General features: G+C 68.5%; 84 protein-coding genes, 2 pseudogenes and 1 riboswitch (1 of these 87 only partly in view). Of the genes and pseudogenes, 31 read left to right on the top strand and 55 right to left on the bottom strand.

Annotated features, from left to right (window positions below; translation table 11 throughout):
• Nucleotides 1-232: 232 nt before the first annotated feature.
• Nucleotides 233-397 (top strand): annotated as a pseudogene (locus tag LGM89_RS33190) (ISNCY family transposase); the annotation flags it as partial.
• Between the two features lie 165 nt (nucleotides 398-562).
• On the opposite strand, the gene LGM89_RS33185 reads toward LGM89_RS33190, so the two are convergent.
• The 8 genes from LGM89_RS33185 to LGM89_RS33150 form a co-directional block, all read right to left on the bottom strand.
• Nucleotides 563-1,279 carry a helix-turn-helix transcriptional regulator gene (locus LGM89_RS33185; protein ID WP_226275280.1) on the bottom strand — a complete coding sequence of 239 codons (717 nt, stop codon included), beginning with the start codon at nucleotides 1,277-1,279 and terminating at the stop codon, nucleotides 563-565.
• Nucleotides 1,280-1,445: 166 nt separating this feature from the next.
• Nucleotides 1,446-1,931, bottom strand: coding sequence for a winged helix-turn-helix transcriptional regulator (locus LGM89_RS33180; protein WP_226208117.1), 486 nt, complete (start codon nucleotides 1,929-1,931; stop codon nucleotides 1,446-1,448).
• A 130-nt stretch (nucleotides 1,932-2,061) separates the two neighbouring features.
• Nucleotides 2,062-3,345: a beta-ketoacyl-ACP synthase II gene (gene fabF, locus LGM89_RS33175; protein ID WP_218828067.1), complete on the bottom strand. Its 1,284-nt coding sequence runs from the start codon at nucleotides 3,343-3,345 to the stop codon at nucleotides 2,062-2,064.
• A 76-nt stretch (nucleotides 3,346-3,421) separates the two neighbouring features.
• Nucleotides 3,422-4,660 carry an MFS transporter gene (locus LGM89_RS33170; RefSeq protein ID WP_089494902.1) on the bottom strand — a complete coding sequence of 413 codons (1,239 nt, stop codon included), beginning with the start codon at nucleotides 4,658-4,660 and terminating at the stop codon, nucleotides 3,422-3,424.
• A 52-nt stretch (nucleotides 4,661-4,712) separates the two neighbouring features.
• Nucleotides 4,713-14,441, bottom strand: coding sequence for a non-ribosomal peptide synthetase/type I polyketide synthase (locus LGM89_RS33165; protein ID WP_226275279.1), 9,729 nt, complete (start codon nucleotides 14,439-14,441; stop codon nucleotides 4,713-4,715).
• Nucleotides 14,428-15,957 (bottom strand): flavin monoamine oxidase family protein, encoded by a 1,530-nt coding sequence (locus tag LGM89_RS33160; protein WP_226275278.1) that lies wholly within the window; start codon nucleotides 15,955-15,957, stop codon nucleotides 14,428-14,430. Before LGM89_RS33160 ends, LGM89_RS33165 begins: the two co-directional genes overlap by 14 nt.
• A gap of 65 nt (nucleotides 15,958-16,022) precedes the next feature.
• A complete protein-coding gene (locus tag LGM89_RS33155) occupies nucleotides 16,023-17,852 on the bottom strand; it encodes an amino acid adenylation domain-containing protein (RefSeq protein WP_226275277.1) in 1,830 nt (609 codons plus the stop codon).
• Nucleotides 17,845-19,083, bottom strand: coding sequence for a thioesterase domain-containing protein (locus LGM89_RS33150; RefSeq protein ID WP_226275276.1), 1,239 nt, complete (start codon nucleotides 19,081-19,083; stop codon nucleotides 17,845-17,847). The genes LGM89_RS33155 and LGM89_RS33150 overlap by 8 nt, the downstream gene beginning before the upstream one ends.
• Nucleotides 19,084-19,373: 290 nt before the next feature.
• Here LGM89_RS33150 and LGM89_RS33145 point away from each other — a divergent pair, with 290 nt between their 5' ends.
• The 3 genes from LGM89_RS33145 (at nucleotide 19,374) to LGM89_RS33135 (ending at nucleotide 23,269) form a co-directional block, all read left to right on the top strand.
• Complete coding sequence (locus LGM89_RS33145) at nucleotides 19,374-20,969, top strand: hypothetical protein (protein WP_226275275.1); 1,596 nt, start codon at nucleotides 19,374-19,376, stop codon at nucleotides 20,967-20,969.
• Nucleotides 20,966-21,691, top strand: coding sequence for an SDR family oxidoreductase (locus tag LGM89_RS33140; protein ID WP_206137296.1), 726 nt, complete (start codon nucleotides 20,966-20,968; stop codon nucleotides 21,689-21,691). The genes LGM89_RS33145 and LGM89_RS33140 overlap by 4 nt, the downstream gene beginning before the upstream one ends.
• An 870-nt stretch (nucleotides 21,692-22,561) precedes the next feature.
• Nucleotides 22,562-23,269: an SDR family NAD(P)-dependent oxidoreductase gene (locus tag LGM89_RS33135; RefSeq protein WP_226275274.1), complete on the top strand. Its 708-nt coding sequence runs from the start codon at nucleotides 22,562-22,564 to the stop codon at nucleotides 23,267-23,269.
• Nucleotides 23,270-23,300: 31 nt separating this feature from the next.
• Here the strand turns inward: LGM89_RS33135 and LGM89_RS33130 are convergent, their stop codons facing one another.
• On the bottom strand, nucleotides 23,301-24,266 hold the full coding sequence (locus tag LGM89_RS33130) for a LysR family transcriptional regulator (RefSeq protein ID WP_226275273.1): 966 nt from the start codon (nucleotides 24,264-24,266) through the stop codon (nucleotides 23,301-23,303).
• 213 nt (nucleotides 24,267-24,479) lie between these two features.
• Between LGM89_RS33130 and LGM89_RS33125 the strand changes: the two genes are divergently transcribed.
• The 5 genes from LGM89_RS33125 to LGM89_RS33105 all read left to right on the top strand — a co-directional run bounded on the left by LGM89_RS33125 (nucleotide 24,480) and on the right by LGM89_RS33105 (nucleotide 26,820).
• A complete protein-coding gene (locus LGM89_RS33125; RefSeq protein WP_226275272.1) occupies nucleotides 24,480-24,944 on the top strand; it encodes a RidA family protein in 465 nt (154 codons plus the stop codon).
• 264 nt (nucleotides 24,945-25,208) lie between these two features.
• On the top strand, nucleotides 25,209-25,628 hold the full coding sequence (locus LGM89_RS33120) for an organic hydroperoxide resistance protein (RefSeq protein ID WP_089440138.1): 420 nt from the start codon (nucleotides 25,209-25,211) through the stop codon (nucleotides 25,626-25,628).
• 71 nt (nucleotides 25,629-25,699) lie between these two features.
• A complete protein-coding gene (locus tag LGM89_RS33115) occupies nucleotides 25,700-26,026 on the top strand; it encodes a DUF4148 domain-containing protein (RefSeq protein WP_226275270.1) in 327 nt (108 codons plus the stop codon).
• Nucleotides 26,027-26,090: 64 nt separating this feature from the next.
• Complete coding sequence (locus tag LGM89_RS33110) at nucleotides 26,091-26,417, top strand: DUF4148 domain-containing protein (protein ID WP_089494894.1); 327 nt, start codon at nucleotides 26,091-26,093, stop codon at nucleotides 26,415-26,417.
• Nucleotides 26,418-26,490: 73 nt separating this feature from the next.
• On the top strand, nucleotides 26,491-26,820 hold the full coding sequence (locus LGM89_RS33105) for a DUF4148 domain-containing protein (RefSeq protein WP_089494893.1): 330 nt from the start codon (nucleotides 26,491-26,493) through the stop codon (nucleotides 26,818-26,820).
• Nucleotides 26,821-27,079: 259 nt separating this feature from the next.
• On the opposite strand, the gene LGM89_RS33100 is transcribed toward LGM89_RS33105, so the two are convergent.
• Both LGM89_RS33100 and LGM89_RS33095 read right to left on the bottom strand, forming a co-directional pair.
• Nucleotides 27,080-27,796, bottom strand: coding sequence for a class I SAM-dependent methyltransferase (locus LGM89_RS33100; RefSeq protein WP_226275267.1), 717 nt, complete (start codon nucleotides 27,794-27,796; stop codon nucleotides 27,080-27,082).
• A gap of 43 nt (nucleotides 27,797-27,839) precedes the next feature.
• A complete protein-coding gene (locus tag LGM89_RS33095; RefSeq protein ID WP_089495291.1) occupies nucleotides 27,840-28,367 on the bottom strand; it encodes a DedA family protein in 528 nt (175 codons plus the stop codon).
• Between the two features lie 284 nt (nucleotides 28,368-28,651).
• Between LGM89_RS33095 and LGM89_RS33090 the strand changes: the two genes are divergently transcribed.
• The 3 genes and pseudogenes from LGM89_RS33090 to LGM89_RS33080 all read left to right on the top strand — a co-directional run bounded on the left by LGM89_RS33090 (nucleotide 28,652) and on the right by LGM89_RS33080 (nucleotide 31,532).
• Complete coding sequence (locus LGM89_RS33090) at nucleotides 28,652-29,317, top strand: response regulator transcription factor (RefSeq protein WP_226275266.1); 666 nt, start codon at nucleotides 28,652-28,654, stop codon at nucleotides 29,315-29,317.
• Nucleotides 29,314-30,699, top strand: coding sequence for an ATP-binding protein (locus LGM89_RS33085; protein WP_226275265.1), 1,386 nt, complete (start codon nucleotides 29,314-29,316; stop codon nucleotides 30,697-30,699). The genes LGM89_RS33090 and LGM89_RS33085 overlap by 4 nt, the downstream gene beginning before the upstream one ends.
• A gap of 118 nt (nucleotides 30,700-30,817) precedes the next feature.
• Nucleotides 30,818-31,532, top strand: a pseudogene (locus tag LGM89_RS33080) (GNAT family N-acetyltransferase).
• 48 nt (nucleotides 31,533-31,580) lie between these two features.
• On the opposite strand, the gene LGM89_RS33075 reads toward LGM89_RS33080, so the two are convergent.
• The 6 genes from LGM89_RS33075 to LGM89_RS33055 all read right to left on the bottom strand — a co-directional run bounded on the left by LGM89_RS33075 (nucleotide 31,581) and on the right by LGM89_RS33055 (nucleotide 36,654).
• Nucleotides 31,581-32,036, bottom strand: a complete 456-nt coding sequence (locus LGM89_RS33075; protein WP_089494888.1) for a MarR family winged helix-turn-helix transcriptional regulator — start codon at nucleotides 32,034-32,036, stop codon at nucleotides 31,581-31,583.
• A 102-nt stretch (nucleotides 32,037-32,138) separates the two neighbouring features.
• Entirely contained in the window at nucleotides 32,139-32,267 is a 129-nt protein-coding gene (locus LGM89_RS37250; RefSeq protein WP_256989958.1) for a hypothetical protein, read from the bottom strand.
• The gene (locus tag LGM89_RS33070; RefSeq protein ID WP_226275264.1) at nucleotides 32,264-32,635 is read right to left on the bottom strand and encodes a GFA family protein; all 372 of its coding nucleotides are present in this window, start codon (nucleotides 32,633-32,635) and stop codon (nucleotides 32,264-32,266) included. Before LGM89_RS33070 ends, LGM89_RS37250 begins: the two co-directional genes overlap by 4 nt.
• Nucleotides 32,636-32,830: 195 nt before the next feature.
• Nucleotides 32,831-33,931 carry an NAD(P)H-dependent flavin oxidoreductase gene (locus LGM89_RS33065; protein ID WP_226275263.1) on the bottom strand — a complete coding sequence of 367 codons (1,101 nt, stop codon included), beginning with the start codon at nucleotides 33,929-33,931 and terminating at the stop codon, nucleotides 32,831-32,833.
• Nucleotides 33,932-34,192: 261 nt separating this feature from the next.
• Entirely contained in the window at nucleotides 34,193-35,449 is a 1,257-nt protein-coding gene (locus tag LGM89_RS33060; protein WP_089494885.1) for an MFS transporter, read from the bottom strand.
• Between the two features lie 278 nt (nucleotides 35,450-35,727).
• On the bottom strand, nucleotides 35,728-36,654 hold the full coding sequence (locus LGM89_RS33055; RefSeq protein WP_089440128.1) for a LysR family transcriptional regulator: 927 nt from the start codon (nucleotides 36,652-36,654) through the stop codon (nucleotides 35,728-35,730).
• A 232-nt stretch (nucleotides 36,655-36,886) separates the two neighbouring features.
• Here LGM89_RS33055 and LGM89_RS33050 point away from each other — a divergent pair, with 232 nt between their 5' ends.
• Nucleotides 36,887-37,525: a 5-formyltetrahydrofolate cyclo-ligase gene (locus tag LGM89_RS33050; protein WP_226275262.1), complete on the top strand. Its 639-nt coding sequence runs from the start codon at nucleotides 36,887-36,889 to the stop codon at nucleotides 37,523-37,525.
• A gap of 128 nt (nucleotides 37,526-37,653) precedes the next feature.
• Here the strand turns inward: LGM89_RS33050 and LGM89_RS33045 are convergent, their stop codons facing one another.
• Both LGM89_RS33045 and LGM89_RS33040 read right to left on the bottom strand, forming a co-directional pair.
• Nucleotides 37,654-38,787 carry an AAA family ATPase gene (locus LGM89_RS33045; RefSeq protein WP_226275261.1) on the bottom strand — a complete coding sequence of 378 codons (1,134 nt, stop codon included), beginning with the start codon at nucleotides 38,785-38,787 and terminating at the stop codon, nucleotides 37,654-37,656.
• Between the two features lie 41 nt (nucleotides 38,788-38,828).
• Nucleotides 38,829-39,698, bottom strand: coding sequence for an RNA ligase family protein (locus tag LGM89_RS33040; RefSeq protein WP_089494882.1), 870 nt, complete (start codon nucleotides 39,696-39,698; stop codon nucleotides 38,829-38,831).
• A 732-nt stretch (nucleotides 39,699-40,430) separates the two neighbouring features.
• Between LGM89_RS33040 and LGM89_RS33035 the strand changes: the two genes are divergently transcribed.
• The 3 genes from LGM89_RS33035 to LGM89_RS33025 all read left to right on the top strand — a co-directional run bounded on the left by LGM89_RS33035 (nucleotide 40,431) and on the right by LGM89_RS33025 (nucleotide 44,027).
• The gene (locus LGM89_RS33035) at nucleotides 40,431-41,579 is read left to right on the top strand and encodes an RNA ligase RtcB family protein (protein ID WP_226275260.1); all 1,149 of its coding nucleotides are present in this window, start codon (nucleotides 40,431-40,433) and stop codon (nucleotides 41,577-41,579) included.
• Complete coding sequence (gene prfH / locus LGM89_RS33030; protein ID WP_226275258.1) at nucleotides 41,573-42,187, top strand: peptide chain release factor H; 615 nt, start codon at nucleotides 41,573-41,575, stop codon at nucleotides 42,185-42,187. Before LGM89_RS33035 ends, prfH begins: the two co-directional genes overlap by 7 nt.
• A 382-nt stretch (nucleotides 42,188-42,569) precedes the next feature.
• Nucleotides 42,570-44,027, top strand: a complete 1,458-nt coding sequence (locus LGM89_RS33025; protein WP_226275256.1) for an MFS transporter — start codon at nucleotides 42,570-42,572, stop codon at nucleotides 44,025-44,027.
• 150 nt (nucleotides 44,028-44,177) lie between these two features.
• On the opposite strand, the gene LGM89_RS33020 is transcribed toward LGM89_RS33025, so the two are convergent.
• From LGM89_RS33020 to LGM89_RS32995, 6 genes are all read right to left on the bottom strand, one after another.
• Nucleotides 44,178-44,444: a hypothetical protein gene (locus LGM89_RS33020; RefSeq protein WP_226275254.1), complete on the bottom strand. Its 267-nt coding sequence runs from the start codon at nucleotides 44,442-44,444 to the stop codon at nucleotides 44,178-44,180.
• Between the two features lie 123 nt (nucleotides 44,445-44,567).
• Entirely contained in the window at nucleotides 44,568-45,461 is an 894-nt protein-coding gene (locus LGM89_RS33015) for a LysR family transcriptional regulator (RefSeq protein ID WP_226275252.1), read from the bottom strand.
• Between the two features lie 96 nt (nucleotides 45,462-45,557).
• Nucleotides 45,558-46,385, bottom strand: coding sequence for an alpha/beta hydrolase (locus LGM89_RS33010; RefSeq protein WP_226275250.1), 828 nt, complete (start codon nucleotides 46,383-46,385; stop codon nucleotides 45,558-45,560).
• 246 nt (nucleotides 46,386-46,631) lie between these two features.
• Nucleotides 46,632-47,015, bottom strand: coding sequence for a VOC family protein (locus LGM89_RS33005; RefSeq protein ID WP_089440118.1), 384 nt, complete (start codon nucleotides 47,013-47,015; stop codon nucleotides 46,632-46,634).
• A 22-nt stretch (nucleotides 47,016-47,037) separates the two neighbouring features.
• Nucleotides 47,038-48,000 carry a hydroxymethylglutaryl-CoA lyase gene (locus LGM89_RS33000; protein WP_175240783.1) on the bottom strand — a complete coding sequence of 321 codons (963 nt, stop codon included), beginning with the start codon at nucleotides 47,998-48,000 and terminating at the stop codon, nucleotides 47,038-47,040.
• 24 nt (nucleotides 48,001-48,024) lie between these two features.
• Nucleotides 48,025-49,215, bottom strand: coding sequence for a CaiB/BaiF CoA transferase family protein (locus LGM89_RS32995; protein WP_226275248.1), 1,191 nt, complete (start codon nucleotides 49,213-49,215; stop codon nucleotides 48,025-48,027).
• Between the two features lie 250 nt (nucleotides 49,216-49,465).
• On the opposite strand from LGM89_RS32995, the gene LGM89_RS32990 reads away from it, so the two are divergent.
• Complete coding sequence (locus LGM89_RS32990) at nucleotides 49,466-50,431, top strand: D-2-hydroxyacid dehydrogenase (RefSeq protein ID WP_226275246.1); 966 nt, start codon at nucleotides 49,466-49,468, stop codon at nucleotides 50,429-50,431.
• A gap of 287 nt (nucleotides 50,432-50,718) precedes the next feature.
• Here LGM89_RS32990 and LGM89_RS32985 read toward each other — a convergent pair whose 3' ends face one another.
• From LGM89_RS32985 to LGM89_RS32930, 12 genes are all read right to left on the bottom strand, one after another.
• Complete coding sequence (locus LGM89_RS32985; RefSeq protein WP_006497261.1) at nucleotides 50,719-50,931, bottom strand: hypothetical protein; 213 nt, start codon at nucleotides 50,929-50,931, stop codon at nucleotides 50,719-50,721.
• A gap of 290 nt (nucleotides 50,932-51,221) precedes the next feature.
• Nucleotides 51,222-51,659 (bottom strand): hypothetical protein, encoded by a 438-nt coding sequence (locus LGM89_RS32980; RefSeq protein WP_226275244.1) that lies wholly within the window; start codon nucleotides 51,657-51,659, stop codon nucleotides 51,222-51,224.
• A gap of 122 nt (nucleotides 51,660-51,781) precedes the next feature.
• Nucleotides 51,782-52,714 (bottom strand): ABC transporter permease, encoded by a 933-nt coding sequence (locus LGM89_RS32975; RefSeq protein ID WP_089494872.1) that lies wholly within the window; start codon nucleotides 52,712-52,714, stop codon nucleotides 51,782-51,784.
• Entirely contained in the window at nucleotides 52,714-53,586 is an 873-nt protein-coding gene (locus LGM89_RS32970) for an ABC transporter permease (protein ID WP_089440114.1), read from the bottom strand. The genes LGM89_RS32975 and LGM89_RS32970 overlap by 1 nt, the downstream gene beginning before the upstream one ends.
• Nucleotides 53,587-53,623: 37 nt before the next feature.
• Nucleotides 53,624-54,709 carry an ABC transporter ATP-binding protein gene (locus tag LGM89_RS32965; protein WP_226275242.1) on the bottom strand — a complete coding sequence of 362 codons (1,086 nt, stop codon included), beginning with the start codon at nucleotides 54,707-54,709 and terminating at the stop codon, nucleotides 53,624-53,626.
• Between the two features lie 49 nt (nucleotides 54,710-54,758).
• Nucleotides 54,759-55,925 (bottom strand): ABC transporter substrate-binding protein, encoded by a 1,167-nt coding sequence (locus LGM89_RS32960; protein WP_226275240.1) that lies wholly within the window; start codon nucleotides 55,923-55,925, stop codon nucleotides 54,759-54,761.
• A 317-nt stretch (nucleotides 55,926-56,242) separates the two neighbouring features.
• Nucleotides 56,243-56,818: an RBBP9/YdeN family alpha/beta hydrolase gene (locus tag LGM89_RS32955; RefSeq protein ID WP_226208091.1), complete on the bottom strand. Its 576-nt coding sequence runs from the start codon at nucleotides 56,816-56,818 to the stop codon at nucleotides 56,243-56,245.
• A 16-nt stretch (nucleotides 56,819-56,834) separates the two neighbouring features.
• Nucleotides 56,835-58,163, bottom strand: a complete 1,329-nt coding sequence (locus tag LGM89_RS32950; protein ID WP_226275238.1) for an MFS transporter — start codon at nucleotides 58,161-58,163, stop codon at nucleotides 56,835-56,837.
• A gap of 161 nt (nucleotides 58,164-58,324) precedes the next feature.
• Nucleotides 58,325-59,380 (bottom strand): 3-keto-5-aminohexanoate cleavage protein, encoded by a 1,056-nt coding sequence (locus tag LGM89_RS32945; RefSeq protein WP_226275236.1) that lies wholly within the window; start codon nucleotides 59,378-59,380, stop codon nucleotides 58,325-58,327.
• Between the two features lie 120 nt (nucleotides 59,381-59,500).
• Nucleotides 59,501-60,349, bottom strand: a complete 849-nt coding sequence (locus LGM89_RS32940; protein ID WP_206149551.1) for a TauD/TfdA dioxygenase family protein — start codon at nucleotides 60,347-60,349, stop codon at nucleotides 59,501-59,503.
• Nucleotides 60,350-60,359: 10 nt separating this feature from the next.
• The gene (locus LGM89_RS32935) at nucleotides 60,360-61,340 is read right to left on the bottom strand and encodes a quinone oxidoreductase family protein (RefSeq protein WP_226275234.1); all 981 of its coding nucleotides are present in this window, start codon (nucleotides 61,338-61,340) and stop codon (nucleotides 60,360-60,362) included.
• 18 nt (nucleotides 61,341-61,358) lie between these two features.
• Entirely contained in the window at nucleotides 61,359-62,306 is a 948-nt protein-coding gene (locus LGM89_RS32930; RefSeq protein WP_226275233.1) for a universal stress protein, read from the bottom strand.
• 243 nt (nucleotides 62,307-62,549) lie between these two features.
• On the opposite strand from LGM89_RS32930, the gene LGM89_RS32925 reads away from it, so the two are divergent.
• The 3 genes from LGM89_RS32925 to LGM89_RS32915 all read left to right on the top strand — a co-directional run bounded on the left by LGM89_RS32925 (nucleotide 62,550) and on the right by LGM89_RS32915 (nucleotide 67,487).
• Nucleotides 62,550-65,252 (top strand): LuxR C-terminal-related transcriptional regulator, encoded by a 2,703-nt coding sequence (locus tag LGM89_RS32925; protein WP_226275232.1) that lies wholly within the window; start codon nucleotides 62,550-62,552, stop codon nucleotides 65,250-65,252.
• A gap of 223 nt (nucleotides 65,253-65,475) precedes the next feature.
• Nucleotides 65,476-66,600 carry a porin gene (locus tag LGM89_RS32920; RefSeq protein WP_226275231.1) on the top strand — a complete coding sequence of 375 codons (1,125 nt, stop codon included), beginning with the start codon at nucleotides 65,476-65,478 and terminating at the stop codon, nucleotides 66,598-66,600.
• A gap of 182 nt (nucleotides 66,601-66,782) precedes the next feature.
• A complete protein-coding gene (locus tag LGM89_RS32915) occupies nucleotides 66,783-67,487 on the top strand; it encodes a glutathione binding-like protein (protein ID WP_046545722.1) in 705 nt (234 codons plus the stop codon).
• A gap of 189 nt (nucleotides 67,488-67,676) precedes the next feature.
• Here the strand turns inward: LGM89_RS32915 and LGM89_RS32910 are convergent, their stop codons facing one another.
• Nucleotides 67,677-68,585: a LysR family transcriptional regulator gene (locus tag LGM89_RS32910; protein ID WP_226275230.1), complete on the bottom strand. Its 909-nt coding sequence runs from the start codon at nucleotides 68,583-68,585 to the stop codon at nucleotides 67,677-67,679.
• Between the two features lie 139 nt (nucleotides 68,586-68,724).
• Here LGM89_RS32910 and LGM89_RS32905 point away from each other — a divergent pair, with 139 nt between their 5' ends.
• Together LGM89_RS32905 and LGM89_RS32900 are read left to right on the top strand one after the other, a co-directional pair.
• Nucleotides 68,725-69,489 carry an SDR family NAD(P)-dependent oxidoreductase gene (locus tag LGM89_RS32905; RefSeq protein WP_226275229.1) on the top strand — a complete coding sequence of 255 codons (765 nt, stop codon included), beginning with the start codon at nucleotides 68,725-68,727 and terminating at the stop codon, nucleotides 69,487-69,489.
• An 80-nt stretch (nucleotides 69,490-69,569) separates the two neighbouring features.
• Nucleotides 69,570-70,277 (top strand): pirin family protein, encoded by a 708-nt coding sequence (locus tag LGM89_RS32900; protein ID WP_226275228.1) that lies wholly within the window; start codon nucleotides 69,570-69,572, stop codon nucleotides 70,275-70,277.
• A gap of 219 nt (nucleotides 70,278-70,496) precedes the next feature.
• Here the strand turns inward: LGM89_RS32900 and LGM89_RS32895 are convergent, their stop codons facing one another.
• Nucleotides 70,497-71,012, bottom strand: coding sequence for a MarR family winged helix-turn-helix transcriptional regulator (locus tag LGM89_RS32895; protein WP_089440100.1), 516 nt, complete (start codon nucleotides 71,010-71,012; stop codon nucleotides 70,497-70,499).
• Between the two features lie 131 nt (nucleotides 71,013-71,143).
• Here LGM89_RS32895 and LGM89_RS32890 point away from each other — a divergent pair, with 131 nt between their 5' ends.
• Nucleotides 71,144-72,322 (top strand): MFS transporter, encoded by a 1,179-nt coding sequence (locus LGM89_RS32890; RefSeq protein WP_089494855.1) that lies wholly within the window; start codon nucleotides 71,144-71,146, stop codon nucleotides 72,320-72,322.
• Here LGM89_RS32890 and cobM read toward each other — a convergent pair whose 3' ends face one another.
• The 5 genes from cobM to LGM89_RS32865 form a co-directional block, all read right to left on the bottom strand.
• On the bottom strand, nucleotides 72,323-73,051 hold the full coding sequence (gene cobM / locus LGM89_RS32885; RefSeq protein WP_122945360.1) for a precorrin-4 C(11)-methyltransferase: 729 nt from the start codon (nucleotides 73,049-73,051) through the stop codon (nucleotides 72,323-72,325).
• Nucleotides 73,052-73,094: 43 nt separating this feature from the next.
• Complete coding sequence (locus LGM89_RS32880; protein WP_226275227.1) at nucleotides 73,095-73,826, bottom strand: cobalt-precorrin-6A reductase; 732 nt, start codon at nucleotides 73,824-73,826, stop codon at nucleotides 73,095-73,097.
• Entirely contained in the window at nucleotides 73,823-74,911 is a 1,089-nt protein-coding gene (locus tag LGM89_RS32875) for a cobalt-precorrin-5B (C(1))-methyltransferase (protein WP_226275226.1), read from the bottom strand. Before LGM89_RS32875 ends, LGM89_RS32880 begins: the two co-directional genes overlap by 4 nt.
• Nucleotides 74,911-76,164 (bottom strand): precorrin-6y C5,15-methyltransferase (decarboxylating) subunit CbiE, encoded by a 1,254-nt coding sequence (gene cbiE / locus LGM89_RS32870; RefSeq protein WP_226275225.1) that lies wholly within the window; start codon nucleotides 76,162-76,164, stop codon nucleotides 74,911-74,913. The genes LGM89_RS32875 and cbiE overlap by 1 nt, the downstream gene beginning before the upstream one ends.
• 141 nt (nucleotides 76,165-76,305) lie before the next feature.
• On the bottom strand, nucleotides 76,306-76,572 hold the full coding sequence (locus LGM89_RS32865) for a hypothetical protein (protein WP_089494850.1): 267 nt from the start codon (nucleotides 76,570-76,572) through the stop codon (nucleotides 76,306-76,308).
• 172 nt (nucleotides 76,573-76,744) lie between these two features.
• Nucleotides 76,745-76,936: riboswitch (cobalamin riboswitch) on the top strand.
• A gap of 106 nt (nucleotides 76,937-77,042) precedes the next feature.
• Here LGM89_RS32865 and cobG point away from each other — a divergent pair.
• The 4 genes from cobG to cobJ are packed head-to-tail and all read left to right on the top strand — an operon-like array spanning nucleotide 77,043 to nucleotide 81,481.
• Nucleotides 77,043-78,407 carry a precorrin-3B synthase gene (gene cobG / locus LGM89_RS32860; RefSeq protein WP_319001525.1) on the top strand — a complete coding sequence of 455 codons (1,365 nt, stop codon included), beginning with the start codon at nucleotides 77,043-77,045 and terminating at the stop codon, nucleotides 78,405-78,407.
• Complete coding sequence (locus LGM89_RS32855; RefSeq protein ID WP_226275223.1) at nucleotides 78,400-79,026, top strand: precorrin-8X methylmutase; 627 nt, start codon at nucleotides 78,400-78,402, stop codon at nucleotides 79,024-79,026. The genes cobG and LGM89_RS32855 overlap by 8 nt, the downstream gene beginning before the upstream one ends.
• Nucleotides 79,023-79,757, top strand: coding sequence for a precorrin-2 C(20)-methyltransferase (locus LGM89_RS32850; protein WP_226275222.1), 735 nt, complete (start codon nucleotides 79,023-79,025; stop codon nucleotides 79,755-79,757). The genes LGM89_RS32855 and LGM89_RS32850 overlap by 4 nt, the downstream gene beginning before the upstream one ends.
• Complete coding sequence (gene cobJ / locus LGM89_RS37245; protein WP_264172740.1) at nucleotides 79,754-81,481, top strand: precorrin-3B C(17)-methyltransferase; 1,728 nt, start codon at nucleotides 79,754-79,756, stop codon at nucleotides 81,479-81,481. Before LGM89_RS32850 ends, cobJ begins: the two co-directional genes overlap by 4 nt.
• Before the next feature lie 6 nt (nucleotides 81,482-81,487).
• Here the strand turns inward: cobJ and LGM89_RS32830 are convergent, their stop codons facing one another.
• Nucleotides 81,488-82,696, bottom strand: coding sequence for an MFS transporter (locus tag LGM89_RS32830; protein WP_226275221.1), 1,209 nt, complete (start codon nucleotides 82,694-82,696; stop codon nucleotides 81,488-81,490).
• A gap of 94 nt (nucleotides 82,697-82,790) precedes the next feature.
• Between LGM89_RS32830 and LGM89_RS32825 the strand changes: the two genes are divergently transcribed.
• Both LGM89_RS32825 and LGM89_RS32820 read left to right on the top strand, forming a co-directional pair.
• A complete protein-coding gene (locus LGM89_RS32825; protein WP_089472778.1) occupies nucleotides 82,791-83,693 on the top strand; it encodes a LysR substrate-binding domain-containing protein in 903 nt (300 codons plus the stop codon).
• A gap of 250 nt (nucleotides 83,694-83,943) precedes the next feature.
• A complete protein-coding gene (locus LGM89_RS32820) occupies nucleotides 83,944-85,299 on the top strand; it encodes a chitinase (RefSeq protein ID WP_226275220.1) in 1,356 nt (451 codons plus the stop codon).
• A gap of 113 nt (nucleotides 85,300-85,412) precedes the next feature.
• Here the strand turns inward: LGM89_RS32820 and LGM89_RS32815 are convergent, their stop codons facing one another.
• The 4 genes from LGM89_RS32815 to LGM89_RS32800 all read right to left on the bottom strand — a co-directional run bounded on the left by LGM89_RS32815 (nucleotide 85,413) and on the right by LGM89_RS32800 (nucleotide 90,115).
• Nucleotides 85,413-86,156, bottom strand: a complete 744-nt coding sequence (locus tag LGM89_RS32815) for an IclR family transcriptional regulator (RefSeq protein WP_226275219.1) — start codon at nucleotides 86,154-86,156, stop codon at nucleotides 85,413-85,415.
• Between the two features lie 60 nt (nucleotides 86,157-86,216).
• On the bottom strand, nucleotides 86,217-87,383 hold the full coding sequence (locus LGM89_RS32810; protein ID WP_089431073.1) for an acyl-CoA dehydrogenase family protein: 1,167 nt from the start codon (nucleotides 87,381-87,383) through the stop codon (nucleotides 86,217-86,219).
• A 145-nt stretch (nucleotides 87,384-87,528) separates the two neighbouring features.
• Nucleotides 87,529-88,830 carry a CitMHS family transporter gene (locus LGM89_RS32805; RefSeq protein WP_226275218.1) on the bottom strand — a complete coding sequence of 434 codons (1,302 nt, stop codon included), beginning with the start codon at nucleotides 88,828-88,830 and terminating at the stop codon, nucleotides 87,529-87,531.
• A 106-nt stretch (nucleotides 88,831-88,936) separates the two neighbouring features.
• A complete protein-coding gene (locus LGM89_RS32800; protein WP_226275217.1) occupies nucleotides 88,937-90,115 on the bottom strand; it encodes a CaiB/BaiF CoA transferase family protein in 1,179 nt (392 codons plus the stop codon).
• 276 nt (nucleotides 90,116-90,391) lie between these two features.
• Between LGM89_RS32800 and LGM89_RS32795 the strand changes: the two genes are divergently transcribed.
• Both LGM89_RS32795 and LGM89_RS32790 read left to right on the top strand, forming a co-directional pair.
• Nucleotides 90,392-90,652: a hypothetical protein gene (locus tag LGM89_RS32795; RefSeq protein WP_226275216.1), complete on the top strand. Its 261-nt coding sequence runs from the start codon at nucleotides 90,392-90,394 to the stop codon at nucleotides 90,650-90,652.
• Between the two features lie 149 nt (nucleotides 90,653-90,801).
• Nucleotides 90,802-91,224 carry an NUDIX hydrolase gene (locus LGM89_RS32790; protein WP_089425407.1) on the top strand — a complete coding sequence of 141 codons (423 nt, stop codon included), beginning with the start codon at nucleotides 90,802-90,804 and terminating at the stop codon, nucleotides 91,222-91,224.
• Between the two features lie 21 nt (nucleotides 91,225-91,245).
• Here the strand turns inward: LGM89_RS32790 and LGM89_RS32785 are convergent, their stop codons facing one another.
• From LGM89_RS32785 to cobN, 6 genes are all read right to left on the bottom strand, one after another.
• Nucleotides 91,246-91,572 carry a low molecular weight protein tyrosine phosphatase family protein gene (locus LGM89_RS32785; protein ID WP_089431071.1) on the bottom strand — a complete coding sequence of 109 codons (327 nt, stop codon included), beginning with the start codon at nucleotides 91,570-91,572 and terminating at the stop codon, nucleotides 91,246-91,248.
• A gap of 31 nt (nucleotides 91,573-91,603) precedes the next feature.
• Nucleotides 91,604-92,176, bottom strand: coding sequence for a DUF1993 family protein (locus tag LGM89_RS32780; protein WP_089494838.1), 573 nt, complete (start codon nucleotides 92,174-92,176; stop codon nucleotides 91,604-91,606).
• Between the two features lie 174 nt (nucleotides 92,177-92,350).
• The gene (locus LGM89_RS32775; protein ID WP_089425404.1) at nucleotides 92,351-92,803 is read right to left on the bottom strand and encodes a YaiI/YqxD family protein; all 453 of its coding nucleotides are present in this window, start codon (nucleotides 92,801-92,803) and stop codon (nucleotides 92,351-92,353) included.
• A 60-nt stretch (nucleotides 92,804-92,863) separates the two neighbouring features.
• Nucleotides 92,864-93,472 (bottom strand): vWA domain-containing protein, encoded by a 609-nt coding sequence (locus tag LGM89_RS32770; RefSeq protein WP_226275215.1) that lies wholly within the window; start codon nucleotides 93,470-93,472, stop codon nucleotides 92,864-92,866.
• Between the two features lie 68 nt (nucleotides 93,473-93,540).
• On the bottom strand, nucleotides 93,541-94,626 hold the full coding sequence (locus tag LGM89_RS32765; protein WP_226275214.1) for an ATP-binding protein: 1,086 nt from the start codon (nucleotides 94,624-94,626) through the stop codon (nucleotides 93,541-93,543).
• Nucleotides 94,623-96,727, bottom strand: the 3' portion of a protein-coding gene (gene cobN / locus LGM89_RS32760) for a cobaltochelatase subunit CobN (protein ID WP_226275213.1). 1,705 nt of this gene lie beyond the right edge of the window; the window shows 2,105 of its 3,810 coding nt (coding positions 1,706-3,810); the start codon falls outside the window, past its right edge; it ends in the stop codon at nucleotides 94,623-94,625. The genes LGM89_RS32765 and cobN overlap by 4 nt, the downstream gene beginning before the upstream one ends.

Genomic DNA, 96,727 nt, shown 5'->3' with positions numbered 1-96,727 from the left:
GTTCAGGCGCCGACCTTCGACACTGCGTAATGCTCAAAACGAGGAAAAAGACGCAGCAAAAACAACCTTAAAACCGGACATTTTTAAATGGCTGGAAGGTGGACATCTGAATCCGGGTATGACATTGGTTGTAAGAGCAAAGTTGTAATGTCGCATCTGGGCAAAGTTGAAATGTCCGCTTTCGGGCCGCGTAAGCTGTTCGGTCGCCGGGTGTCCGGCGCCGGAGGCTGCGATGGCTGTAACGGAACGGATCACGATGACGATGCGCGAGCTGGACCGATTCAAGGTCATTCAGGACGTGGCGGACGGCAAGCTCAAGCCATGGCGTGCGGCCGAACGGCTGGCGTTGACGACCCGCCAAATTCGCCGGTTCGTCGGCAGGCCACGTGAGCACGGCAAGGCGGACGCGATCGATGCCGAGACACCGGGCGAAGGACGCTAACCGCTGTCAGGACCCGGGTGCCGCCGATTGATGACTGTTCCGTTTCCCTCCGCCAGCTTGACGGAACAATCAGACACGGAACAATCAGACCCAAGCCGCAAGACAACCGACGCGCACTTGTCAGACGCACAGCAGCCCGAGCGAGATGGCCTTCGTCACCGCATGGCGACGGCCCTTGGCATTGAGCTTCCGAACGACATTGCCGATATGAAAATTCACGGTTCGCTCGGTGATGCCGAGAATCTCGCCGATCTCCCAGCTCGTCTTGCCGGCGGAACACCATTGCAGGCATTGTCGTTCGCGTGAACTCATGCCCGACATCCGCGTGGTGCCCTGCCCTTTGGTTTCCCGCGCGACCATGGTGACCTTTTCCTCGATGTACGCGCAAAGCAGACTGAGTTTCGCGGTCTGGCCGAGGTCGTGCGCCGGGATGCCTTCAGAGCCGTCGGAGGCAACGCTCAGCACGCCGATGTCGCCGCGATGGCCGCGCACCGGCAAGCTCAGGCCGTGAACGAGACCGAAGCGACGCGCGTCCGCTTCGAGGCACCGCTGCTCGCCGGAGCTGTACATCGCGCGCTCCCATCGCAGCGGCAGCGAGGACGTGCGTGCGTGGGCGAGTATCGGGTCGATGTTCGCGTAGCGGCGCTCGGCGTAGACATCCTGCCAGGCCGGGCAGTTCGAGATGATGTGACTGAAGGCCGTCTCGCCGGCGGACCCGGACGAGACAACCGAATACATATAAGTTTGGTATCCGGCCTCGCGGCAGAAACTTCCCACGTGGGCCCCGAGTTCCTCCATCGTCTGCGATTGAAGGATAGGCATGAATTCGTCTACCAATTCAAACTCCGTATTGACTCTTCACTGATCTCGAACGCGAGCACGCATCAACACCATCGGAAACCCCGCGCTCGCCCGCCGACAAGCGGCGCCCGCGCGGGTCGATCCGGTATTTCATGGCCGGTACTCGGGGCGAGTCCGGCTGGTGCCGACGGTACGGGAGCGGTTAGCTGCCCGACGCACTTTCGCGCAGCTCGCGCACCTGCTCGACACGTTCATGCACGGCGGCCGACGCGACCGGCCCTGCCTTGAGCAGGACGCGATCCACGGTAATCGGCTGCAGGTCATTCCTGTCGACGACCACGGATTCCAACACCCGACCGCTCTCCCGATCGATCTGCTGAACCGCGACACCATCGTTGACGAGATACTTGCTCCCCCAATCGAACAGCACGACCAGCAGCGGGAACAGGTCGATGCCCATCTGCGTCAGCACGTACTCGTAACGCGTGGGTCGCGTCATGTAGCGCCGGCGCTCCAGCAGGCCCTGATCGACCAGGCGTTTCAATCTGCGCGTCAGCGTATTGGTTGCAATCCCGACACTGCGCTGGAATTCGTCGAAGCGTGTGCACCCCTGCAACGCATCCCGCAGGATCAGGAGCGTCCACGATTCGCCGATGCAGTCGAGTGCGCGCGCGGTCGGGCACTCCATCGATTTAAAGCTGGTCGTTCTCATGGCGTGAAGGCTAACATCGTGACTTCTAATATGCAAGTGACTATCCGGACGGATGCCCTGTGGCGTCAAGGGCGTGCCGGACGGCCGTGTCCGGCACGCCCCTGGATCAGGCGTCTGCCGGCGGAGGGCCGAATATCAGCGCGGCGTTCGTTCCGCCGAAGCCGAAGGAATTCGACAGCGTGTAACGCACCGGCCGCGACTTGCTGCGGTTCGGCACCAGATCGAGGCCGTCGCATTCGGGGGCCGGGCGATCGAGGTTGATCGTCGGCGGTGCGACCTGGTCGCGGAGCGCCAGCAGCGCGAACACCGCTTCGACGCTGCCAGCGGCGCCGAGCAGGTGCCCGGTCGACGCCTTCGTGGCGGACACCGACGCACCACCGAACAGATGCTCGCCAAACACGCGTTTCAGCGCGGCGATCTCGGCCAGATCGCCGGCGGGCGTCGACGTCGAATGCGCATTGATGTAGTCGATGGCGTCCGGCTCGATGCGCGCACGCTTGAGGGCGGCCAGCATCGCGCGGGCCGCGCCGTCGCCATCGTCCGGCGGCGCGACGATGTGATAAGCATCGCCCGACATGCCGTAACCGATCACTTCCGCGTAGATCCGGGCGCCGCGCGCCAGCGCATGCCCGTATTCCTCGAGGACGACCATGCCGCTGCCCTCACCCATCACGAAGCCGTCGCGGTCGGCATCCCACGGCCGCGACGCACGCTCCGGCGTGTCGTTGAAGCCCGTGGACAGCGCTTTCGCCGCGGCAAAACCGGCGATCCCGACCTCGCACACGGCGGCCTCCGCGCCCCCCGCGATCATCACGTCCGCGTCGTCGAGCGCGATCAGGCGCGCCGCATCGCCGATCGCATGGGCGCCGGATGCGCATGCCGTGACCGTTGCGTGCGTCGGGCCGCGAAAGCCGTACTTGATCGAAATCTGGCCGGCGGCCAGGTTGATCAGGTTCGACGGAATGAAGAACGGCGACAGCCGCTTGCCGGGCGCGCGCTCGATTTGTCGCGATCCAGCCTCGATGCCCGGCAGCCCGCCGATACCGGCACCGACCATGACGCCGGTGCGATTCTGCAGCGCCCGGTCGTCCGGATGCCATCGTGCGTCGTCGAGCGCTTCCGTGGCGGCCGCGATCGCATAGACGATGAACGGATCCATTTTCTTGACTTCCTTCGCCTCGACCCATTCGGTCGCATCGAAGCCGCCGTCGCGCGCGTTGCCGGCGGGAATCAGCCCGGCGATCTTGCAAGGCAGATTCGACGTGTCGAAGCGATCGATGGTCGTGATGCCGCTTCGACCGGCGAGCAGGTTCCGCCACGAGTGTTCGACACCGACGCCGAGCGGAGTCACGAGGCCGAGCCCCGTCACGACGACGCGCCGCAATCCCAGCGGATGAGGCAGTTGGGGAGTGATGGCATTCATTGAATTCTCCAGTTGGTTCGCGGTGAATGACCTTGACGCGGGCTCATCGGCTGACCTCGAGTTCGACCGCCTGGTTGCAGAAGCGACCGCCCAGCACACACGCCGTCACGAGCACCAGCGCGGACGTCGCGACCGGGAGGACGATCGAGTGCGGCTGCAGCAACGAGGTCACGATCGGGGCGACGCCCCAGGCAAGCGCATTGATCGACGAGACGACGCCCAGCACCTGCCCCTGGTCGTCGGCAGTCGCGCGGTTCGACGCGATGCTGAGCAGCGTGACATAGCAGTTGGAGACGGCGAGCGCGAGCAGCGGCACGGCCGCCCAGAGGCTGACGGGGGCGTCGACCATCATCACCAGTGCGATCAGGACCGGTTGCGCGATCAGGCTGCCCATGAGGTTCTGGCGCGGTGAAAACGCCTTCGCCAGTGCGGGAATGATGAACAGCAGCGACACGGCGAAGCAGGCCGAGTAGAACGACAGCAGCATCGCCTCCCAGAACGCGTCGAATCCATACCGCAACAGGGAAAAGGCCGACATGTAGTTGAAGAAGATGTAGTAGCCGGTCAGGAACACCGCGAGGATGACGAGCGGCGTGCGGAGTACCGGCGATGCCGCATTCGCGACGATGCGCCGCCATGCGCCGGTGCGTCGCGCGGGCGTGGTGCCGTCGTGTGCGCGACGATCGGTGAAGAACGCGATCACGAACGCGAGCGTGAGCGCCGCCAGGGCGGCACCGATGACGAACGGCAGCGCGACGCCGAACGCACCGCCGCCCGTGCCGGAAAACACCCCACCGATGACCGGCCCGATCGCGAATCCCACGCCGTTCGCCGCAGTGATCATGCTGAGGTTGCCGGCTTTCGTGTCCGGCGTGCTGATGTCGATGACGGCCGCCTGCGCAACCGGCAGGCTCGCGGCGGTCAGGCCGCAGATCGCGCGGCCGACGAGCACCCCCCACAGACTGCCGGCGTACACACCGGCAGCGGTGCCGAGCATGCCGAGCGCGTTGCCGCCCAGGCACAGCAGCAACACCCGTTTGCGGCCGTACCGATCGGACATGTCGCCGAGCAGCGGCGACGCGGCGAACATGGCCAGCGGATAGAGCGCCAGCACGATGCCGTAGATCTGATAGCGCGTGGCCTCGCTCACCGACGCTGCAAACAGGCCGGTTTCGTTGTTGAGCAGCATCGGCGTCAGCGCGGGAAACACGATGCCGATGCCGGCGGCATCGACAAAGATGGTCAGGAACAGCGAGGCAATGGCAAGTTTGGATGTCTTCATGGTCAGCGTGCGGACGGACGGGCAACCGTCCGTCCGGGTTCAGGGAAAGGGATCAAAGCGCCGCGAGCCGGTCCAGGCAAGCTGCGGTCGTGTCGAGCAGCCAGTTGCCCGAGTCGTCGGCGGCCGGCATTTCCAGCCGGCCGAGTTCGTCGAGATACGCGGCATGTTCGACGGGCCGCCCGCCCCCCACGCCGTCGCCGAGCGCGCTGTACAGCGGCAACATCCTGAAGAACGGATCGGATTCGGGCGTCTCGTCGCGGGCGCGGGCCACCCATTCGGCGGCCGGTATCCCGCGCAGCGTCGATCCGTTGCGCAGCCGCGCCACGATCGCGCGAAAATCCAGATCGTCGATATGGACATTGCGCACGGCCGACATCATGGTGACCTTGCTGCGACGGACGATGTAGCGGGCCACGTGTTCCGTCGGCATGACCGGCACCGCAACGGGAAGATCCGGGTAAGCGCCCATCGCCACGCACTTATTGCTGAACGCGACGAAATGGTTCTGCCGTTTCAGGTTCGGATCGCGGTCGTCGATCAGCAACGGCAGCCGATAGATCGACGTGGGATAGCCGTGCAGTACCGATTGCGCGAAGCAGGCTTCCGCCACGAACTTCGAGCGTTCGTAACCCGACGACAACGCGCGGATCGCCGCGTGGTCGAGCCATTGTTCCGGCAGCGATCCCAGCTCCGTGTACTGCGTCGAAATGTAGTGCACGTGGGCGACTTTCGCGGCCGACGCAAACGCCAGGACGTGCCGGCTCGCGCCGACGTTGCCCTCGCGCATGAAGGCGTAGTCGGCCGCGTGATTGACGTGCGCCGCGCAATGCACGACCTGCGTGACATGGGTCAGCAACCGCGCATGGCTGTCGTCGTCCATGCCGAACCGCGGCAAGGTTGCGTCGCCGCGGCAGATCCGGACACGCGCGACGGGCAGCGCGCCGCCGAACATGGCACGGTAGCGGGCGTCGAGACGCGCGCGCGCGTCGGCGTCGTCGTTGCCGCGCACCAGCACGTAGACGTCCGCGTGCGTTTCCTCGAGCAGCATCCGCAGGAGCCACGCGCCGAGGTGCCCGGTCGCGCCGGTCAGCAGATAGGCGTCCGCTGCCTTCGCCGTCGTCCCCGTGAATGCCGGCAGCGTCGCGACGGCCGCCAGATCCGCCGCATACGGCGCATCCTCCTGCCGGTTGACGGCGTCGTTCGTCGTCGTCGCCCCGTCGGGCCGGTGCGCACATGCGGCAAGGAAACCGTCGATCGTCGGGTTGGTCAGGAAGCGGCTGAAGTCGATCTTCAGCGCGAGCTCGCGTTCGGCGGCGAGGACCATGCGCGTCAACGACAGCGAATCGCCGCCGAGCTGGAAGAAGTTCTCGCGGGTCCCGATCGAGGCCAGGTCGAGCTGCGTCTTCCATAGCGTGCACAAGGCCGCCTGTTCCGGCGACAACGCCTCCGCCGCGTCGGCGGGACGCCGTGCATCGGCGTCCTGCTCGATCCGGGCCAGCACGCGTTCCGTGAGCGCCTTCCGATCGACCTTGCCGCTGCTGTTCGACGGAAATGCGTCGAACAGCATCAGGCGCCACGGCACCATGTAATCCGGCAACCGCGCTTTCGCGCCGGCCAACACGGCAGACTCGTCGAACCCGTCCGCAATGACGCAGCCGACGATCTGCCGTCCGACTGACGAGGCGGCGCCGACATCGACCACGAGTGCGCTCGCGTGACGGACGCCCGGGTGCGACATCAGCACGTGTTCGATCTCGCCCAGCTCGACCAGCAGCCCGCGCAGCTTCACGCGGAAATCGTTGCGACCGATGTAGTCGAGTTCGCCGTCGCGCCGCCATTTGACGATGTCGCCGGTGCGGTACATGCGCGTCGCACCGTCCTGATACGGATTGGCGGAGAACGCGTCGGGCGTCTTGAGCGTGCCGATGTAGCCGCGCGCCACGCCGCTGCCGCCGAGGTACAACTCGCCGGGCACGCCAGGCGGCACCGGGCGGCCGCGTGCGTCCAGCACCCAGCAGCGCACGCCGTCGCACGCGAGGCCGATCGATGCGCCCGGCCCGTCGGGCACCTGGGTGCATGCATGATGCGTCGCATAGATCGTCACTTCCGTCGGCCCGTACAGGTTGTTGAGCGTCGTGGTCGTGCCCGACGCGAGCCATGCGCGCACCACCGGCTGCATCAAGGCCTCGCCGACCGAAATCACGTGGCGCAGCGTCGGGCAGCGGGTGAGCGGCTCGAGCAGCAGGTTCAGCAGCGACGGCACGGTGCTCATCATGGTCACGTCGTGGCGTACGCACACGGCGGCGTGGCCGGCCGGCCCGTCCGTTTCCTCCATCAGCACGACGACCCCGCCCGTCATCAGCGGCAGGCAGAATTCGGGCACCGAGATATCGAACGTCAGCACCGTCCCTTGCAGGAACCGGTCGCTCGCCGAGAAGCCGAAATGGCGCTCCATCCAGCGCAGGCGCTGGGTCAGGCCCAGATGCTCGACCAGCACGCCCTTCGGATTGCCGGTGCTGCCGGAGGTGAACAGCACGTAAGCGAGCTGGCCGCCGCGATCGGCGTAGTCGCCGTTCGGTTCCAGTCGAGCGTGATGCTGCACGCGGCCGGCTTGCACGACGTCGCAGTCGATCGCGGAGTGGTCCGCGCGAAGCACGACGTCGCACAGCCCCAGCGCGTCGCGCTCGGCGAGCGCCTGCCGCACGTCGTCGGACAGCCGGTGCCGTTGCGTCAACACCATCGCGCAGCGGGCCGTGTCGATCATGTAGCCCGTGCGCGCCGCCGGATGCTTCAGGTCGAGTGCGACGTACGCGGCAGCGCATTTCCAGATCGCGAGGATCGCGATGATGGATTCCGGGCACCCGAAACGCGGCATCAGGATGCCGACGGTCGTCTCGCTGCCCACGCCCTGGCGGTGCAGCGTATCGGCCACGGTATCGGCCAGCGCGTTCAATTCACGATAGGTCAGCCGTCGTTCGCCCCATTCGATGGCGACCGCGTCCGGCGTCTCTTGCGCGCGCCGGGCGAACTGCTCGTGCACGCATGCCGTGTCGCCCGGATCGACATCCCGCGTGTCGCGCGGCACCGGGCCGCGCCCGGATGCCAGCAACTGCAGCTGGTCGGCGGGCAGCATCGTGATCGAGCCCACTTCGCGTTCGGCATGAGCGGGGTCGGACAACGCCACCAGCAGCGTCGCGTAATGCTCCGCGATCTGTTCGACCGTCGCGCGGTCGAACACGGCATCGGCGTACTTGAGGTCGATCGCCCAATCGTGCTGACGTTGCGTCACCCACGCACTCAGGTCGAATTGCGCTTCCTGCTGCGTGATGTCGAGCGGTGTCGCGTCGCACCGGGCACCGACGTCGACCACCATCTCGGAGGCGTCGAAGTAGTTGAAATACGTCTGGAACAGCCCTGCCGAACTGCTGGCGGAACGCAGGCGTTCGTCGCGCATCAACAGCGCGAGCGGGACGTCCTGGTAATCGACCAACTCGAATAGTGCGCGCCGGACCCGGTCGACCGCCGCCGTGACGGTCTGGTTTTCGTCGACTTCGCTGACGAGCGGCAGCACGTTGACGAAATGGCCAACCGTGTTGCGCCAGCGTTGTGCCGAACGACCGTTGAACGCGACGCCCGTGATCACGCGATTCTGGTTCGAGTATCGCGCGAGCAGCAACAGCCACGTGGCGAGATGCACGGCCGCGCGCCGTCCGCCCGGCATCGCGTTGAGCTGGTCGGCCAGGCGCCGCGACACCGGTACGCGCACCGTGCCGCCGGTCTTCGCGCCCTGCTCCGTGCGCACCCGATCCACCGGCAGGTCGACGCTGACGGGGACGCCGTCGCCGTCGATGATCCGCTCGACGAAGAATGCGCGTGCGGCCGTCAGGGTCGTCGCATCGAGTGCCCGTTGCGTGGCCACGAAGTCGCGATAGGGTGCATCGGAATCGACCAGCGGTGCCGTGGTGCCGCACATCGCCTGAAGAAGCTGGACGCCCACGATGAAAATGGTCGCGGCATCCATCACGAGGTGATTCGACGTCACGACCAGATACCATTCGCGCGGCGACACGCGCAGCACGTTCACGCGCGTCGCGAAGTCGGTCGCGAGGTCGGGCGACGCGGCCAGCAACGCCTGGATCCGGGCGTCGACGTCGACACCCGATGCGGCGTCCTCGGTCGCGATCGCGCAACGCGAGAGCGTTTCGTCGAGCGAATGAATGACGTATCCCGGCTCGTGCTCGACTTCGTCGAACGTCGCGCGCAGCAATTCGTGTTCGCCAAGCAACGCGCGCCATCGCGCCGCCAGCCGATCCAGGTCGAGCCCCTCGCCGGCCACGCGCCAGCCGACTGCGCAGTTGTAGGCGCGGCTGTCGCGGTGGCGGATCTGCTCGTACCAGATCGCGAACTGATTGTACGAGAGCGGTACGCGGGCCGGTGCACCGCCCTCCTTCACCGGCGCGGCCTCGGCTTGAGCCGTCGCCGTCGCCTGGCTCATCGACTCCACCAATCGGTCATGGATATCGGCGAGCGTCGCGCTGTCGAAGAACAGGCTCGCGGGCAGGCTCAGCCCGAGCCGCCCCTGCAGTTCGCTGCGAATCCGGATCGTGCCGACCGAATCGAGCCCGAGTTCGTCCAGCGTCGACGTCCTGGCAATCTGGTGCGGCGCATGGCCCGTTTCCGCGGCGATCAGCCCGCTCAGCAGCGCGAACGCGCCGTCGGCTGTCGTCGTGGCCGACGCCGGCCCGATCGTGGCCGCGGCTGCGTCGCGTGTCGCGAGCGTGTCGCCCGATCGTGCGGGCGCTTCCGGGACGACGCGATAAATCGCCAGATGCGCGCCGCGCCCGATGCGCGCCATCGCGGCGGTCAATGCCGCGCAGGCGGCTTGCGGGGCGAGCGGTTGCAGCCGTCGCAGCGAGCGCGACGGTGCCCGCGCCCCGACCCGCTTCAACATGCCGGTGTCCGCCCACGGCCCCCAGTCGACCACGATGGCCGGCAGGCCGAGCGAAGCACCGTGCGCGGCCAGCCGTTGCAGCCCCGCGTTCGCGATCGCATACGAAATCTGGCCCGGCGATTCGACCAGCGACGCCAGCGACGAGAAATACACGATGAACCCGATCGAAGGCTGCCCGCACGCGTAGTCGTGGAGCACCGACGCCCCGCGCAACTTGGCGCCGAGAACGGTGTCGAGTTGCGCCGCGTCGGTGTCCAGGATGTTCCGGTCGGCGGTCGCGCCGGCCAGGTGAAAAATGCCGTCCAGCGCACCCGCATGAGCAGTCAGCCACGCACCGTCGACCTCGGCGGCGGCGAGATCCGCGACGAGCAGTTGAATCGTCGCGCCGGACCGCTCGCGCAGGCCCGCCACCCATCGGTGATCCTCGTCGTCCGGCGTCAACGCGCGTCGGCGCATCAGGACGAGGTTCCGGCATCCGCAATCGTCGACAAGATGGTCGACGAGATGTTTGCCCGCCCCGCCGAACGCGCCGGTTACGAGGTAGCGGCCGTCGCCGCGCGGCTGAAGCGCGTTGTCGCCGTCGACTTCCGGCAGGCCGGCCACGGTTTCGCGGCGCGCCAGCCCAGCGTCGTCGATACGCCATAGCGGTGTCGCGATGCGCCGCGACGTGATGCCCGGCTTGACGTCCCGGACCGCCAGGATCGCGTCGACGACGCGATCGCCCGCGACGGCGACCTCGAGCATTGCCGCGTCCAGCGTGGGCAGTTCGGCCTGCAAGTGGACCGCGAGCGCCTGCATCGTCGCCGCGCCCAGCACGTCCGGCGCGGCATGACCCGTCTCCGTCACGAGGCAGACCTGTAGCGGCTGTCCCGGTTGCCGGTCCGACACCGTCTCGATGCTGCGCCGCACGTCTCGAACGAAAGCGGCGACCGCGCCATAGGACGCTGCGCCGGACAGCCACGCGTGAGGCGCCCAGACGACGATCGTGCGGACTCGCGCGCCGTCCGCGTGCGGCTCGTCGATCGGCTTGCCGTCGCGCTGCGACGCTCCCGGCAACGCGAGCAAGCGGCTTGCCGCGCCGCGCGCGGCAAGACCTTCGTGCCAGCGATCGGGCGCCGGCGCATCCGCCGGTGCGAGCAACAGCCACGTTTCGCCGCTCAGCGACGCGCCGGCCGACAACGCCGGGACACCGTCGCGCACCCATTCGACCCGGAAGTGCACGTCATGGCGCTCGGCGGCGCTTGCCGACAGGCGCACGCAGGTCACGCCATGCAGTGTTGCAACGTCCCGGCCGGATTCGTCCTGGACGAGCACGTCGCCGACCAGCATCGTGTCGCTCGACTCCCGCAGCACGGCCCGGCAAGTCAGCGCCGACGACCAGCGCGCGTCCGGATCGATCCGGATCGACTCGAGTGCGACGGGGGCATAGGCGCTCTCCGGACGGCCTCGGCATACACCGAGCGACTGGAAGCACGTGTCGATGAACGCACTGTGACTGAGCGGCAGGGCCGGCTGCGCATCCGGCGGTGCGATGCGGCAGCGTACCTCGGTGTCGCTGACGCGCTGGTAGGCGGCGATCCGCTGGAACAGCGGGCCGTACTGGACGCCCCGACGCGCATATTCGTCAAAGAACGCGTCCGGGCGCGCCCATTCGCCTGGCTGCTCGTCGAACCGGCCGCTCGACGGCGGCAGCGGCGCGTGTTCCGATGCGACGTGCACGCGCGCCAGTTCGGCATCGCCATCGTCCGGCAGCCGATAGACGATCGTGTAGCGGCCATCGTGCGCGGGACCGGCCACGTGGCAGGCCACCTCGTGCGTCGCCGCCGGATCGTCGAAGGCGAGCGGCCGGCTGACCGTCAGATCGTCGAGCTGAATCATCGCGCCGGCAGGACCCTGTCGGCGCGCTCGCGCGATCGCCTGCATCGCGAGCGCGACGCCTGTCGACAGGTAGAACGCGCCGGGTACGATCGCCCGGCCGTGAATCCGGTGCTGATTGATCCAGTCGAGCGCGGGCGTGCCGAGGTCGACCTGCAAGGTCGCGCGAAAGTCGATGCCCGACCAGGCCGGCGCATCGCGCAGCGGCTGTGGCGGCGCGGCACGGGTGCTCGCGCGGGAGACCGTATGCGGCCACGACGCCGGTTGCAGCAGCGTGTGGTCGAAACGATATGTCGGCAGTTCGACGAACGGCCCGGCGGCCCGCGCATTGCCGAATGCCTGCATGGCCTTCCGGATGTCCAGTGCGCCGCCTTCCGCGAGGCGTCCTGCGGCACGCAGGAACGTTTCGTCGTCGGCGCCGCGCCGGTCGATGCTGGGCAGGCACGCCAACCCGCGCCGTGCCGCCCGCGCGGTGGCCGCGACGAGGCCGCAGAGAACAGGACGCGGCCCGATTTCGAGCACCGCGTCGACGTCGTCGCCGACGAGCCCGGCGGCGGCCGCCGCGAAATCGACGGGCCGCACGATCTGTTCGGCCCAGTAGGCCGGCGAACCCGGTGCCGCGTCCATTTGCACGGACCCGACCCATCCCTCGACGGAACTCACGAAACGGACGGACGGTCGCGCCACCGCGACGCCGCCGGCCAGGAGACGCGCCGCATGCGCGGCGAATTCGTCTGCCGCGGATTGCATCAGCGGCGTATGAAATGCGCCCTGCGTGTCGAGCGGCAGGGTCGTCAGGCCTTGCCGCCGGGCATGCTCCGCGGCGGCCTGCACGGCCGCCTCGGACCCGGCGACCACGGTCGATTCCGGTGCGTTCAGCGCCGACAGCCACAGCGCGGCCGACGGCAGGCCCTGATTGACCTCGTCGATCAGCGCCTCGACGATCTGCCGCGGCGCAGCGATCGACAGCATCTTTCCGGGGCTGACCGTACACGCCCGCTCCATGGCATCGGCGCGCGCCAGCACCAGGCGGGCCGCCGTGTCGAAGTCGAATGCGCCGGCGAACCACGCCGCCGCATATTCACCGACACTGTGCCCGAGCACGGCGTAGGGCCGGCAACCGAGTTCCTGCCAGAACCGCGCGAGCGCGCATTGCAGGACGAGCAGCGAGAGCTGGGACGTCCGCTGTTCGTGCGCGAGCGGCAGCGTCGCGCCCGCCACCTGCTCGGTGGCCAGCATGCGCGGCAGCAACGGCGTGCTCCAGCCGACGATGCGGTCGACGTGACCCGCGAATTCCGTGAGCAACGCGCGGAATCGCCGGTTGGCGTCGAACAGGCTGCGAGACATGCCGGCGTACTGGCTGCCCTGCCCGGTGAAGACCATCGCGACGCGCTGCAGCCGCGTCGTCGGGACCGGTGCGGCGCAACGCGCGCGCAACCGTTCGACCAGTTCGGCCGGGCTGCCGGCCGCGACCGCGATCGACGCATGCGGCCACACCTGGCGGTTCGCCAGCGCCGCGTCGCACAGTGCGTGCAGGTCGATATCGGGCGATGCCTCGATCGTATCCGCATAGGCGTCAGCCAGCGTCTGAACCGACGCCGGCGTGCGCGCCGACAGGAACAGCAGGCTCGCGCCGCTGCGGCGCTCCGCCGCCGGCGTGGCCGCACGATGGGCGCGCGACTCGCCCAGCACGACGTGCGCGTTGGTGCCGCTCATGCCGAACGAGCTGACACCCGCGATCAGCCGCCCGTCCGGATCGCCCGGCTGCCAGCGCGTGGCAGTCGCAGGGATCACGCCCTGGAAGCGGGCAAGCGGCAGATCCTCGCTGATATCGTCGGCCATGCAATGCGGCGCGAGTTGCCGCGCGGACACGCACAGAGCCGCCTTGATCAGGCTCGCGATCCCGGCGCTCCCCTCGCAATGGCCGATATTGGCCTTGACGGCCCCGAGATACAGCGGATGCATGCGCTTGCCGAACACGTCGGCGAGCGCCGACAGCTCGATTCGATCGCCGAGGTCGGTGCCGGTCCCGTGTGTTTCGACATAGGAGACGTCGGCCGGCGTCAGCGCGGCGCTCGACAGCGCGTCTTCGATCACGCGCCGCTGGGCGGCCTGCGAAGGCGCGGTGATGCCGTTGCTGCGGCCGTCGCTGTTCACGGCGCTGCCGAGCAGGTTCGCGTAGATCCGCTTGCCGGTGCGCACGGCGTCCGATTGGCGCATCAACACGACGGCGCCGATGCCTTCGCCGCGCGCGAAGCCGTCGGCGTGTCGCGTGAAGGTCTTGCAGCGACCGTCGGCGGCCAGCATGCCGGCCTGCGCCAGATCCACGCTGTAATCGTGCGTCAGCATGAGCGACGCGCCGGCCACGATCGCCGCGTCGCATTCGCCCGCGGCCAGCGCGCCGAGCGCCTGGTGAACCGCCACCAGCGACGACGAGCAGGCGGTATCGACGACGAATGCCGGGCCTTCGAGGCCGAGGTGATAGGCGATCCGCCCCGCGGCCATGCTGCCCAGCGCGCCGCGGCTCAGGAAACCGTTGTAGTCATCGCTGCTCGCCATCCGGCGTGCATAGTCGAGCGTGCTCAGACCGACGAATACGCCCCAGCGCTGCTTCCTCAGCGACGACGGGTCGATGCCCGCGTCCTCGATGGCGTGATAGCTCGTTTCCAGCAGCAATCGATGCTGCGGATCCATGTAGATGGCCTCTTTCGGCGCGATCGAGAACACCGCCGGATCGAATGCCCACGGCGAGCGGGCAAGGAAGCCCCCGTGCAGCGCTTGCGGCGGCGTCGCGGCGCCGTCCGCCCCGAAACGGCCGGCCGGCATCGGTCCGGTGGCTTCCCGCCCGTCCAGCACCACGGCACGGAAAGCATCGAGCGAATGGGCGGTTCCGGGCAACTCGCACGCCATGCCGACAATGGAGATTTCCTCCGGTACCCGTTCACGCTGCTTCATTGCTCGACTCCGTCGTTGCGTTGTGTTTTTCCGTTCCGTTCTGCGCGTCGATCTGTTGCAGCATGCATTGCACCGAACGGCAGGCGCCTTCGAAGAAGCCCTGCAGGTCCGAATAGGCCTCGCCGCAGATATGCACGCGCCGGTTGGCCGGATTGGCGCCGATGCCGAAGGCGGCCAGTTGCCGAATCACGTCCGCCGAGCGGTAGCCGGGACGCCAGAAATGCACGCCGGCGCCGAACGGCGCCATGCTCCAGTCGCGGATGCCCCATTCGAGGATGCGCGGCGTGTCGTCGCGCGAGAACGTCTGCTGCAGCGTCCGGACGAGCGCCGCCTTCAGGCGCTCGCCCCGGTTGCGGTACGGAGCCGACTGCCAGCCGCGCCGGCCTTCTTCCGTGTCGATCAGGTTGGCCCAGTACTGATGCCACGGTTCGTCGCTGTAGAACATCGCCATGCCGTACCGTTCAGGCTGGCTGGGGTGGACCTCGAAATGAGCGGCCCGGACCATCGCGCCTTCGCCGCTGCCTGGCGGCGTGTCGGCGTTCCACCACGGATCCTCGACCACGCAGCATGCCCACGTGATCGGGAACGGGACGACGGCGTCGAGGCTGGCGGTCACGGCCGGCGGCAGGCAGCGGGCAAGCGCCCGGAGCGGGCGCTGCGGCAGCGCGAGCACGACGCGCCCGCAGCGGACGACGACGCGGCGCCGCTCCGCGGTCGACACGTCTTCGATCGTCGCGGCGATGGCGCCGTCGGGCTGCTCCGACAAGTCGACGAGCGCGTGATCCACGACCATGTCGACGCCCAGTGCGCGCACCGCGCGCCCTGCGTAGTCGATCAGCGTCTGCATGCCGCCGACCGGCAGGTAGGACGGACGCTCGAGCAGGCGCAGGTCGAGCAGCGTCGCGATCCATTCCGCGGCATTCGGGTTCGCGTTCTTGAAGTTGTAGAACGCCCCCTTCTCGCGCGTGAACTCGACCGCTTCATGGCTCAGTACGTTCGACAGCACGTTCCAGATACCCTGCTGGTAAAGCGGCATGCCTCCAAACTGGGCGTGCGTGCGGAATCTCGCCAGTGCCTCGGCCCGGCCGGGCCGGTCGAAGCGGTCGCCGTCGAGGTCCCACTGGTCCGCGACGATCACGCGCACCGCATGCATCAGCAGCGCCCAGGGCGGATCGTGCGCGCGCGGATCCGCCAGCAGCGCGCGCTCGTCCTCGGTCAGCTTCGCCGCACACGGACGGATCGACGAACCTGCCTCGTGCGACGAAATGGGTTGCACGGGTACGCCGAGCGCCTGCACGAAGGCGTCGACGAGCGGCTGAAGATCGGGCTCGATTCGCACGGCGCCGTATTCCGCACGGAATGCGCCGGCGAGCATCTCGTCGGTCTGCACCCGGCCGCCGATGCGAGACAGCATCTCGACCAGGCGAACCCGCAGTCCGGGGTGACGCTTCTTCAGTTCATAGGCGGCATACAGGCCAGCCAGACCGCCACCGGCGATCAGTACATCGGTATCCAAATGAATTCTCCGTCTGGAAGACCCGGTGCCGCGTGCGCCATTGCGCGCGGCGACCGGTGCCGTTCTCATGCCGTTGCAAGTCGCGAGTGGATTTCCCGCGAAAGAAGGTCGATCGTGTAGTACTCGAACATGTCTTCGGCACGGAGGGACACCCCGAAGGCGGCGCTGAGCCGCAGCGACAGCGCCTGAACGCCCAGCGAATCGAGCCCGATATCCGCGAACGGTTCGTCCCGGTCGATCAACGCATCACTGCCCAGGCCGATCAACTGGGCCAGCGCGCGGCCGATTTCGGATTCGACGTCGTTGGCCGGCACGTCATCCGCCCGGGTGCGCTCGCTGGCCTGGCGGCAGAGGTCGACGAGCGCGCGCCGGTCTGCCTTGCCGCTCGTCGCCTGGCGCGGGATCTCCGCGACCGCGACCCAGTCCTTCGGCAGCCAGGCGGCCGGCAGCGCGTGGGCAGCGGTTTCGCTCAGCGCTTGCCTCCACGCGGCGTCGTGGCCGTCGGCCAGAACCACGATGGCGGTCAGCCGGTCGCCGACGACGAGCGCGGTGGCATCGCGCACCATCGGCGAGCGCAGCACCGCGGATTCGATCTCCGCCAGTTCGACGCGCTGGCCGTTGATCTTCACCTGGTCGTCCACGCGCCCCACGCAGTGAACGAGGCCGTCTGCATCGACCCGGCAGATGTCGCCCGTCAGGTAGATGCGCGAGTACACCGGCAGGTCACCGGTCTCGAACAGCGGATTCGCGATGAAGCGCCGCGCCGTTTCCGCGGCGTCGTTCACGTAGCCGTTGGCCAGTGCCGCGCCGCTGATGCAGAGTTCGCCCTCCTCCCCCGGCGTCGTGGGCACGATCACGTCGGTCACGCCGTCCGCCGCGGTTCGACGCAGGTAGAAGCGCGTGTGCGAAACCGGTGCGCCGATCGGCAGCGAATCCCGCGGCGCGTCGTCGAACGGCCATGCGCTCGCCATGATCGTCGCCTCCGTCGGCCCGTACACGTTGTGGACGACCGTGTCGGGCAACAGGCGCCGGGCGCGCTCCGCGAGCGACGGACGGAAGACCTCGCCGCCGACGCAGATCGCCTTCAGGCTCGTGCATTGATCGAAGCCCGGCGTTTGCGTGATGAGGTTGAACATCGTCGGCACGGTCGTGATGTGCGTGGCCGCATGCCGCCGGATCGCGGCCACGATCTCGACGCTGTCGATCCGGTGCGTGCCGCCGAGAAAGCACACCGTCGCGCCGATGGTCAGCGGCGCGAGCAGCTCGTGCATGGATGGGTCGAAACACGGGTTGATGCTTTGCAGCCAGCGATCGTCCTCGCGGAAACCGAGGTAGTCGATGATCCAGCTGAAGTGATTCCACGCAGCGGCATGCGAGACGGCAACGCCCTTCGGCAGCCCGGTGGAACCGGACGTGAAGATGATGTAGAGCGGATCGTGCAGCTCGGCATCCAGCCCGAGATTGTCGGACGACAACTGGCTCGCCCGATTCAACGCCGCATAGACGTCGCTTTGCGGCACGTCGCCGAGCTGCGTCATCGCGCGACCTTCCAGGGCCGTCAGCACGAACGCGATGCGCGCGCGCTGGACCATGTGACGCATCCGGTCCTCGGGGCACGCGGCGTCGACCGGCACGTAGACGGCCCCGCACTTCAGGATGGCCAGCAACGCGACGAGCCTGACGGGATCGTGATCCGTGCACACGCCGACGGCCTCGCCGGCACGGATGCCGACTTCATCGCGCAGGAAACGCGCCAGCCGGTTCGCGCGCGCGTTCAGCTCACCGTAGGTCACGCGTTCGCGCTCCGAGAGGGCCGCGATTCGATCGGGTGCCGCTGCGGCGCGCTGCTCGAAGGCCAGATGCGGGATGCGGGGTGAATAGATGGATTCAGTCATCGCAGGATTCAGGACGAAGGGATTGAACGATCGAAGCGACACAGGCGACGTGCGGCTCCGAGAGCATTGAAAAGTGATTGCCGGGTACTTCGATGCCCTGCACGCGATGCTGCAGCGCGTGCGCATGCCAGTCGGGCAGCAGCGGCTCGCGCGCGTGCAGGCATGCCACGCGCGCGGCCGGGGCCGCGGCGGTGCGGTGGGACTTCAGCAATGCCAGGCACGTGCGGCGCATGTCGAGCACCTCGCGCAGGCGGGCGGCGGGCATGCGCCGACGCAGGCAGGCGTCGATTTCGCTGTCGCTCGGCGATTCGGCGAGGACGCGATCGGCTTCCGCCGGCGGAAACATCGCCTTGAGCAGCGTGACGCGCTCCGTGCGGTCGTCGCTCACACGCTCGCGGGCCGCCAGGGCCAGCGACGGATCCAGACTGACCACGACGCCGAGGCGCTTGCCGCGCTGCTCCAGCAGGGCAGCCATTTCGCGCGCCACCACCGCACCGAACGAGTGACCGCCGATCCAGTGGAAAGGCCGGTCGTCGATCTCGCACAGTGCATCGACATAGCGGTGCGCGAGGTCCTTCAGGTCGGCGGCCTGCGCGAGTTGCGCCGGCACCCCGCGAAACGCCCTGACGATGAACGGCAGCCGCGCGGCCAGCGGCGCGAACGGCACGACGCTGCCGTCGGCGCCGTGAATCAGGGTCAGCACGGCATCGCTTGCGTCGCGCGCTGGGCGTCCGGCGAGCACGCGGGTGACGTCGACGATCGGATCGACGGCCAGCTGATCGGCGAGCTCGGCTGCGGTGTGACGCCACCTGTCGCCGATGGCGGCCGCGAGCGCCGGCGCGCCGGCAACGCTCACCTGCCATGCGTTCGCGTGCGTCGGGTCGTGCGGCCGCAGCAGGATGGGGCCGTGCTCGCCGCCGCGGACCTCGAGCTCCCATTGATCGATGGCGGCGCCGGCGTCCGGGCCCCCCGCCGCGTCGAGACGATCGGCGACCCGTCGAACCAGCATGCGGAAAGCCCCGGCGATCTCGGGCGATCCGATCGTGATCGCCGGGGGCGCGGCGCCGACGGCCGAGCGTCTGCGGATCGTGATGGTCGCGGCGTTGCCGCCATCGATGCCCCGCACCCCGGCGCGGCACAACGCCGCGAGAAAACCGTAATGGAGCGGCGCTCCGAGAACCTGGGCCAGGCTGGCCCGCAGGCGCGGGGCGATATCGTCCGTCCGCATCATTCTGTATTTACCCGATTTGCAAACCGCACGTTTCTTTGAACATGCTAAAAATATATTAAATATCAAATCACTGTTGCGGAATGTGATTAGACAATCAAAATCCGTTGTCGTGAACCTGCAATATCTGACAGATATCCCTGACACAAACATCAGGTGTCGTCGGCGTGAATAAAGCTGTCTGTTCTGACAGCGATCATTTCGAGAAAATAGTCGATACAATCCTCCCCCGCTCCACCCTGATACGTCTTGAAAATCAATTAAATCAACATCGGACCATCGAGAGGTTTTAAATGGAAGTGAAAGCACCTGAGAGCGAATCGGCCCGGTCGATTCGGCAAGAAATCGCGTCGTTCCTGCGCAGCAAAAGCAATCTCCCCATCACCGCGGAACACGCGACGGAGAAGCTTCTCGCCAAATCACTGGACCTCGACGAAATCTCGCGGCGGCGCGAGGCGTTCTCGACGCATGCGGAGATCGACAGCACCGCGGTGCTTGCGAACTACGAACTTCTGCATGGCGTGAAATACCTGGATCGACTCATAAACTGCGAAAAGCAGCAAATCGATGCAAAATGTATTGTCGCCATCTTCAGAGGGACGGAAATCTGCCTGAATAACATTTCCGTCCTCGCCGACCGGATCGTCGACGACATCAGCCATTCCCGCTTCGGCGACGTGTCGGTCAAGATTTCGTGGATGAATCATTTCAACGATTCCCTGTACCGCTTTTCGCAGTTGCTGGTGCAAACGGATCTCGGGCGCAATGGCGGGGACTTTCTGTCGATCGAGGATTCGTCCACCTATCAGGCGGCCGCGAAAAAAACCGAAGCGATGTACGAAGCGCTGAAATCGGCGCCGGAAGCGGTCGGCGACGTTTCGGAGAAGGACCTCGACGATCCGCAGCGCTTCACGTTCTTTCACACCTTCGTCAATACCAATTACGAAACGATCTGGCTGGCCGTGCTGCGCCACGTTCGGGTGCCGGGCGTGTTTCGCCTCGAGGGCGAGAGCGCCGAGCAGTTCTATCAGCGGGTCGTGCAGAACGACGAGGTGCGCGATGCGGTCACCTGCGTCGACCTCAAGGATCCGACGTACCTGATGCAGTTCCGTGCGTACCACCAGATCAGCGAAGTCCTCGTGGGCCTCGTCAACGACGTGATCGCGGATTCGATTCTGGCGCTCGTGAACGAAGCGAACGAGTCGTTCGAGCATGAGGCGACGTCGCTGGCGCTGTGCAACAAGTTGCTGCAGATCGTCACCGACAACATCAAGCCGATCGTGCGGACGCTGAGTCCGAAGGCTTACTTCGCGATTCGGCCGGCGCTTGGCATCACGAGCGGGTCTCACTCGCATAATCTGCGCAAGGGGCTGTTCCTGACGATCTACCCGCTGCTGGTGCGTTCGCTCCGCCTGCGGCTGATGGCATTCAACGACACTGCCGCGCGCGACGACGACGCCGTGCTCGAGCAGGCGCAACAGGTGCTGCGCCAGAACACGCAACCGGCGCTCGCCGCGATGATTCGTCAGACGGTCTACGTGTACCAGTATGTGCGGACATGGCGTGACGAGCACATCCAGTTCGTCAAGACGCAGATCGGCGTGAGTCCTGAAGACAACACGCCGACGGCCTCGATTTCGGGCGCCGAAAACGCGGCCCAGACCGCGCACAACTTCCGCAACTCGCACATGAACGATCCGATCGGCCCGCTTTACGAGGCGACGCTCGGCAAACGACCGCCCGCCCCGTTCTCGATCGTCCATCCGGGACGTTTTGACGAGCACATGGCGTTCTTCACGGCGAATGCGGTCAAGGCGATGTATGCCGACGTGCAGCAACGCGCGCAGCGCAAGCGCGACCGCGGGGTCCGCACGGGAGGCGCGTCGTGACGACTTTGCCGCTGGTGATGGTGACGGGCGCGAGTTCCGGCATTGGTGCGGCGGTCGCGCGTGCGTTCGCGGCGCTCGGGCATCCGCTGCTGCTGGTGTCGCGGCGGTTGGCCGAGCTGCAGGCGCTCGATTTGCCCAACGCCGCATGCGTCGCGGCGGACGTGACCGACGAGCGTGCGGTGCGGGCCGCGGTGCAGGCCGCGCAGGCGCAGTTCGGCGGTGTCGACTGCCTCGTGAACAGCGCGGGAACGATGCTGCTCGGCGAGCCGCTCGAACAATCGGCCGACGAACTGCGGACCATGCTGGACGTGAACGTCGTCGGGACGATGAACGCGATTCAGAGCGTGCTGCCCGGCATGATCGAGCGGCGGCGCGGCAGCATTTTCAATGTCAGCTCGATCACCGGCCGCCAGGCCTTTCCATTTCATTCGGCGTATTGCGCATCGAAATTCGCGGTGCACGGCATGTCGGCGGCGCTGGGCGCCGATCTCGGCCAGCACAATATCCGCGTGTCGACCATCGCGCCGGGTGTGGTCGACACGCCCCTGCTCGACGCCACCACGTCGGAGTCCGCCAAGACGATGTTTCGCGAGTGGATGAGTTCGCTGGCTTCGGTTCTGCATCCCGACGACGTCGCACGCGCGGTGTGCTTCGCCTATGCGCAACCGCAGCACGTCTGCATGAGGGAGATCTTCCTGACGTCCACCGCACAAACGTCCTGAAGCCAACCCGCTCGCGATTCGTCGTGAGGCGTCGGGCAGACGGATCGGGTGTCGGCTGCCGCAATCGTGAGGGAACTGCCGGCGGAGGGTGCCGGCGGCCCGATCCTGCCAGTCGAAAACCCTCGAAACCCGACTCGATGAACTGCGCCCCGAAGGCCGGATAGCGATCCGGTTTTTGGGGCGCTTTTCGTGGAGCGCTGTCCGCCGGTCGCGGACAGGTGCCCCGCTCGCCTGCCGCCTCGCAAAGACTGTCCATCGGTATCCGGCGGGCGATGTTGACCGCAGCATGCTCGGCACCGAGACTGACGCGTTTGCCGACTGGTCAGTTTTGAAATGGAAGCACGCTATTGTGATAAGAAAAGTTATCCCGACATCGGCATTGAGTTAAGCCAACTGCGTGTTCCGCAGCAGACGAATCGGCGCGTCAAACCGTCCGATAATCGGTCGCCTTTGGTGAGGTCGCGCTACGCCCGAACGTTCGCGCAGCGCATTGAGGCATCGAGGCGCTTGCGCACGACGTCGAGCGCCGATTGGGCGGGCCGCCCGCCGCAGTAGTGGCGCATGGCAGTTCAGCCGAGAATATCGCGGGCATGTCGACTGACATGCCGTGAAGCGGTCTCGTGCAGCCGGGCGACGCCGCCGCGATGCCCGGCCTTTGACCGCCCGCTCCACGCCTCCACGCCCCGACGGCCGCCCTGACCGCAGTCCCTCAACCCGCCCTACCCCACCCCGCATTTGTTCCCCCGACGCAAGACTGTTGCTCCACGGTGGGTATTCGAGATCGCAACCGGCGCGCCTACAGTTCGCCCATCGGATTCACGGATCCGGTCGGCACCGAAGCCGGGAACCCTTCACCTATCGAGGCAAATCATGAGCGCATCCAGAGTCATCATCGTCACCGGTGCATCGCAAGGCATCGGCGCGGCAACGGTCGACGCATTCCGGGCCCGCAGCCATCGCGTCGTCGCAACGTCACGTTCGATCGGGCCGTCGAACGATCCGGACCTCGTCACCGTCGCGGGCGACATCGGCGACGCGGCCGTCGCACGGCGCGTGGTCGACGCCGCGATCGAACGCTTCGGCCGCGTCGACACGCTCGTCAACAACGCGGGCATCTTCATCGCGAAGCCGTTCACGCAGTACACCGCGGACGACTACGCGCAGATCGCGAACGTCAACCTGAGCGGCTTCTTCCACGTCACGCAGCATGCGATCGCCGCGATGCAGAAACACGGCGGCGGCCACGTGGTCAGCATCACGACGAGCCTGGTCGATCACGCGAACAGCAACGTGCCGTCGGTACTCGCGTCGCTGACGAAAGGCGGATTGAATGCGGCGACGAAGTCGCTCGCGATCGAGTATGCGAAGGCCGGCATTCGCGTGAATGCGGTGTCGCCCGGGATCATCAAGTCGCCGATGCACGCGCCCGAAACCCACGCGACGCTCGCGTCGCTGCATCCGGTCGGCCGCATGGGCGAAATGAGCGACATCGTCGACGCGATCCTGTACCTGGATTCGGCGCCGTTCGTCACGGGCGAGATCCTGCATGTCGACGGCGGCCAGAGCGCCGGGCATTGAGGCGCGACGTCGACACCGGGAGCCGGCGCGCCTAGCGCGATGCGCCGGCCCGTTTGGCGCGTTTCTCGGCCGGCTGCCCGGCCGGCGCGCGCGCCAGATGCTCGACGAGAAAGTCGACGAACACGCGCACGCGCGACGATAAAAAGCGCGCATGCGGATACAGCAGCATGAACGGCCGCGACCGGCCGCCGAGGCCGGACAGCACTTCCACGAGCGTGCCGGCCCGCAGATCCTGTTCGACGATGAAGCGATAGGTCTGGAACAGGCCGGCACCGCTGCGCGCAAGCGTCACACCGGCAAGATAGTCGCCCGACGTACCGTAGCTGCCGGTCGTCGCGACGTCGATTCCGTCCGAGCCATCGTCGAACAGCCACGGAATCGTCCGCCCGCTGCTCGGCAGCTCGAACTGGATGCATTCGTGCGCATGCAGGTCATCGACAGCGGTCGGCATGCCCGCGCGCTTCAGGTAGCCGGGCGTCGCGACGATCACGAGTTCGGCATCCTCCAGCTTGCGTGCGATCAGGTTCGAATCGGCCGGCGCGCTGCCGCGGATCGCCAGATCGTAGCCTTCCTCGGCGAAGTCGATGTTGCGGTTGCTCAGGTGGGTGTCGACGCGCACGTCCGGATACCGCTCGCGAAACGCCGGCAGCAGCGGCAGCACGCGATAGTGCCCGTACGGTGTCGGCATGCTGATCCGCAGCACGCCGGCGGGCGTCGCCTGCTGGCCGGTCGCCTCGCGCTCCGCGTCGACGAGTTGCGACAGCGCGTCGCGACATTGCTCGAAATAGCGGCGGCCGGAATCGGTCAGGCGGATCTGGCGCGTCGTGCGCACGAACAGCCGCACGCCGAGACGCGCCTCGAGCCGCGCGACCGAGCGGCTGACCGCGGCCGGCGTGACACTCGCCGCGTTGGCCGCCAGCGTGAAGCTGCCGAGTTCGGCGGCGAGGCAGAACAGCTCGATGCTGCCCAGCAGCAGATCGTCGAATTGTCGTTGCATGAGGCGATTCCTGCCGTCTGCGGCGCGTGGCCCGCGATGACGCCGAGTGTGCATGAATCTCGCGGCGGAAACCAGCGGACGCGCACGGCGCGATTCGTTACACCGCGTCGTGAATCAATTGCGCGGCTGACATTTACCGGCTTCGGCCGCTTGACTACAGTGACTCACAGGCCGCACCGATCGCCCGAACCCTTTTCCCGCAAGGAGCACGACATGACCGTCGAACAGAAACTGGCCGACCTCGGCCTCGCGTTACCCGAGCCGCCGAACCCGCTCGGCAGCTATACGGCCGCCAGCGAAGCCGGCAACCTGCTGTTCGTCTCCGGACAACTGCCGCTGGTCGACGGCAAGATTGCCTATACCGGCCGTGTCGGCGAGCAATTGAGCGTCGACGACGGCAAGCATGCCGCCCGGCTCGCGGCGCTGAACGTGCTCGCGCAGATTCGCCGGCACCTGGGCGGGTTCGAGCGCCTGCGCAAGATCGTGCGCGTCGAGGGGCACGTGAGTTCGGCCGATGGCTTTTTCGGGCAGCCGGCCGTGATCGACGGCGCGTCGGACCTGTTCGCCGCCGTGCTGGGCGAAAAGTCGGGCCACGCGCGCTCGGCGTTCTCCCAGCGCCAGTTGCCGGCCGATGCGGCCGTGATCCTCGTCGTGATCGCCGAGATCGACCCGGCCTGACCGATCGGCCGCCCTGCCGGCGGCCAGCCATTCCCGGGGCGTTTTCACCTGTCCTGCCCGGATGCGTCGCGCGTCGCATATCGGGGAACGATCACCGGAAAGCCTTCTCTCGCAAGGCTGTACACGTATCCAGACACATTGAAATACAAAATATCGCATGCGATTTAATCGAATGCGCTTGACTGAGTGGGCGGCCTCGACGAAACTCCATCGCATGCGATCGAATCGCATCTGAAACAAACCACCCAACTGACGGAGCAAATGATGAGCAAGATCGAAAAAGTGCTGTACACGGGCAAGACGCATACGACTTCGGGCGGCCGCGACGGCTCGGCGCGCAGTTCCGACGGCCGCCTCGACATCCAGTTGTCGTCGCCGGGCAGCGCCGGCACCGGCACCAACCCCGAGCAGTTGTTCGCGGCCGGCTGGTCGGCCTGCTTCATCGGCGCGATGCAGCTTGCGGCGCGTGCCGCGAAGGTGACGCTGCCGGCCGATCTCGCGGTCGACGCCGAAGTGGATCTCGGCACCGCCGGCAATGCGTACTTCCTGCAGGCCCGGCTGAACGTGAGCGTGCCGGGGCTCGATCGCGACGTCGCGCAGCGCATCGTCGATGCGGCGCACCAGACCTGCCCGTATTCGAAGGCGACGCGCGGCAACATCGACGTCGACATCCGTATCGCTTGAACGATGCATCAGGCGGCCTGGCGCCGCCTTGCCGAATGCCCGATTTCCTTTCTTTCCTTCTGAGGTGAATGATGAATACCCGACTGATCGCCGCCCTTCTCGTCGCAGTTTCGGCCACGGTTGCCGCACCGGCGTTCTCCAGCGAATCCACCGTGACGCGTGCGCAGGTGCGCGCCGAGCTCGCGCAGTTGCAACAGGCCGGCTACCCGCTGAATCGCGCGACCGACGCCACCTATCCGAATGATCTCCAGGCTGCACTCACGCAGATCCATGCCGCCGATGCGGTCGCCCGCAACGAGCAGACGTCCGGCTTCGGCAGCAACGGCGAGGCGGTCACGCAATCGGGCCGCCGGCATGCGGTCAGCGTGGCCGATCGCTCGGTGTATTTCGGTCATTGAGCGCGACGCATCGTCGATACGCGAACCCTGCCTTCCTTCTATTTCTCTTCTGTCGAGGTAAATGATGAAAACCCAATTGATCGCCGCCCTTCTCGTGGCCGTTTCCGCCTCCGCTGCCGCACCGGCGTTCGCCGATGCAGCCGCCGTGTCCCGCGCGCAGGTGCGTGCCGAGCTCGTCCAGCTCGAACAGGCCGGCTATCGGCCGGGCCGCGCGAACGATCCGCACTATCCGGACGATCTGCAGGCCGCACTGACGCGCATTCACGCGAACGACACCGCAGTGGCCGACGCAGCGACGTCCGGTTACGGCAGCGATGCCGCCGCCGCGACGCAGTCGGGCAGCCGGCATGCGGCGCGAATCGCCGAACGCTCGATCTACTTCGGTCATTGAACGACACCGCGAACGGCGCCGGTAGCCGGCGCACGATGCGCAACTACTGAATTCCATTTTCTTGTCGAGGTGAATGATGAAGACCCAACTGATCGCTGCCTTTCTCGTTGCCGTGTCGGCTGCCGTTGCCGCGCCGGCGTTTGCCGGTGACGGCACCGTGACGCGCTCGCAAGTGCGTGCGGAACTGGCCGCGCTGCAGAAGGCCGGCTACCTGCCGAACCGGCCCAACGACCCGAACTATCCGGACAATCTCCAGGCCGCGCTGCGCCGGGTTCACGACACCACTGCAGTCGCGGTCGAGTCGCAGGCGTCCGGTTACGGCAGCGACGCCGGCAGTGCGACGCAGTCGGGCAGCCGCAACGCGGTTCGCACGGCCGAGCGGTCGATCTATTTCGGCCATTGAGCATGGCGCGTCGGAATCGTCGCGCACGGCCGGGTAGTTCGGTTCGGCATGCGAGAAGCGGGAGCGCGCGAGCATGGCGCGCTCCTCGCCGGTCGTCGACGAAATGCAGTGAGGCAGGTCGACGCGCACCGCGTGCTTGCGTTGGTCCGGGATTCGGGAGTGCGCGTACCGATGCGGCTCCCGACGTTCATGGCCCGTGATTGGCGAAGAAGAATCGGCAACCGTGGCAGGCCGATCGGCAACCGGCACCCGAGCGCGTTCACGATGACGCACTTCCCTCTGTCAATGGCTGCACGACGCTCGAGTCGAGTGATGGCGCAGTATCGACGCCGCGCAAACTAGTTGCCTCCGCAACCGCATCGAGCAGCGGCCGCGCCCCGGGCCACTGACGCTCGGCTGCATCGATCCGGCGTTCGAAGCGATACACGATGGCCGGCGGGATGTTCATCCACGCGACGCCAACCCGGACAGCACGAATGCGCATGGCCTCCAGGTAGTGCGCCGGAATCGGGCAACGCGGCACATACGTGAACTGGTAGAACGCACCGTCGGCAGCCAGGTGGCGCGCGAACGTGCAATGAACGATCGAGACGGCCTGTTCGACCGGCATCGCGACGAGCGGCAACCCGCTCACGACAGCATCCGCACGCGCCCCGCCGAAGAAGTCGCCCGTGACGCCGAGCTGCGCGGCATTCATCTGCATGACTCTCAACGCGGGGAACTGACGCCGCAGCGCGTTCGCGAATGCGGGATCGGCTTCCACGAGCACCAGCCGGTCACTCGTGACGCCGCGCGCGAGCAATGCCCGCGTGAACACGCCGGTGCCCGCACCGAGCTCGATCACGGTGGCGCCATCGCGCGGGATCTCGGCGGTGATCAGCGCGGCGAGCGCGGGGCCGGACGGCGCGAGTGCGCCGACGCGGCGCGGATTGCGCAACCAGGTACGCAGGAACAGCATCCAGTCAGGGATTCGCATCGACGGGCTCCAGTCGGGATCGATCGGTCAACGGCAGGTCCGGCTAGGCGGCCGCTTGCGCGGCCAGATAGCCCGCGGTGATGAACAGCGTGTTCCACAGCGCGATACCGGCCGCGGCACCGGACGCGAACCGCGCGAAACTCGTTTCCAGCAAGCCGGCGAGCGCCGGTGCGACGAGTCGCACGAACGGCACCAGTTGCGACCAGAGTGCGAGCCGCGTGGGCCGCGCGCGGATGCCGTCGATCAGCGCGTCCATGCGTGCGGGCGGCAGCCTGCCCATCGGCGCGACGCGGCGCAGCAGGGCCAGCACGCTCTCTTCCGGCCACAGGTTGCCGAGCGCGTAATGCAACAGGCAGCCGGCGAAGCTGCCGAGCGCCGTGACGACGATCGCTTCCGGCAATGTCCAGGCGCCTTGCGCGCTGGCGACGCCGATCAGCGTGAGGAGCACGTGGGACGGCAGCACGGGGATCAGCCGTTCGATCAGCGACAGGCCGACGAGGCAGGCGAAGCTGTTGGCGCCGGCCACGCTGAGCGCGAGGCCGAACGGGACGAGCGTGGCGAGCTGGTTCATCGCGCCGCTCCCGCGCAGCGGGCGTGCAATGCGCACAACGCACGCGGCCTTCCGTGCCAGAATGGCCCGCACCGACGCGGCGCGCAGGTGGAGCCTCGTGCGGCATTGCATTGCAACAACGGAATTGAAGGACGTGACACGGTCATCGCGAGCCTCTCGAGAAAACGCCAGATGCATTGCACCGGCAATGCGGCGAATGGCACGCATCGTGACCGCCAGGCTTTAAGAAGTTTTTAATCGCGGTCGGTCAGGCTGGCGACCTCGACATTCGAGGAGCGAAACCGATGGATATCCTGCTGGTGGAAGACGATGCCATGCTGGCCGACGCCGTTTGCGCGGGCCTCAGGCAGAACGGCTGGCGCGCGGACTGGTCGGCCGACGTGCCGGCCGCGCGGCTCGCGCTCGTGGGCCACCACTACGACGCGGTGCTGCTCGACCTGCAACTGCCGGGCGCGTCCGGTTTCACGCTGCTCGCCGCGATGCGCGCGAACTACGACCCGACGCCGGTATTGATCGTGACCGCGCGCGATCAACTGAGCGACCGGATCCGCGGCCTCGACGCCGGCGCCGACGACTATCTCGTGAAGCCGTTCCAGCTCGACGAACTCTACGCACGGCTGCGCGCGCTGACGCGCCGCAGCCAGGGCCGCGTGTCGGAACGCCTGGTCTACCGCGACGTGCACGTCGACCCGGCGCGCAAGGAAGTCACGCGCGCCGGCGAACCCGTTGCGCTCAGCATCCACGAGTACCGCACGCTGCTCGCGCTGATGGAGCGGCAAGGCCGCGTCGTCACCCGGACGCAACTCGAAGCGCGCGTGTACGGCAACGACAGCGAAATCGAAAGCAACACGATCGCGGTGTACATCCATCAACTTCGGCGCAAGCTCGGCGACGAGCTGATCGTGACGGTGCACGGCTTCGGCTATCGCGTCGGGGAGAGCCCGGCATGAAGTCGCTACGCATGCGCCTGCTCGCGACCGTGATGGCGGCGGTCGTCGTGTTCTGGGCGAGCTGGGGGGCGTTTCTCGGCATCGGCCTGTGGCGTGAGCAGCGCGGCTGGCGCGACGGCATGCTCGAGAGTGCCGCGCAACTGCTGCTCCTCGCATTGCCGGATACGATCAATGGCCTGCCCGCGGTGAACGCGCAGGCGGTCGTACCGAAAACGGCGTATGGCAAATACGACGTCGCGTTCCAGGTCTGGGTCGATGGCCGCAACGTGATGCACAGCGCGGATGCGCCGGGGCCGGCCCTCAAGTCCGACCTGCGGGACGGATACGGCGTGAGCACCGGGCGTGGCGTCGCGCACGACGAGACCTGGCGGGTGTACTCGCTGTCGGATCCGGCGGGCCGGATTCACGTTCAGACAGGCGGGCCGGCCACGACCTGGCAGGAGAAGGCGAACAATGCGCTGCAGCTCGGCCTGTTCAATACGGCGGTGATGCTCGGGATGCTGGGCGTCGTGATCTGGTGGGTGATCCGCTGGTCGTTCGGGCCGGTGCGCGACGTCCAGCAGGCGATCCAGCGCAAGGCCGCGTTCGATTTCTCGCCGTTGCCGCTGGCGACGCTGCCGCGGGAGCTCCGCCCGCTCGTCGAATCGTTCAATCGCCTGCTCGCGCGGCTGGGTCAGGCCGTCGACACCGAGCGCCGTTTCATCGGCGACGCGGCGCACGAGTTGCGCACGCCGCTCGCGGCGTTGTCGGCCCAGGCGGAAGTGGCGTTGCAGGCGGACAGCCTGGCGGACAAGAACGCGGCACTACGCAGGCTGGCAACAGGCGTCGAACGCAGCGCGCGGCTATCCGGGCAATTGCTCGAACTGGCGCGGCTGGATGCGGGGACACGTGCCGACCAGCACGGGCCGGTCGACCTGTCGCGGCTCGTTGCGCTGATCGCGAGCGACTTCGACGTGGCCGCCCGTGCGCGCCGACAGACGATGCGGATCGCGGTCGAACCGGTGCGCGTCTGGGGCGACCTGGACGAGATCGCCATTGCGGTGCGCAACCTGATCGACAACGCGCTGCGTTACGGCCGTGACGGCGGGCGGGTCGAAATTGGGAGCGACCCGCCCGCCGATGCGGACCGCGCTCGGGTCAGGCTGCGGATCGCGGACGACGGGCCCGGTGTGCCGGTCGGCGAGCGGGAGCGGATCTTCGAACGCTTCTACCGGGTACCGGGGACGGTGCAGCCGGGCAGCGGCATTGGCCTGTCGCTGGTCGCGCGAATCGCCGAATCGCATGGCGGATCGGTCGAGGTGACGGCCGGGATCGGGGGGAACGGGCTGGCGGTGATCCTGTCGTTCCCGATATGGGTGGATCCGGAGCGCTGGCAGCGCTAGTCCGGGCTTCGGCAGGACGTGCTGCGCCGCGACGGCGACGCGATCGACGTTGCCGCGCCCTGCCCGCCCGATCCCGGTCTATGCTGTGCGATCGAAACCTTCAGACGAGGAGCAGCCGATGTCCGATGCAACGACCGGAACCGCGCCAGGCCGTGCGCACCCGCTCGACCGTGTGGTGTGGAACGCGCTGACGGGCAGGCAGCGCCGCTTTGCGGTCGGCCACGACCGTGCATGGCGGTTTCCGGCGGCCGTCGCGCCGTTTGCCGCGATCGAGGATACGAGCGCGGCATCCTTCGACGCGTTGCGCGCGCTGATCGCCGCTCACGGACCGGCGGCACTGGTCACGCCGGACGAGATCGAGCCGCCGGCGGGATGGTCGGTGATCCGGCGCGCGAACCTGTTGCAGATGGTCTGGCAGCGGACGCTCGACCCGGCGCCTGAATCGGGTTACGTCACGCTCGGCGAAGCCGATGTGCCGGACATGCTCGCGCTGACGACGGCCGCGCAGCCCGGCCCGTTCGGCCCGCGCACGTTCGAACTCGGCCATTACATCGGCTTCGCAGTGAAGGCCGGCTGGCCGCGATGGCCGGCGAGCGGATGCAGGTCGACGGGTATACGGAGATCAGCGCCGTCTGCGTGGATGCCGCGTTCCGGCGGCAAGGGCTGGCGGCGCGGCTGATGCGGGCGTTGATTGCGGAGATCGATGCGCGCGCGGATACGCCTTTCCTGCACGTCCTCACGTCGAACCAGGTGGCGATCGAGCGCTATCTCGCACTCGGTTTCGCCGTCCGCCGCGAGATGAACCTGCTGGGCTGGGCGACGGGCACGCATGACGACGCGGCCGGCACGCGGGTCGTGCCGGTCGCGGCATGACCAGGCGTTTATTCGTCGGTCGACCGGATCAGGTTGCCGCGCAGCGTGACGATCGCCTTCTGCATCTTCGCGAATTCGTCCGGCTTCAACCCGGTGGCTTCGACCAGGTTCATGTCGAGCCCCTTCTCGCGCACGCGGCGGCCGCTCTTCGTCAGGCTGACGAGCACCTGGCGTTCGTCCGACGGATCGCGGTGCCGCTCCAGATAGCCCATCGCCTCGAGCTTCTTCAGGATCGGCGTCAGCGTATTGGATTCAAGGAACAGCTTCTCGCCGAGCTGGCCGACCGTCTGGTTGTCCTGCTCCCACAGCGCGATGATCGTGATGTATTGCGTATACGTGAGGCCGAGCGCTTCGAGGATCGGCTTGTAGGCCTTGCCGAATGCGAGGTTCGTCGAGTAGATCGCAAAGCACAGGAACTCGGACAGCTTCGGATCGGTGTCGGATGGGGTTTCGGTCGGTTTCATGAACGTCCTCCCGCGACGCGAACGGCCGCAGATGGACGCATTATATATCGCGTGCGATCTTATCGGAAGCATGATAATCGGTATCGATGAATCGGCGCGCCGTCAGCCCGCCCTGCGGCGCTTGCCGGTCTGGATGCGGCTGACCGACAACAGCGTGCATTGCACCGGATGCGCGATTTCGGTCGCGAGCCCGCCCGCGGCAAACAGCAGGATCATCAGCCAGCGTTTCATGCGTCCTCCACGACCGAGAGGCTCGCGCCGTTGGCGACCGTCGCATCGAGCGCATACGGGTCGACGCCGTCGAGGCAGCCGAGATTGACGCGCCAGCAGGCGGGGTTCATGCGCGTTTGATGGAACGGATAGATGCCGCAATGGCTGCAGAAATAGTGGCGGGCCGTGCGTGTGTTGAACTGGTAGCACGTCAGCGCGCCCTCGCCTTCGACGATCTTCAGTTCGCTGGCCGCGAACATCGGGCTCATCAATGCGCCGCGCCGGCGGCACAGGCTGCAGTTGCAGCGCGTCGCCGGCGTCACGGCCGTTCGGACTTCGAATTTGACGGCCCCGCAGTGGCAGGACCCTTTGAACCAGGTTGCGGACATGGTGCACTCCCGAAGAGGTCATGCCTGCTTTATAGCGGACGCTCGAAGCTGCGTTGTATCGCGATGTATCCGCGGTTCGTGCAGATACAGAACATTGCAAATCGGCGGCGGGCGGCGACAAATCGGCGCGGCGATCAGGGTGCGTTCACCGAGCGCCCGCATGTGGCTGCGGCCCGTTGCCCGCGAATCGTGCGCTCAATCCAGCATGTGCTGCAGCCGCTCGATCGCCGCCCGCGTTTCACGTTCGAGCGCGGCGAACAGCTCGGCCGCCGGCAGCGACCGCACGAGCGGCGCCGCCTGCCCGGCCCACTGCGCGCCGTAGCCGAATTCACCCTTTGCCTTCGCGGCCGCGTGCAGCGCCTTGCCGGCGTCGTACGCGATCGGATAGGCGGGAGTCACCGGCGCGTGCGGGTCGTCGCCGAGCGCGGTCAGCCGGTTCGCGAGGCCGCGTGCGATCCGGCCCGAGATCGCGGCGGTGAACGTCGTGTGGCGTGCCGCGTCGCCCAGCAGCGCGCGGCGATAGCCGTCGTCGATCGACGTCTCCGGGCACGCGACGAACGCGGTGCCGAGCTGGGCGGCCTGCGCGCCGAGCGCGAGCGCGGCGGCGATGCCCTCGCCGTCCATAATGCCGCCGGCGGCGATCACCGGCAGCGCGCATTCGCGCACGATCAGGCGCGTGAGTGCGAACGTGCCGAGGCGATCGTCATGCGCGGTCGAATCGAACACGCCGCGGTGCCCGCCCGCCTCGATCCCCTGCGCGACGATCGCGTCGATGCCGGCGGCGGCGATCTGGCGCGCTTCGTCGAGATGCGTCGCGGACGCGAACAGCGTGACGCCCGCGCGCTTCAGCGCGGCGATCACCTCCGCGGACGGCAGCCCGAAATGGAAGCTGACGACGGCCGGCTTTTCTTCGACGAGCAGCGCCTGCATGGCTTCGTCCGCGATGAAGCTCGTATAGATCTCAGACAGCGTGGCGGGCGGCGTCGCGCCGTATTCGCGGAACACCGGCGCGAGCCAGTCGAGCCACGCGCGTTCGACGGCCGCGTCGGCGTGCGCCGGCTGGTGGCAGAACACGTTGATGTTGAACGGCCGGTCGGTGAGCGCGCGCGTGTCGCGGATCATCTTGCGGGCGCCGTCGGCGTTCGTCGCGCCCACGCCGAGCGAGCCGAGCCCGCCCGCATTCGACACGGCGGCCGCCAGCGCCGGCGTGCTGACGCCGGCCATCGGCGCCTGGATGATCGGGGCGCGCATGCCGAGCGTGCGCAACAGCGTCCGGTTGTCGGTCGATTGATTCATGTCGCTCCTCTCCTGCAGGGTTCGTCGTCGAAATGCGTCGGCCGGATACGGGCCGACGCGCGTGTGTCGGGTTCGGATCGGTGCGCGTTCGTCGTGCGTTGCACGCGACCGGTCACGTGAGCGTCATGTTGGAAACGACGGGTCGCCGTGCGGTGCGGCGGTATCTGCCATGCTGGCGATGGTGCACGTTGTCTCTGCTTTTCGGCGCGACACCGGCCACTGCGCTCATCCTACGCCAGCCCGCGCTCCGCCGGCCAGCCGCTATCGGCCGCGCGCCCAGTGCGCGAGTCCCGCGCAGGCCGCCAGCAGCGCGCCCGTCGCGAAGAACACCGAATGCAGCCCGAGCGCGACGCCGATCTGCCCGCCGATCACCGGGCCGACCACCTGCCCGCTGAACTGCGCGGACTGCAGGTAGCCGAGCATCTGCCCGGTCGCGCGCTCGTCGACCGATTGCCGCACGAGCTTGCCGATCGACGGCAGCAACCCCGCGAGCGACATGCCCATCAGCCCGCGCAGCGCGGCAAGCTGCCACCAGTGCGTGACGAACGCCTGCGGCACCATCGCGAGCGCGGTCAGCAACAGGCAGCCGATGATCACGTTCCAGCTGCCGATCCGGTCGGCCAGCGCGCCGAGCCGTGCGGCGGTCAGCATGCTGCCGAGCGCCGAACACGCCATCACGACGCCGGCGACACGCGCGAGGTGGTCGCCGCCCACGCCGAGGCCGCCGATATACACGGTGATGATCGGTTCGATCGACATGTTCGCGAGCAGCACCATCATCGCCGTCACCAGCAGCGCGGCGACCGCTGCACGATTCGTGCGGTGCGGCATGCCGGCCGCGGCGCGCGAGGTGCGCGTGCCGGCATCGGTGCCGGCATGGAAGTCTTCCTTCACGACGAAGATCGTCAGCAGCGCGGCGACGGCGATCATCGCGCCACCGGCGAAGAACGTGCCGCGAATGCCGAGCCATCCCGGCAGCAACCCGCCGACGAGCGGCCCGACCAGATTACCCGCGAGGGCACCGGTCGACAGGATGCCGAGCGCCCAGCCCGCGTGTTCGCGCGGCGCCTGCGTGCCGACCATCACCGTCGACGCCGACGCGTAGCCGCCGACGAGCCCCGCGAGCAGCCGCAGCGCGACGAGTTCGACGACGTTGTGCGCGACGCCGATCAACGACATCACGATCGCCATGCCGATCGCGGCACGCACGAGCATCGGCTTGCGGCCGAAGCGGTCCGCGAGGCGGCCCCACAGCGGCGCGGTGACGGCCGTGCCGAGAAACGTCGCGCCGAACGCGACGCCCGACCACTGGATCACGGCCGACTGCGTCTCGACGCCGAGTTGCCGCACGTACAGCGGCAGGAACGGCAGCAGCATGCTCAGGCTGACGAGCGTCGTGAACGAGCCGAACACGCAGACGGCGAGATTGCGTCGCCAGTAGCGCGTGTTGCGTTCGGCGTAGCTGGCGGCGGGTCGCTCGGCCCGTGCCGTGGCGGGGGCATGCGAGATCGTGCTCATTGCGCGCTCCCCGTCGAGGCCGGCTGTGCGGGAAGCCCCTGCGTGACGAAGATGGCCGACGACGGCGCGAATGCGAAACCGGCCCTGCCGACGCCGGTGAGCACGTGGTGTGTCAGTCCGCACGCGCGGGCGCGAGGCTGAACGGGAAGCGCTTGATGCATGTCGACCTCCATTCGCTGAACGGGCGCCATGCGCGACCGTTGGTTGAAGGAAGTCTAGATTGAGCCGATTATCGAGTGAATCCCCGTCACACGAAAGCCATTCTTCCGCATCCCGGTTCAATCGCCGTCGGTAATGGCCGCCAGCCGCGCGAAGTGCTCACGCAGGCGCGGCGCCGCGAAATCGACGAATGCGCGCACCTTCGGCACCGCAAGGCGTCCGTAAGGCGTGACGAGATGGATGGGCAGCGGCGCGTGCTCGCTGTCGCTCAGCACGATGCGCAGCGTGCCGTCCCGCACCGGTTCGGCGACGTGATACGAAAAGAGCCGCGTGACGCCGTGCCCGGCGACGGCCGACGCGACCGCGCCGCGGATCGTGTTGATGATGAAGCGCGGCGCGAACTGGACGACCTGCGGCAGCGCCGACGGCGTGGACGGCGGGAAGCTCCACGAGTCGAGGCCGAAATGCGTCATCGAGATGATCCGGTGCTGCGCGAGATCGGCCGGCGTTTCGATTGCCGGATGCTTCGCCAGGTAATCGGGCGACGCCACGACGACCCGCCGTACCGCGCCGACCGGAATCGCGACCAGCGTCGAATCGGACAGGTGCGCGATCCGCAGCGCGACGTCCATTCCTTCGTCGATCAGGCTGACGGGACGGTCGAGCAACTGCAGCCGGATCGACACGGCCGGATGGCGTTCGATGAATTCGTCGAGGAGCGCGCGCAGCACGTCTTCACCCGCGGCGACGGGTGCGGTGACCGTCAACAGGCCGCGCGGCGCCGAACGTTCGTCGGCGACCAGCATGTCGGCTTCCTCGAGATCGGACAGGATGCGGCGGCACGCGGCCGCGTAGCGTTCGCCGGCCTCGCTGAGCCGGATCGTGCGCGTCGTGCGGTACAGCAGCGCGGTGCCCGTGTGTGCTTCCAGGAACGCGATCGCGCGGCTGACCGCCGCCGGCGACCGGCCGAGCTTCCGGCCCGCGCCCGCGAGGCTGCCCTCGTCCAGCGTGGCGACGAACACCTTCATCGCATCGATTCGATCCATGGCGTGTCAGCAGGCGCGAGCGGTCGTGGAGTGGGCGGTGGGCAAGCGAGCGTGCAGTCTACCGCACGCGGGTGACGCGCTTTGCCCGGGGGATACTGCGCTTGCCGTTTTGGCCCTACAATGCGCAGGCGAAGAAACCGCATGATCGGCCGTCAGGGTGCCGCGTTCATCGAACGCAGCGTCCGACATTCAAGCGGTTCCGCTGAATAACCAACAACATCCAACAGCACACATGAAAAGAAGAACATTTCTCGCGCTGCCCGCCGTGGCAGCGTCCGGCATGCTTGTCGGCTGCGCCGACGCCGACATCGGCCCCATCACCAATCGCATGATGAAGGACCCGGAATACCGGGAGACGCTGTCGGCGTTTCTGATCAGCGCGGACGGAAAGAGCCTCGTCGTCATCGGCAAGCAGTATCACTACATTTTCGATGTGCCGCCGGCCCTCGCCGTCAATCTCACGGCGCCCTATCGCTCCAAGCTGTATACCGATTTCGATGATTTCGAGACGCACGGCGACAAGATCTCGGGGCGTTACGTGTTGCGGCTCGCGCGCGAGGACGCACCGGCCGGCTCCGAGCTTCGCGAGCGCGCGCTTGCCGACGGTTTCAAGGACGGGCGGTTTGAGCTAACGGAGAGAGGCACGATCACCGGAAAGCGTTATCAGCCGAACGATGTCACGCCTTCGTCGATCCCTCAGGCGTTCAATCACGCGTACAACGTCACGGTGATCGAGCGACCGTCGGTGCTCGGTAAGGGGGCGAAGATCGCGCTGTCGCCGATCACGATTGCAGCCGATGGTGCGCTCGGGCTGCTGGGTGTCGCGCTGGCGCCGATCGCACTTACCACGCTCCTCGTGCTGGCACACTAGGGCCACGGCAGCGCGGCGTCACAGAGCTGCGAGCTTGCGCGACGCAGCAGAATGCATCGCTGAAATAAAACGAGCCGGTACGCCGCGGTGAATTACGGCGTACCGGCTCGTGTCGTGACGTCGCCGCATCAGACTTCATACCGCACCGCATGCGCTTCGGTCGGCAGCGGCAGATCCCAGCGCAGCAGCATCGCCTCGAGCGCGCGGTTCGTCAGCGACGTGTCACGCCGCGCATTGCGACGCAACAGTTCCGCGCGCGGCTGTTCGAGGTAGACGAGCGTCACGTCGGCGTGATACGCAAACAGCAGGTCGAGGGTCTTCTTGCGCATCAGCGGCGACAGGTTCGTCGCGTTCCACACGAACGGCTGTTGCGCGCGCAACAGTGCCTTCGCGGCGTCGACCGCATGGTGCGCGACCGCGCCCTCGTTCTGCCCATGACGCAGCCCCAATGCATCGCGCGCATCGTCGAACGACACGACCGGCCGATCCGGATGATGCCGCGCCACCCACGTGTTCTTGCCCGACGCGGGCAGCCCTGACATCACGACGACCTGCGCGCCCGGTGTGCGAAACAGCGGATAGTCGGGATGCACGTCCGCGCCGCGAAAGTAGCTGAGCGCCGTGTGCGCATCGGCGAATCCACGCGGCTGGCCGTAGCAGCCCTCTTCCCGCGCCAGTTCGCGCAACAGTTCGATGTTGTCGAGCACGCGCTGCGTGTCGTCGCAGATGCGCCCGCGGATATCGGCTTCGGCAAGCAGGCACAGCAGCGGCAGGCTGACCTGCCACGACAGCTCGCGCGCGATGAACTCCGGTGTGCCGCGGCGCGACCCGCTCATCGCGAAGAACGGCACCTGGTGCACGGCGATCATCCGGCAGATTGCCTCGCGCACCGCGAACGGCACGCCGGCATCCCACAGTGCAATCCGCGCATCGATCGCGCCCTTGCGCGAGTGGCCGGGATGGCCGATCGCACCGGTAACGGGATCGACGACCGTCGTGCCGTGCTTCGCGATGTCGTGCAGCAGCGCGGCCAGGAACACGATCTCCTGGTCGGCGCGCGACGCAGCCTGGTACTCGGGCAGCGCGAGCAGCGCATCGATCACCATCATCGTATGCGTCCACACGTCGCCTTCGCCGTGGTGCGCAGGCTCCTGCGGGGTCGTTTTCGCGTGTTCGAGCGCGGGAAATGCCGCGAGACACGCGTGATAGTCCGGCTGCCGGCCGGGTGCGGGCACGAGTGCCTGCAATTGTTCGTACTTCATGATCAAGACTCCTCTCGAAATGGCGCTCGGCCGTTCCGCGTTCATGGGTTCGGGCGCGCGGCGGGGATCGATGCCCACGTGACCGTCGGGCGCGGCGCATACAGGTCGACACCCGGCGCGAGCAGGTTCGGGATGAACGGCTGCTCCGAGTGATGGCGCGCCGATTCGAGAATGGCCTGCACGAAATCGTGGCGCACCCACTTCAAGCGCGCGATCGTCGTGTCGTCCGTCTCGACCTTCACGTAGAGCCCTTCGGAGCGCTCCGACTTGTCGCACTGCTGCCATGCACGCGCGAGGTCGAGCCCCTGCCGCCGCACCGTTTCCTCGAAGGCGCGACGCCAGCCCGGCGTCTTCGCGAGCGACGGGCCGAGCATGGCCTTCAGGTCCGCGAGTCGCGCCGGCGCGATGCCTTCGTACAGCACGGGCACCGACAGCACGGGCCCATCGGCGAGCAGCGCGCGACGCGCGGGTGTCGACAGGAAACGGCCCATTGAGCGATCGAACACGTCGAACTCGAAAAAGTGATGCGGCAGCGCGTCGTAGAACACCGCGTGCTTCTTGCTCATCGTCTCGCCGTACATCACGTAGCGATCGCCGAGGCGGTCGAGCAGCCAGCCCGCATGGGCGGCGGCCCAGGTCTTCACGAACCCGAACTGCCGCTCGCGGCCGCCGCCGGCCAGATAGTGGCCGCGCGACTGCAGCAGCAGTTCGCCCGCGGGGCTGAAGCTGATGCCCGTGTTCGCGCCGTCGAGCTTTTCCTCGACGACGAGATGGGCGCCCGCGAGGGTGCGATAGGGAACGTGGTCGTGACCTTCGTCGCCGTCCTGCAGGCGCGAGCCTTCGAGGTGCGGCGTGCGCGGGTAGCGGGCGAGGTCGAGCGATTGCGCGTAGGCGCGAAAATCCAGCGTCATGGTCTTTCTCCGGAAACATCAGAAAAAGCCGACGACGTGAACGAACGATGGGTGTGCGTTGCGGTGTCAGTGCGTGTCCGGGCGCGGCCCTGCGATCACGGTTCCGGCGCCGCGAGGCAGACGGGAACGGGCAGGACGACGCGCGGCCGGGACGGCAGTCGTCGGCGTATCAGGCGAAGGGACGAATGTTTGCGGGCACTTGGATCACCGATTCGATGAGGGTTCAGGGATGAAGCAGGCGGATGCTACGAAACGGCATGTGCGCTGTCAAGCGTGGTCGAGTACGGCCGTCGCGGTTGTCGGCGTGCGTCGAATGCTTGCTGCGGCGTGCCACGCGCGCCATCGACATGGGAATGGTCCGGATTCCTATTTGTGTGTTTTTCGCCACATCGAACCGTGGTTCAATGGGCAACGCTGCGCTCCCCGCTTGTTGCGCGCGTCGCATGCATGCTAGAGTCGCCGCCATTCCGATCAACCCCTCACTCGCAAGGAGAAAAAATCATGACGTCACGCCAGCACTCCTCCCGTCGCGGGTCGTAGTTCGGGTTTTTCGCGTCCGTTCGTCTCATCGTTCACGCCAAGCAGCACCCCGTATCGCCGTCACGGCGATGAGCCGGGTCGTTCCGATCCGGTCGTGCCGCCCTCTTCCCGACTTCCGATGTCGGGCAGCGCCTGTGTGCGCTGCCTGCACCATGGCCCGCCGTTCTTCCTTTTCATCGAACGGAAACCTCCATGGGCAATTCCATGCAATACCTGGGCGAGCGCATCACGTTGTGCGCTTGCGCCACTACCTGGATCGAAGGTGAGGCCATCCGGCAGCTCGAACATGCTGCCACCCTCCCCGGCATGCGGCGCGTCGCCGGCATGCCCGATCTTCACCCCGGACGCGGCTATCCCGTTGGCGCCGCGTTTTTCTCGACGGGCCGGCTGTATCCGGCGCTGATTGGTGGCGATATCGGCTGCGGGATGGCGCTGTGGCAAACCGCGCTCGATGCGCGGCGCGTCAGCGCGTCGAAGCTCGCGAGCCGGCTCGGCTCGATCGACGCCCCGCCCGATGCAAGCTGGCAGCCGCTGGTCGCCGCCGCCGGGTTCGCGGATCACGCGTACGCGGCATCGCTCGGCACGATCGGCAGCGGTAATCATTTCGCGGAGGCGCAGCGGATCGACGCGGTGTACGACACCGATGCCGTCGCGGCGCTCGGCCTCGATCCCGATCGCCTGCTGCTGCTCGTGCATAGCGGATCGCGCGGCTTCGGCCAGTCGATCCTCGAGCAGCACATGTGCGAGCATGGCTACAACGGCCTCGACGACACGGATGCCGCCTGCACGGCGTACCTCGCGCGTCACGATGCGGCGTTGCGCTACGCCATCGCGAATCGCGACCTGATCGCGCGGCGCATGCTGGCGCGCTGGCGCACCGATGGCCGGTGCGTACTCGACGTGAACCACAACCTGGTGAGCCGCGCGAGGGTCGACGGCGAGCCGGGCTGGCTGCATCGCAAAGGCGCGACGCCGGCCGACACGGGGCCGGTCGTCATTCCCGGGTCGCGCGGCGACTACAGCTACCTCGTCGCGCCGGTGCGGCCTGACGATGCGGCCAGCCTGGCGTCACTGGCGCACGGTGCGGGCCGCAAGTGGGCGCGCGGCGATTGCAAGGGGCGCCTCGAACGACGCTTCACGCCGTCGCAGCTCACGCGCACGCCGCTCGGCAGCCACGTGATCTGCGAAGACCGCGAACTGCTGTACGAGGAAGCGCCGCAGGCCTACAAGCCGATCGACAGCGTCGTCGACGCGCTCGAAGCGGCCGGGCTGCTGCGCAAGCTGGCGCGGCTCGCGCCGGTGCTGACCTACAAGACGTCCGGGGAGGCTGGCCGATGCTGATGCAGATTTCTTCGGCGCACGGCCCGCTCGAGTGCCAACTGGCCGCGGCCAATGCGTTGCGGCGCCTGCAGACGGAAGCCGATGCGCAGCGCGTCGTCGTCACCGTGCTCGATGCGCAGCCGGGCGAACGCTCCGGCACGCTGCGCTCGGCGCTGCTCGACCTCGAAGGCAACGGTGCGCAGGCGCTCGCGGACCGCTGGACGGGCACGCTGCAATGGATTTGCGCGAGCCCGTACCGATTGCGCCATCCGCGCAAGAACTGGTTCATCGGCGTCACGCGCTGCGCCGACGCGCAGCCGCTGCCGGATGGCGATGTGCGGTTCGAAGCGATGCGCGCACGCGGGCCGGGTGGCCAGCACGTCAACAAGACGAGCTCCGCGATTCGTGCGACCCATGTCGCGACCGGCCTGTCGGTGCGCGTGGAAAGCGAGCGCAGCCAGCACGCGAACAAGCGCATGGCGTCGCAGTTGCTGCAGGTTCGACTGCAGCAGGAGGCCGACCGTCACGCGTCCGATGCGCGCCGGCAGCGGCGGATGCAGCACTTTGCGCTGGAGCGCGGCAACCCCGTGCGCGTGTTTTACGGGGCGGCATTCGTACCGGCCGACTGAGCACGAACGCCTGGCCGCCGGTGGTTTTCGCGCCGGCGGCCAGGCCATCCGCCTCATGGTTTTCCCGGCCTGCCGGTTGCGCGAGCGCGCCATCGGCTCCGGTGCATGACCGCGCGCCAGGCAGGCTGCACCGGCCTGCCGCGTGCATGCCGGCTGCCGCGTGTTCCGCACCCTTTCTGCGCAGGAAAGGACGCTTGAAGCATCCGCAATTATCACGTGCCGCGGATTTGCCCACCATGTGTCGAACGATCGGTACAGCCCGCCTGTCCGGCCCTTTCACTGGCCTTGCGGTGCCTGCCGCCACTTCGTGCGACGGGATGCAGCGCGCCGGTCGCGAACGGCCGGGCCTCGCGCCACGGCGTATCGATAATCAGGAGACACGATGAACAGCCATTCCCTCGATCTCGGCGGCAACGCGGGCGGACCCGCGTCCGCACGACCGCCGGCCGCTGCCGCCGGCGCCGATGCGTCGGCCCGCCCCGCCCGCCGCGTCACGCTCGGCGATTTCATGGACGACCTGCCGGTCGGCGCGTTGCACCGGTTCGTCGTCTGGGTGATCGGCATCGGGCTGTTCTTCGACATGTACGAGATCTTCCTCGTCAGTACGATCGGTTCCGCGTTGCAGAACGAATATGGGTTGAGCCGGCAGAGCACCGATTTCAAGTTGCTGCTGGCATCGGCGTTCATCGGCATGTTCGTCGGCGCGATGTGCCTCGGCAGCCTCGCCGACCGAATCGGCCGGCGCAAGGCGTTCCTGCTGACGCTCACGTGGTACAGCGCATTCTCGCTGGTCGGCGCGTTTTCGGTGAATGCCGACATGCTCGTCGCGTGCCGGTTCCTGACCGGCATCGGCGTCGGCGCGATCTATCCGGTTGCCGACAGCTTTCTGTCCGAGATCCTGCCGAAGGAAAAGCGCGGCAGGCTCGCCGCGTGGGCCTATACGACTTCCTATGTCGCGGTGCCGCTCGTCGGGTTTCTGGCGCTGTGGTTGAACCCGCTTCATGTCGGCGGCATGGCCGGCTGGCGCATCATCCTCGCGATCGGCAGCCTCGGCGCCGTGTACGTGCTGCTCGTCCAGCATCGGCTGCCGGAGAGTCCGCGCTGGCTGCTTGCGCAGGGGCGTACCGCCGACGCGCAAGCGGCATTGCGACGCTTCGCGGAAGGCACCGGCGTGCGCGTGCCCGAGCAGTTCGCGGAGCCGGTCGAGCCGCAACGGCCGCTCGGGCTTGGCGAGCGTATCGCGCTGCTGCGACGCGAACCGTACGGCGCGCGCTACGTGATGCTCGCGATCTTTCACCTGTTTCAGGGCTTCGGTTATTACGGGTTCGGTACGCTGGCCGGCACGGTCGTGAAAAGTCGCGGCTTCGACGTGACGGACAGCACGCTGTTCATCGCGCTGTCGTTCATCGGCTATCCGATCGGCTCGCTGCTGTCGATTCCGCTGCTCAACTGGATCGAGCGTCGCACGCTCGTGATCGTGTCGATCCTGTCGATCGCCGGGTTCGGGATGTGTTTCGCGTATTCGGGCAATACCGTGCTGATCGTTAGCTTCGGGTTCCTGACGACCTGTGCGTCGAACGTGTTCAGCAACGCGTATCACGTGTACCAGGCGGAGATTTTCCCGGCGCGGGTGCGCTCGACGGCGATTGGCAGTACCTATGCGCTGTCGCGGATCGTCAGTGGTGGGTTGCCGTTCGTGTTGTTGCCGGTGCTCGGCAGTTATGGCGCGGGTGCCATGTTCGGAGTGATCTCGGTCGCGCTCGGTATCGTCGCGGTCACGCTGCGCGTGCTCGGGCCGCTGACGACGCGGCGCAGCCAGGATGAGATCAATCCGGTTTGAGCGGGGGAATGCGGGGCATGGGAAGGTGCGCCCGCATCATTTTCGATGGCTGCCGGATTTCCTGGGCGATATGTCGCCAGTCATCTGTGGTGACATGTTCGCCCGATCCCCGAAGGGGCGCTCATGAATGCGCGAGCCGGTGACGCTTTGCTACTTGCGGAACAGGAAGCCCCACATGAGGACCGTACAGAACACCAGCCCTACCCACCCCTGGAATCGGGTGATTCGAATCATTCTGGCCGACATGATGTCTTCAGTCGACATGTTGTAAAAGAATTTGTACGTCCATCGCCAGGCCCTCGATCGGCAATGGAAGGCCAAGATCCGTTCCGGACGAAACGCCATGATGGCGGACATCGCGATGCCGTAAGCGACAACGACAAAGCCGACGATAAGGCGGTAGCTCGCTTCGTTCATGTGGCGGCCCCGGATCCAGCGGTTGAGGAGTTGGACAGAACGTCGGTAACCGGTGCGAACGTGAACCTATGATCGTGTTCTTCGGAATCCGGGCCAAAACGGCTTTGCGCACGCCGCCCCGCCTCACCGCGCCGACATGAAATCGAACAGCTTCGCGATATCGGTCGTCAGCACGGTGCCAGCCTTCACCCCCACCCACAGCGTTCTCGTCGCCCACGCATCGTCGAGCTTCACGACCCCGAGCCGCGCCGCGCGCTCGCCGGTCACCGCATCGCGCGGCAGGATGCCGATGCCGAGCCCCGCCTCGATCATCCGGCTCACGCCGTCGAAATTCGATACCTGGATCCGCAGCTTCAGCGAGCGCTCGACCGCGAACGCCGCGTCGGTCATGCGCGCGAGCAGCGAGCTGCCGTCGCTGAGCCCCACGTAGTCCTCGTCGAGCGTATCCGCGAAGCGGATGGTCTCGCGCGCGGCGAACCGGTGCGTGCGCGGCACGAGCAGCACGAGCTCGTCACGCCGGTACAGCCGCCGCTCGATGCCGGGCGCCGGCACGTTGTCGGCGAACACGCCGAGATCGGCCTTGCCGGACGCGAGTGCGTCGACGATCTCGTGGCTCAGCCGCTCTTCGAGGCTGACCTTGATGCCCGGATGGTCGGTGAGGAACGCGGCGAGATCGGCGGGCAGGAACTGCACGATCGCGGACGTGTTGGTCCACACGTGGATGTGGCCACGCACGCCGGCGACGTAATCGCTCATCTCGTGCGCCATCCGGTTGACCTGCTCGATCACCTTCGCCGCATGGTCGAGCAGCGCGCGGCCTGCGGGCGTCAGCTCCACACCGCGCGCATGCCGGACGAACAATGCACTGCCCGTCACGCTTTCCAGCTCGGCGATGCGCTTGCTGACCGCGGACAGCGTGAGCTGGCCGTGTTCGGCCGCTTTCGTCAGGCTGCCGTGCTCGGCGACGAGCGCGAACACGCGCAGCGACTGCAGATCGAAATGAAGCGGATTCACCATGTCGTGTTTCCCGGGAGTGCCGTGCCGGCGCTTGGCGTCAGCGCAGCGGCCTGACGCCGATCATACGCCCGGCCGCCCCCGCGCGATACGGCGCGCCTAGCGCGACGCGATCGACAGCAACGTGGAAAGCATCGCACCGTCCGGCTTCTCGAGATCGTCGAGCACGTCGAAGTGCTGCATGCCGGGCAACCCGACGTGGACGATCCGTTCGCCGGCCGCTTCGCACGCCGTCGCATAGTCGTGTGCTTGCCGCACGAGTTCGGGCAGCTCGGCTTCGCCGACCGCCACCACCGTCGGTGCGCCGGGCCCGACATGGCGCAACGGGCTATATGCGTCGACTTCGTGCGCGGTGAGCTGCAGCTTGTCGTTCAGGCAGCACAGCGAGATCGGTTCGAGATCGACGAGCGGACTGATCGCGAGCGCCGACACGACGGCCGGATGCGCGCGGTGCACGGCCGTCAGGTGGCCGCCGGCCGAATGGCCGCTTAGGTGGATCGGTCGCTTCGCGGTGCCGAGGCCGTCGGGATCGTTCGCCAGGTAGTCGAGCAGCGCGCCGATCTCGCCGACGATGTCGGTCATCGTCGCGACCGGCGCGAGCGTGTATTCGGCAAGTATCACGTCGAAACCACGCGCGAGCGGCCCACTCGCCCCGTAGGCGAAATCTTCTTTCACGCAGTGCTGCCAGTAGCCGCCGTGAATGAACACGAACAGCGGCGCATCGGGCTGGCCGCACGACAACCAGTCGAAACGCTGCGCGGGTTGCGCGCCGTAACGCAGGTCGCGCCGGACGGACGCGGCTGCATAGAGCGCTGCGCTGCGCGCCTGCATCGACGCGAGCAACGCAGGGAAATCGGGTACCACCTTCGTGTTCAGATAAGCGGCGTCGAGCGCCGCGCGGTCCATGCCGCGATAGAGGATCGTCATCGGGAATTGCCTGGGTCGGGTTGCGCAAGCGCGGACGCAAGCGTTGCGTCCGCTGCGAAGGCGGCTTCTCAGTCGCCGATGCCTGCATTATCCGCAGCGCGGCACGGGCCGGCTATCCGGAATCGGCGAGCGCGGAAACCGGCTGTCCGATTTCGGCGGGAGATCGGCGCGGCATGCAGTCGCACCGTGATCAGGTCCGCTCGCGTGAGGGCGAAGCGGCGATACGAAGCGGTGATGCGCGGGTGCTCAGATCAACTCGGAGATCTCGATCAGGTTCAGGTCGGGATCGCGCACGTAGACCGACCGGATCTTCTGCGTCGCGCCCGTGCGCTCGACCGGCCCTTCGACGATCGGCCAGTCGACGCGCTTCAGGTGTGCGATCACGTCGTCGAGCGGCACGGACGCGATGAAGCACAGGTCGAGCGCGCCGGGCACCGGCACGTGCGCTTTCGGTTCGAATTCCGCGCCACGCACGTGCAGGTTGATCTTCTGGTTGCCGAAGCGGAAGGCGATCCGGCCCGCGCCGAAGGTTTCGAGCTGCATCTGCAGCACCTCGGTGTAGAAATGCTTCGTCCGGTCGGGATCGACGCAGGTCAGCACGAGATGGTCGAGGTGATCGATCAGCGCCATGAGGTTCGCTCCTGTTCGTGGTTCATGAGAACGCGCGCTGCGCGGGCATGTCGCCGGCGTCCGCGCGCGGCGGCGGATGAAGGTCCGAGCGGCGCCCGGCCTTCAGGATCTGGCTCGGCACGTCATGCCCGATCAGCGCGGGCAGCCGTGCCGACGCGGCCAGCACGGCCGCGAGATCGATGCCCGTATCGTAGCCGTCGAGTTCGAGCATATGCACGAGTTCTTCGGTGCACGCGTTGCCGGTCGCGCCCGGCGCGTACGGGCAGCCGCCGAGCCCGCCGAGCGACGCGTCGAAGCGGTCGATCCCGGCGTCGAGTGCCGCGAGCGTATTCGCGAGCGCCATCCCGCGCGTGTTGTGGAAGTGCAGCGTGAGTTGCAGCGCGGCGAAGCGTTCGCGCGCCCGTGCCGACAGGTCGCGCACCTGCGACGGAAACGCCATGCCCGTCGTATCGCACAGCGTGAAGCCATGCACGCCGAGATCCGCGAAGCGCTGCATCCATGCGAGTACGCCTTCTGCTGCAACATCGCCTTCCATCGGGCAGCCCATCGCGGTCGACAGCGACACGTTGATCGCGACACCGGTGCCGCGTAACGCATCGATCACGTCGCGCAGTTGTGCGAACGACTGCTCGCGCGTCATCCGCAGGTTCGCGCGGTTGTGGCTTTCGCTCATCGACATCACGAGGTTCACTTCGTCGACCCCGCACGACAGCGCGCGCTCCGCCCCGCGTACGTTCGGCACGAGCACCGTATAGACGACGCCGGGTGCGCGCGCGATGCCGTGCATCACGGCCTCCGCGTCGCGTAACGCAGGGATCGCCTTCGGCGACGTGAACGACGTGACCTCGATCTTCGCGTAGCCGCACGCGCTCAGCGCGTCGACGAGCGCGATCTTGTCGTCGGTGTCGACGAATGCCGCTTCGTTCTGGAGACCGTCGCGCGTCGCGACTTCGTGGAGGTAGAGGCGTTTGCGTTGGCCGCTCATGTTGCTTTCTCCTGTTTCCGCATCTCAGATCACGCCGCGCGTGCGCCAGTCGCCGCGCGTCGCCGCATCGATGCCGAGCGATTCGAGTACCGCGTCGGTATCCGCGCCGAGCGCGGGCGCCGCGTGGTCGATGCGCCCGGGCGTCGCGCCGAGCTTCGGCACGATACCGGGCACGAGCACCGGCGTACCGTCGGGCAACGCGGCATCGACGAGCATGTCGCGGGCGCGGTAATGCGGATCGGCCGCGATGTCGGCCACGTCGTAGATGCGCCCGGACGGAATGCGTGCTTCGTTCAGCGCGGCCAGTACGGCATCGAGATCGTGCTGCGCGCTCCATTCGCCGATCGCCGCGTCGATGCGCTCGACCTGCGCGACGCGTCCGTCGTTGTGCGCGAGCGCGGGATCGTTGCCGAGATCGGGCCGGCCGATCAGCTCCATCAGGCGCCGGAAGATGCTGTCGCCGTTGCCCGCGATCAGTGCGTACTTGCCGTCGCGGCAGCGGTACGCGTTGGTCGGCGCGATGCCGGGCAGGCTGCTGCCGGCCGCCTCGCGCACGGCGCCGAACGCCGAGTATTCGGGCAGCAGGCTTTCCATCATGTTGAAGACCGACTCGTACAGCGCGACGTCGACGACCTGCCCGTGGCCGCCTTGCTGCTCGCGATGCCGCAGCGCAAGCAGCACGCCGATCACGCCGTGCAGCGCCGACAGCGAATCGCCGAGCGAGATGCCGACGCGCACCGGCGTGCGGCCGGGCTCGCCGGTCAGGTGCCGCAGGCCGCCCATCGCCTCGGCGATCACGCCGAAGCCGGGACGGTCGCGGTACGGGCCCGTCTGGCCGAAGCCCGATACGCGCAGCATCACGAGCCCCGGGTTGATCGCGGACAGCGCGTCCCAGCCGAGCCCCCAGCCTTCGAGCGTGCCGGGCCGGAAGTTCTCGATCAGTACGTCGGTTTCCGCGACGAGACGGCGCACGACGTCCTGCCCTTCGGGCGTGCGCAGGTCGAGCGTGAGCGAGGTCTTGTTGCGCGACTGCGCGGCCCACCAGACCGACGTGCCTTCATGCAGCAGCCGCCATTTGCGCAGCGGGTCGCCGAGCCCGGGCGGCTCGACCTTGAGCACGTCGGCGCCGAATTCGGCGAGCATCCGGCCCGCGAACGGCCCGGCGATCAGTTGGCCGAGTTCCAGCACGCGAATGCCGTCCAGGGGGCGTGTCATGGCTGTCTCCGATGCAATCGTGGTGTCGATGAAGGCGATCATGACGGCGTTCGCGCCCGGCGAAAATCGATCGATGCTCAACCAGCCTTTCCGTTTCGGAAAGGCGCGCGTCGCGCCCCTCATGCAGGCGTTGCGTCAGCCTTTCCCTCCGGGAAAGCGCGCTCGCGCAACGGGCAAACGACGGCGCGCGCGCCGCCGGCAGAATCGAACCCGTTCCGCGCCCGCCGGGCGCCTGTCAGCGAGACCCGCCATGTTTTCTGCTTCCTTTCCCGCGAAGATCGTGTTTCTCGACCGCGCGACGCTGTCGCCGCACACCGTGCTGAAGCCGTTTCCGTTTCCGCACGTATTGCAGACCTTCGACCGGACGGCCGCGCACGAGATAGCCGCGCGCATCGCCGACGCGGACATCGTCGTGACCAACAAGGTGCGGCTCGACGCGGCAACGCTCGCCGATGCGCGGCGCCTACGGATGATCGCGATCGCCGCGACGGGCACCGACATCGTCGATCTCGACGCGTGCGCGGCGCGCGGCATCGTGGTGAGCAATATTCGCGGGTATGCGGTCCGCACGGTGCCCGAGCACACGTTCGCGCTGATCTTCGCGCTGCGCCGCAGCCTCGTCGCGTACCGCGACGCGGTGCGTGCGGGGCGCTGGCTCGACAGCGGGCAGTTCTGCTTTTTCGATCATCCGATTCGCGACCTGGCCGGCTCGACGCTCGGGATCGTCGGCGACGGCGTGCTCGGGCGCGCGGTGGCCGGCGTCGCCCGCGCGCTCGACATGCAGGTGCGGTTCGCGGCGCACGGCGATGCGGCGGGGGACGACTACGTGCCGCTCGACACGCTGCTGCGCGACAGCGACGTGATCACGCTGCACTGCCCGCTCACGCCGGCGACGCGGCACCTGATCGACGCGGCTTCGTTCGCGCGGATGGCGCGACGGCCATTGCTGATCAATACCGCGCGCGGCGGGCTCGTGGATGAAGGCGCGCTCGTCGACGCATTGCAGTCGGGGCAGATCGCGGGCGCGGGGTTCGACGTGGTCACGCAGGAGCCGCTGCCGGCCGCGCATCCGTTCCACGCGATCCTGTCGCATCCGGCCTTCATCCTGACGCCGCACGTCGCGTGGGCGAGTGACGAAGCGATGCAAGCGCTTGCCGATCAGCTCGTGGAAAACGTCGCCGCGTTCGTGGATGGCGCGCCGCGGCACGTGGTGTGACGTGCGTGGCGCAAAGTGCGGCGGGAGGTTATTTGAACCGCAAAACAGAACGGCCCCGCTCGATGGCTCGAAGCGGGGCCGGCTGAATTCGGGGGCTGCTTACGCCAGCGACTCGGCACGTTACGGGTTCGTGCATCCGCCCTATCTTGCGGCCGGTTTCTGAATTCCTGATGGGCTCTACTTTAAGGAATCCAGACGACCAACGATATAGGACAAGTCCGAAACTGAATGGGGCCAATTCTGGAAACGACCGTTTCGATCGCAGCGCACCGCGACCGACGCGAATCTCAGTAAGCCGACATCTCGACGCAAGGATCGACCTTGGACGGCGAGCAGATGACCGAGTACTTTGCGCTCTCGCGCATCAGCGCTTCGCCTTCGTGCAGCGCGATCTTGATCTCGGGGTGACGCTCGTACGCGAGGAAGGCCGAGCACACGACGGCGGACATCACGACGAGGGAAAACACAAATTTTTCAAGGGTTTGGAAACGTTCAGGCATGGTTCGACCTATCTCTTAGGCCGTGATTATATCTCGAAATAAGGGTTTTCCCTATAACCGGGCCCACATACCGAGGATGCGTTCGGTCTTTTGGAACCAGTGTTCGCACCCCTTTTCGGTGAATCGGTATCGAACGCGGGTCGCGCCGGCCGAATGGCGCCACCCCGCCGGCCGTGGTCGTGCCTGCACGGGGCGAGGGTCATCGATGGTTTGAAGAAACGGAACGATCGCGGCTCGCAGGGACGAAGCCGCGTGCCCGCGGAATCAGGGCACGCCGCGCCGCCGACGCGTCACTGCGGCGCCGACGCGCCGCTCGCCGCATTGCCCGGCCACGCCTTGCCGATTTCGTCGACCAGCGACTTCGCGGTGCCCGTCACGATCGCCGCGTCGACGCCGGACGTCTGCCACGCGCCGTCGGCGGCCTGCACGAAGGTCAGGTTCGCGCGCGAAGGCTTGTAGTCGGCATTGCGCCACGTGACCACGACGTCGCACGAGTAGGTGCGGTCGCCGAGCTTCTTGCAGTCGCCGTCGGGCTTCGCCGACACGACATCGGCCGAGACGGGCAGCGGCTGGCCGAACAGCGCGTTCAGGCCGCCGTGGTTTTCCGCCTCGAGCGCGCGGCGCACGGCGGCGTCGACATCGCTCGAACCGGGGCCGTCGTGGAGCAGGTTGCAGGCAGCCAGCAGCGTCGATACACCGGCGAGTGTCAGCAGCGTGTGGAACTTCATGGATATCCGTGATCGGTGGAATGCCGCGTAGTCTGCAACGTCCGCGTGTCGCGCGCGGTATCCATTTGTAACCAATTGCACGGAGGCGCGAGCGGCATCGCGTACCCGCGTGTCGCCCTCGCCTACTGCCGCTCCTGCTTCACGCGGCTGACGAGCTGCGTCGGGCTCACGAACTGCAGCGCGATCACGACCCACACGAGCGTGATGGCCATGTAGATCATCGCCATCGCGTCGATCGATTGCGGCGCGCGCACGCCGGTCGAGAACACCGCGTAATACAGCGCGACGACGAGTGTCTGCGTGCTCGGCCCCGCGGTGAAGAAGGTCAGCTCGAACATCCCGATCGTGCGCACCAGCACGAGCAACCCCGCCGCGAGCATGCCGGGCACGAGCAGCGGCAGCAGCACGTAGCGGAAATAGCGCCACGTGTTCGCGCCGAAGATGCGCGCGGCGGCTTCGAGATTCGGATCGATCTGCTCGATGAACGGCGTCATCACGAGGATCACGAACGGCAGCGCCGGCACGAGGTTCGCGAGGATCACGCCGGGCAGCGTGCCCGCGAGCCCGACCTTGTACATCACGGTGGCCATCGGGATCCCGTACGTGACGGGCGGCACCATCAGCGGCAGCAGGAACACCAGCAGCGCGAAGCGCTTGCCGCGAAACCGCACGCGCGCCAGCGCATACGCGGCCGGCACGCCGAGCGCGATCGACAGCAGCACGACCGCGCCGACGACCTCGACGGTCACCCATAGCACGCTCGCGAGCTGGAAGTCCTCCCACGCCTTCGCATACCAGTGCAGCGTGAAGCCCTGCGGCAGCGGCGTGCCGAACCAGCGGGTCGCGATCGAGTTCACCGCGACGGTCGCGATCAGCAGCATCACGTTCAGCAGGAAGAACGCCATCAGCCCCCACACGAGCGCCTTCCACGCGCGGCCGGCGAGATTGCTTGTCATCTTCCGCGGTTTCCTCGCGTCGACGGGGCGCGCATCGGGTGCATCAGGCGTGTCGTGCTTCGGCGGCCAGGTGCGCGCGGCATGATTGTCGGTCGCCATCAGCCCTTGCCTCCCGTCACCGCGCCCGTATAGAAGAAGCGGCGCGCGCCGAGCATCGACGCGACCACCAGCAACTGCACGAAACCCATCACGATCGCGATCGCCGACGCCAGCGAATAGTCGTAGCTCTCGAACGCCGCTTCCGCCGCCGCGATCGAGATCACGCGCGTGGGCCCGGCCGGCGCGCCGAGCAGCACGGCCGACGGAAACACCGAGAACGCCTGCACGAACGACAGGCATGCGGCCATCGTGAGCCCTGGCACGAGCAGCGGCAGGTAGATCTGCCGGAACTGCTGCCACGGGTTCGCGCCGAGCGTCGCCGCTGCGCGCGCGAGCGTCGGGTCGATGCCGCTGATGTACGACAGCATCAACAGGAACGCGAATGGAAAGCCCGACACGATCAGCGACAGCAGCACGCCCCAGTAGTTGTGCGTGAGGCGCACTTCGTCGGTGTACAGGTGCAGCCCCTGCAGCGCCTGCGGGAACCAGCCGTTCGGCCCGAAATACGTGAGCATCCCGTCGGCGACGAGCACGGTGCCGAGCGTCACGGGAATCACGAGCAGCGTCGTGACGAACTTCTGGTACGGCGAATGGCGGCGCAGCGCGAATGCGACGGGCACCGCGATGCCGACGTTGAGCAGTGTCGCCGGTACCGCGAGCTTCAGCGTGACGAGCACGGTCGGCCACATCGCCGTGTCGGTGAAGAACTGCACGTAGTTCGCGAGCGCGCCGCCGCCGTTCATCGGCTGGAACGACAGCACGAGGCCGTACGCGAACGGGTAGATGAACAGCGCGACGATGAACGCGAGCGCGGGCGTGACGAGCCACGCTTTCGCGTCGCGCGGCGTGCCGCCGGACGCGACCGTGCTCATGCGGCCTCCCGGTATGACGGCGCGGCGGTCACGCCGCTCATGTCGGCGCTCCCGGATAGACGAGCGTGCGTGACGGCGCAACGCGCAGCCGCAGCGGCTCGCCTTCCGTGAATTCGCCGGCGACGCGCGCCCAGATCGGGCCGAACGGCGTGACCGCGCGGATCAGCGAATCGCGGCCGCCGTACTCGACCGTTTCGACGGTCGAGTCGAACGCGTTCGTGTTGTCGCCCGCATCGTCTGCCCGCTCGACGTCGTCGGGGCGCAGCGCGACCACGACCTCCTTCGTATCGAAGCCGGCCATCGGCACGCCCGTGACGCGCACGCCACCGGCCGCGACCGTCACGTAATCGCCGGCCATGCCTTCTAGCGTGAACGGCAGCACGTTGCGATAGCCCATGAAGCGCGCGACGTGCAGGTTGTGCGGGCGTGTGTAGACGTCCTTCGGCGTCGCGACCTGCTGCACGACGCCCTCCTTCATCACGACGATGCGGTCGGCCATCGACAGCGCTTCGTCCTGGTCGTGCGTCACGTAGATCGTCGCGCGTTCGAGCTGCGTGTGGATGCGGCGGATCTCGGCGCGCATCTCGATGCGCAGCTTCGTGTCGAGGTTCGACAGCGGCTCGTCCATCAGCACGAGCGGCGGCTCGATCACGATCGCGCGCGCAATCGCGACGCGCTGCTGCTGCCCGCCCGACAGTTGCCCGGGCAGCTTGCCCTCGTGGCCGACCAGCTGCACGAGTTCGAGCGCCTGCTGCGCGCGCCGCCGCGTTTCCTGCTTCGGCACGCCGCGCATCTTGAGGCCGAAGCCGACGTTGTCGAGCACCGACATGTGCGGAAACAGCGCGTAATTCTGGAACACCATCCCGAAGCCGCGGCGCTCGGGCGGCAGCACGTCGATGCGCGTGTCGTCGAGCCAGATGCCGCCGCGCGTGAGCGGCTGCAGCCCCGCGATGCAGTTGAGCGCGGTCGACTTGCCGCAGCCCGACGGGCCGAGCAGCGCGATGAACTCGCCGCGCCGGATCTCGAGATCGAGCCCGTTCAGCGCGGCGACCTGCGCGCCTTCGGCATTGGTGAAGCTGCGGCATACGCCATCGAGCCGCAGCCGTTCGAAACTGTGCTTCATTGCGCGAACTCCCTCGACGCGGGCGCCGCGGCGCCCGCCGGTTCATGCGTCACTTCGACTTCTGCGAACCGATCTCGCGATCCCACTTCTGGAACGCGGCAACCATTGCCTGCGCGTTGAGCGGCTGCACGTGCGGGCGCTCCGCGAGCAGCTTCGCGTACTCGGGGCGGCCGAATTTCTTGATCACTTCCTGGCTGTGCGCGGGCGCCATCTCGAGCGTCACGCCCTTCACCGCCGGGCCCGGATAGAAGTAGCCGTCGTCGTAGGTCATCGCCTGTTGCGCCGGTTCGAGCAGGAAATTCATCAGCTTGAACAGCACGTCGAGCTTTTCCTTCGGCACGCCCTTCGGGATCACCATGTAGTGCGCGTCGTTGACCCACGTCATGTTGTCGAAGGCCTGGACCTTGAATTCCGCCGGCACGATGCCGAGCGCGCGCGGGTTGAGATCCCAGCCGGTGACGGTCACGGTCATGTCGCGCGTGCCCTCGCCGAGCTCCTTCATCACCGCCGACGTGCCGCCCGGGTAGTACGGCACGCAGTCGTTCAGCGCCTTCAGGAACGCCCAGGTCTTGTCCCAGCCGTTGATCGGATCCTGCGGATTCTTGTCGCCGAGCACGTACGGCAGCCCCATCAGGAACGTGCGGCCGGGGCCCGAGTTCGCCGGGCGCGCATAGATCAGCTTGTTCGGGTGCGCCTTGCACCACGCGAGCAGCTGATCGGGCGTCTTCGGCGGGTCGCTGACCTTCGCCGGGTTGTATTCGAGCAGCGGGCCGGCCGGCATGTAGGTGACTTCGAGGCCGTAGCCCTGCGCGAGATCCTGCATCTTGCGCGGGCCGGGCGCGTATTTGTCGAGCACGCCGGGGAGCGCGGCCGCGTCGTCGGGCAGCAGCTTCTGCCACAGGTTCTGCTCGATGCCGGCGGCCAGCGCGTCGGTGCCCGTCAGCACGAGGTCGATGTCGGCGCGCCCCGCCGCCTGCATCGCCTTGATCTTGCCCGGCAACTGCGGCGCGGGCGCGTTCGTGAACGTGACGTTCGAGACGAGGTTCGGGTTCTTGTCCTTGAAGGCTTCGATGACCTTCTGCGTGAGCTGCAGGTTGCCCGCGACATCGACGATGTTCAGCGAGACGGGGGCGGCGACGGCGGCCGTGGCAGACAGCGTGAAGCCCAGCGCGAGTGCGATCCGGCGGACACGGCGAGCGATCGGGGTGGCGTTCATGTCTCCTCACTTCGGTCGGTGGATGGGACCTTTCTTTTCAGGAAATCATGACGGCGTTATACGATGTCGGTCAACAAAAAACCACGGCGTGCGGGGCGGGACTTTCCCTGACAAATGCCTTCCGTTTATTGAGGATTTGTGTGCCGACCGATGCTGGGGCGTCGTGCCGGGTCGATTGCGCCGCGTGTTAAGACGTCGTATCTCGGCGATCGGCGAAATGGAATCGGTTCGAGGCCGCATCGCGACGCGACGGTGACGGCGCGCGCGCCGGGCACCCGGTCGGGCGCGGCGCACGAAAGGCGGGAATATTCGGTCAGTCAGGCCGTGCCGAGAGCGGCCACTTCTTCGATCAACCGCTCTGCATCCCGCCACTCGCCATACCCCGACGCCGGGTTCAGGTGGCCGACCTCCCCCAGATCGACGAGCTGGCTGCCCCACCCGGCCGCCAGCGCCTCGATGCGTTCGAAACCCGCGAGCGGATCGTTGCGGCTCGCGGCGACGATGCTCGGAAACGGCAGCCGTCCGGTCGGTATCGGCGTCCAGCCGTTCGCGGCGATCGCCTCGGGCGCCGGATAACCGGCAGGCATCGGCGACTCGAGATCGGCCGGCGCCGCGAGCAGCGCGCCGTGGATCTGGCGCGTGGCCTGCCGTGCCCAGTGCACCGTGATCATCACGCCCGCGCTGTGCGCGACGAGGATCACCGGGCCGTCGATCCCGGCCAGCGCCGCATCGAGCGCCGCGACGCGTGCGGCGCGGCTCAGCTTGTCGGCTTCGAGCGGCGCGACGGCGCGTGCGTTCGGCAGACGTCGTTCGAGGTGCGTCTGCCAGTGGTCTTCGACGTGATCGCGCAAGCCGGGCACGATCAGGATGGTGGGGGTGGTCGTCAGGGTCATGCAGTCTCCGAAACGTTCAGGAAAGGTGGGACGCGCGCCGTTCGCATTCGACGCGGGCGAGGTCGGCCACATAGCTCGCGCGTCCGATCGCGAACAGCACGGCGGCCATGAGCGGCACGACCGGAATCCATTGCAGCGCGCCGACGAGGCCGGCGCGATCGGCGACCCACCCCGTCAGCAGCGGGCCCGGCGCCATGCCGAGCAGGTTGTTGGCGAGCGTGAGCGTCGCGAACGCCGACGCGTGGATCGCGGCCGGCGTCAGGTTCGCGACCATCGCGCCCGATGCACCGGACGCACCCGCGCCGACCAGCATCCCCGCGCAGATCAGCGCGAGCTGCAGCGGCCCGGGCGGCAGCCGGAACGCCATCGCGAGGCACACGCCCGTGAGGACGCAATACGCGATCGCGGTCAGCCACTTGCGCTTGCCGTCGGTCTTGCCGACGCGGTCGGTGACGATCCCGCAGCCGACCATCCCGACGCCCGCGAGCAGCACGAAGCCGGCCGCGAGCACCGCCGCGCGGTCGGGCGCCATCGCGTAGTAGCGGTTCAGGTAGCTCGGCAGCCACGCGAACAGCGCACCCGGCACGAACAGGTGCAGCCCGCTGCCGAGGTACGCGCAGATCACCGAGCGCGATGCGAACAGCCCCGACATCAGCGCGCGCACGTTGCCGCGCAGGCCGCGCGGCACGCCGGCGTCGCGCCGGCACGGTTCGATCCGATACGCGGCGAGCCGCCGTTCGGTCACGACGCAGCGATACACGACGAGCAGCACGATGCCGAGCGCGGCCATCACGCCGAACGACCAGCGCCAGCCGAGATGCGCGCCGACCAGCCCGCCGAGCGCCATCCCGAACACGGAGCCGAACGCACCGCCGGCCATGAACGCGCCGGTCAGCGTCGCGCGCAGCCGTGCCGGAAAGATGCTGAGGATCAGCGCGACGCCGACACTGCCGTACGCGGCTTCGCCGAGCCCGACGAGGCCGCGTGCGACGAGCATCTCCGCGTAGTTCGTCGACAGTGCGCAGCCGAGCGTCGCGATGCTCCACAACGCGGCCATCAGCACGATGCTGCGCACGCGTCCGAAGCGGTCGGCGAGTACCGACAGCGGGAACGTCAGCAGCCCGACCAGCAGCGCGACGACGCCGGACAGCGAACCGAGCTGCGTGTCCGACAGCCCCCACGCGTGCTTGAGCAACGGGAATACGGCATTGAGCACCTGCCGCGACATGTAGTCCGACAGCAGCAGGCCGACGGTCAGCCCGAACACGAGCCACGCATACGCGGGCGCGCGCCGGCCGGCGGCGGCGATGTCCTGCATCGACGGCTCGACTTGATGGATCAGCATGCGTGTCTCCTCCGGCGCCGGAGGTCGTGCTCCGGCGCGGCTTGCGTGGCCCCGCTCCGTGGCCCGGAGTCAGCCCCCGCGCCGTGCGCGGGGATGGGTGCCACGCCACAACGGTCGGCGGGCGGCGGCCGTGGCGACCGCCTGCCCGGGTGCGCGGCGCGTCAGGCGGCCCGCAGCGGCACGTTCACCTGGCCGGAGCGGCGGTTCGGCGCCATCCCGAGGTGCGCCAGCGTCTCGTCGATGCCGTCGTACTGCACGCCGATCCGGTAGATCGCCTTCGCCTCCTTGCCGGTGGCGATGTCGCGGCCGAGTTCGCGCGCGATCCGCACGCACTGCTCGACCTGTTGCACCGACGTCATCCGGTTGCCCTTCTGGTCGATGATCGTGTCCTCGATCCCGCAGCGCGGATGCAGGCCCAGCGCCATCGCGACCGTGTTGATCGGCAGCACGTTCTTCATCAGCGATTCGAGCGTGATGCACGCGCCGTCCGGGCAGCGCCGCACGAATTCCATGAAGTTGTACGGATTCGGGCCGTCAAAGCCGCCGCCGATCCCGACCCACGTGACGTTCAGCGGGCCGCGATAGACGCCGCGGCGAATGATCCGCTCGAGCGTTTCCAGCGCGTGCATCCCGGTGAGCTGGAAATGCGGCTGGATGCCGGCCGCCTGCAGGCGGCGCAGGTGCTCGTCGACCCAGCCGGGGCCGGCCGGCACGGTCATCTCGCGGTACGCGTCCCAGTACGCGGCTTCGTTCAACGACGTGCCGGCGATGTCCTGGCGGTTCATCAGCTCGGTGATGTTCATCTGCACGGTGTTGATCGCGACCGTCACCTGGTCGGGCTTCGGCGTCAGCTCGGCGAGCATGTGGCGCGTGTCGTCGGACAGCCATTTCGCGTCGGCCCCCTCGCCTTCCGGCGCGAACGAGATCGAGCCGCCCACCTGCAGGATCATGTCGGGGACCGCCTCGCGCAGCCGGCCGAGCAGCTCGTTGAACTTCGACAGCCGCTTGCTGCCCTTGCCGTCGAGCTCGCGCACATGCATGTGCAGCACCGTCGCGCCCGCGTTGTAGCAGTCGACGGCCTTCTGCACGTGCTCGTCCATCGTCACCGGAATGTCTTCCGGAAAATCGGCCGGCATCCATTCGGGGCCGTACGGCGCGACCGTGATGACTACCTTGTCCTGGTTTTCCGGGTGCAGCGAATCGTCGAGAAATTGCATGTCGTCCTCCAGTGGAAATCGTTGTATTGCGGGCGTACGGGCGTGCGTATCCCGCCGCGCCGGGCGGCGGGCCCGGCGCGTTGCATGGGGTTTCAGAGATGGGCTACGGTGTTGGCGGGCTCAGAACGGCACGTCGCCGACGATGCCCGCGCGCTCCATCTGGCGCACGCACGGCGGGTAGTCCATCACCGCGTAGTGCTGGGTGCTGCGGTTGTCCCAGATCGCGACGCTGTGCTTCTTCCAGCGCCAGCGCACCTGGTATTCGGGGATATATGCCTGGCTGATCAGGTATTGCAGCAACTGGCCGGCGCCGGGATTCGCGTCCTGCCCGACCCGCACGCGCGCCGGCGTGTGGAAGTTCGTGAAATGCGTGGTGAACGCATTCACGTACAGCACCTTCTCGCCGGTTTCGGGATGCGTGCGCACGACCGGATGCTCGGCGTCCGGGTACTGCGCCTTCAGCGCGAGGCGCTTGTCGATCGGCATCGCCGCGCCGAAGCTCGCCTCGATGCTGTGGCGCGCGCGCAAGTCGTCGATCTGCTGCTTCACGTGCTCCGGCAGGCGCTCGTAGGCGAGCACCATGTTCGCCCACATCGTGTCGCCGCCAACCGGCGGACCGTCGATGCAGCGCAGCACGCAGCCGAACGGCGGCGCCACGCGCCAGCTCGCATCGCTGTGCCACGCATTCTCGTAGCGGTCGTTCGGCTGGTCGGGCGACTTGTAGATCCGCACGAGCCCCGGATGCTCGGGATCGCTGCCGGCCACCGGATGATCCTCGAGCTCGCCGAAGCGCCGCGCGAACGCGACGTGCTCGGCGCGCGTGATGTCCTGGTCGCGCAGGAACAGCACGCGATGGCGAAGCAGCTGCACGCGGATCTCGGCGAACAGGCCGTCGTCGTGCACGGCGTCGGCGAGGCTCACATCCAGCAGTTCCGCGCCGATCGCGCAGGTCAGGGGTTCGACTCGCATGCGCGTCTCCTCAGACGATGAACACCGACGAACCGGTCGTCTTGCGCGATTCGAGATCGCGATGCGCCTGCGCGGCGTCCTGCAGCGCGTAGCGCTGGTTGATCTCGATCCGGATCCGGCCGGCCGCGACGTGCGCGAACAGTTCGCCGGCCAGGTCGTTCTTCTCGGCCGGATCGGCGATGTAGTCGGCCAGCGCCGGGCGCGTCAGGTACAGCGAGCCTTTCATCGCGAGGCGCTGCGGATCGAACGGCGGGATCGGGCCCGACGCGGTGCCGACGCACACCATCAGCCCGCGCCGCTTCAGCGAATCGAGCGAGCCTTCGAAGGTGTCCTTGCCGACGCTGTCGAACACGACGTCGACGCCCGCACCGTCCGTCAGCTCGCGCACGCGTTTCGCGACGTCCTCGCGGCTGTAGTCGATCGTGTGGTCGCAACCGTGTGCGCGGGCGATTTCGGCCTTGTGCTCGCTGGAGACGGTGCCGATCACCTTGAGCCCGAGCAGCTTCGCCCATTGCGACACGATCAGCCCGACGCCGCCGGCGGCCGCGTGCAGCAGGATCGTGTCGCCCGGTGCGAACGCATGGATGCTGCGCAACAGGTAGGCCGACGTCAGGCCGCGCATCGTCATCGCCGCGGCCGTTTCGCACGTGATGCCGGCCGGCAGCCGCACGAGCGGCGCGGCGGGAATCAGCCGTTCGGTGCTGTACGCGCCGAGCGTGTTCAGGAAGCCCGTGTAGGTCACGCGGTCGCCGACGGCGACGTTCGTCACGCCGGGGCCGACCGCTTCGACCACGCCGGCCGCCTCGACGCCGAGGCCGGCGGGCAGCGGCACCGGATAAAGGCCGCTGCGGAAGTACGTGTCGGCGAAATTCAGGCCGACCGCGTCGTGCCGCAGGCGCACCTGGCCGTGGCCCGGGTCGCCGACCTCGACTTCCTCCCAGCGCAGAACCTCGGGGCCGCCGGTTTCGTGGAATCGCACTGCATGTGCCATGGTGTTCTCCGTAAGGTGTCAGTCGGATGCGCGCCGCGCATCGTCGGGTTCGTTCGGTTCGTTCGCGCGTGGCGGGCGCGCGGCTGCGCCGTCCGCCAGCGATGCATCCAGTCCGGCCCAGTCCGCGTCGCCGAGATAGCGCCGCGCGGCCGGGAAAATCACGCCTTCCATCCGCCCCATCTGCTCGAACGCGCCGTGCGCGTAGCGGGCGAACGCCGTGTCGAACACGGCCGACGGCAGCCCTTCCGCGGCGATCCGCATGAGCGCATCGAGCGCTTGCGCGTCGCGCTGCCGCTGGCGGTCGAGTTCATCCAGTTCGGCCGCGACGCACTCCGCACGGACGCGCAATGCCGCGAACAGGCGCGCTTCGGCGGCCGTGCCGAACCGGGCGTGCTGCAGGGCGGCGAGCGATGCCAGCGCCTCCTGCGTCTCTGCCGCGTGCTGTTGCGGCGCGTCCACGTCTGCGGGTACGCCGGTCGTCATCAACGCCCGCAGCCACCCTTCAACCGCACGATGCGCATCGAGGCAACGCGCCATCACGCGCGCCTCGGCCGGCGTGCGCCGCGACGTGCACACGAGCACCGGCACGCCGCTCTTTGCGAGCAGGTGCTGCCGTTGCGCGCAGGCCGCCGCATCGGCCTCGTGCGGCAGCGCCGCAACGCCGATCAGGTCGCAGCCGAGTTCGGCCGCCAGCGCACCGGGCGCTGCGTCGCCGGCCCCAGGATGGCCGGCGCCCGGATGACCGGCCCCCGCGATCGCATGAGACAACCCCTGTGCCCGCGCGGCGGCTTCCACTTTCGCACCGTGCTCCGGCAGCCGCGCTCCGGATAAACGCGAGTCCGGCGCGGCGCCGGTCAGCATGAACGTGACCCGGGCGCCGACCGCACGCGCCAGTTCGAGCGCATGGCCGATCGCGTCGATGCCGCCGGGCGAGCCGTCGACCGTCACGAGCAGATGGCGGTACATCGTGCCGCTCCGCTTATCCGGCGAGCGGCGCGCTGCGCCGCGTGCCGGTCGATACGATCTTCATGGGTGGGTTCCTCGCGGTGTTCGTCTTGCATCGGAACCCATGCTATCGATACGGCGCCGGTGCGGCCCCACTCGTCGCGGGGGGGATTGACGCGCGAATGCGGTTCGGCCGATCCTTCCCCCCACACCCACCCCGGACGCTGGCCCCCACGGCACCGCCGGAATCCGACTGCTGCCCCGATGGCCCACCCACCCGATCGCGCCGACGCGCCTCCCACCGAACTGGTCCTGAAGACGACCGCGCCGCGCGTGCCGGCGCAGTTGCTGGCCCGCGCGCGGCTGAGCCTTGCCGCACCCGCTTTCGACGGCCGGCCGGTCACGCTGGTGCAGGCGCCGGCCGGTTACGGCAAGACGTCACTGCTCGCGCAATGGCGCCGCGAAACCCTCGCCCTCGGCCGTGCGGTCGTATGGCTGTCGGCCGACGAGCGCGACGATGCGGCGCGGTTGCTGCAAGGGCTCGTGCAGGCGGTGCGGACCGGTTGTGCACGGCCCGGCTTCGGGCGCCTGATCCCGATGGGCGCGGCCGACGCGGCGCGCGCGCTGGAGGGCGTGACCGCGTGGCTGGCCGAGGTCGCGCAACTGTCGATCGATGCGCTGCTGATCGTCGACGATGCGGAGCGGTTGCCGCCCGCCGGCCTCGATGCGCTGACCTACGTGCTGCACAACGCGCCGCAAAACCTGCATGTCGTGGTTGCCGCGCGGCGCGGGCTCGATTACGTGGCCGGCGACCTGCTCGCCGGCGGGCAGTGCACGCTCGCGGGCCCCGACTGGCTGCGCTTCACGCTCGACGAGACGATCGCGCTGGTCGGCGCGCGCTTTGCGCAGCGGGTCGACGCCGACGCGTGCGCGCGGCTGTTCGAGCGCGTCGACGGCTGGCCGCTCGGCCTGCAGCTCGCGATGGCCGCGATGGCGCGCTCGGCCGACCCGCGCCAGGCGGTCGACGCACTCGCCGCCCGCGTGGACGGCACACGCGACCGCCTCGTCGAGCTGCTGCTCGCGAACCTGTCTGCCGACGACACCGCATTCCTGACGCGCACGAGCGTCGCCGATCGCCTGCATCCGTCGCTGTGCGCGGCGCTGCTCGACGACGCAGGCGCACCCGGCCGTCTCGCCCGGCTCGCACGCGACACGCCGCTGTTCATTGCGTCGGACGATTCGGACTGGTGCCGGCTGCATCCGCTCGTGCGCGACACGCTGCGCGACCGCCTGGCCGCGGGCTCCGACGCCGAGCGCAGCGCGCTGCATGCGCGGGCGGCTGCGTGGCTCGACGCGCACGGGATGACCGAGGAAGCCGCCCGTCACGCGTATGCGGCCGGCCAGTTCGAGGTGGCGTACGCGCTCGCGCAGCGTTGCCTCGAGGATGCGATCAAGCAGGGCCGCATCAACGACGTGCTCGACTGGCTCGCGCTGCTGCCCGATGCGGAGCTCGACAAGCGCCCGACGCTGCGCGTCGCGGTGGCCTGGGCGCTGGCGCTCGGCGAGCGCCATGTCGAAGCGCAACGCCAGATCGCGGGCATCCTCGCGGATCCCGGCACGCCTGCGGCGATGCGCTACGAGTGCGCGCTGATCCTCAGCGCGGCCGCGTATTACGCCGACGAAATCGACCGCTTCGTCGAGCTGTTCGAACCGTGGGCCGACTTCACGCCGCCGGCGGCGACTTGGCTCGCGCAAATGCATGCGAACCGGCTGTCGGCGCGCGCGATCATCGTCGGCGAACCGGCGCAGGCGCGCCGCTTCCAGCACGCGGCGCCGCGCGGCGAGACGGCGGCCGGGTTCGGCTACGTCGCACGCTGGGGCGAGCTGATCACGGGCCTGAGCTACCTGCGCGAGGGCCAGGTGCGGCTGGCCGACGACGCGTTGTCGCCGGCGCTGGCGCGTGCGGAAGCCGATCTCGGGCGCCGCCATCCGCTCACCTGCATGCTCGCGGCGATGTGCGCGGCGCTCGCGTACGAGGCCGACCGCGTCGACCAGGCCGCCGCACTGCTCGCGAACCGCCTCGACGTGCTCGAACATGCGGGCACGCCCGACACCGTGCTGCTCGGCTATCGCACCGCCGCGCGCATCGCGCTGCTGCGCGGCGTCGAGCACCGCGCGATCGACCTGCTCGAAGCGCTCGACGCGATGGGCGTCGCGCGCCGCCTGCCGCGCCTGTCGGTCGCGAGCCTCGCCGAACAGGTGCGCATTCATGCGGCGCGCTATCGCGAAGCGACCTGCCACGCGCTCGTCGAACGGATCGATGCGATCGCCGCGGCCGAGTTTCCGTCGCACGGGCCGTTGTGGCGGCGCCCCGTCGTGCTGCTGCAGGCCACCGCGCACGCGGGTGCCGCGCTGGCCGCGCGCCGCTGGGACGATGCAAGCGCGGCGCTCGACGAAGCCGCCGTCCTGGCCCGCGAAATGAGCATGGGGCAGGCGCGCATCGAGATCATGGCGCTCAGCGCGTTCGCGCGCGAGCAATCGGGCGGCGGCGGCCGCGCGTTGCTCGACGAAGCGATGAACCTGGCCGACCTGTTCGGGCTGACGCGCACGCTCGCCGACGCGCATCCGGCCATCGCCGACTGGGCGCGCCGCGCCGGCGACGAAGCGGCCGCCGGCACCGGCCCCGCGCGGCACGCGCTGCCGCAGCCACGCATCGTGCCGCCCGCCCCGCGGGTCGCGGCCAGCCCGCGCGCCGTGCCGAGCGTCGTGCTGACGCCCAAGGAGCGCGCGATTCTCGAACTGCTCGCGCGCAACCTGTCGAACAAGGAGATCGCGGTGGCGCTCGCCGTCGGCGAGGAAACCGTGAAGTGGCACCTGAAGAACCTGTTCGGCAAGCTCGACGCCAGTTCGCGCAAGCATGCGGTGCGCCGCGCGCTGGTGCTCGGCCTGCTCGAAAGCGCGCCCTGACGTCGTAACGCCGGTTTCGCCAGTCGGGCGCATCGTCGCGCCCGCTTTCCTCCGATTCTCCGCAACCCTGCCCCCCGCGCATGGGGGGGAGCGGCCGCCCGCCGTTGCGTAGTCTTTCCGCACGGCTCATGCGGGCGTGGCCTGTCACACCTTCCCGCCAGCCTCCCTGCTTCACCCGGACGGGCTCGATCCCGTCCGGTCCAATACGACCCTGGAGACTTCGATGAAGACGAAACTGGCCGCGCTCGCGGCGCTTGCCGGCTGTTCGGCGCTCGCGCAGGCCCAATCCTCCGTCACGCTCTACGGCGTGATCGACTCGGGCCTGCTGTACCAGAGCACGTCGGCGGCATCGTTCAGCCCGACCGCGCCGAACACGGGCAAGGTGTTCCGCATGAAGGACGGCGGCATCTACTCGAGCTTCTGGGGCATCAAGGGCAGCGAGGACATCGGCGGCGGCTACAAGGTCAACTTCAAGCTGCAGGGCTCGTTCGACAGCGGCAGCGGCAAGCTGCAGCTGAGCGATACGCCGGGCGCCGTCGCGATCTTCAACCAGGTCGCGTCGCTCGGCGTGTCGGGCCCGTTCGGCACGTTCACGGCCGGCCGCCAGATCGTGCCGATGATCTACGCGATGGCCGACACCGACGTGCGCAACGCGCAGTTCTTCGGCAGTGTGCTGATCGCGTGGCTCGGCCTGAACACGGCGGCCGGCTGGTCGGGAACGAGCACCAACGCAGCGATCGGCGCGCTGTACGACAGCAATGCGCTCGTCTACCAGTCGCCGACCTTCGCGGGGGCGTCGATCGCGCTCGAATACGCGCCGGGCGGCGTGGCCGGGCAGTTCCAGGGCGGCACGCGCGAGTCGGTCGTGCTCAGGTATGCGAACGATGGGCTCAATGCTTCGGCCGCCTACTACAACGGCCATGACACGAGCCCGGCGCCGGGCGTCGCGCCGACCGGCGTCGACAACAACCGCTTCATCTACTTCGGCGCGAAATACACGATCCACGGTTTCTCGGTGTCGGCGTCGTACGGCAACGGCAGGAATCCGTCGCATGCGGACAAGGCGAACCTCGACATGCTGTCGGCCGGCCTCGGCTATCGCTTCACGCCGGCGCTGCAGGTGACGTCCGCGGTGTATTACCTGAAGGACCGCAACGTCTCGGCGAACAAGTCGACCGCGGTCGTGCTCGCGGCCGACTACAGCCTGTCGAAGCGGACGATGGTCTATGCGCAGGTCGGCCACGTGAACAACCGCGGCACGATGGACCAGATGCTCGTGTACGGGCAGCCGGTCGCGCCGGGCGTCGGCACGACGGCCGCGATGGTCGGGCTGCGGCACACCTTCTGACGGTTGCCGGCGGCGCCTGGCGATGCCGCGGCGGTCGCGCGTGGCCACCGCCTGCATCGATCCGCGGGATCGGCTACAGTGGGCGTTTTCGGCGCGCTCCGCCCTGCCGTCTCGCCATCGACCGTGGCGCGTGCGGCGGCAGGAACGGGGCGCGGATCCTTCACTTCGACGAGCGACCCTCCATGTCCGACCTGTCCGCCTTCCCGATCACGCAAAAGTGGCCGGCCCAGCATCCCGACCGTCTCCAGCTCTACTCGCTGCCGACGCCGAACGGCGTCAAGGTGTCGATCATGCTCGAGGAAACCGGCCTGCCGTACGAGCCGCACCTCGTGCGCTTCGACACGAACGACCAGCTGTCGCCGGCATTCCTGTCGCTGAACCCGAACAACAAGATCCCGGCGATCATCGATCCGAACGGCCCGGACGGCAAGCCGCTGCCGCTGTTCGAATCGGGCGCGATCCTGATCTATCTCGCGGACAAGACGGGCCAGCTGATCCCGAAGGATCTCGCGGGCCGCTACGAGACGATCCAGTGGGTGATGTTCCAGATGGGCGGCATCGGGCCGATGTTCGGCCAGGTCGGGTTCTTCCACAAGTTCGCCGGCCGCGATTACGAGGACAAGCGTCCGCGTGATCGCTACGTCGACGAGTCGAAGCGCCTGCTCGGCGTGCTCGACGCGCATCTCGCGAATCGGCAATGGGTGATGGGCGATACCTATACGATCGCCGACATCGCGATCTTCCCGTGGGTGCGGAATCTGGTCGGGTTCTACGAAGCGGGCGACCTGGTCGGCTTCAGCGAATTCCGGAACGTCAAGCGGGTGCTCGATGCGTTCGTTGCGCGGCCGGCTGTCGAGCGTGGGCTCAATATTCCGGCACGGGGTTGATGGGTTAAGCGGGTGCACACCGTGCAGGCCGCGATCTGAAAAAAACCGCCGCATTGCGCGGCGGGTTTTTTATTTGAAGGTCTTCGCGAATTTTCCGGGAGCGCCGTGAAGAATGTCGTTGTTCGGCGCGGCGGAGAACGTTCGAGTTGCCGAGGTAGCGGTGCCAGTTACGCCAGCGCGTCACGTGGGTCACCGCCACGACGGATCGGACAGGTGTTCCGCAAAGTAATCGGACAGCGCAGCCACCTTGGCCGGACGGGCACGCGCGGACGGCGTGACGAAGTAAAGGCCGCCCTTCGTCAACGACCAGTCGGTCAGGAGCGCCTCGAGGCGGCCATCGGCCAGATATTCGCCGGCGATGAATTCGGGCAGTTCTGCAATCGCGAGGCCATCGAGCAGCGTGGGCAGCAACGCATCGGCATTCGTCACGCGCAGCGGCCCGGTCGGCATGACCGGTTCCTCCTCACCCGCGCCGTTCGTGAACCGCCACACATCGCCGCGTGCGCGATAGGCATAGGAAAGGCACGGCCGATCCACCAGTTCGCGCGGATGGGCGGGCCGCCCTTCCCGCTCCAGATACGCCGGCGACGCCACCACGAACTGGGTGACCGCGCACAGCCGGCGCGCGACCAGCGAGGAATCCGGCAGCGCGGCGATGCGCAGCGCGGCGTCAAAACCGTCGGCGACCAGATCGACCGACGCATCGGAAAGATGCAAGTCGATCGACACCTCGGGATACGCGCGAAAGAAGCCGGGTAACAGCGGCGCAACCCAGCGCAGCCCGAACGACATCGGCACGGCGAGCCGCACCAATCCGCGCGGCTGCGACGACATCTCGCGCGCGGCGTTTTCCGCCTCCTCGGCCCGACGATAGATCTCGCCGGCCGTCTCGCAAATGGTCCGGCCGAACTCGGTCAGCGCGAGCTGCCGCGACGTGCGATTGAAGAGCCGCGCACCCAGCCGGTCCTCCAGACGGGCGACGCCCCGCGAGACCGTCGCGACGGACACCCCCATCGCACGCGCCGCCGCCGCGAACGATCCTTCCTCGGCGACCTTCGCGAACATCGCGAGTCCTTCGAAATCCGGCAGCTTGGCCATCGCCCCTCATCTTTTCATTTATGCAACGTTAGATTGCAATCAATTCTATTTCGAAACGATCGGGGCGTCGATATTCTCCTCACATCGCAGCACGCAACACCGAACGCAGTCCCACTTATCGAATGCAAGGAGAAGCAAAATGGCACGCAAACTCGACAGCAAGATCGCCCTCGTGACCGGCGCAACCAGTGGCATCGGTCTCGCCACCGCCCAACGCTTCGCGGCGGAAGGCGCGCACGTCTACCTCACCGGGCGCCGTCAGGCCGAACTCGATGCCGCCGTGAAAGGCATCCAGGCAGCGGGCGGGAACGCGACCGGCGTCCGTGTCGACTCCACGAAGCTCGATGAGCTCGACGCGCTGTACGCGCAGATCAAGGAAGAACAGGGGCGCCTCGACGTGCTGTTCGCGAACGCCGGCGGCGGTTCGATGCTGCCGCTCGGCGACATCACCGAAGCACACTACGACGACACCTTCGATCGCAACGTGAAGGGCGTGTTGTTCACGGTGCAAAAAGCGCTGCCGCTGCTCGCCGAAGGCGCATCGGTGATTCTCACCGGTTCGACCGCCGGCAGCGCCGGCACCGCTGCCTTCAGCGTGTATTCGGCGTCGAAAGCCGCGGTGCGCGCCTTCGCACGCAGCTGGATTCTCGACCTGAAGGACCGCCGCGTCCGCGTGAACACGATCAGCCCGGGGGCGACCCGCACGCCCGGCCTGCTCGACCTCGCCGGTGACGATGCCGTCCAGCGCCAGGGTCTTGCCGATTACCTGGCGGCCCAGATCCCGATGGGGCGCCTCGGCGAACCGGGCGAGATCGCGAGTGCCGCGCTGTTCCTCGCCTCGGAAGACGCGAGCTTCGTGAACGGCGTCGAGCTGTTCGTCGATGGCGGCCAGCAGCAGATTTAAGCATTGCGCCGGGCGCGGATGCGATCGTCGATGATCGAGCCCGCGCCCGGCGCGTACGCGCATTTGAACCCGGACACCTCATGATCGAACATCGATCGTTTCAGTTGCTTGGCGCGACCCGCAGCGACTGGCGCGACACGCGGATGCATTTCCGCGTCGGCGCCTGCGGACGCCCCGATCACGGTTCGCTCGGCGCGCTCTACGCGTGGAACGACGAAGCGTTCGCTCCGCATGCCGCATTTGGCCTAGACGCTCACCGGAACGTCGAGATCGTGACCTGGGTGCGCTCGGGCGCGATCACGTTCGAAGATGACGCGGGCAATCGCACACGGCTGGTCGCCGATTCCATGCAGGTGATGCATGCCGGCGCCGCTATCCACCTTGCCGAGCGCAACGAGGAGAACGTCGCTGCGCGGCTGTTCCGGATCTGGCTGCATCCACGCACGCCCGGCGGCACGCCGCGTTCGGCGACGCGAACCTGTTCGCGCGAATGTCGCGAAGGCCGCTTCGTCACGCTGGCGAGCGGCGATCCCGATGACGTGTGCGCGGGTGCGCTGTCCATCCACGCCGACGCGCGCGTGCGCATCGCGACGTTACGCCAAGGCACGACGGTGCATCACGTGTTGCCGGGGTCAGGCGTGGCGTATCTGATTGCAGATCATGGCCGGCTCGATGTCGGCGAAGTCCGGCTCGCGCCGCGCGACGGGGTTGCCGTTCGCGACGAAGCGCGGCTCACGTTGGTGGCACGAGACGACACCGATGTCGTGATGGTCGAGCTGTTGCGGTAAGGGAGCCGTACCTTCGGGCTCGACCGCAACGACATGCTTCAATGGTTATGCGTCGTACGAAAAGCTCGGTTGGGTCGCTTTATGGGCCGTTTTGCGGTGAGGGGCAGACGTGGATTCCGCGTGACGGGGTGTCCGCCACGGGGCGGCAAGCGGCGTCCACGTAAATCATGACGACTTTTTTTGCCTGCCTCGTGCGTTCGCCTCACGCATGCTGCGGCGCTACTTTCCCTCAGCCCCTTTCGACGCCCCGTCTCCCAGCCCCGCCAGCAACTTTCCCAGCAGTTCCGACAACTGCGCCTGCTCCGCATCCGACAATACGGCCAGCAACTCCCGCTGGTTGTCGATATGCGCGACGACTGCCTCGTCGATCAGCGCGCGGCCGGTCTCCGTCAGCGCGACGAGCGTCCCGCGCCCATCCGCCGGGTTCGGCCGGCGCTCCACCCACCCTGCCTTCTGCAATCGGTCGATGCGCGCGGTCATCCCGCCCGACGACATCATCAGCGCGTCGTACAGCGCCGTCGGCGTCAGCGCGAACGGCGCCCCGCCGCGCCGCAGCGTGGCCAGCACGTCGAATTCGCCCGGCTGCATCCCGTAGCGCGCGAACAGCGGATTGAGACGGTCGCGCGCGATCACGAGCGCCGCTTCCTGCAGCCGCCCCATCACCACCATCGACGACGCGTCGAGATCCGGACGCTCGGCGCGCCATTGCGCGAGCGCATGCGCGGCTCGATCCATTAACCCTCCTCGGCTCACCAGTTATCTTGACGTCGAGATAAACCGGCATTTATCTTGATGTCGAGATACTTTACATGAAAAGCGCGGCACCTCTCCGGAGCGGGCCGCGCACCGATATCGAGGGCCTTGCAATGAATCGCTTCACTTCCCCCGGATGGCGGCTTGCCGCCATCGTCCTCGTCGGGCTGAACCTGCGGCCGGCGCTCGCCGCGGTCGGCCCGCTGCTCGACATGATCCAGCGCGCGACCGGCATCAGTGACGGCGCGGCAAGCCTGCTGACGACGATCCCGATCCTGCTGATGGGCCTTGGCGCACTGAGTGCGCGGCGCCTGCAGCGCCTGACCGGCATCGCGGGCGGCGTCTGGCTCGGCGTCGCGTTGATCGGGCTCGCCTGCGTGTCGCGCATCGGCGCGCAGCATGCGTGGCTGCTGCTCGCGAGCGCGTGCTGCGCGGGCGTCGGGATCGCGATGGTGCAGGCGCTGCTGCCCGGCTTCGTGAAGGCGCATTTCGCGACGCGGATCGGCGGTGCGATGGGCGTCTATTCGACGTCGATCATGGGCGGCGCCGTGCTCGCGAGCGTCGTCGCGCCGTTCGCCGCGGCCCAGTGGGGCTGGCTCCCCGCGCTCGCGGGCTGGGCGCTGCCGGCCGGGGTGGCCGCGCTGGCGTGGCCGCTGGCCAGTCGCGGCGGCGACGCGCTCGCCGCCGGGCCGACGTCGGCGTCGAACGCGCAGCCGTCGCGCTCGCCGCGCGCGTGGCGGCTCGCGCTGTTCTTCGGCATCGCGACGGGCGCGTACACGCTCGTGCTCGCGTGGCTGCCGCCGTACTACATGCGGCTCGGCTGGTCGCCGACGGCGGCCGGCAGCCTGCTCGGCGGCGTGACGCTCGCGGAAGTCGTCGCGGGGCTGACGATCTCCGCGACGATCGACCGCCTGCCCGACCGCCGGCCCGCGCTGCATGCGGCGATCGCGTCGCTGTTCGTCGGCTTGCTGGTGATGCTGGCCGCACCGGAAGCGCTCGCGCTGCCGGCCGCGCTGCTGATGGGCGCGGGGATCGGCGCGCTGTTTCCGCTGTCGCTGATCGTCACCGTCGACCATGCGGCGACGCCGGCCGACGCCGCATCGCTGACGGGGTTCGTGCAGGGCATCGGCTACCTGATCGCCGGCTTGTTTCCGTTCGCGGCGGGCGTCGTGCGCCAGCACCTCGCGGACCTGACGCCCGCATGGATCGCGATGGCCTGCCTGTGTGTCGCGTTGTTCGCGCTGGCGGCGGGGTTTGCGCCGAAGCGGGTGCTGCACGCGGCGCGTGCGTGATCAGCCCGCGCTCGCGTACAGCGTCGAATCCGCGAACCCTTCGGCGTCGAGCACGCGCCCGATCAGGATCAGCGCGGTGCGCTCGATCTGCGTGCCCTGCACCTTGGCGACGATGTCGGCGAGCGTGCCGGTCACGCGTTCTTCATCCGGCCAGCTCGCGCGATAGATCACCGCGACCGGGCAATCGGCGCCGTAATGCGGCAGCACTTCGTCGACGATGCGGGCGAGATGGCGCACGCCGAGATGGATCGCGAGCGTCGCGCGGTGCGCGGCGAGCGAGCCGAGCGCTTCGCCTTCCGGCATCGTCGTCTTGCCCGCGAAGCGCGTGAGGATCACCGTCTGCGCGACGCCGGGCAGCGTCAGCTCGACGCCGAGCGTCGCCGCGCACGCGGCCGTGGCCGTGACGCCGGGCACGATTTCATACGGAATCCCGAGCGCTTTCAAGCGGCGAATCTGCTCGCCGATCGCACCGTACAGCGACGGGTCGCCCGAATGCACGCGCGCGACGTCCTGCCCCTTCGCGTGCGCGCCGGCGAGCAGCGCGACGATGGCGTCGAGGTCGAGTTCGGCGGTATTGACGACCTGCTCGGCGCGATGGCCGTCGAGCACGGCCGCCGGCACGAGCGAACCCGCATACAGGATCACCGGGCACGTGCGCACGAGGCGCTGGCCCTTCACCGTGATCAGCTCCGGGTCGCCGGGGCCCGCGCCGATGAAATACACCGTCATCGAAAAATCTCCGTCAATTCATGGGATGACCGGCCGCGCGGCGTCATGCGCGCGCGGCCGGATCGAGCGCGTCGATGAGCGCCGTGGCCGAATCGAACGCGCGGTCGGCGTCAGGCAGCGGCGGCCGGCGCAGCATCACGACCGGCACCCTGCGTTCGCGCGCGACCTCGAGCTTGGCTTCCGTGGCCGTGCCGCCGCTGTTCTTGCTGACGACGACGTCGATGCCCATCAGCGCGAACAGCGCGCGCTCGCCGTCGAGCGTGAACGGCCCGCGCGCGGCGACGATCTGCGCGCGGGCATTGCCGGGATGCGCGTCGAGGCAGCGCACGAGCCAGAACTGGTGCGGCGGGATCGCGTCGAGATGCGCGAGCGGTTCGCGGCCGAGCGTGAACAGCGGCCGCCTGAACGGCGCGAGCGCGGCCTCGATGCCGGCCCAGTCGTCGACCATGCGCCAGTCGTCGCCGGGTTGCGGCACCCACGGCGCGCGGCGCAGCGCCCACAGCGGCACACCCGCTTCACGCGCCGCGACGGCGGCATTCGCGCTGATTTGCGCCGCATACGGATGGGTCGCGTCGATCACGAGGCCGATGCCGGCGTCGCGCAGATAGGCGGTCAGCCCGGCCGCGCCGCCGAAACCGCCGACGCGCACGTCGCAGCGCAGATCGTCCGGTACCTTGCCGAGGCCGGCCAGGCTATAGACGTGACGGGACCCAAGCGCGCGCGCGATCTTCAGTGCGTCGCCGGTGCCGCCGAGCAGCAGGATGCGCGTGCTCATCGCGCCTCCCCGACGAAGCGGCCCTGCCGGTCGATCGCGAACATCTCGACCGCGACCGACGGCGGCACGATGTCGCGTGCGACGCGCAGCGCGTGCGCGCAAACGAGATCGCCGAGCGGCACGCCGTCGGCGCGCGCGAGCTTCAGCGCTTCCTGGCTCGTGTTCGCGGCGCGCATCGCGGCCTGCAGCGCATCGCTTGCGCCGGCCTCGGCCGCCCACTGCGCGAGCAGCGGCAGGTCGATGCTCGAATGGCGGCTGTGCAGGTCGAGATGGCCGGCCGCGAGCTTGCTGAGCTTGCCGAAGCCGCCGCACATCGACAGCCGCGCGACCGGCGCGCGCCGCAGGTGCTTGAGCACTGCGCCCGCGAAATCGCCCATCTCGATCAGCGCCATGTCGGGCAGGTGATAGTGCGCGCGCATCGCGTCTTCGCTCGCGTTGCCCGTGCACGCGGCGATGTGTGCGATGCCGTTCGCCCGCGCGACGTCGATGCCCTGGTGGATCGACGCGATATAGGCCGAGCACGAGAACGGCCGCACGATGCCGGTCGTGCCGAGGATCGACAGCCCGCCGACGATGCCGAGGCGCGGGTTCATCGTCTTCAGCGCGAGCGCTTCGCCGCCTTCGACGCCGATCGTCACGTCGAAGCCGCCCGCATAGCCGTGCTCGGCCGCCAGCGCGTCCAGGTGCGTCGTCATCATCTGGCGCGGCACCGGGTTGATCGCCGGTTCGCCGACCGCCAGCGTCAGCCCCGCGCGCGTGACCGTGCCGACGCCCGGCCCCGCATGAAACCGCACGCCGGGCGCCGCCGCGAGCGCGACGCGCGCGAAGATCAGCGCGCCGTGCGTGACGTCCGGATCGTCGCCGGCATCCTTGATCGTGCCGGCTTCCGCACCGTCGGCGGTGGCCCGGCAGAACGCGAGCCGCATCATCACGCGCTGCCCCTTCGGCAGCACGATCTCGACCGCGTCGTCCGCACTACCCGCGAGCAGCAGCCGCGCGGCGGCGAGCGACGTCGCGGTCGCGCAGCTGCCGGTCGTATAGCCGAAGCGTAGCGGCGTGGGCTGTTCGGGAGTCTCGTCGCGCATCACGCGTCCGTTGCGTTCGTCGTGGCCGGCGATGCGGACGTGTCGGCCGCGTCGGGCTTGCGCACGTCGTACAGCGTGACCGGCAACGGTTGCCGCCACGTATCGAAGCGGCCGAGCGGCTCGGCGTGGGCGAGCGACACGCGCGTGAGCGTGCCGCCGTGCGCATCGCGCCAGGCGGCGAGCGTCATCTCGCCCTGCAGCGTGACCGCGTTCGCGACCAGCCGGCCGCCGGGCTTCAGCGTTGCCCAGCACGCGTCGAGCACGCCGGGCGCGGTCGCCCCGCCGCCGATGAAGATCGCGTCGGGCACGGCGAGCCCCGCGAGCGCATCGGGCGCGCGGCCCGCGACGAGCTGCAGGCCCGGCACGCCGAGCGCGTCGCGGTTGTGCTCGATGAAGCGCTGCCGTTCCGCATGCGCTTCGATCGCGATCGCCTGGCATGACGGATGCGCGCGCATCCATTCGATGCCGATCGAGCCGCTGCCGGCGCCGACGTCCCACAGCAGCTCGCCGGGCGCGGGCGCGAGACGCCCGAGCGTCATCGCGCGCAGGTCGCGCTTGGTGAGCTGGCCGTCGTGACGGTATGCATCGTCGGGCAGGCCGGGCGTGAGCGCGCGGCGCGGCGCGTCGGGGCCGGCCTGGCAGTCGAGCGCGACCAGGTTGAGCGCGGCCGTTTCGTCGATGCGCCAGTCCTGCGCGAGCCCGTCGAGACGCCGCTCGAGCGGGCCGCCCAGATGTTCGAACACGCTGATGCGCGTCGGCCCGAAGCCGCGTGCGACGAGTTCGGCCGCGACGGCGGCCGGTGTGCGGCCGTCGGCGCTCAGCACGAACAGGCGGCGCCCGGGCAGCAGGTGGCGCGCGAGCGTCGCCAGCGGACGGCCGACGAGCGAGACCGCGCCGATATCCTGCAACGCCCAGCCGAGGCGCGCGGCCGCGAGCGACAGCGACGACGGCGCGGGCAGTACGCGCCATTCGTCGGGGGAAAGCTGGCGCGCGAGCGTGGCACCGACACCGAACAGCATCGGGTCGCCGCTGGCGAGCACGCAGACGGGCGACGCGCGCCGCGCCAGCACGCCCGCGAGATCGAACGGCGACGGCCACGTTTCGCGCGCGGCCGGCAGCCGCGCAGGCAGCATGTCGAGATGCCGCTTCGCGCCGACGACGAGCGTCGCGTCGAGCAATGCGCGCCGCGCGCTGCGTCCGAGCCCCGCGTAACCGTCGTCGCCGATGCCCACTACCGTCAGCCACGCCGTCATGCACCCTTCCCCATCGTTCGATTTCCTACCGTGTGTTGCGATGCGCGGCGGCTGGGCCGTCGCGCGTTGATTCGTTGATGATCCCGATCCGCTCCCGCGCCGTGCTTGTCGCACGCCTGCCGGTGCGATACGGCCACGACATCAGCCGAGCGGCACGCCGACGACAAACGTCAGCAAGGCCAGAACCATCCCGCCGATCGACGCGATCAGCAGCCAGCCGAGCAGCAGCCACATCAGCGGCCGCGCCCCGCTTTTCCTGTACAGGAACGTGCCGCCCGCCACGATCGGCACGCCGAGACCGGCGAGCCCGACATTCTTCGGCCACTCGGCCGACGGCGCAAGCGGGATCAGTATGCACGCGAGCAGCATCCAGGCCGGGATGGCCAGCAGGCCCAGCGCGATGCCCATGCCGAACAGCTCCGTCCTGCCGAGTGTCATCGCGGATGCCGGCGATCGCCGGTCTAATGTCGAGCCGCCAATCGTACCATTTGCGAGATAGCGCAAAACCGGCTGAGACTGCGCTGTGACGCGGTTGCGCGGCATATCGACAATGCCGGATCGTCTCGAAAATCGGGTATCCTACGGCCGTTCGTTCGCCGGTGCCCCTCGGGGCCGAAGAGGGAACACAGGGCGCGCCACGCGCCGCTGTGGCTGCCCCCGCAACTGTAGACAGCGAGCCGATCTCCCCCTCATGCCACTGGTTCCACCGGGAAGGCCGGGAGCCGGCGCCGACCTGTCAGCCAGGAGACCTGCCGGCCAGAAAGTGCGTGCGTGCCAGTCGGCGTCGGGCGGGGTGTACCGATGCGTTGGCCGCGGCCCGACACTGTCCCGGTACCCCGTTGAGTTCCGCCCCCGTTTCGATTCCTGCGTCGCCCGTCGTGCGCCCGTCGGCCTGCCCGGGGCTCGTGCGCGTGGTCGCGGCCGCCGACGGCGGGCTGTGCCGGATCAAGCTGCCGGGCGGCCGACTCGATGCGCGCCAGGCGCGTGCGATCGCCGCCGCCGCGCGCGCCTTCGGCTCCGGCACGCTCGACGCGACCAATCGCGCGAATCTCCAGCTGCGCGGCATTCGCGACGGCGCGGCCGACGCGCTGACGCGTGCGTTGCTCGAAGCGGGTCTCGGCCCGCCCGTCGACGCCACCTCGAAGGCAGACGCCGATGCGGCCGCGCTCGCCGCAAGCGACGACGTGCGCAACGTGATGCTCAGCCCGCTCGCCGGCCACGACCCTGCCGCGCTCGTCGACAGCCGCGCACTCGCCGCACCGCTCTTCGACATGCTGGCGCGCGAGCCGCGCCGTGGCGAGCTGTCGCCGAAATTCTCGATCCAGCTCGACGGCGGCGAATCGGTTGCGGCGCTCGACCATCCGCACGACATCTGGCTGGCCGCCTGGCGTCGCGGCGATGGTGCGGTGCGCGTCGCGGCCGGGCTGGCCGGTTGTCCGCCGGTCGCGCACGATGACCCGCCCGCCGCGGTCGATGTCGCGCCCGATCAAGGTGTCGCGCTGGTCCGCGCGCTGCTGCTCGCGTTCCTCGATCTCGCACCGGCCGACGTCACGCGGATGCGCGCGCTGCTCGCAACATGCGGCGAACGCGCGCTGCTCGAACGCGCACAGCACTACCTGCCCTTCCCGCTTGAAGCCGATCCGGCACTCGCCGGCTGGCGCCGCACGTGCACCGACCCGACGCTGCGTTTCGGCGTGCGCCCGTCGCTCGATGCGACGCGCTGCAACGTCGGCGCCCAATTCGTGCTCGGCCGGCTCGATGCCACCCAACTGGAACGGCTCGCCGCGCTGGCCGAAAGCGACGGCGACGGCACGCTGTCGATGACGCCATGGCAAGGCGTATTCCTGCATCGCGTATCGCGCGAACGCGCACCGGCCGCGCTCGATGCGCTCGCGTCGCTCGGCCTCGTCTGCGCGTCGTCCGATCCGCTGGCGACGCTCGTCGCGTGCACCGGCAGCGCGGGCTGCGCGAAGGCGCGCGCCGACACGAAGCACGATGCACGCGCGCTCGCCGCCCGCATCGGCCATGCAGTCGACGTGCACCTGACCGGCTGCGAACGCCACTGCGCGTTGCCGCATCCCGCGACGCACACGCTCGTCGCGGTTGCGCCCGCGCACTACGACCTTTACCGGCGCGACGCCGCCGCGGGCCTTGGCGCCCCGCTCGCGCGCCATCTGACGATTGACCAGGCCGCGGCCCGACTGACGGGCGCGCGGCACAGCCAGGACACCACCGATGCTTGACTACATTCGCGACGGGCACGAAATCTACCGCCAGTCGTTCGCGACGATCCGCGCCGAGGCCGACCTGTCGCAGGTTCCGCCCGACCTCGAGAAACTCGCGGTGCGCGTGATCCATGCGTGCGGGATGGTCGACGTCGTCTACGACTTGCGTTTCTCGGCCGGCGCCGGCACGGCGGGCCGCACGGCGCTCGCGGCCGGCGCGCCGATCCTGTGCGACGCGCGGATGGTCGCCGAAGGCATCACGCGTGCGCGGCTGCCTGCCGACAACCGCGTGATCTGCACGCTCGGCGAGCCCGAGGTGCCCGATCTCGCGCGCCATCTCGGCAACACGCGTTCGGCCGCCGCGCTCGAGCTGTGGCGCCCGCATCTCGCGGGCAGCGTCGTCGTGATCGGCAATGCGCCGACCGCGCTGTTCCATCTGCTCGACATGATCGACGCCGGCGCGCCGCGCCCCGCGCTGATCCTCGGTTTCCCGGTTGGCTTCATCGGCGCGGCCGAATCGAAGGCGCTGCTCGACGCCGACAGCCGCGGCGTGCCGTACGTCGCCCTGCTCGGCCGGCGCGGCGGCAGCGCGATGGCGGCGGCGGCGGTCAACGCACTCGCGACGGAGGTCGAATGACGACCGCGCGCGGACGCCTGTTCGGGGTCGGCGTCGGCCCCGGCGATCCCGAACTGATGACGATCAAGGCGCTGCGCGTGCTGCAGGCCGCGCCCGTGGTCGCGTATTTCGTCGCGAAGGGCAAGAAAGGCAATGCGTACGGCATCGTCGAAGCGCACCTGCAGGACGCGCAGACGCAGCTGCCGCTCGTCTATCCGGTGACGACCGAGGCCTTGCCGCCGCCGCTGTGCTACGAGACGGTGATCGCCGACTTCTACGACACGGCCGCCGAGATCGTTGCCGCGCACCTCGACGCGGGGCGCGACGTCGCGGTGATCTGCGAAGGCGATCCGTTCTTCTACGGCTCGTACATGTACCTGCACGACCGCCTCGCACCGCGCTACGACACCGAGGTGATTCCAGGCGTGTGCGCGATGCTCGGGGGCACCGCGGTGCTCGGCCAGCCGCTCGTCTATCGCAACCAGAGCCTGTCGGTGCTGTCGGGTGTACTGCCCGAGCCCGAACTGCGCGAGCGGCTCGCGCGGGCCGACGCGGCCGTCGTGATGAAGCTCGGCCGCAATTTCGACAAGGTGCGGCGCGTGCTCGACGCGCTGGGGCTCGCGAAGCGCGCGCTGTATGTCGAGCGCGCGACGATGGCGAGCCAGCGCATCGTGCCGCTCGACGAAGTCGATCCGATGGCGTCGCCGTATTTCTCGCTGCTCGTCGTGCCGGGGGAAAAATGGCAAGGATGACGACTCCGCCCGCGATCGTGATTCTCGGCGCGGGCGCGCTCGATACCGCGCGGCGCATCCAGGCGCGCTATCCGGGCGCGCGCGTGCATGGCCTCGCATCGCGCGTCGCGGCCGATGTGCCGTTCGACGATCTCGGCGCACATCTGCGTGAACTCTATGCGCGCGGGCTGCCGATCGTCGCGCTGTGCGCGGCCGGCATCGTGATCCGCTGCATCGCCGCCGCGCTCGCCGACAAGGGCGTCGAGCCGCCCGTGCTCGCGGTGGCGGAAGACGGCTCGGCGGTCGTGCCGCTGCTCGGCGGGCTGACGGGCGTCAACGTGATCGCGCGGGAAATCGCCGCATGCGTCGGCGTTGCGCCGGCGATCACGACGAGCGGCGAACTGCGTTTCGGCGCGTGCGTGCTCAATCCGCCGGAAGGCTATGCACTCGCGGATCTCGGCCAGGGCAAGCGCTTCGTGTCCGATCTGCTCGCGGGCGCGTCAACGCGCATCGACGGCGCGGCGCCGTGGCTCGACGATGTCGCGCTGCCGCGCGACGAAGCCGCCGCGCATGCGATCCGCGTGACCCCAGAGGCATGGCGCGGCGCGCGCGACGAACTCGTGATTCATCCGCGCAGCGTGGTGATCGGCGTCGATGCGCAGGCTATCCACGCGGATGAAGCGCTTGCCGCACGCATCGATGCTGCACTCGATTCGCAAGGTCTCGCACGGCTGGCGCTTGCCGCGATCGTTGCGCCCGCATCGGCAATCGGTGATGCCGTGCTGGAAGAAGCCGCGCACACGCTCGACGTGCCGCTGCGCTTCGTCGATGCCGATACCGATAAAGATGGCGACGCTGACGCGACAGATGATGCGGCCACCCTGCTCGGTCGCGCGTTGCGCGTCGCACACACGCTGCGTTCCACGACGAACGGCATCGCATGCGCGGTCGCGTCGCATCCGGTCGACCCCGCCACGCTCGGCCGTGCGCGTGGCCGCCTGACGGTGCTCGGCCTCGGCCCGGGCGGCGCCGCGTGGCTCACGCCGGCTGCGCGCGCCGCGCTCGCGGACGCGACCGACATCCTCGGCTACACGACCTACGTGAACATGGCCGGCCCGTTCCGCGACGACCAGCGCGTGCACGGCACCGACAATCGCGAAGAGATGCAGCGCGCCCGCCATGCGTTCGAACTCGCGGCCGAGGGCCGGCGCGTCGCGGTCGTGTCGTCGGGCGACCCGGGCGTGTTCGCGATGGCCGCGGCCGTGCTCGAAGCGCTCGACGAAGCGCGCGACCCGCATTGGGCCGCGGTCGACCTGCGCATTGAGCCCGGCATCTCGGCGTCGCTCGCGACGGCCGCGCAGGCCGGTGCGCCGCTTGGCCACGACTTCTGCGCGATCTCGCTGTCGGACAACCTGAAGCCGTGGGACGTGATCGAGACGCGCCTGCGGCACGCGGCGCAGGCCGATCTGGTGATGGCGTTCTACAACCCGATCTCGCGTGCACGGCCGTGGCAGCTCGATCGTGCGCTCGATGCCGTGCGCGCGCACCGCAGCGCCGAGACGGTGGTCGTGCTCGGCCGCGATATCGGCCGGCCGGGCGCCACGCTCACGACGACGACGCTCGGCGCGCTGCGCAGCGACCAGGTCGACATGCGCACGATGGTGATCGTCGGCTCGTCGACGACGCGGTGCTTCGCGATCGGCAACGCACGCGAGTGGGTCTATACGCCGCGCTGGTATCGCTGAACCCGGTCAGCGCGTTGGCCTGACGCCGCGTGCGTCGGCCTGCGCGGGGCCGGCTGCGCCGTCGGCGCGCCAGAACCGGTACACGAGCACGCCGACGATGGCCTGCGCCGCGACCACGAACGCGACGCAGCCGGCCCATCCCCACCGATGCCAGCCGGGCACCGGCAGGATCGAGCCGAGGCTGCCGCCGAAGTAATAGCAGGACAGGTAGATGCCGATCGCCGTCGAGCGGGCGCTCGACGCCGCCTGCGAGATGAACGTATTGGCCGACGCCTGTTCGACGAACACGGCGGTCGAGCTGAGTGCGAGGCCGGCCAGAATCACCGGCACGTGGTCGGACAGCGTGAGCAGCGCCCCGCCGATCGCGAGCGCGGCCGCGGCAAGCCCCGGCGCGCGCGGGCCGCGATGCCGCGCGAGGCGTCCTGCCAGCGGCGTCACGACCACCGCCACCAGAAACACCGCATAGATCGCGCCGATCCCGACCGTGCCGAAGTTGAACGGCGCGCGGGCCAGGCGCAGGCCGACGAACGTGAACGTCGCGACCTGCGACGCGAGCACGCATGCGCCGATCGCGAACGATGCAAGCAGCGGGCCGCGCGTGACGATGCGCCAGGACGGCCCCGCGCCGCTATCCGCAACGTGCTCGACGCGCCGCGCGATCGCGCCGGACGCCGGCAGGCTCGCGTAGATCGCGACGCCCGTGACGAGACACAGTGCCGCGACGACGTCGAGCGCATGCCGCCAGCCCCAGATCGACGTCATCAGGTTGGTCGCGAAGCGGCCGGCGAAACCGCCGAGCGTCGTGCCGGCGACGAACAGCGCGCTGATCTCGGCGGAGGTGCCGCGATCGAAGCGCTCGGCGATATAGGCGATCGACAGCGCGAAAATGAAGGGCATGACGAGACCGGCTGCAAAGCGCGCGCCGAGGAACGACACGAAACTGCCCGCATGCGCGGACCACACGACCGGCAGCGCGACGGCCACCGCCGCGAGCGAGATTGCGACGCGCCGCTCGATGCGCGCGGCCAGCACGCCGACGAACGGCGCGATAATGGCGACGGCCGTCGTGGTGGCGCTCACGCCCTGCCCCGCGCGCTCCGCGCTGACACCGAAGGTGGCCGCGAGTTCGTGCAGGATGCCCTGCGTCGAATACAGATTGAGAAACGCGGCGAAGCCGCAGAGAAAGAACGCGATGCGCGTGGTCCTGTCGTTCATCGGAGCGGCCTGGTCGTCGATACCGACAGTCTGACGAGCGCGCCGCGTGCACGCCAATACCGTTTTCACCGCCATTGATACCGGAACGACAACAATGCTCGACCTGCGCCGCCTCCGCTATTTCGTGGTCGTTGCCGACGAACTGCACTTCGGCCGCGCGGCGTTGCGCCTGCGGGTCGCGCAGCCGCCGCTGACGCGCCATATCGCCGCACTCGAAAGCGAGCTCGGCGTCCGGCTGTTCGAGCGTTCGACGCGCGCGGTGCGGCTGACGCCGGAAGGCGCCGCGTTCCTCGACCATGCGCGCCACGTTGTCAGCGCGGCCGCGGAGGCCGAGGCGAGCGCACGCAAGATCGCGCAGGGCATCGCCGGGCGGATCGTGATCGGCTATGCGAGTTCGATTCCGATGTCCGACACGTTCCCGGACGTGATCCGCGTCGCGAGCCGGACGATGCCCGACGTCGAGCTGGCGTTCCGCGAGGCGGCGACCGCGAGCCAGCGCCAGCAGATCGCGGACGGCACGATGGACATCGGTTTCGGCTGGGCGTGGCACGGTGCGCCCGGCGTGCCGGTGGCATCGCTCGTCGTGTCGCGCGAACCGCTCGTCGCGGCCGTGCCGGCCGGCGATCCGCTCGCGAGCCGTGCGAGCGTCGACGTCGCGGCGCTTGCGCACGCAACCTTCGTCACCTTTCCGCCCGGTTACGGCTCGGCATTGACCGCGGCACTGGACGACCTGTGCGCGCAAGCCGGATTCACGCCGCGGATCGGCGCGACCGCCGCACAGATCACGACGCTCGTGTCGCTGGTGGCCGCCGAGCGCGGCATCGCGATCGTGCCGGGTTTCACGGCCACGCTGCAGCGTCCGGGCGTCGTCTACGTGCCGCTCGCCGGCACGCGCGCGGTCGAGCAGATCGTGTCGTGGAACGAGCCGTTCGCGTCGGCGTGCGTCGAGCGCTTCGTCGCACTGGCGCGCTCGCTCGTCCAGCCGCCATCGGCTTGAAGCGCGACGAGCGACACGCGTCGGGCCTCACCCGGTCGATCGGAAAAATCACCCGCGTCACGCATGCCGGAACTGTGTCGAATCGGCAAGATCGTTACGTATCGGGAATCAAATAACAAAAAGAACTCCTGACTATTCACTATTCGACGCGAATCCTCCAAGATGAGCACGCCGCCGGCCGGGCATGCCCGGTCGCCCGACCGGCGGCGATACGCGGGCCAGCGTATCCCTCTTCCACTTGGAGAACACAATGCACAACAATGTGTTGCCGCGTTTCATCCCGCGCGCGCTTGCAGCGGGTTGCCTGCTTGCCGTGGCGAGCGTGTCCCAGGGCGCCGGCGTCTATGCGCCCTATGTCGACGTGACGCTCTACCCGACGCCGCTCGTCGACCAGATCGGCGTCCGGCAAGGCATCCAGCAGTTCACGCTCGCGTTCGTGGTCGCGGGCAACGGTTGTATACCGTCATGGGGCGGCGTACAGCCGATCGGCAACGGCGCGAGCGGCGGCTTGCTGACCGCGCTGTCGACGTCGATCGCGAGCTATCGCGCGAAAGGCGGCGAAGTCGCCGTGTCGTTCGGCGGTGCGAACGGCACGCCGCTGATGCAGGCGTGCACGACGGTCGCCGCGCTGGCGAGCGCATATCAGACCGTAATCGACACGTACGGCCTCACGCACCTCGACTTCGACATCGAAGGTGCGTCGCAAACGGACACGGCCGCGGTTGCGCGCAACTTCCAGGCGGTCACGCAACTGCAGGCGAGCTATGCGGCGAAAGGCAAGCCGCTGCACGTCACGCTGACGCTGCCGACGATGCCGACCGGGCTCACGCAGGACGGCCTGAACGTCGTCAACGCGGCGATCTCGAACAAGACCGCGTTCGATGCGGTGAACGTGATGGCGATGGACTACGGCCCCGCGAACCTCGACATGGGCGCGGCCGCGATCAGTGCCGCGCAGGCGCTCTATTCGCAACTCGATACGGCGTTCAAGTCGGCCGGCCAGCCGAAGACGAATGCGCAGCTCTGGCAGATGGTCGGCGTCACGCCGATGATCGGCGTGAACGACGTGCAAGGCGAAACCTTCACGCTCGCGAATGCGCAAAGCGTGCTGAACGCGGCGGTCAGCAACGGCTACGGCTTCTTCGGCAACTGGTCGGTCGGCCGCGATCAGGCGTGCCCGTCGGGCGGCACGTATGCGTCGCCGACCTGCTCGGGCGTCGCGCAGCAGCCGTACGCGTTCGCGACGATCTTCAAGCGGCTCGACGGCAAGTGGGGCACGGGCGTCACGCAGGATCCGAACTACGGCGGCGGCTCGGACGGCGGCACGCCGCAGCCGGGCGCGCCTTGGGCGGCCGGCCAGGTCTATACGGCCGGCGCGACGGTCACCTACCAGGGCACGACGTACCAGGCGCAATGGTGGACGCAGGGCGACGTGCCCGGCCAGGCCGCCGTGTGGAAGGCGGTTGGCGGCGGCACCGCCACGTGGTCGGCCACCACCGCGTATTCGGGCGGCACCTGCGTGATGTACCAGGGCGCGAAATACTGCGCGAAATGGTGGACGCAAGGCGACAACCCGAGTGCGGGCGGCGTGTGGGTGAAGTCGTGATGCGGCGTAGCGGCCGGCGCTAGGCGCGCGGCCTGCGCATCCGGGGCCGTTCACGGCGACCGCTACGGGATCGCCGGCGGACGGCCCCTTGGGCGGCCGCGCCCTGCCCGCTTTCAGCCGCGCGCGTGCTCGGCCAGCAGCCTGGCCTTTGCGTCGACGAGCAGCGCCGCATGCGTGTCGCGATGCTGGCGAATCCGCTCGGTCGGCCCGACCACCGACAGCCCGTACCAGTCGCCGTCGAGCGTCAACGCAACCGCAATGGCCGACAGCTCGGGCGCGCTCTCGCCGAAGTTCTCGGCCCAGCCGAGTTCGCGAAACCGCGTGGTTTGCGCGACGAGCGCGGGTAGATCCGCCACCGTCGCATCGGTGAAGCGCTCGAACGGCAACTGCGCGCCGAGCGCCTGCTGCGCGTCGCCGGCCAGTTCCGCGAAGATCGCCTTGCCGATCGAGTTCGCGTGCAGCGGGCGCAGTTCGCCCGGCGCGCGCGTATAGCGGATCGCCTGCTCCGACTCGACGACGTCGAGATACGTGACCGACACACCCTGGATCTTGCCGAGCACGGCCGTCTCGCGGCTCGCGTCGCGCAGCGCGACGAGATGCGGATGGACGATGTCGACGACCGGGTCGGTTGCGTCGATCGCGGCGGCGAGCGTCTGCAGGCGGCGCGTCGGGTAGTAGCCGCCGCGCTTGCGCACTTCGTACAGGTAACCGCGGCTCACGAGCGTGCGCGCCATCGCGAGGCAGCTCGACGCCGGCACATTGAGCAGGCGCGCGAGTTCGGTGAGCGGCAGCGGCCGCCGTTCGGCGGCGAACAGCTCGAACAGGTCGAGCGTGCGGGCAACGAGTTTGACGTCCATGACGAGTGCTTGAATCGGAACGGGACACCGCGCACCGGGCCGGCTGCCGGGTCGGACCGGTCAGTACGACTTCGGCAGCCCGAGCACCTTCTCCGCGATGTAGCACAGGATCAGTTGCGGACTCACGGGCGCGAGCCTCGGAATCATACACTCGCGCAGGTAGCGCTCGACATGGTATTCCTTCGCGTAGCCCATCCCGCCGTGCGTCGCGACCGCCGTCTGGCAGGCCTGGAACGCGGCTTCCGCGCCGAGGTACTTCGCGGCGTTGGCCTCCGCGCCGCACGACTGCCCCGCGTCGTAGCGCGTCGCCGCCTTCATCACCATCAGCCACGCGGCCTCGAGCTGCATCCACGCCTGCGCGAGCGGATGCTGGATCGACTGGTTCTGGCCGATCGGCCGGCCGAACACGACGCGCTCGCACGCGTACTGCGTCGCGCGGCGCAGCGCGGCCTGCCCGAGCCCGATCGCCTCCGCGGCGATCAGGATCCGCTCGGGATTCAGCCCGTGCAGCAGGTAGCGGAAGCCGTCGCCTTCGTTGCCGATCAGATCGCCTTCCGGCACGCGCAGGTTGTCGATGAACAGCATGTTCGAATCGACCGCCTTGCGGCCCATCTTCTCGATCTCGCGCACCTCGACGCGCGAGCGGTCGAGGTCGGTATAGAACAGGCTCAGCCCGTCGGTCGGCTTCGCGACCTGGTCCAGCGGCGTCGTGCGCGCGATGATCAGCATCTTGTTCGCGACCTGCGCGGTCGAGATCCAGATCTTGCGCCCGCTCAGCACGTAATGGTCGCCGTCGCGGCGCGCCTGCGTGCTCAGGTGCGTGGTGTCGAGGCCCGCATCGGGTTCCGTCACCGCGAAGCACGCCTTATCGCGCCCGGCGATCAGCGGCGGCAGGAAGCGCGCCTTTTGCGCGTCGGTGCCGAACACCTGCACCGGATTCAGCCCGAAGATGTTCATGTGGACGGCCGACGCGCCGGACAGGCCGGCGCCCGAGGCGCTGATCGTGCGCATCATCAGCGCGGCCTCGGTCATCCCGAGCCCGGCGCCGCCATGGGCCGGGTCCATCGCGATGCCGAGCCAGCCGGCCTCGGCGAGCGCCGCGTGGAAATCGGCCGGAAACCCGCCCGCTCGGTCGCGTTCGAGCCAGTAGTCGTCGCCGAAGCGCGCACAGATTTTCTCGATCGCGCTTTCGATCGCGCGCTGGTCATCGGTCAGGTCGAACTGCATGGCATGCACTCCTGGAAAAGGCCAAGCGGCTACGCCGCTTTCAAGAAGGAAAACGCCCGGCGGCGTCGAGGCTTGCGCTCCGACGCGCGTCCCTTGCGGGATCGCCCTCGCGGAGCGCAAGCACGAAGCAGCAGGTCCCGGGCGCTCACAACGGAAACACGCCCACGATCACCGCGGCGAACACCATCAGCACGGTGGCGGCGAACAGGAACGGAATCGTGAATTTTTGGTGCTCGGCGAGCTCGACGCCGGTCAGGCCGACGATCAGGAACGTCGCGGGCGTGAGCGGGCTGACCGGAAAGCCCGTCGTCATCTGGCCGAGCAGTGCTGCCTGCGCCATCTGGATCGGCGGCACGCCGAGCAGCTTCGCGCTTTCCGCGAGCACCGGCAGCACGCCGAAGTAGAACGAATCGGGGTCGAACAGCAGGCTGAGCGGCATCGACAGCAGTCCGAGCACGAACGGCATGTGGCGCGCGTGCTCGACCGGCACGTGCGCGACGACCACGTCCGCCATCGCCTTCAGCATCCCGGTGCCGGACATGATGCCGGTGAACGCGCCGGCCGCGAGCAGCACGCTCGCCATCATCAGCGCGGCCTTGGCGTGCGCGTCGATCCGCTCGCGCTGGGCCTGCACGTCCGGGTAATTGATCACGAGCGCGGCGACCGTGCCGAGCATGAACATCACCATCGGGTCGACGATGCCCGCCACGAGCGTGACGAGCACGACGAGCGTCAGCCCGAGATTGATCCGGAAGCGCTCCGGCCGGCGCAATGCGCGCTCGTCGTCGGTCAGCGCCCGCGGCGCGATCGCGAGCGACGCCGCGCCGGCACGATCGAGCCCGAGCCGCTTCGCCTCGCGCACGCCGAGCACGTAGGCGGTGCCGAACACGAACACGAGCCCGACGATCTGCACCGGAATCATCGGCATGAAGATCGCGGAGCCGGGAATGTGCAGCGCCGCCGATGCGCGCAGCATCGGCCCGACCCACGGCAGGAAATTGACGCCGGCCGCCATCGACGCGACGCACGCGAGGATGCGGCGATCCATCCCGAGCCGCGTATAGAGCGGCATCATCGCGGGCAGCGTGACGAGAAACGTGACGGCGCCCGAGCCGTCGAGATGGATCAGCAGCGCGAGCAGCGCCGAGCCCATCACGATACGCGGCGGATGGCAGCCGATCACGCGCAGCACGCCCGCGATGATCGGATCGAGCATCCCGGCGTCGGTGAGGATTCCGAAAAAAAGAATCGCAAAAACGAACATCCCGGCGATCGGGCCGATGTTCTGCACGCCGTGCACGATGAACTTGCCGGTCGCGAGCCCGAACCCGGCCGCGAGCGATGCGGTCACCGGCACGACGATCAGCGCGACGAGCGGCGACAGCCGCTTCGTGATGATCAGGCCGAACAGCGCGACGATGGCGATCGCGCCGATCCATGCAAGCATGATGCGTCTCCTCTTCAGCCGGTGCGCGCGTCGTCGCCCGGCGTGGTATTCGAGTGGCCGTGCGGCGCCGTCGGGCGCGCGGCACGGCCGGCGGCCACGATGCCGGTCAGTCCCGGTGCGTGTCGTGGTCGTGGTCGTCAGCGTTGGCCGCGGCGTCGGCAAACACCTGCGCCGCGTGTTCGTTCAGCGCGGGCGGCGGCCGACGGTACGTGGCCGGCGTGCGGCCGAGCTTGATCGGCGACGCGATGCCGCGATGCCGGCCCAGCTCGACCTTCATCTGCCGATGCGCGACATGCGGATGGTCGAGCGCCGCATCGAGCCCGAGCACCGGCGCGCACGGCACGCCGCGGCGCATCAGCTGCTCGGCGAGCGCCGCGCCGTCGTGTCCGGCCAGCGCCGTTTCGAGCAGCGTGCGCAGCGCGGCGCGGTTCGCGCTGCGCGCGCGGTTGTCCGCGAAACGCGGATCGTCGAGCAAGTCGCGCGTGCCGAGCACGTCGCACAAGCCCGCGAACTGCCCGTTGTTGCCGACCGCCAGAAAGATGTCGACGCTCGCCGTCGGAAAGCTGTCGTACGGCGTGATGTTCGGATGCGCGTTGCCGGTGCGCACGGGTGCTTTCCCAGAATGGAAGAAGTTCGGCGTATGCGGATGCAGGATCGACAGCGCGCAGTCGAACAGCGTCGATTCGACGAACTGGCCGCGGCCGCTCGTGTCGCGCTCGCGCAGCGCCATCAACACGCCGAGCGCCGCGTTCAGCCCGGTGACGAGATCGACGATCGGCACGCCGACCCGCAGCGGCGCGCCGCCGGCCTCGCCATTGACGCTCATCAACCCCGCGAGCGCCTGCACGGCCGCGTCGTAGCCGGGCAGCCCGCCCAGCGGGCCGTCCGCGCCGAAGCCCGACACGCGGCAATGGACGAGGCGCGGAAACCGCGCATGCAGCGCGTCGAAGCCGAGCCCCCAGCGCTCCATCGTGCCGATCTTGAAGTTCTCGACGATCGCGTCCGCGTGGTCGAGCAGGCCGAGCAGCCGCTCGCGGTCGGCCGGTTGCGTCAGGTCGAGCGCGATCCCGAGCTTGTTGCGGTTCACGCCGAGGAAGTACGACGCGGTATCGCCGTCGAACGGCGGGCCCCAGGTGCGCGTCTCGTCGCCGGACGGCGGTTCGACCTTGATCACCTCCGCGCCGTGGTCGGCCAGGATCTGCGTCGCATACGGGCCACCCAGCACCCGCGACAGATCGATGATGCGCAATCCCGCCAGCGCGCCCTGCTGCTCGTGTTCCGCCATGCGTCCCGCTCCTGGTTCCGGTTGATCGGACAGCCGGTCCCGGCAGGCCCGGCGCGTAGGCGCGAGCTTCCGGATTCGGCAAATAATTCTTGTATGTGAATTTATATTCACACTCAGGAAATTCGTTGTCAACCCCGGCGGCACCCTGAGGCGAAGCGAAAGACGCCGCCGTGTGCAAGTCGGGGCGACACCGAACACGGGCCGGTTGCGGTGGCATCCCGCCTTTCGTTAAGCTGGCGGGCAATCTTCATCTCAAAAAAATCGGACGGATCATTCATGAAACGGATGCTGCTGGCGGCCTTCATGCTGGCGTCGACGCTGGGCGTCGGACATGCGCAAACCCAGACGTTCCACTTCGGCGAAGGACAGACCGGGATGCCGGGTGGCGCGCCGCAGTCGGCGTCACCGACCGCACGGCCCGCGCCCGCGCGCCGGCACGTCACGCCGCCGCCGTCCCACCATCGGCGGGCCGTTCACAAGCGTCGCCAGTCGCGCCACGTGAAGCCCGCGCGCAGCGGCATCTATACGCACGCGTGACTCGGCGTTTGCCCCGCGAGGGCGTGCATGGAACTGTCATGAACGGCCGCTAAGATCGGTGCGGCTGCCTCTACGCCGTGGTGGCGGCTGCCGAGTCACGTGCCGCCGACACGCATTTTCTCCACGATTCAGCACCTGTTTGACCGAACATGCGTACCGGGCTGGACACTCTCGCCGTCATCAAGGAACGCGCCACGATCGTGTGCCGTCAGCGCAGCAGCGTGCTGCTGGTCGCCCGCACCGCGTCGCGCTGGTCGCTGCCCGGCGGCACGATCCGGCGTGGCGAGACGCCGCTCGATGCCGCACTGCGGGAGCTTGCCGAGGAAACGCGGCTGGAGGGGCTCGCGCTCGACTACGCGGTGCAGTTCGGCGGGCTGACGAAGCTCCATCACGTGTTCGTGGCCGACGTGCCGGCGCACCTGACGCCGCGCGCGAGCAACGAGATCGCGCGCTGCAAGTGGTTTACCGTCGACCGGCTCGACACGCTGCGTGCGAGCGTGCCGACGCGCAAGATCATCGAGCTGCTGCGTCTCGACTGTTTCTCGGCGATCGCAAGCGGCCGGCTGCGCTGACGTCGATAGCGCTCGCGCCGGTCATGCGCGCAGCAACGGGCCGGCTTTGCGTTCGAGCAACGTGACAAGTTCCGGCTGCATGTAGGCGTACCGGTCGGGAATATCGAGGCACACGATCTTCTTGTCCCGCAGATGCGCACCGAATTGCGCTGCCAGCCGCGCCTTGTGCGCCCGCTCCATCACGAATACGACATCGGCCCAGTCGAGCTGCTCGGCGGACACGCGCGTGTCGGCATCGGGCGCGAGGCCCGCGGAGTCGGTTTCGACGCCCGGCCATGCGGCGAACACCGCTTCGGCCGTCGGGCTGCGCAGCCGGTTGCGGCTGCAGAGGAAAAGTGCCCGCGTCATGTCGCTTCGCGGTTGCCCGGCGGCTGCCCGCTCAACCTTGCGGAATCGTGCCCGGCCGGACGTACGCGAGCATGTGCGGCACGTAGTCGGCCTTGCCGAGTTCGACGCCGTGGTGGCGCAGGATTGCGTAAGCGGCGATCGCGTGGAAGTAGAACTGCGGCAGCGCCCAGTCGCGCGCGTACTGCTCGCCCGTCATGTCGAACGCGATCCCGTTCGGCATCTCGAGCGCGATCGGCCGCGCGGCACCGCCATCGAGCGCATCCGGCGCGAGGTCGCCGAGAAACGTGAGCGTGCCGGCGACGATCGCCTGCGCATCGGCGAGCGTGCCGGGCTGCGCATCCGCATGCCATCCCGCCTCGCGCAATGCGAGCAGTGCGGCCGGCAGCGGTTCGCCGCGCAGCCGGTGGACGGGCTCCATCGCCTGGAAGCACGAGAAGCGCACCTGTGCCGCGAGCGGATACATGTCGGGCGCCAGCTTCAGCGACATCGCCGCGTCGGGCGCGTCGCCCGCGGCCTGGCGGTGTGCGGCAGCCTTGTCGAGCCACGCGGACTGCGCGCGCAGCATCTGGGAGAAGGTCGGAACGAGAAGTTGAGTCGGTGACACGCGTGCGCTCCTATGCTGTGTTGTGGTTTGCGCCACGATAGCAGCGTAGGGACAAACCTGCATCCTCGCAGGGGCGATGCGCGCGATTGATTGCGGATTCGGCGATATAGCGCATGGCGCGCAGGTGTCGCCCCGCGCAGGGCGATCACGACACGCGGCGGCCGCGACACCACCTCAAGGCTTGCCCTGTCGCGCCAGGAACCGGTCGAACTGCGCGGCAAACGCCTTGCCGTCGCGTGCGCTGAACGGCGCCGGCCCGCCCGTGTCGATGCCCGCGCTGCGCAACTGATCCATCATCGCGCGCGTCGACAGGCGTTCCTCGATGTTCTCGCGGCTGAACCAGTTGCCGCGCGGGTCGAGCGCATGCGCGCCCTTGTCGAGCACGGCGGCGGCCAGCGGAATGTCGGCGGTGATCACGAGGTCGCCCGCTTCAACCAGCTCGACGATGCGCGCATCGGCCACGTCGAAACCGGCCGGCACCTGCACCGCCTTGATGAACGGCGACGGTGGCGTGCGCAGAAACTGGTTCGCGACCAGCGTCACGCAGATTTCTGCACGACGCGCGGCGCGAAACAGCATGTCCTTGATGACGGCGGGACACGCGTCGGCATCGACCAGTACTTGCATGGCGGTTTTTCCAATGGATTGAAGCAGAAGCGGCGATCATAGCGCACCGCCGGCCGGCCCTCAGCCGGCGCGGCCCGTGCACAGCGCGTCGGCCGTCACCCACTGCGCGCCCCACGCGTCGGCCAGCCGCGCGCCCTGCCCGATCCGGACGGCCGCGTCGTCGAAGTCGACGAACACGACGTGATCGGCCGCCGCGGGTTTCGCGGGCGTCTCGCGCGTGCGGCCGTCGGACAGCACCCACAGCCAGCGCTGCTTGGCCGGCTCGCGCCGCGCCGCGCGTGCGAGCAATTGCGCGGCGGCCGCGATGCCGTCCGCGAGCGGCGTGCCGCCGCCGCCTTCGACCGGCTCGAGCCAGCGCGCATTCCACCAGCGCGGCACGGCCGGGCCGAAGCGACGCGTGGCGCCATGGCCGCCGAAACAGATCAGCGCGGTTTCGACCCGGTCGCGCGCGGCCTGGTCGAAATACGCGACGATCAGCCCCTTCGCCAGTGCGAGCCGCTCGTGCGACAGCATCGACGCCGAGCAGTCGAGCACGAAGCAATGCAGTGCGTGCGGCGTGCCGGCGCGTTGGCGGAAGCGCAGATGGTCGCGCTGCAGCGGGCCGCCGCGCTTCGCGGCGAGCGTCGCCGGCCACGCCACGGCCGTGCCGGCGCGCACCGTGCCCGGCACGCGCGCGGCCGCGCCTGATTGCCATCGAGGACCGCGAACGGTGTTCGCGGCGGCGCCGGCTCGATGGCTCAGCGTTTTTTTAGCGGCAGCGGCACCACGCCTTTCACGTCGCGCAGGCCGGCCGGCTCGGGCGGCAGGTAGCCCCAGTCGCCCTGCGATGCCGCGGCGTCGTTCTTCGTCACATCCGACGAATCGTCGGGGCGACCGCGCGTGTCAGGCGTATCGGGCGCAGAGCGACCGTCGCGTTCGTCGCTGGGTTGCTGCGCGCCGGACGATGGCGGCGGCCCCGCGTGGCGCCGATGCCGCAGCACCGCGTCGGCCACCCGCTCCACATGCGACACCGTTACCGCATCGGCCTGCTCCAGCGCGGCAAGCGCACGCGCCGCGCGCAGCATCACGAGATCGGCACGCAGCCCGTCGACGGCCGCGTCGATGCACAGCGCACTGACGCGCGCATGAACCGTATCGTCGAAATCGAGCGTCGCGAGCCGTGCGCGTGCTGCATGAATCCGGTCGCCGAGTTCACGTTGCGCGGACGCATGACGGGCGCGGAATGCATCCGGATCGAGATCGAATGCAAGCCGCGCCTTCACGATCCGCCCGCGCTGCGCGGCGTCGAAGCAGTTTTCCAGCTCGACCATCAAACCGAAGCGGTCGAGCAACTGCGGACGCAGTTCGCCCTCCTCCGGATTCATCGTCCCGATCAGCACGAAGCGCGCATCGTGCGCGTGCGATACGCCATCGCGCTCGACGATGTTCACGCCGCTCGCGGCGACGTCGAGCAGCGTATCGACGAGCCCGTCGGCGAGCAGGTTCACTTCGTCGACGTACAGCACGCCGAGATGGGCTCGCGCAAGCAGGCCCGGCCGGAAGCGCACGCCGTTTTCGGCGAGTGCATGCGCGAGGTCGAGCGTACCCGTCACCTGCTCGTCGCTCGCCGACAGCGGCAGCGTGACGAACTGCCCTTCGGGCAACAGCTCCGCGAGGCCGCGCGCCGCGGTCGATTTCGCGGTGCCGCGCGGCCCGCTCACGAGCACGCCGCCCAGCGACGGGTCGATCGCGGCGAGCAGCAGCGCCTGCTGCAGCGCATCCTGCGCGACGAGCGCCGCAAACGGAAAAACCGCGCGGGCGCGGTGCGTCGTCGGATCGGTCATCGCCGTCCCCCTTCCTGGAGTTGTTCGCTCGCGAGCCAGACCGCTTCGATCCGTTCGCGATAGTCGCCCGGCTGCTGCCACAGGCCACGCTGCATCGCCTCGACGAAGCGTTCGCAGATGCCGTGCAGCGCCTTCCGATTGTGGCGTTCGAGGAACGCGCGGGTGGCGTCGTCGAACAGATACGCGTCGGCCACGAGCGCGTATTGATGGTCGGACAGCACGCGCGCGGTCGCGTCATAGCCGTACAGGTAGTCGACCGTCGCGGCCAGCTCGGCCGCGCCCTTGTAGCCATGGCGCTTCACGCCGTCGAGCCATTTCGGGTTGACGACGCGCGAGCGGATCACGCGCGCGATTTCCTCGCGCAGCGTGCGCATCTTCGGCGCGGCCGGGTTCGCGTGGTCGCCGTGGTAAATGCTCGGCTGCTGCCCGGACAGGTGCCGCACGGCCGCCGTCATCCCGCCCTGGAACTGGTAGTAGTCGTTCGAATCGAGGATGTCGTGCTCGCGGCTGTCCTGGTTCTGCACGACGACGTTGATCGTCGCGAGCCGCTCGCCGAACACGTCGGGCGCCGCATCGCCCGCGCTGTTCTGTGCGTACGCATGGCCGCCCCACTGGCGGTAGGCATCGGCGAGATCGGCGTCGGTCTGCCAGCGGCGCTGGTCGATCAGGTCCTGCAGGCCCGCGCCGTAGCTGCCCGGCCGCGCGCCGAATACGCGCCAGCCGGCGCGGCGTCGCGCTTCGTCCGGCGCCACGCCCTGCGCGACCCATTTCTCGCGTTCGCGCTCGATGCGCGCGCGGACCGGATTCAGTGCCTCGGGTTCGTCGAGCGCGGCCACCGCCTGCACGGCCGCGTCGAACAGGTGCATCAGGTTCGGGAACGCGTCGCGGAAGAAGCCCGACACGCGCAGCGTCACGTCGATGCGCGGCCGGTCGAAGATTTCGATCGGCAGGATCTCGAAGTCGGTCACGCGATGGCTGCCGTGCGCCCATTTCGGCCGCACGCCGAGCAGCGCGAACGCCTGCGCGATGTCGTCGCCGCCTGTGCGCATCGTCGCCGTGCCCCAGACCGACAGGCCGATCGCGCGCGGATAGTCACCGTGATCCTGCAGATGACGCTCGATCAGTTGCTGCGCGGATTTCAGGCCGAGCGACCACGCGGCCTGCGTCGGCACCGCGCGTGTATCGACCGAATAGAAATTGCGGCCGGTCGGCAGCACGTCGGGACGGCCGCGCGACGGCGAGCCGCTCGGCCCCGGCGGCACGAAGCGGCCGTCGAGCCCGCGCAGCAGCTGGCGCATTTCCTCGCTGCCGCACGCGTCGAGCGCGGGCAGCAGCGTCGCGCGGACGCGCTCGATCACCGCGAGCGTGTGCGGCCAATCGCCGGGCGGTGTCGAATCCGTGCCGGTGTTGCCGCCGTCCGCTGCGCACAGCCCGTCGAGCCAATGCTGCGCGAGCCGTTCGAGCCGCTCGCGCGTGTCCCCCGCATGGCGCCACGGCGATGCGTCGAGCGCCAGCAGGATCGCCGGACGCGGGCCAGCCCACGGCGCGGCCCAATCGGCCGCGAGCGGATCGAAGTCGTCGCCGAGTGCGAGATCGCGCGCCAGCGCACCGATCAGCCCGGCGCGTGCGCGCTTGCCGTCGCCGACCGGAAAGCGCGCGAGCGCGAGCAGCGTGTCGCGCCGCTGGCGATCGATCGGCGATTCGCCGAACACGTGCAGCCCGTCGCGGATCTGCGCTTCCTTCAGTTCGCACAGCCACGCGTCGACGCGCGTGAGCAGCGCATCCTCGTCGCCCGCGTCGCGCGGCGGCGACACGCTCAGTTCGTCATGCAGACGATGCTCGGCGATCGTCGCGAGGATCGTCTTGCGCAGCAGCTTCGCGCGCCGCGCATCGACCATCAGCGCTTCGTAGTATTCGTCGACCTGCCGCTCGAGATCCTGCAGCGGGCCGTAGTTTTCCGCGCGCGTGAGCGGCGGCATCAGGTGATCGATGATCACCGCCTGCGCGCGGCGCTTCGCCTGGCTGCCCTCGCCCGGATCGTTGACGATGAACGGATACAGGTGCGGCAGCGGCCCGAGCGTCAGGTCGGGCCAGCACGCGT

Origin of the sequence: Burkholderia sp. AU31624, assembly GCF_020420065.1 — a bacterium.
GTDB lineage: Bacteria > Pseudomonadota > Gammaproteobacteria > Burkholderiales > Burkholderiaceae > Burkholderia.
The sequence above is the reverse complement of the archived record's forward strand: the minus strand, read 5'-3'. Positions and strand labels throughout refer to the sequence as shown.

Excerpts from the sequence above, each read along its gene's own strand:
- LGM89_RS32985 (WP_006497261.1), bottom strand. The coding sequence starts at position 50,931 with ATGCCTGAACGTTTCCAAACCCTTGAAAAATTTGTGTTTTCCCTCGTC.
- LGM89_RS32875 (WP_226275226.1), bottom strand. The coding sequence starts at position 74,911 with ATGCGCGACGAGACTCCCGAACAGCCCACGCCGCTACGCTTCGGCTAT.
- LGM89_RS32910 (WP_226275230.1), bottom strand. The coding sequence starts at position 68,585 with ATGGCCAAGCTGCCGGATTTCGAAGGACTCGCGATGTTCGCGAAGGTC.
- LGM89_RS33110 (WP_089494894.1), top strand. The coding sequence starts at position 26,091 with ATGAAAACCCAATTGATCGCCGCCCTTCTCGTGGCCGTTTCCGCCTCC.
- LGM89_RS32905 (WP_226275229.1), top strand. The coding sequence starts at position 68,725 with ATGGCACGCAAACTCGACAGCAAGATCGCCCTCGTGACCGGCGCAACC.
- LGM89_RS32850 (WP_226275222.1), top strand. The coding sequence starts at position 79,023 with ATGACGACCGCGCGCGGACGCCTGTTCGGGGTCGGCGTCGGCCCCGGC.
- LGM89_RS32900 (WP_226275228.1), top strand. The coding sequence starts at position 69,570 with ATGATCGAACATCGATCGTTTCAGTTGCTTGGCGCGACCCGCAGCGAC.
- LGM89_RS32920 (WP_226275231.1), top strand. The coding sequence starts at position 65,476 with ATGAAGACGAAACTGGCCGCGCTCGCGGCGCTTGCCGGCTGTTCGGCG.
- LGM89_RS33000 (WP_175240783.1), bottom strand. The coding sequence starts at position 48,000 with ATGAGCGGCCAACGCAAACGCCTCTACCTCCACGAAGTCGCGACGCGC.
- LGM89_RS33005 (WP_089440118.1), bottom strand. The coding sequence starts at position 47,015 with ATGGCGCTGATCGATCACCTCGACCATCTCGTGCTGACCTGCGTCGAT.
- LGM89_RS32995 (WP_226275248.1), bottom strand. The coding sequence starts at position 49,215 with ATGACACGCCCCCTGGACGGCATTCGCGTGCTGGAACTCGGCCAACTG.
- prfH (WP_226275258.1), top strand. The coding sequence starts at position 41,573 with ATGCTGATGCAGATTTCTTCGGCGCACGGCCCGCTCGAGTGCCAACTG.
- LGM89_RS33070 (WP_226275264.1), bottom strand. The coding sequence starts at position 32,635 with ATGTCCGCAACCTGGTTCAAAGGGTCCTGCCACTGCGGGGCCGTCAAA.
- LGM89_RS33075 (WP_089494888.1), bottom strand. The coding sequence starts at position 32,036 with ATGAAACCGACCGAAACCCCATCCGACACCGATCCGAAGCTGTCCGAG.
- LGM89_RS32800 (WP_226275217.1), bottom strand. The coding sequence starts at position 90,115 with ATGGCGGAACACGAGCAGCAGGGCGCGCTGGCGGGATTGCGCATCATC.
- LGM89_RS32925 (WP_226275232.1), top strand. The coding sequence starts at position 62,550 with ATGGCCCACCCACCCGATCGCGCCGACGCGCCTCCCACCGAACTGGTC.
- LGM89_RS33085 (WP_226275265.1), top strand. The coding sequence starts at position 29,314 with ATGAAGTCGCTACGCATGCGCCTGCTCGCGACCGTGATGGCGGCGGTC.
- LGM89_RS32975 (WP_089494872.1), bottom strand. The coding sequence starts at position 52,714 with ATGGCGACCGACAATCATGCCGCGCGCACCTGGCCGCCGAAGCACGAC.
- LGM89_RS33170 (WP_089494902.1), bottom strand. The coding sequence starts at position 4,660 with ATGAAGACATCCAAACTTGCCATTGCCTCGCTGTTCCTGACCATCTTT.
- LGM89_RS32930 (WP_226275233.1), bottom strand. The coding sequence starts at position 62,306 with ATGTACCGCCATCTGCTCGTGACGGTCGACGGCTCGCCCGGCGGCATC.
- LGM89_RS32965 (WP_226275242.1), bottom strand. The coding sequence starts at position 54,709 with ATGAAGCACAGTTTCGAACGGCTGCGGCTCGATGGCGTATGCCGCAGC.
- LGM89_RS32825 (WP_089472778.1), top strand. The coding sequence starts at position 82,791 with ATGCTCGACCTGCGCCGCCTCCGCTATTTCGTGGTCGTTGCCGACGAA.
- LGM89_RS32960 (WP_226275240.1), bottom strand. The coding sequence starts at position 55,925 with ATGAACGCCACCCCGATCGCTCGCCGTGTCCGCCGGATCGCACTCGCG.
- LGM89_RS32955 (WP_226208091.1), bottom strand. The coding sequence starts at position 56,818 with ATGACCCTGACGACCACCCCCACCATCCTGATCGTGCCCGGCTTGCGC.
- LGM89_RS33095 (WP_089495291.1), bottom strand. The coding sequence starts at position 28,367 with ATGAACCAGCTCGCCACGCTCGTCCCGTTCGGCCTCGCGCTCAGCGTG.
- LGM89_RS33055 (WP_089440128.1), bottom strand. The coding sequence starts at position 36,654 with ATGGATCGAATCGATGCGATGAAGGTGTTCGTCGCCACGCTGGACGAG.
- cobM (WP_122945360.1), bottom strand. The coding sequence starts at position 73,051 with ATGACGGTGTATTTCATCGGCGCGGGCCCCGGCGACCCGGAGCTGATC.
- LGM89_RS33065 (WP_226275263.1), bottom strand. The coding sequence starts at position 33,931 with ATGAATCAATCGACCGACAACCGGACGCTGTTGCGCACGCTCGGCATG.
- LGM89_RS33025 (WP_226275256.1), top strand. The coding sequence starts at position 42,570 with ATGAACAGCCATTCCCTCGATCTCGGCGGCAACGCGGGCGGACCCGCG.
- LGM89_RS33125 (WP_226275272.1), top strand. The coding sequence starts at position 24,480 with ATGACCGTCGAACAGAAACTGGCCGACCTCGGCCTCGCGTTACCCGAG.
- LGM89_RS33090 (WP_226275266.1), top strand. The coding sequence starts at position 28,652 with ATGGATATCCTGCTGGTGGAAGACGATGCCATGCTGGCCGACGCCGTT.
- LGM89_RS33050 (WP_226275262.1), top strand. The coding sequence starts at position 36,887 with ATGAAAAGAAGAACATTTCTCGCGCTGCCCGCCGTGGCAGCGTCCGGC.
- LGM89_RS33020 (WP_226275254.1), bottom strand. The coding sequence starts at position 44,444 with ATGAACGAAGCGAGCTACCGCCTTATCGTCGGCTTTGTCGTTGTCGCT.
- LGM89_RS32855 (WP_226275223.1), top strand. The coding sequence starts at position 78,400 with ATGCTTGACTACATTCGCGACGGGCACGAAATCTACCGCCAGTCGTTC.
- LGM89_RS33015 (WP_226275252.1), bottom strand. The coding sequence starts at position 45,461 with ATGGTGAATCCGCTTCATTTCGATCTGCAGTCGCTGCGCGTGTTCGCG.
- LGM89_RS32895 (WP_089440100.1), bottom strand. The coding sequence starts at position 71,012 with ATGGATCGAGCCGCGCATGCGCTCGCGCAATGGCGCGCCGAGCGTCCG.
- LGM89_RS32945 (WP_226275236.1), bottom strand. The coding sequence starts at position 59,380 with ATGCAATTTCTCGACGATTCGCTGCACCCGGAAAACCAGGACAAGGTA.
- LGM89_RS32980 (WP_226275244.1), bottom strand. The coding sequence starts at position 51,659 with ATGAAGTTCCACACGCTGCTGACACTCGCCGGTGTATCGACGCTGCTG.
- LGM89_RS33155 (WP_226275277.1), bottom strand. The coding sequence starts at position 17,852 with ATGACTGAATCCATCTATTCACCCCGCATCCCGCATCTGGCCTTCGAG.
- LGM89_RS32865 (WP_089494850.1), bottom strand. The coding sequence starts at position 76,572 with ATGGGCATCGCGCTGGGCCTGCTGGCCATCCCGGCCTGGATGCTGCTC.
- LGM89_RS33165 (WP_226275279.1), bottom strand. The coding sequence starts at position 14,441 with ATGAAGCAGCGTGAACGGGTACCGGAGGAAATCTCCATTGTCGGCATG.
- LGM89_RS33060 (WP_089494885.1), bottom strand. The coding sequence starts at position 35,449 with ATGAGCACGATCTCGCATGCCCCCGCCACGGCACGGGCCGAGCGACCC.
- LGM89_RS32765 (WP_226275214.1), bottom strand. The coding sequence starts at position 94,626 with ATGACCGATCCGACGACGCACCGCGCCCGCGCGGTTTTTCCGTTTGCG.
- LGM89_RS33145 (WP_226275275.1), top strand. The coding sequence starts at position 19,374 with ATGGAAGTGAAAGCACCTGAGAGCGAATCGGCCCGGTCGATTCGGCAA.
- LGM89_RS33105 (WP_089494893.1), top strand. The coding sequence starts at position 26,491 with ATGATGAAGACCCAACTGATCGCTGCCTTTCTCGTTGCCGTGTCGGCT.
- LGM89_RS33130 (WP_226275273.1), bottom strand. The coding sequence starts at position 24,266 with ATGCAACGACAATTCGACGATCTGCTGCTGGGCAGCATCGAGCTGTTC.
- LGM89_RS32935 (WP_226275234.1), bottom strand. The coding sequence starts at position 61,340 with ATGGCACATGCAGTGCGATTCCACGAAACCGGCGGCCCCGAGGTTCTG.
- LGM89_RS32775 (WP_089425404.1), bottom strand. The coding sequence starts at position 92,803 with ATGCAAGTACTGGTCGATGCCGACGCGTGTCCCGCCGTCATCAAGGAC.
- LGM89_RS32830 (WP_226275221.1), bottom strand. The coding sequence starts at position 82,696 with ATGAACGACAGGACCACGCGCATCGCGTTCTTTCTCTGCGGCTTCGCC.
- LGM89_RS32785 (WP_089431071.1), bottom strand. The coding sequence starts at position 91,572 with ATGACGCGGGCACTTTTCCTCTGCAGCCGCAACCGGCTGCGCAGCCCG.
- LGM89_RS32950 (WP_226275238.1), bottom strand. The coding sequence starts at position 58,163 with ATGCTGATCCATCAAGTCGAGCCGTCGATGCAGGACATCGCCGCCGCC.
- LGM89_RS32970 (WP_089440114.1), bottom strand. The coding sequence starts at position 53,586 with ATGAGCACGGTCGCGTCCGGCGGCACGCCGCGCGACGCGAAAGCGTGG.
- cbiE (WP_226275225.1), bottom strand. The coding sequence starts at position 76,164 with ATGACGGCGTGGCTGACGGTAGTGGGCATCGGCGACGACGGTTACGCG.
- LGM89_RS32890 (WP_089494855.1), top strand. The coding sequence starts at position 71,144 with ATGAATCGCTTCACTTCCCCCGGATGGCGGCTTGCCGCCATCGTCCTC.
- LGM89_RS33045 (WP_226275261.1), bottom strand. The coding sequence starts at position 38,787 with ATGAAGTACGAACAATTGCAGGCACTCGTGCCCGCACCCGGCCGGCAG.
- LGM89_RS32795 (WP_226275216.1), top strand. The coding sequence starts at position 90,392 with ATGAAACGGATGCTGCTGGCGGCCTTCATGCTGGCGTCGACGCTGGGC.
- LGM89_RS32880 (WP_226275227.1), bottom strand. The coding sequence starts at position 73,826 with ATGAGCACGCGCATCCTGCTGCTCGGCGGCACCGGCGACGCACTGAAG.
- LGM89_RS32815 (WP_226275219.1), bottom strand. The coding sequence starts at position 86,156 with ATGGACGTCAAACTCGTTGCCCGCACGCTCGACCTGTTCGAGCTGTTC.
- LGM89_RS32990 (WP_226275246.1), top strand. The coding sequence starts at position 49,466 with ATGTTTTCTGCTTCCTTTCCCGCGAAGATCGTGTTTCTCGACCGCGCG.
- LGM89_RS32940 (WP_206149551.1), bottom strand. The coding sequence starts at position 60,349 with ATGCGAGTCGAACCCCTGACCTGCGCGATCGGCGCGGAACTGCTGGAT.
- LGM89_RS32820 (WP_226275220.1), top strand. The coding sequence starts at position 83,944 with ATGCACAACAATGTGTTGCCGCGTTTCATCCCGCGCGCGCTTGCAGCG.
- LGM89_RS37250 (WP_256989958.1), bottom strand. The coding sequence starts at position 32,267 with ATGAAACGCTGGCTGATGATCCTGCTGTTTGCCGCGGGCGGGCTCGCG.
- cobJ (WP_264172740.1), top strand. The coding sequence starts at position 79,754 with ATGACGACTCCGCCCGCGATCGTGATTCTCGGCGCGGGCGCGCTCGAT.
- LGM89_RS33180 (WP_226208117.1), bottom strand. The coding sequence starts at position 1,931 with ATGGAGTGCCCGACCGCGCGCGCACTCGACTGCATCGGCGAATCGTGG.
- LGM89_RS32915 (WP_046545722.1), top strand. The coding sequence starts at position 66,783 with ATGTCCGACCTGTCCGCCTTCCCGATCACGCAAAAGTGGCCGGCCCAG.
- LGM89_RS33040 (WP_089494882.1), bottom strand. The coding sequence starts at position 39,698 with ATGACGCTGGATTTTCGCGCCTACGCGCAATCGCTCGACCTCGCCCGC.
- LGM89_RS32790 (WP_089425407.1), top strand. The coding sequence starts at position 90,802 with ATGCGTACCGGGCTGGACACTCTCGCCGTCATCAAGGAACGCGCCACG.
- LGM89_RS32805 (WP_226275218.1), bottom strand. The coding sequence starts at position 88,830 with ATGCTTGCATGGATCGGCGCGATCGCCATCGTCGCGCTGTTCGGCCTG.
- LGM89_RS33035 (WP_226275260.1), top strand. The coding sequence starts at position 40,431 with ATGGGCAATTCCATGCAATACCTGGGCGAGCGCATCACGTTGTGCGCT.
- LGM89_RS33150 (WP_226275276.1), bottom strand. The coding sequence starts at position 19,083 with ATGATGCGGACGGACGATATCGCCCCGCGCCTGCGGGCCAGCCTGGCC.
- LGM89_RS33135 (WP_226275274.1), top strand. The coding sequence starts at position 22,562 with ATGAGCGCATCCAGAGTCATCATCGTCACCGGTGCATCGCAAGGCATC.
- LGM89_RS33100 (WP_226275267.1), bottom strand. The coding sequence starts at position 27,796 with ATGCGAATCCCTGACTGGATGCTGTTCCTGCGTACCTGGTTGCGCAAT.
- LGM89_RS33120 (WP_089440138.1), top strand. The coding sequence starts at position 25,209 with ATGAGCAAGATCGAAAAAGTGCTGTACACGGGCAAGACGCATACGACT.
- LGM89_RS33115 (WP_226275270.1), top strand. The coding sequence starts at position 25,700 with ATGAATACCCGACTGATCGCCGCCCTTCTCGTCGCAGTTTCGGCCACG.
- LGM89_RS32810 (WP_089431073.1), bottom strand. The coding sequence starts at position 87,383 with ATGCAGTTCGACCTGACCGATGACCAGCGCGCGATCGAAAGCGCGATC.
- LGM89_RS33010 (WP_226275250.1), bottom strand. The coding sequence starts at position 46,385 with ATGACGATCCTCTATCGCGGCATGGACCGCGCGGCGCTCGACGCCGCT.